This is a genomic window from Sporomusa intestinalis (assembly GCF_055383785.1).
Map to the genome: position 1 here is coordinate 2,795,979 of NZ_AP042390.1, position 115,343 is coordinate 2,911,321.

The window sequence follows — 115,343 nt, forward strand, 5'->3', positions numbered from 1 at the left end:
TTCTACCTCCAGAAAACGGTGTTTGTCCAAAAAGTCGCGCATCGACTTCGTGACCCGGTGCCTGAGCAGCAGATCTTTTTGCATTTCCGGGCGCCGTAAATCAAGATAGCGGTATTTCAGACGCAGGATCTCATCAACCTCGATACCATCCTGGATATAAAAAGGCGGTGTTTTCGCCGTGTTTAAGATTCTTAGCTCATTGCCATATACTTCGATCGTGCCTGTAGCCATATTCGGATTAACAGTACCTTCAGAACGGACCTTGACTACCCCGCGTACCGCCAGCACAAACTCATTGCGGACCATTTCGGCCTTGGTAAACGCGTCTTTATTAACATCAGGGGAAAATACCACCTGGACAATCCCGGACCGGTCACGCAAATCGATAAAAATAAGCCCGCCATGATCCCGGCGCCGGGAGACCCAGCCGCACAACGTTACCTCCTGCCCGGTATGGTCCTGATTCAGATCATTGCAGGCGTGGGTCCTCTTTAATCCCTGCAATGTGTCAATTGTTGTTTCGTAACTGGCTGTTTCTATTTGTGCCATTACTTCTCCATCCCCTTTATTATCATCTGTATCAGATCAGCCCTGTCTATCAATTCCTGGCTACCTGTTTCCATGTTTTTCAACATTACCTTATTCTGAGCCAGTTCATCCTGGCCAATGAGGGCGACAAATTTAGCCGGATATTTATTGGCATATTTCATCTGCGCTTTTAAACTGCGGTTATTATAATCCATATCAGCCGCAAGCTTGGCCTGGCGAGCCGCAGTTAATAGCTGAAAAGCCGCCGGCTGCGTCTCCGCTCCTAACGGCGCAACAAAGACATCAATACCCGTATTGGCCGGGGGCAGGAGTTCCTGTTTTTCCAAAGCCAGCAGCACCCGTTCAATCCCGATTGCAAACCCGATCCCTGGCGTCGGCTGACCGCCGCATTCTGCGACCAGGCCGTCATAACGGCCGCCGCCACATACGGCGCTCTGAGCGCCTAAGGGTGCATACTGTATTTCAAAAGCGGTTTTGGTATAATAATCCAGGCCCCGTACTAAACGGGGATTGAGGGCAAACCTGATCCCCGCTGCCGTCAGCAGTTCCTTTAGGCCGGTAAAATGGCGGCTGCAGTCGTCACACAAACAATCCACCATATGGGGCGCGCCCTGCGCCTGGCCGGTGCAGGTTTCATTTTTACAGTCGAGAATACGCATGGGATTCCGTTCATAGCGCGACTGGCAGTCCGGGCACAATTGAGACTGTCTATCCCGGAAAAAATCCTGCAGCTTGTGCCGGTAAACAGGCCGGCACACCGGACAGCCCACGGAATTGACCAGTAGATTCAAATCAGTCAGTCCCAGCCGCTGCAGCAGTTCCACCGCCAAACTGATAACCTCGGCATCAATAGCCGGCCCCTGGGCCCCTATCGCCTCCACGCCAAACTGGTGAAACTGGCGGTAACGCCCGGCCTGGGGCCGGTCATATCTGAACATAGGCCCGATGTAGAACAGCTTAACCGGCTGCGGGCCGGCGTATAGTTTGTTTTCCAGATAAGAACGCACCACGGCGGCGGTATTTTCCGGCCTCAGGGTTATATTGCGTTTACCGCGGTCAGTAAAGGTGTACATTTCTTTTTCAACAATATCCGTAGTTTCACCAATACCTCTTAAAAAAAGTTCTGTATGCTCAAAAATAGGTGTACGGATCTCCTGATAAGCAAAATTTCTGCACACTTCCCGCATTGTATTTTCCACATACTGCCAATAGACGCTGCTGTCAGGCAATATATCCCTTGTTCCCCGCGGTCCGGTCGTTAACATATTAATCCTCCTTACAGTCACTGTACAATCTTGCAAGTAAAGTATTTCTTGTGTTCAGGTACATATCCAGGTTTCTTATATAGGTTGGGACATCCTTGGCATTGTAAGAGCTCTGCAGCCGCCAGGGCGCGGGACTTACCGCCTTGGTGCCGGCAGCAGGGCCAATACCGATTATCGTTTGCCGTTCCTCCATGATTTGAATATTATACAGGCAATCGGTGTTCGGCTTGGCATAACCAACATTTTCCAGATTGCCGGTCATGTATTTTTGCCTGTATAAATAGTAGGGATGCATGCCAAGCCGGGCGATATAATCAGCGGCAATGGCCAGCATGGCCTGCGTCGTTTTCTCATCAGGCAGCTTGTGCCGGGCAAGGACGCCGGCATGCACTGCCTCCATCAATTGGGAGCCTCGTTTCAAGGCTAATGTATGTACGGTAATATTTTCCGGACCGAGCCGGGCAATTTGCTGCATCGTATCTGCCAGATCAGCTGCCGCTTCCCCAGGCAAACCGGCAATTAGATCCATATTGATTACAGGTATTCCTGCCTGCCGGATTTTAGCGAATACATCTATTATATCCTGAACGGTATGCTGCCGTCCAATCTGTTTTAAGGTTTTATCCTGCATTGTCTGCGGATTGATACTAACCCTGTTGACCCCATACTGCCGCAATACAGCAATTTTTTCCTCATTAAGGCTGTCAGGCCGGCCGGCCTCCACAATAAACTCGCTGGTATGCAGGCCGTAAAAACCGTCTTTGACCAAGGCCAGTAAAGCGGCCAAATCGGCGGCCTCCAGGCTGGTGGGGGTGCCGCCGCCTATATAGATGCTTTCTACCGACAAATTGAAGCGTTGCACAAGGTCAATCGTGCTTTGGATATCCCGGGTAATTGCCTGGAGAAACGCAGCCAGAGGAGCCCGCTGTGCAGGCAGCACGAAAGCCGGAAAGGAGCAATACAGGCAACGGGAAGGGCAATAGGGTATACCCACATAAATACTTACATTTTTCAGCCGCCGCCGGTTATCAGGATTACTGATAACCGGGCGCTGATGAATGGCAATGCCTGTTAGCAGCTCAGCCTTGGCCGGCTGAACGGCATAATCCTGTACAAGCCTGGCCGTAACCTCCGGATAGGTAAGGCCCTGATCCAGGTAACGGTGAACCAGCTTTGTCGGGCGCACTCCCCGCAATATACCCCAGGGAACCGGATTATCGCCTGTTAACTCCCGCATTAGCCCAACTACAGCAAGCCGGACCAGTCGTTTGACAAGTCCGGCTGCGTCTTCATTGTCTGTACTCTTGGCAGACCCGGGCAGCAGGGAATCACACCTGGATTTGGTCAAAGCTGCCGGCCCGGCTCCCGGTTTATGGAAATTGACCGTAACAGTAACCTTTATAAGCTGTTCGTCATAACCAACTGAACCTGTGATCAGCATACTGTCTGGGTTCAGTTCAGTTACAGGAACTCCTTCCGGCCATGGCCCGGCCTCGGCAACACCAAACAACTGCAGCGTGTCCCGGACAGCCGTTGCGACATCAATAGTCGTGCCGGCGGCAAAGAAAAAGTCCTTAATCCTCACTTTTTTCGCGGCACTCCTGACAATAGCCATAAAACTTAACCTGGTGATCAACAATGGTAAAATTGCTGTTTTGGGAAATGACTGTTTCCAGGTCTTCCAGCAGGTCACCTTCAAACTCAATGACCTTCCCGCAGGCCAGGCAGATAAGATGGTGGTGATGATGGGGCGTGCTTGTTTCATTAATCTCATACCGGCTGCGCCCATCACCAAAATCCATCTTTTGCAGGATATCAAGATCACTTAACAATTCCAGTGTGCGGTACACAGTTGCCAGACCAATGTCGTTTGACTGTTGACGAACAATATTATGAACGTCTTCAGCACTTAAATGCTTATCCCGATTATCCACAAAAACCTGTAGAATAATCTGGCGCTGCGGTGTCAGCTTATACTCCCGCTCCCTAAATTTCTGACGCAAATTTGACAAATCAATACTCATACACTTCACCCGTCTTTATTTTACTTCGTCAATATACCAGAGGTGTCTAAGGATTACTTTAAGCAGCGCAGCAACCGGAACAGCCAGAATCATCCCGGCGATTCCGTAGAGCTGACCGCCAATCAACAAGCTTATTATTACCATTATGGGGTGCAAATCAATGGTGTGGCCCATAATATTGGGAACAATGATATGATTCTCAACCTGATGGAGGATAATATAAAAAGCTGCCACTTTAACCGCCAGTAACGGTGATGCCAGATAAGCCAGCAGTATGGCGGGAATAGCGCCTATGATCGGTCCGATAATGGGAATCGTCTCCGTTAAGGCTGCCAACAGCCCCAACACAATGGGATAATCGACCTTTAAAAAGTACATGCCGACAAAAACCAGGAACCCCATTAAGCCGCTGATCAGAATCTGCCCCCGGATATAATTGCTTACAACAGCGGCCAGTTCGTCAATGACATTAGTGAGCCGAACCTGCGCCGACCGGGGAAAAAGGGTAATAACCGCCGTTTTCAGGGAGCGCCAGTCTTTCAAAAAATAGTAAGCCAGTACCGGCACAACCACAAGCTCAATCACTTGCGTGGCAAAAGAAAATACGGCGTTAATGCCATTGCGCACCAGAGAAATGCCATAAGCAGCCGAACCGCTCATGCCATCCTCAATCAGCAGGCGGATGTTATCAGGTATCTGCACTGTTTTAGCCTGTTCTGCCAGCAGCAGTGTCAGGCTTTTAATTTTGGTCGCAAGCCTGGGCAAGTCGACTACGAATTTATTGAATTCACTAACAACCGGCAGCAAAACAGAGGTGGTCAGCAGCAGCAGCAGCAGCGCTGCCAGTGTAAAAACCAGCAATATAGCAAGGCTGCGGGGTATATGGTATTGGTGCCTGCCGATGGCGGCCGCGGCCAGACTATCAACAAACGGGTTCAGGACAAAGGCCGCAATAACAGCAATTATGAGCGGCAGATAAATAACAGTTACCTGACTGAGCACATACATGCCGGCGATAAAAATAATTATTTTTATCCAAACTGCAGGTGATTTCATCATAGCGGCCGCTTACTGAATAAAAGCATTATGATTGCGTTCCCAGCCAATGCTGGTCCTGGGACCATGGCCGGGCAGAACCTCAACCTCATCAGCCAGGCCCAGCAGGTTTTCTTTAATGCTTGTAATTAATTGACTATAGGACCCGCCGGGAAAATCAGTCCGGCCAATGGATTCGGCAAACAGCGTATCGCCGGCAATCAGGACTTTGTCTGCCAGCAGGCAAATACCGCCGGCCGTATGCCCGGGCGTGTGCAATACCGTCAACTCAATATTTCCGATAGTAATCGTATCCTTGTGGCTGAGCAGCCGGTCCGCGGGCCGGCAGACAATACCGGCGCCAATAAACGTTGACAGATTGCTCCGGGCATCAGTCAACATGCCGGCATCGGCCTGATGAATGAGAATTTTTGCGCCGGTGGCCTGTTGAACCGCGTTATTGGCGGCAATATGATCGGCATGTCCGTGCGTATTAATAATATATTCAACAGTCAGGCCGGCTTGATTAATTTCAGCCATAATCGTGTCGGCGTTACCGCCGGGATCAACTACCCCCGCCTTTAAGGTTTGTTCACAATAGATGATATAGCAATTCGTGCCAAGGTGGCCTACTTGCAGTTCAATAATCTTCAAATGAATCCACTCCCTGTCAAAACAAACGTTTACTATCCAGCAGTATTGTTACCGGCCCATGGTTGGTTAGGCGCACAATCATTTCCGCCTGAAACTGCCCGCAGGCTACAGCCACCCCGCGGGCGCGGGACAACTCTGCAAACAATTCATACAACCCGGTTGCCATCTGCGGCGGGGCCGCCGTATCGAAACTTGGCCGGCGGCCTTTACGGCAGTCGCCGTACAGGGTAAACTGAGAAACGACCAGTAATTCCCCGCCGATGTCTTGTAGCGATAAATTCATTTTTCCCACATCATCAGGAAAAATGCGCAAATTTACAATTTTTTCCGCAAGATAGCGGGCATCTTGTTCCGTATCGTCATGACTGATGCCGAGAAAAACGGTCAGGCCGGTCTTAATCGCCGCTATTTCCTGTCCGGCCACCGTTACACTTGCAGCATCGGTAAGCTGCACAACCGCCCGCATCAGGCTCCCCCCAAAGGCTGGGTCATCCGGTATACGCTGAACACATCCTGAACCCTGCGTATTTTATTCATAATATGCTCCAGCTGGCTGAGATTGGCAATATCAATATCCATATTAATAACGGCAGTTTTATTCTTATGGACTTTAGCATTGAGCGAGCTTACCGTAATCTTGGCATCTGCTGCCACCATCATAATATCTGACAGCAGGTTCGGCCGGTCCGAACCCGTGATTTCAATAGATACCTTGTACAGTGTATCGCCGGGAATATCCCAGTTAACATCAATCATACGCTCGTACTCCTCGGGATTATTCAAAATATTAGGGCAGTCGTCGCGGTGGACAGACACGCCCCGTCCCCGTGTAATATAGCCGACGATCACATCGCCGGGAAGCGGGTTGCAACAGCGGGCCAGCCTGACCATAAGCCCCGATTCGCCCTTTACTAATATGCCATGACTGGCTTTGCTCTTGGGCCGTTTCGGCTTCAGCTCCGCCAGCATCGCCGACACATCGGGCGGAGTAGTGCTTTTTAATTCTTTTTTGTGAGCCTCAATGAGCTTGGACATAACGCCATGGAGGGTTACCCCACCATACCCCAGGCCTTCAAACAGGTCATCTTCACTGGTAATGTTTAATTTTTTCGCGACCTCGCTTAAGCGGTCGCCTTTCACCAGATCGCGCCATTCATAGCCGAGCTTTTTACTCTCCCGTTCAATCATTTCCCGGCCTTTGGCAATATTCTCTTCCCGCTTTTCCTTCTTAAACCATTGTCTGATCTTATTGCGTGTTTCCGATGAACCAATTACATTCAGCCAGTCCCGGCTGGGCCCGTTATTATGCTTGGAAGTAATAATCTCAACAATGTCACCGTTATTCAGCTTATACTCAAGCGGTACAATCTTGCCGTTGACTTTGGCTCCGACACAACGATGACCTACATCGGTGTGAATCCGGTAAGCAAAATCAATGGGCACCGAACCGGCAGGCAAATCAATCACATCGCCCCGGGGGGTAAATACAAACACTTCATCGGCAAAAACATCCATTTTTACCGATTCAATAAATTCGCGCGGGTCTCTTAAATCCCGGTGCCATTCTAACAGCTGCCTGAGCCAGGATAGCTTCTGATCAGTATCTTTATGCGCGCCTTTACCGCCCTCTTTATAGCGCCAGTGAGCGGCAATCCCATACTCGGAAATACGGTGCATCTCCAATGTGCGGATCTGAATCTCCAGCGGCTGGCCGGACTGGCCGACAACGGTTGTATGCAAGGACTGATAGCCATTGGACTTCGGCATGGCTATATAATCTTTAAACCGGCCGGGCAGCGGTTTCCACAGGGTATGAACAACGCCTAAGGCGCCATAGCAGTCTTTTACAGAATCCACGACAATACGGATGGCGGATAAATCATAGATCTCACTGACATCCTGCTTGTGGCTTTTCTTCATTTTTTTATAAATACTATAAAAATGTTTGGGCCGGCCCTGGATCTCCGCCGTAATCCCCACTGCGTTCAGCCGCTCTGACATCAGCGCGATTGCTTCCGTGACAATTCGTTCCCGTTCCTTACGCTTTTGCTTGACCTGCTCAACAAGCCGATAGTACTTGTCGGGTTCTAAAAACCGGAACGATAAATCCTCCAGCTCCCACTTGATATTGGACATCCCCAGACGGTGGGCCAGCGGTCCGAAAATTTCCAGGGTTTCCCGGGATATCTCCTGCTGCTTGTGGGGCGCCATATATTTAAGCGTTCTCATATTATGTAATCTATCTGCAAGTTTAATCAAAACCACCCGGATATCCTTAGCCATAGCCAAAAACATTTTCCGGTAATTTTCCAGCTGTTGTTCCTCTTTGGATTTATACTCTATCCGGCTTAGTTTAGTCACGCCATCCACAAGCATGGCAACCTCTTTGCCAAATTCTTTTTCCAGCTTTTCCAGGGTGACATCCGTATCTTCCACCACATCATGCAGCAAGCTGGCACTAATGGTAACCGCATCAATCTGCAGATCGGCCAGTATATTGGCAACCCCCAGCGGATGACAGATATATTCTTCACCGGAGACTCTGAGTTGACCGGCATGAGAATGATAAGCCAGCTGGTAGGCTTTCTCAACCATCTGTAACGGGGCATCAGGATGATTGGCTTTAATTTTAGCAATTATATCTTCAATATTTGGTTTCTTTTTATCTTGCGCACCACTGCCCATGCCTCACCTCATACCCTGTTGCTCCAAAATGTATATCTTATTCTATGATTAACTGATTAATATTGAACCAGCGAATGAATAACGTAATCCTCCAGCTTTTTCCGGCCGTTTAAAAAACATAATTCAATTAAAAACGCCAGTCCGATAACTTTTCCGCCTAATTCTTCAATCATCTTAACTGTCGCCAGGGTAGTACCGCCGGTTGCCAGCAGATCATCGGCGATTAAAACCCGGCTGTCCGGTTGAATGGCGTCTTTATGGATCTCAAGCGCGTCTTTGCCGTATTCCAGGGAATAGGTCTGACTGATTATTTCTCCCGGCAGTTTCCCCGGTTTGCGGATCGGTACAAACCCGGCCCCCAGTACATAAGCCAGCGGCGCACCGATGGCAAAGCCCCGTGCTTCTGGACCAACCACCACATCAATCTGTTGATCCCGGTAGGGGTCTGCCAGCCGGTCAATCGCAACCCGAAACGCTTTTCCATCCTTAAGTAGTGTGGTAATATCTTTAAATTGAACTCCTTGTTGCGGGAAATCAGGTATATTTCTAATTTTTTCCCGTAGATCCATCGCTGATCCTCCTCAAACTAAATATGCTGGGCTAAATACTCCTGGCGTATTCTTTGACTTTCACGAAACGCCGCTGAGTCGGTCAGCTCCAGTTTTTTTGCCGGTGCCGGCTCGACAATCAGCTCGGGCGTGCGTCCGCTCCGCACTTTAAGTGAAAGCAGGCCTAATTCTGAAAGCACGGTTATTGCCATCGCAACAACGTGTTCCGGTATTGCCCAGTTATAATTTTTTAAAACAGCCTCCGCAAGATCAGCGGCAGATAACAGGGAGTGACCCATTTTATTGCATTCTTTAACAGTTAAGTACACATATTTAATGCAGTCCCGGTCAGGCGCCAGCTTATTCAGCAGTTCTTTAGCGGCGCCTCCATTCGCCGGCCGCACATCATGGGCTGTTAATTGCAGCTTTTTTTGTCCCTGCCATTCATTATATTTAGGCACAAAAACTAAATCTATATTATGGTTACAGCCAAGGCTGTCGGCTAATTCGCCCAGGTTCCAGGCGATAACGTCATTGACGCTGTCCTGCTTCAGCTTCAGCTTTAAGTGGCGGCCCTGCTGCCCCACAAGCCTTTTCTCCCCCAGGGGAATATTGCGGCAGGCGAATACCGGGCTGGGGTTGCCAAAGCCGTACGGCTCCAGGCAGGTTAATTGCTCCATAAAAGCCGCCGTTATTTCTGCAAGCGGCACACAGGAGTCAATTTTGAGGACAGGAATATAATCGGCTGCTGACAGACTGGCCGTGGCAACAGCAGTCAGCCGTTCACGCAGGCCCGTAATATTTTCAGCCGGAATCGTCAGTCCTGCCGCCTGCCGGTGCCCGCCAAACTGGGTCAGCAAATCGGAACACTGGGTCAAGGCCTCATACATATCAAAGGCCGGGATGCTGCGGCACGAGCCTTTGCCGTAACCCTCGCGCAGGCTGATCATGACCACCGGTTTATAATATCTTTCTACCAAGCGCGAGGCCACAATGCCGATGACGCCCGAGTGCCATTCCTCACCGGCCAGGACCAGCACTTTCGCCTGCTCTATATCCATTGTGGCCAGTTGTTCTTCCGCCTTGGCCAAAATGGTCTTTTCAATTGCCTGCCGGGCAGCATTCTCCTCATCCAGGAGGCTGGCCAGCTCGCAGGCCTTGGCCGGATCATCGGTAATCAGAAGCTCCACCCCGGCTGCAGCCTGACTGACACGGCCTGCGGCATTGAGCCGCGGCGCAATAACAAACCCCACACTCCCGCTGTCAACAGGCTTGCCTGCTAATCCGCAGACCGAGAGCAACGCCGTAATGCCCGTGTTTTCAGTAGCTGCCAGCTGCCTTAAGCCAATTTTTACCAAAACCCGGTTCTCGCCCGTCAGGGGGACAATATCAGCAATGGTACCAATGGCCACAATATCAAGGTAATCATAAAACTTGCTGTCCAGTCCGTTGCAGCCTTGCCATAATGCCTGACATAGCTTGAAGGCAACACCAACGCCGGCTAAATTCTTTTCCGGGTAGCTGCAAGCCGGCTGTTTGGGGTTAATGATAGCCGTCGCGGCCGGCAGTTCGACCGGCGGTTGGTGATGATCGGTTATTACTATATCGAGTCTGCCTGCTACCGCGTTCACCTCTTTTACGGCACTAACCCCGCAGTCAACGGTAATAACAAGTTTTGTGCCGGTGCCTATGAGCTGCAGTAAAGCCGCATCATTCAGGCCGTAACCTTCATTTTGCCGGTCCGGGATATAGTACGCAACATCCGCACCCAGGCGGATCAATGTTTTATATACGATCGCGCAGGCGGTAATGCCATCGACATCATAATCGCCGTAAACGGTAATCTTTTCCCGCTGCTCAATGGCTTGCATAATTCGCGTAACCGCAGTGTGCATATCTTTTAAAAGATAGGGATCGGTGATGCCCTCGGTCCCGGCCTGTAAAAACTCCGTGGCGGCGGTTTCATCGGTAACGCCGCGGTTGATTAACGCTTGCGCAATAAACGCTGATATATTCAGTTTCCGGCTGAGCTCACTTGCAAGTTCAGGTTTAACCGGAAGCAGCCTCCATGCTTTTCTAAGCCTTGCCATAAGATAAGTAAAGCCCTCCGTAATCGTATATAATTGTAGTATACCAGGCAATATTTTGCAACTTTACCGGTAAAATCACTCACTGTTTGCCTGATTTTGCGTCTGGCCGGGGGCCTGGCTGGCCCGCAGTTCAGCATTTTCAGCTGTCAGCAGCTGTTGGGACTGCTGGGTTTTTTTCAGCGTGCGTCTGAGCCTGAACTGTACAAGCATCGACAGGGACAAAATCGTCAATGCCCCAAACATAGCTGAACCCAGAATAATAATAACCAACGAGGTCTGAAAACTCCAGGCCAAAAAACTTACCGTAACCGGCAGTGAATTTTGTACAGCAAATATGGCCACAAGCAACGCAAAAATAAAGGCAAATAATAAATTCCACATGTTCATCACACCCATAAAATTGTTTATATGGTAATATTCTCGGAAAAACCGCAATAATCCTCTACAATCGAGCCCACCGTCAAATAAAAAAGTAAAAACAGGCATATGCCTGTAATTGTCACTAAAATTACCTCAGAATATATAAATTAATCAAAGCAATCATAACCACCCCGCACATGAATCTAAGCGCCGCCACTCCTGCCAGCCGGTAGAGCACACGCACGACATGATTACTGCGGGGTAGCAGTGTTTTGCCGGCAACGAGCTCCCAGACCGTCAGTCCCAGCAGCGGGCCGAGTAAAGCATCGCTTGCCAGCATACCGGCAATGTGGGTAACGGCGCTGTTAACGCTAAATACCCGGGAAACCGGCAGATCCCGCGTTAAATACAGGCGCAGGGCCCTGCCGCCCAGCTCTGCTGCTGCTGTCAATACCAGCAACAGACCGGCAATCTGGGGCGTGAAAGTCAGAAAGCCGGTAGCGGCGCCATACAAGCCTGCCCCCAGCAGGATAATCAGTGTACCGGGCAGACGAACTGAAACAGTACATAACAGGCCTGCCAGCATAATAAATATTACGATAAACTTAACCGCTAACAATGCTGTACCCCGTTTCGCAAATAGAATACCCTTATTGTGACTTGTTACCTTCCTGTTTATGTAAAACATACGCAATAAAACAAATAAATGCAATCATAACCAGCCCGGAACCGCTCATAAACCGGAGCATCAAATCCAGGCTGACAAAGCTGCCGCCCCAGATCAGCAGCCCGGCTGCTGCCAGTGCCGGCCACAGCTTTAATTTGGTTAATACGCTAAGCTGTTTGGCGTTGACGAGCATGGCCGGCACCATCGTATTTATAAAAATACACAATAACACAGTATTAAAGCCAATTGCCAGCCAGGGGACAAAAATCTGACCGGCAACCGCCGGCAGCGGCATAAGGGCACCGGTGTCGCCGACCAAGGCCATATGGGCCAGCAGCAGTGTAAACAGGCCTTCAAAAAATTTCGCCAGGACGGCAAGGTAGACGCCGGTATAGTCCTGCGGCGCAAAATAAGCCCCGGTTTCGACTACCAGCGCCGAGCGCATGCCGCAGGCGTTATAACCGATAAGTGCCAATACCAGCGGCCAGCTGATGTGCTCCATTGATAGGATGTGTTCAAAGGAGGTTAGCCGGATACTGTCCAGCAGCAGTACCAGCATAATGCCTGTTGCCGGAATAAATAAGAGCGCTAAATAATTAGAAAGCCGCAGCACCTCCCGGCCATAGCCGGCTGCCAGCAGGGAGCAGCCGGCTATGCATAGAGGAACAGCCGCCAGGTAGGGCAAGCCGGTCAGGCTCGCCAGTAAATGACCGGCGAAATACCCGCCTGTTAAGGCGCTGGCAGGCAGTGACACGGCTAATACAACAAGTGCCAATACCCGTTTGCCCTGTAGGCCTAACAACCGTTTAACCACGGCTGTCAATTCCCGGCCGCTTTTTACCCCGATCCAGGCCGATACGCCGGCCACCACCGAGCCAAATACCATATAAGCAAAAAATACAGTGGCGTAAATCCCATTGCCCAGCAATGCGGCCATTGCCGGCACAACCGCAATATTGTCACCGGCGATATGCACGATTGCCAGCGACAAAGCCGGTAGTATAACCCCCATATAATCTCCCCCTGCCTTGCTTATATGATATTGCAGAGGAGCGGTAATGGTGCAAAAAAAGCCTGAGGCATCTTCTGCCTCAGGCTTTGTCCTGATAAAATTTACTTGACGCCTTTTGTTTTCAGCTCCAGCCGGCGCCGGTCGGCGTACAGCTTCCATTCAACCCAGATCTGGCTGGCGTTGAATATCGAAGAATAAGTGCCGCAGGCAAAGCCGATCAACAGGGCCAGCGAGAAATTCTTCGTGGTTTCGCCGCCAAACAGATACAGCGCCCCGGTCGCAAACAGTACAGTGACCGAAGTGTATATGGAGCGGGTCATTGTCTGCCAGATACTGCGGTTGACAAGCTCTTCGAGACTGTCGCTTTTCTTAAAGCTGCGCAGGTTTTCTCGGATGCGGTCGAAAATAACGATGGTGTCATTAATGGAATAGCCGACAATTGTCAGCAGCGCCGCCACAAAAGACGCATCAATTTCGATGTGCAGCAGCGAGAAAATACCCAGTACAATAAATACATCGTGAACCAGGGCCGCAATCCCGGCAACAGCAAACTTAAATTCAAAACGGTAGCTTATATAAACAATCATCAGCGCCCAGGAAATAATCAGGGCAATCACTGCCTGCTGAGTAAGCTCTGAACCGATTACGGCCCCTACTTTTTCAACCCGCAGCACCTCAAAGGCCCCGATTTTGCTTTCCAAACCGCTAAGTACCTGCCGGCGCTCATCTTCACTAAGCACATGGGAGCGAACAAATACATTCGGCGACTGCTCTTCCGAACCGGTCAGCGCCAGTTGAATGGTACTTCCTTCCAATTGATAGTCCTTAAGCACCTCCCGGACCTCGGCTACGGAGACCGGGCGGGTAAACTTCAGGTCAAGCAGCGTGCCGCCGGTAAAATCAATACCGAGGTTAAACCCTTGCATCGCGATGGAAATTATGCCGGGGATCAGGATGATAAAAGAGATCAGAAACCACCATCTGCGTTTGCTAACAATATCGAAATTCATATCTTCTCTCCCCCCTACGCCCCGAAAAACTTGCCGTTTTTGATTACATTGGCATGGATAAGAATTCTTAGGATAAACCGGGTCGCCGTAACGGCCGTAAACATACTCAAAGCAATCCCTATCCCTAAGGTAACGGCAAAGCCCTTAATCGGGCCGGTCCCCAGGAAAAACAGGACGACCGCGGCAATTACTGTCGTTACATTGGAATCCACAATGGTGGCAAAAGCCCGGCTAAAGCCGGCATCCATGGCCGCCCGCAGCGTTTTGCCGTTGCGGTATTCCTCCTTAAAGCGTTCGAATATCAGCACATTGGCATCAACGGCCATGCCCATTGACAGGATGATCCCGGCGATGCCCGGCAGCGTCAGCGTTGCGTTAAGCATCTTTAGCGACACTAATAACAGCAGCACATATAAAACCAGGGCTATATTAGCGACAAAACCGGAAACCCGGTAAAAAATCAGCATAAAGATAACAATAGAAACAATGCCGATCACAAAGGCCTGCATGCTTTTGACCTTCGAGTCCTCGCCCAGGCTCGGACCAACAGTCCTTGTTTCCAGTATATCCACCTTAACCGGCAACGCGCCTGAACGGAGCAGGATTGCCAGCCGTTCCGCCTCTTCAATGCTGCGGTTACCGGAAATAACAGCCTTGCCATTGGGAATTGCTTCCTGCACAACCGGATTTGTCAGAACCTGCTTGTCCAGTAAAATGGCAATATGCTTACCCACATTTTTGGCAGTCAGGTCGGCAAATTTTTTGGCACCCTCATCGGTAAATTCGATCGCTACCAGCTTTTGGCCGCCTTGATCAATCTGGGCTTTAGCGTCCTTCAGGTCCTTACCGGTCATAACAACGGCGCCGCTTTCATCCTGAAACTCCATCAAGGCTGTCCTGCCAAGCATTTCAATGGCTTTCTCCGGGTCTTTCACACCCGGCAGTTCGACAATAATTCGGCGGTCCCCCTGCCGCTGGACAATAGGCTCGGTCAGCCCCAGTTCATTAATCCGGCGTTCAATGATATGAACAACCCGCTGGATGGCATCATCATTAACGACAGCCTCGGGGGTATCCGAAGCCTCCAGGACAACATGGGTGCCGCCCTGCAGGTCAAGCCCCTGTTTAATTGACAGGGCCAGTGGTTTCATATAAAACCCGGCAACGGCGAGGATTGCCAGAACGATAACCAAAAATTTACTAAAATTCCCCCACCTCAAAGCTAGTTCCCCCAATCTTACTTGTGTTCTTATCGACTGCAGCGCTTCAGCTACAGCAAATCATAATTATTAATGACAAGTTTAAACCGGCAGGCTAAAAACTCGGCCGCCCGTCTGCACATAACCATCCGCTGTAAGAAAATCTCAAAATATTCCATGACCGGACAGATTTCCGTGTCAATATCAACATACAGCGTTACTGTGCGGGACGTTTTATCAACAAGCAGCTTGCTGCTTTCGGCTGCATAGTTAACCCTGTCGTGAATCTCAAATTTAGCAAAGTCGCGATTGGTTACCCGCGCCCGGTGAACATCCGATTTATCAGCCAGGATCAGCGCGGCGGCAACATGATTGACGGCATTGCCCCGTTCTTCCTCATGATTGCCGATCGCTGAAATGACTAAGGCAATCTCCTCCGGCGGCATCCCCAGGCGGCTAAGGATGGAATAAGACATGATGGCGCCGGAGCCACCGTGATTATACCGGTTAATCATATTGGCAATATCATGTAGATAGCCGGCAATAGCGGCGAGTTCGCACTCCCGCACCGGATAGTCCAGCTCCTGCAATACCTTATAGGCTAACGCCGAAACAATGCCGGCATGTCTGAGACCATGTTCCGTAAAACCGAGGCTGCCGAGATATTGGGTACTGCGGGTAAGATAAACGTTTACTTCATGGTCTGCTTTTAACTGGGCAACAGTGAGGGGTTGCTCAATAATTGCTGCTGACATTGTCTTATTCCTCCGTTTATCAAAAAATCAGCTTTTGCCTGTCCCGAATATCTCGTAGCCATATTGAATTCATGGCAGTACCAGGGCAAATGCCGTTAATTACATTTTGCCTTCCCTGCACGTAAATATGCCATCTTCAGTAAGTAAATAATTGACTGGCCGGTCATGTTCGTCAGTCGGCACCGTTGCTAAAATTTGCGCCGCCCAGGCCGCGCCGATCAGCTCGGCTTTATTCGCTTTAAGCAAAAAGCGGTCATAATAGCCGGCGCCCATCCCCAACCGGCGTCCTGCTTTGTCATAGGCCACGCCGGGGACAATGACAAGGTCGAGCTCGCCTGGTTCCAGCAGCTTCAAGGTGGCCGGATTAGGTGTCAGGAGATTAAACTGACCTACCACCAGATCATCCAGGTTCGCGATAATGGCCGCGTCCATCAACCCCCTGGTCTCGCGCATATGCGGCACACACACTGTTTTGCCGGCCGCCAGGGCGTGTGTGATCACCTGCTCCAGATGGGGCTCATCGGGCATTGCCAAATATAGCATAATATTTTTCGCAGCTTTGTATACCGGCCAGTTACAAAGATGTTCAGCAAAACGTTTGCTGCCGGCGGCTACCTCCTCCCGGGTCAGGCCCCGCCTAACGGCTAAAATACTTTTGCGCAATTCCAGTTTGGCATTTTTATTTACTTCCACGCTGCTTTCCCTCCCCTTAAGAAAAGACTTGGTTTATACCAAGTCCTTAAGTGAAAAATCTTAGTGCCGGCAATTGTTATTAGGATTTAGGCTGATTTTGATGGTGGCTGACGGCAGTACGGGACACATCAACTTCAACTTTATCGGCAATTTTAATTGTTACAGTTTTGTCATCCAGTGCGGTAATCGTACCGTAGAGTCCGCCGATTGTCACAATACGCTCGCCTTTTTTCAGATTGCTTAGCAACTCCTGGCGGCGCTGCTGTTCTTTCTTTTGTGGACGGTACAACAAAAAATAGAAAATAACGCCCATTAAAACAATCGGCCATGAAGCCTGAATGGCTTGCATAGTTTCGGGTGAAAACGATGGCATTAACAAATCACCTCCTGTTACTTACTAGGAAGTATATTCCACACAATTGTGATAAATCCTTTATTATTTACGATAATGAGACCAAAACTCTTCCCGGAATGCTAAAAAGCGATCTTCCAGAATGGCCTTGCGCATTTCCCGCATGAAATTAAGCAGAAAATGCAGGTTATGCGTGGTCGTCAGGCGCAGGCCGAAAATCTCTTCCGTTTTCAATAAATGCCGCACATAAGCCCGGGAAAAATTCCGGCATGTATAACAGCCGCACTCCGGATCAAGCGGCTGGAAATCGCGGGCAAATTCAGCGTTTTTCACAACCAGCCGGCCGCGGCTGGTCATGACCGTGCCATTGCGCGCCACCCGGGTCGGAAACACACAGTCAAACATATCAATACCGTACATAACCCCCTCCACCAGGCAATCGGGCGTGCCTACCCCCATCAGATAGCGGGGCTTATTTTCCGGCAGCAGGGGAACCGTATGGTCCAGCATTTCATACATCAGCGGCTTGGGCTCGCCGACACTGAGGCCGCCGATCGCATAGCCGGGAAAATCCAGGGCAACGAGGTCTGTGGCGCTCAGCGACCGGAGATCCTTGTACATTCCGCCCTGCACAATGCCAAACAGGGCCTGGTCCTTGCGGGTATGGGCCTGGCGGCAGCGTTCAGCCCAGCGCGTGGTACGCTCCGTCGACTGGCGGGCATAATTATGGTCGGCCGGATAGGGAACACACTCGTCAAAGGCCATGATGATATCGGCGCCGAGCGCCATTTGCACCTCAACCGCTTTTTCCGGTGAGAGAAAGTGCTTGGAACCGTCAATATGCGAGCGGAAGGTCACGCCGTCCTCTGTTATCTTGCGCAGCGGCCCCAGGCTGAATACCTGAAAACCGCCGCTGTCGGTGAGGATGCCGCGGTCCCACTGCATAAACTTGTGCAGTCCCCCGGCTTCGGCAACCAGGTCATGGCCTGGGCGCAAATATAAATGATACGTATTGCTTAGAATTATACCTGCCCCCATCGCCTTAAGCTCAGCCGGCGACATCGCTTTCACCGTGGCCTGGGTGCCGACAGGCATAAAAATAGGCGTATCAAACACGCCATGCGGCGTATAAAGCCGGCCGGCCCTGGCCCCCGTTTGCGGGCAGCGCCTGATTAATTCATAGGTAATAGCCATAGACAGTACCTCCAACAAAAGAAATCAAATAATAAAGTAGACTTAGCTGCTCTTTACTCGCCGCTTGCAGAAGCGGGAGTATTAGAGCAGGTTAGTCAGCGGATAAACATAGCGTCACCAAAGCTGAAAAAACGGTACCGTTTGTCGACAGCCTGCCGGTACGCGTTAAAAATATTCTCCCGCCCGGCCAGGGCGCTGATCAGCATCAGCAGGGTCGATTGGGGGAGGTGAAAATTGGTGATCAGCGCTTTAACAATCTTAAATTCATAACCGGGGTAAATAAATATCTCGGTCCAGCCGCTGCCAGACTGCAGCCGGCCGCTCACCCCCGCCGTCTCCAGCGTCCGGACGGCGGTGGTGCCAACGGCAATTACCCTGTTGCCGGCCGCCAGGGTCTTATTCACAACCAGCGCCGTTGCGGCCGGTATCGAATAATACTCTTTGTGCATTACATGCTTGGTAATATCCTCCACCGCTACCGGCCGGAACGTCCCCAGCCCCACATGGAGGGTAACAAAAGCCAGGTTGACCCCCACAGCCCGGATTTTTTCCATCAGGTCCCGGGTGAAGTGAAGCCCGGCGGTCGGGGCAGCAGCCGATCCCCTCTCCCGGGCATAGACAGTCTGATAACGCTCTTTATCTGTCAGCCGGGCTTTAATATACGGCGGCAAAGGCGTCTCCCCCAGCACGTCAAGGATTTCTTCAAAAATTCCCTCATACGCAAATCTGACAATACGGCCGCCAAAATCAGTAGTCGACACCACTTGACACCGTAAAGCCGCGCCAAATTCAATGATTGTTCCCGGTTTGGCCCGCTTGCCGGGTTTGACCAGCACTTCCCACTCGTCTTTTGTTGTCCGGTTTAATAAAAAAACCTCGACTTTACCCCCGGTTTCGGGCTTAACCCCCAGCAGCCTGGCGGGAATTACCCGGGTATCATTAAAAACCAGGGTATCCCCTGGTTGTAAAAAATGCGGCAGATCAAAAAAAATTTTATGTTCAATCACCCCTGTCTTCCTGTCCAGCAGCAGCAGCCGGGAGTGGTCGCGCGGCTCCACCGGGTGTTGGGCAATTAATTCCTCCGGTAAATGGTAATCAAAATCTGAAACCAGCATATAACTCCTTTATTAGTACATTATCTGTTTAAAACCGCTGGAATAGATTGCGCAGATTTCCGCAATGCAAGGCGGAGGAACCGCGCATTGCGACTATATGTAAGGAGGCGACAACGATGCAGTGCGGAAAAAGATGCACAATCTATCACTGGTTTTGCGGGCGATGAAGTACTAGATCCTACAAATAGGCTTTTTTAATTTGTACACCTTGGTAGTAGTGTTGCAATATATCCTTAAAATATTCCCTATTGCCAGGCGGGGCCTGTTCCGCCATCGCTTTGGCCCCCCATTGGGATAAGCCAAGCCCATGGCCCCAGCCGGAGCCGGTAATCACAACCGCCTCAGCAGGACTGCCGTTTAATGTGCGGATATTAGGATCAACCGGGCCTGCCTGCTGTTTTTTTTGGCGGGACGACGCTCTTTTTTTCTTGGCGCCGTCAGCAGCCGGCAGCAAGGCTTTGGTTCCCGCAGCCGGTAGATGAATATCAAATAACGTACTTTTCAGTTCCAGCATACTTCTCAACTGCGTTCCCGCTATTTCCACACTGCCGTTGCTGCCCTGCAGCCGGACCGTTTTTACCCGCCCGGATATGCCCCGGTCAGCGTCGGCAACCGGCGGCTTGGCAAGCGGGGACAGTTCGATGGCCTGTAAGCTGCCAATGTTGTAACCGGCCTTACTGATTGCCTGATTAAGCTCAGCCGCAGTCAGCCGCTTCTCCCAGGTAAAGTTAGGGCAGTTCTGATCGTAATCCACCACCCCCCGCAAATAAGGCAACGGTGTGGACCAGACATTCTCGCTGTTTTCGGTATACCCCCCGGAACTGCTGTGAAAATAAGCGGTGATTAATTTGCCGCTGTGCTTCAATACCAGACCGCGGGTCGCATCCACCGCCGCCAGCGCCCGGGGAGCTTCGCTTTCCCGGCCCCCGTATACCTGGCAGTCAGTTGTCGAGCATACATCAAATCCATCCGCTTTGTGTTTATCATAACTGGCCAAGGCATAAGTGCGGGCCGCGACAGCCTGCGCCTTCACCGCCTCCAGCGGCCATTCGGGCGAAATCTCATTCTTAATAACCCCGTACAAATATTGTTCTACAGGCAGCGTATTGACCACCGTCAACCCCGTTTTGCCTGCTGTGCGGTGAATACTGAGGTCGCCCCGGTAGCGGCGGTTATTGACCTGTGCCAGCTGCTCAACCGCCTGTAAAGTCTCATTTTTCCGGACAACAACCCTGAAGCCCTTGGCCGCGGCCGTTGCCCCGTTAACGCTAAGGGTCTTCTCCTGGGCGGCAATAGTGACCTTATCCCCGGCGCGGAAGGTAAACAATACTTTGCCGGTGGCTGGATCGGTCAGGTCAAAATCTGCCCCGGCCGAAACCTGGACACTGGGCTGATTGATTAAAATTCCCACCCGCAGGCTTGGCTCAAAAAACGCTACATCCGCCTCGGGTCCGGTAGCATCGGCGTGAGAATAACCGGCTAAAGGCGTCAATAAAAAAACAACAAACATCATCCATTTTAACATAAATTTTGGCACCCGCATACCTCCACCGCTATTTTCTTATTATCAGATTCAGGATGATTGTCACAATAATACTTAAAAGAATAGAGGTTACCAGGGGAAAGTGAAAGCTGAAATTGCCGCGCTCAATCTGTATATCGCCCGGCAGCCGGCCCAGACTCAAAAATTTGCCGCCAAAATGAAATAGCAGGCCGGCAACAAGCAGCACAGCCCCTGTCACCATCAGCAGTTTGCCGAACGAATCAAATCCTCCGGGCATCAGTTGTTCCTCCTGCCTGGTTTGTAATACCGGTCTCTTTCGCTCAACACACAACCACAGTAGGGCTGGCGGTACATTTCAAGCTCCCGGCTTATTCTTACGCCTTCCTGCCAGCCGGGGCGAAAATCGTGATAACAGAACTCAATCCCCTCCGCCCTGGCGGCGCTTTCGCCGGCTGCTTTTATTACTTCGTGCTGTTGGTAAGGGCTGACTAACAGCGTCGTGCTGAAACAGTCAAAACCGTGCAGCCTGGCATACCGGGCAGTCTGCAGCAGCCTGAGGTCGTAACAGGACCGGCAGCGGCCGGCCGGAGCCGTCAGCGCCTGCAGCAGGAATTCTTCCAGTGTATAACTCTCATCAATAACCAGATTAGCGAGGCCGATTTGGCCGGCAAAATTTTTGAGTGTGTCCAGACGCCGGACAAACTCTTTGTAGGGATGAATATTAGGGTTGTAAAAATAACCGGTTATCTGGCTGGCCGGGTATTTTTCCTGCAAATATTTTAAAGGAAATACGGAACAGGGTCCGCAACAAACATGCAGCAGCATGCGCATAACCTTTCGTCACCTACCACAATTTTTCCTGGGAATCATTTTTCTCATCATAGGCAAGATTGAGATGCGCGTAGGCGGCCGGCGTGGCGATCCGTCCCCGCGGCGTCCTGGCAATAAAGCCCATTTGCAGCAAAAACGGCTCATAGACATCTTCAATCGTCTCCGTTTCTTCACTGATGGCCGCCGCCAGGGTATCCAGTCCAACCGGCCCGCCCTTAAATTTTTTAATAATAGCGGCCAGCATGTTCCGGTCGGTTTTGTCCAGGCCGCGCTTATCTATTTCTAAAAGCTCCAGCGCTTTATCGGCCAGGGCATCGGTGATGATGCCATTACTGGTTACCTGGGCGAAGTCCCGCACCCGTTTCAGGAGACGGTTGGCAATCCGGGGTGTGCCCCGGGAACGCCTGGCAATCTCCTGCGCTCCCCGCGGCTCAATGTCTACCTTAAGAATCTCAGCGGCTCTGTTGACTATACATACTAAATGCTCGGCTTCATAATATTCCAGCCGGCAGATTACACCAAACCGGTCACGCAGCGGTGCCGCCAGAGCGCCGGCTTTGGTCGTCGCCCCGATTAGCGTAAATTTGGGTAAATCCAGACGAATGGAGCGGGCCGACGGGCCTTTGCCAATAATAATATCAAGGGCATAATCCTCCATTGCCGAATACAAAACCTCTTCTACCGCCCGGGACAGGCGGTGGATCTCGTCAATAAACAGTACATCCTTCTCGCCCAGATTAGTTAACAGGGAAGCCAGATCACCAGGGCGTTCAATCGCAGGGCCTGATGTAATCCGGAAATTAACGCCAAGCTCGTTGGCGACGATGCCGGCCAGGGTAGTTTTCCCCAAACCAGGCGGCCCGTACAGCAAAACATGGTCAAGGGCTTCGCCTCTGGCCAGTGCGGCCTGAACAAATATCGAGAGATTGTTTTTTACCTGATCCTGACCAATATATTCGACTAGGCGCCGTGGCCGCAGGCTGTACTGCCATGAGTCAACCTCCAGCTCACCCGGCTCCATAACACGTTCTTCCACCAGCTTGATACCTCCCAGCTACCTCCGGCCAAATTCTTTTAATGTAAGCCTGAGCAAATGCTCCAGCGACAACTCTGCCTGGGTGCTTTTTTCCCGTTCATACACTCTTTTTATAACCGGTATTGTTTCGGCCTGGTTGTAGCCCAGGGCAGCCAGTGCCTGGACAGTTTCCTGCAGGATATCCCCCTGCAGGCCCGGTTCCGGGGTGGGTTGCCCGGGAGAACCGGCAGTAAATTCAGCGTCAATGCCTATTTTATCTTTCAATTCCAGGATCATCCGCTCGGCCGTCTTTTTACCGATACCAGGCAATTTTGTCAGTAGGACCGTATTATTGCCACTAATGGCAGCCCGGAAATTAGGCGGTGTAATTGCTGATAAAACACCGGCCGCTACCTTGGGTCCGATTCCGGATACTGAAATCAGGTGCAGGAATAGCTCATATTCTTCCTGCGTGTAAAAGCCATGTAAGGTTAGCGCATCCTCCCGCACATTCAAATAAGTAAATAAGGTCGCCGGCTGACCGGTTACCAGTTTTTGCCTGGTTGAATGGGGAATAAACAGCCTGTAGCCGATCCCCTGGACATCAACAAAACAATAATCGGCAAATAAATGAGTAACTATGCCTTTAACATAACCTATCATTTGTTACCCTCATCCTGTTTATATTCCCGCAGTGTATCGTGCAGATGGCCACCGCCAGCGCATCGGCGGCATCATCCGGATGCGGTTTGCCAGGTAAACTCAGCAACCTTTGCGTCATATAGATTACTTGTTCCTTAGTGGCTTTCCCATAACCGGTAACAGCCTGCTTTACCTGCAAAGGCGTGTATTCGGCCAGTTTCAGGGCATTTTGCGCTGCCGCCAGGAGGATGACCCCCCGCGCCTGGCCCACTGCCATGACTGTCCGTACATTCTTATTCACAAATAATTGCTCAACACCCATAATATCCGGTTTATATTGCTTAATCAGCAGATCGATCTCCCGGTGAACTTTCTTTAGCCGCATCGCACCCTCCATGTCCGGTGTCGTTTCAACAACCCCATAGGTAAGCGCTCTTATCCTGCTGCCTTGTGCCTCGACCAACCCGTAACCACAGATCGCTGTGCCGGGATCGATTCCTAATGCTATCATTTGCTGCCCCCTTTTTTCTCCGTTATATTCGACAGCTTTTGGCCATTATCCTGTTAAAAAAAAGCAAAAAGAGAGGTTTCCCTCTCTTTAACGTGCCTGCATTCCCTCCAAAGTTCTTAATAACTCCTCTTTGGACTGGACTACCAGGCCCTGCCGTAATTCCTCAACATCCTGCGGCATGAGCGCCGTAATCGGTATTTTAGTTACTTCTTTAACAATGGCTTTAGGCCCGGGTACGCCATAGAAAACCGTTACTTTGTCCTCCTTGATGCCAATAAACATATTATTGGCATGTTCGCGGCACAGGCTGTCCACTTTCAGCGACATTTCAACCTCTTTGGTATCAAACTTGTCAATGGACCAGCCATTATAAATTTTCTGCACCTGACTGAAATTAAGACCCACTAAATTGTCAGGCGGCTTTGTTTTAAAAATTTCCTGTTCATTGCACTTTGTATAGGTTATTTTTTGTACTATATCTGTATTTGCTGAAATTTTAATTTTTCCATCCTGTTTTACAACTTCACTCTCTTGGGGCGGCACCAGCAGGCTGCCGCCATCATTTAGCTGGAACACGTAATACCCGATGCCAGACAATAATAATATTAGGCCGCCAATTACAACCGACCGGAGATATACCGGTTTGCTAAACCCTTTGACAGAACGCAGCGCGGAAATTTTCGCCAGTAATTTTTTAATCGACATGTAGACAACACTCCTTTCTTTAGTGTTGCCAGTATTTTTACCAAATTATACAAATATTATACCTGCCGGCCAATTAAACCTGAAAATAATAAAGCAGGCTGCCGCCTGCTCATTAAGCTTCCATATCTTCAGGAATATCAAAATTGGTATATACTTCCTGAATATCATCATGATCTTCAAGGGCGTCCAGCAGCTTCACCATCTTTACCGCCTCATCACCGGCCAGGCTGGTTGTCGTTTCCGGCACCATGGTAACACGGGCAACCACTGTTTTTATATTACTTTCTTCCAACGCGGCCTGCACCTTTTCAAAATCATCAGGAGCCGTCGTGATTTCGAACTGACCGTCAACCGCCTCAAAATCCTCGGCCCCTGCATCCAGCGCCAGAAGCATCAGCTCTTCTTCCTTAAGCCCGTCCTGTTCAACAACAAATACCCCTTTTTGTTTAAACATCCAGGAAACGCACCCGGACTCACCGAGATTACCGCCAAATTTTGCAAACAGATGCCTTACATCGGCCGCCGTCCGGTTACGGTTGTCAGTCATGGCCTCAACCATGATGGCAACCCCGCCGGGGCCATAGCCTTCATAGCCTATTTCTTCATAATTGCTGCCTTCCAGAGCCCCGGCCCCTTTTTGAATAGCCCGCTGAATATTTTCTTTCGGAATATTGTTTTCTTTAGCCTTTTGCAGCGCCAGCTTTAAGCGCATGTTGCCTGTGGGGTCAGAGCCGCCCATTCTTACCGCAATCGTAATTTCACGGCCAATCTTGGTGGTAATCTTGCCGCGAACGGCATCCATTTTGCCTTTTTTGTGTTTTATATTAGCCCATTTTGAATGTCCCGACATTGTAATACTCCTCTCAGACTATGTGAATCGCCAATATTGTAACATAATAGTCAGGTATTGGCAAAGCTCATTTTTAAAATCCATTCGCTGACTGCCACTGATAAAAGCACATGCTGCAGCATGTGCTTTTATCAGGTCCTGCTGTTGTCAAGCTTTTCCTCAGTTCACTGATTTGGCATTAGCATTATTATTGCCGCCCATGCCGCCATTTAACAGGTCACCCTGCAGGGGGAACGGAAACTGAACATATGTATTGGGAACCTCCCCGACAACAACATATTCGGCGATAGGCACCTGGGTATTAATGCTTACACTTTCACTGACCAGCGGCACTACGATACGGACCTGGGTAGTGGCAACAAGATAAACCATATGCCGGGTCTGGTTGATGCCGGCTTGTTCAAACTTATCAATTACTTTGACCTGGACCGTACCGACGGGAATGATGGTAACCGTGATTCTAGGACCCCAGCTAGCCAGCATCTGGCTGCCAAACACTTGACCGATCGGTATGCGAATCTTTTCTTCCTTTACCGCTCTCAGCGCCTCCTGGACTTTTATCGTCGTATCGGCCGCCAGTCTGTTAAATTCCATGGTATTCGGCTGAATCAGCACTACCCGGCCATGTTCATCCAGGGTAACATTTACGAGCGTCTTGGGGTCAATCGTCAGACTGACTTCCTTATTAATTACATTATTAATGGCGTAGGTTGCAATAAAGGTGGCTCTTGCTTCGGCAATTGCCATAAGTGTTGGCTTTAAGTGGGTGTCAATCTGCCAGAAAAAGAGCACCAATACAGTTCCCAAGAGGATAATAGCTAGTGGCAAGAGTGGTATTGTACGCTTTCGCCGCACGGAAAACCGCATGTCTCTCCCTCCTCTAAACCACTATACTTCGTTCATTAATTATATATATGGCCAAAGCCGGTTATTGGTTACTCATATATTACAAATCATGATAATAAAATCACCGGGAATACTATGAATAGCCATTACCAAATACTCATTATTGCCCTTACAATAACAATACGGGGAGGCGATTCACTTGGGCCGCTTAGAAAAGCTGAAAATGCGTGTGGCCAATGAAACCCTTGGCCAGGAGATGAATAAAAAAATAACCGCCGCTAACTATGAAAATATTTTACAGGCCAGGAAAACCGAAATTGCCGAAGAACTGGGGCTTAAAGAAAAAATTGACACGGCCGGCTGGAAAAACATGACGACCGCCGAGACCGGAAAAATCGGCGGCCGCCTGGGCGGACATATCGGCGGGCAAATGGTCAAAAAGCTGGTGGAAATGGCGGAAGCACAAATGGCTCCGGTTGATGACACAACCCTTGAAGAGACGAAAAAACAGCTGGCAGGCAAGCGGTGAAAATAAAAATTGGGTCGCAGGTGCGACCCGTTTTTATTTTTCCTGGAGGTTTATTCGATAATAATCCGATGATAATTCTTTTTGCCTTTACGCACCAGCAGGCTGTTATTTTCAAACAGGCCGGCAGTAAGCAGAAAATCCGGATCGGCAACCTTGTCATCGCCGATATAAAGCCCACCCTGCTGAATCAGTCTGCGGCCCTCGCTTTTAGACGGGATAATGCCGGTGGTCACAAGCACATCCAGCAGCTTGGCACCGATTGTATCAGCCGTTACCGACACGGTGGGGGCATTATCCAGTTTGCCGGCGCCGCCGAACAGGGCCTCGGCCGCCTGCTGGGCTTTCTCGGCTTCAGACTGACCGTGAATCAGCTTAGTTACCTCAAAGGCCAGTGTTTTTTTGGCAAGATTAATTTCCTTGTCCTTAAGGGCGCCAAGCCGCCGGACCTCGGTCATCGGTAAAAAGGTCAGCAGCGCCAGACATTTTTCCACATCAGCGTCATCAACATTGCGCCAGTACTGATAAAAATCATAAGGTGACGTTTTCTCCGCATCCAGCCAGAGAGCCCCTTTTTCCGTCTTGCCCATCTTGCGCCCGTCACTGGTCGTCAGCAGGGTAAAAGTCAGCCCATAGGCCGGTTTTCCCTCCTTGCGCCTGATAAGATCCGCCCCGGCCAGGATGTTGGACCACTGGTCGTCACCGCCCATCTGCATAACACAGTCAAACCGGCGGTTGAGTTCCAGGAAGTCATAACCCTGCATCAACATATAGTTGAATTCCAGGAAGGACAAGCCTTTATCCAGCCGCTGCTTAAAACACTCGGCCGTCAGCATGCGATTGACGGAAAAATGTACGCCTATATCCCGCAAAAACTGGACATAGTTGAGAGTTAACAACCAGTCGGCATTATTTGCCATTAAGGCTTTATCGTCAGAAAAATCAATAAAACGCTGCATCTGTTTTTTAAAACGCTCCCCGTTGTGGGCAATCGTTGCACTTGTCATCATCTTGCGCATATCGGATTTGCCGGAGGGGTCTCCGACCATTGCCGTGCCGCCGCCGATCAGGCAAATAGGGCGGTGACCGGCCTGCTGCATATGGGCCATTACCATCATGCCCAGGAAATGACCGACGTGCAGGCTGTCGGCCGTGGGATCAAAGCCAATATAAAAGGTGATTTTTTCCTTGGCCAATAGCTCACCGATCTCCTCTTCATGAGTCAGTTGCTGGATAAAGCCCCGTTCCCGGAGTGTGTTTAGTACAGACATTGTGAAATCCTCCTTTATTGCCGGTAAAAAATAAAAAACCGTCCCTGGTCAGGGACGGGGAACAACCCGTGGTACCACCCTTGTTGCTGAATGTTCAGCCTCTCAAGCGAAGTTAAAAACTTCTTCAGCCCGGTAACGGCGGCATCCGGCCCGGCCTACTTCAAGCAGCTTATCAGGTCTAATCCGGTGAATACTGACGGTCTATTTTCCGCAACCCATCGTTGTCGTCAGTCGGCATACGTCCGGTATGCCTCCCTCCTCCGCCTTGGTTTGCGAAAAATGGCCTCGCCATTATTCTACCGTTTAGAGCTGACAAGCTGCATCCATGTTCAGCCTGCTGCTCCTAGGTGTATTTCGGTTGGTTCACCTGCCGGGTTCCACCAGCCCCTGGCTCTCTGCAAGGCTCATCCAGCTTACTTTTCCTATTCATCACATTTTCCCACATATTTTACTATATATACTATACCCGAAGATAAACGGGTTGTCAATTTTTAGCTACCAGCCGACAGGCAAGGATCTATTTTAGCACTTTTTAAGCCGCATGATAATTTTTTGTGGTATAATGATTAGCGGATCAAATCCTGTTCTGACTGCAAGAAATTAGATTTATAAGAATTATAAGGGGAGAAAGCCATGCAAGATAAAGACCGTGAAAATAAACGCAAACCCAGGAAAAACACACGCACGATTACCGTGATTGCGGTCGTCATCTTCCTGGTTATGCTGACAGGCGCCGGCCTGGGTTTTTTAACAGCCAGTATCCATACGATGCCCAGTTTAAAGGGCGAAATACGTCCGGCTGTATCATCACAGATTTTTGATGCCAACGGCAAACTGATAACGACGATCCATTCTGTGGAAAACCGGTTGCCCGTATCTATCAATAAAATTCCCAAAAACCTGCAAAATGCTTTTATTGCTGCCGAAGATACCCGTTTCTATCAGCACAGCGGGGTTGATCCCCGGGGGATTTTGCGGGCAACCTGGTCAAACCTGACGAACAGAGGCATCTCGGAAGGCGGGAGCACAATCACCCAGCAGTTAGCCAGAAACGCCCTGCTCTCACAGGAACAGACACTTAAGCGTAAAATCCAGGAAGCATTTTTGTCTTTACAGATCGAACGCCAATACAGCAAAAATGAAATCTTAGAGATGTACATGAACCAAATTTATTTTGGCCAGGGAGCTTACGGGGTGCAAACCGCTGCCCAGATCTATTTTGGCAAAAATGTTGAGGATTTGAATCTGGCCGAATGTGCAATGATAGCCGGTATCCCCAAAAGCCCTAACTATTATTCTCCCGCCAGCAACTTGAAAGCCGCCAAGGACCGCCAGTCGGTCGTACTTGACCAGATGGTCAAGTATGGCTATATTGACTCGGCAACTGCGGCCAAAGCACGAACCACCGAGATTAAAATCACTACCCGGTCGGTTGCCAATATGTCGACTGCTTCCTATTTTACCGATTACATTATGCAGTTGCTTATTGATAAATACGGGGCCGACGCCGTGTATAAAGACGGCCTTAAGGTCTATACGACACTGGACCTGGAAATGCAGGCCGCTGCTGAACAGGCCATGACCCAGCTGCCGACCAAGCGCACCGAAAATGGCATTAAGCAGCCCCAGGGAGCCCTGGTGGCGATCGAGCCCCAAACCGGTTATATTAAGGCCATGGTCGGCGGGCGCGGCAATGATCAGTTCAACCGGGCGGTTTTAGCTGAACGGCAGCCTGGTTCCGCCTTTAAGCCTTTTGTCTACCTGGCGGCGATTGAAAGCGGACTTACCCCCGCCAGCATGATTGATGACAGTCCGGTAAGCTTTGGCAGCTGGTCGCCTGTAAACTATGACCGGAAATTCCGCGGTCCCGTTACCCTCCGTTCCGCCCTGGAGCAGTCGCTCAATGTTGTAACCGTAAAACTGGCCCAGCAAACAGGTATTGATAAGGCCTTATATTATGCCCAGCAAATGGGTATCTCCACCCTGGTGTTAAAAGGCAACACCAATGACCGCAATCTGGCTATGTCGCTTGGCGGCCTTACCAGGGGGGTTACGCCCCTGGAAATCACCAGTGCTTATGGCGTATTAGCCAATAATGGCATCCGGGTCGAACCGACAGCGATTCTTAAAATAGTTGATCGCAATGGCAAGGTCATCGAACAAGCAACCCCGAAAGAAAAAGTGGTTGTCAATGAGCGCAGCGCCTACCTGCTTACTGATATGCTGCGCGGGGCTATGACCAGCGGTACCGGTGCCGGCGCTTACTTTGGGCGGCCTGCCGCCGGGAAAACCGGCACTACCAGTGATTATAAGGATGCCTGGTTTGTCGGCTATACCCCGGACTTAGTCGCCGCAGTATGGATGGGCTGCGACAATCCCGAATATTTAGGCGTTGTTACCGGCGGCACCATTCCCGCCACTATCTGGCGAAGCTTTATGCGCGACGTGGCGCCGAAGTACGTTGCCCGTGATTTCGTGCGGCCCTCCGGCATCGTAGCTGCCCGGATATCAACCAAAGATGGCTTATTGCTTACTGATCCGGAAAATCAGGATGGACGCAACGAGCTGTTTGTTGAAGGGACTCAGCCTAACAAGCATTCTACAGCAGCCGTAACCAAAGATGTTAAAGACGACAAGGACGGCAAGCCGGATGAAACCGGCAGCGCCGGGGAGAAATCCGGTATTGACGAAAAAGTGCCACCCCCGCCGCCGCCGGTGAAGAGCGATACAAGCCCCTTGTCCCCCCAGGCCCCGCCGCCGCCGCCCAGACCGACTGAGCCGGTAAAAAAGAATTAGGTTTATAGGGACTAAAAAACACGCGCAATTTTACGCGTGTTTTTTTTCCCTTTGTCGCATATACATTTATTAGAGGTTAGCAACTGGTGATTCCGTTGTCGTTGTCACAGAAACAAAGAAGTAAAATTATAATTATTATAATAATGATCCAGCTACCGCCAAACCCACCACCAAAACCTCCGCAACCGCCAAAGCCACGTGCCATTATATTTTCCTCCTCCCAATCTCCTTAAAATTTGTGTCTGTCCTTACTTTAATTATATGAACCCTGTTTTTTGGGTCACACGCTATTGCCGTGTGTTCCTCTGTAAGTAAAGGCTATAGTGAAGTATCATCACTATCGAAAAAGAACAGTAACAGGATAATGATGATAATCCAGATGCCACTGAAACCATTGCGGCCAAATCCACCACGAGACATTAACAATTCCTCCTCTTTCCTACTCTGCTAACGAGGGCGAAGTACCGCCCGCCCTTCTACTTCAATATATACAGTTCGTGCAGGAAGTGTTACTGACCGCAACAGGCATTTAGCCCTAATTTTTATTTGTTTCAAATAGTCTTCTGATTTGTTTAGGCGCATCGGTTGCCACCTTTACCGACTGCATTGTGCTGTTAATTACGTCCGTAACGTTTCTTATTTTGTCTACTGTGGAAGTCATGGAGTCAAGCCGCCTGTCCATAGAAAAATTTTCCGAGGCCAGTGTTAAGAGAATCACCATCAACTGAATGTTGAAGCTGGGGTTTTCCATTACTTTCCTCAGGAACGCAGCCGGTCCACGGCCGGACACCGGTTTTGGCGGTACGGTTGCCGGTAGTTTTTCCGGCAGTTTTTCCGGTTGTTCGTTAACCTCCTGCGGTTCGGCTTGTTCTTCTATTTTTGCTGCTTTGGCTGCAGTCACGCCTGGATTTCGTGGATATTTCCGCACGCGCATATTTCCCACCCACCCTCACATTGAACTTTTTTCTAATCCAATATATGAAAGATAAGCGTATTTGGTCTCTGAAAAAGTATGGACACTCACAAAAAATGCTGAATTGAATAAATTGGATAAACAAATATCTTATCAGCGACAGCTTGCGCCACTATTGCGCCTGAAATGAAAGTAGTGGCAGCCGGCTATCGGATAAAAACAGAGGAGGTGCATAACCATGTTTGAACAATTTGGCAATATCATGGAAATGGTGAAAAAGGTTCAGAACAATGTTGATAATGTTCAGGAACAGCTGAAACAGGAACGAATAGAAGTATCAAGCGGCGATGTTGTGAAAATTGTCGTAAACGGTCAGCAGGAGCTTATCTCCATCCAGTTAAATGCAAAATATCTTATGGCCGATAATACCGCGCTGTTACAGGATTTGTTGACAGCCACCATTAATAACGCCTTAGCCAAATCACGCGAATTAAACCAGGAAGCTATGAGTAAGCTGGCCACAGATTTAAACCTGCCCAAAATTCCTGGCATATTTTAAGGAGGAGGTACTATGCCGAACGATACCGATAATCCAGGATCTTCATCGCTATTAGGTTCAATAACCCGGATGCTGGACGCTAATAGTAGTGCCGGGACAGGTTCTGACAATCTAATTACAGTTTTAGCCCTGCTCTGTTTATTCTCTATTGTTAACAAAAATAATGCCGTCAGCCAGCCGGTCCTGAATCAACAGGCAACTAACAGCAATCCTCTACATAAACTACTGGGTGAATTGACAAAGGGCGGTGACGGTGGCGGTGGCGGTAGCGGCGGCAGCGGTTTCTCGCCTGATACATTAATGTCACTATTGCCGTTATTAAACAGTCCCCAGCTTAAATCCAAACTAAATCCCGGCACAATCAGCACCGTCCTCGGCTTGTTGAATAATCTGGGCGGCCTGGGCGGCATGGCTCAAGACAAACCCAAAGCAGAGCCAAGGCCCGAGCCACAAAAACAGCCCCGCGAATCTGAACCTGTTCCCTCGGCACCGGTTGCCGATCTGCAGCCTGTGCCAACACTTAAACAGCAGCCAATACCCGCCCAGGAGGCGGAAGAGCCTGATGAACAGGACGGCAAAAATTTTGGCCGTTACTTAAACTGGAAAAATAATTTTTAACAATAATAAAACCGGGGGTGTTATCCCCCGGTTTTATTATTGTTCGCTAGAGTAAAATCAAACCAGTTTGGCAATCGTAGCGCCTGTACCGCCTTCATTAAGCGCAGCAATCTGTATGCTTTTTATGTGGGGATGATTTTTAAGGTAGTCGCTCACGCCTTTGCGCAAAGCACCTGTCCCTTTGCCATGAATGATAAGCACCTCGGTTAAGCCGGCCAGAATGGCATCATCAATATATTTATCAAGTACATTTTCCGCTTCCTCAATAATCATGCCGCGAATATCAATCTGCCGGGCGGCGCTTACAGCCCTGGGCATACCGCTCCGTTTGGCGGCAGCCGGCGCCGGCTGCTTAACCGGCTCGGCCAGCGCCCGGCAGGCTGATACCGGCACCGTGAATTTTAAAGCCCCCAGTTGTACCGTTACATCAGTGCCGCTTATGGCCAGCACTTCGCCTTTTTGTTGTAACGTGGCAACATAGACGTTCATACCGGGAGTTACCATTGACGGCGATAACTCAGGCAAATCGGTCCGGTCCTCCGCTGCCAGCCGGTTGACCTCCGCACTGCCGGCCTTGAGCTTCCGGCGGACATTTTCAATGGCCTGCTGCCGCTCGCGGCCGCTATGCTCGGAAAACTGGGCTTTCAGTTCGGCGATTACTTCTTCCGCCGTCCGCCGGGCCTGACGGATAACGCCTGCCGCCTCTGCCTGGGCCTTTGTCAGGACTGCGGCCTTTTTTTCGGCCAGATTATGCTCCCTGGCAGCCAGTTTTTCTTTTGTTTTATTCAATTCCTGCTCCAGGCGTTTTACTTCATCTAAACGGGCAGTAAAGGATTTCTTTTGTTCCTCCAGCGCCTGCAGCACGGTCTCAAAATCCGCATGTTCCTTATTAAGCAACGCCCTGGCTCTGTCGATAATTCCACTTCCCAGGCCAAGCCGCCGGCTGATCGCAAAGGCGTTGCTGCTGCCGGGTATGCCGATAAGCAGCCGGTAAGTGGGACACAGGGTCTGGATATCAAACTCTACACTGGCATTTTCAATTCCCGGCCTGGTATAAGCAAATGTTTTTAATTCACTATAATGCGTGGTGGCAATGGTCTTGGCGCCAAGTGTATGAATATACTCCAGGATGGCCATGGCCAGGGCGGCGCCTTCACTGGGATCGGTGCCGGCCCCGATCTCGTCGATAAGCACCAAATCATTCGCCGTTATTTTTGTTAGTATTTTAACCAGATTAGTCATATGGCCGGAGAAAGTGCTTAAACTTTGTTCAATACTCTGCTCATCGCCAATATCGGCAAAGATATTGCCGATCACCGGCATCTCCGAATCCGGCGCCGCCGGCACAAACAAGCCGGCCTGGGTCATAAGGGCAAATAAGCCTACTGTTTTCAGGGTTACGGTTTTTCCGCCCGTGTTCGGCCCGGTAATAAGCAAGGTCGTAAAATGCCGGCCAAGCTGGACATCAATGGGAACCACCTGCTCGGCCGGGATCAGCGGATGGCGCGCCTGCACCAGTTTAATATACCCCTGCTGATTCAGCACCGGTTCAGTGGCGTGCATATCCATACTCAATTTTGCTTTGGCAAAAATAAAGTCCAGCCGGGCTAAAACGGCAAGGTTGGCGGCAATGGCTGCTGCCGCTTTGGCAATATGACCGGCTACCACGGTTAAAATCCGCTCAATCTCGGTTTTTTCGGCAGCCATAAGCTGTTTGATATCATTATTCAAATGGACAATGGCCATTGGTTCAATAAACACGGTGGCGCCACTGGCCGACTGGTCATGGACGATACCGGGAAAACTATTGCGATATTCCTGTTTTATCGGTATGACATACCGGTCGCCGCGCATCGTGACTAACGCATCCTGGAAGAACTTCTGGTATTCGCCGGACCGCAGAATACTGTCCAGCCTGTCTTTCACCCGGCCCTGGGCCTGCTTGATCTCCCGGCGCAGCTTTAACAGCTCGCCGCTGGCATCATCCCGGATCTGGCCTTGCTCAGTAACCGTTGCCTCGATCGTTGTTTCCACATTCCTTAACACGGTTATCTGGCCGGCTAGGGCGTGTAACAGCGGTGTTGCCACAGGCAGGTCAGTGAAAAAACTTTTCATACGCCTGGCCGCGTACAAGGTACTGCCTACCGCCAATAATTCATGGGGCTCCAGCATCGCGCCAAGCTCCGCCCTTTTTATTGCCTCCCTCACATCGCGGCTGCCGCCGAGCGGCACACTGGGACTATGATTCAACAGTTCACGGGCCTCGGCTGTTTCCGCCAGGCGGCCTGCCACCGTTGGCGCATCACTCACAGGCACCAGGCTTTCCGCCAGCTCCCGGCCCATAACCGAACCGGTGCGTTCGGCCAGCATGTCCCGGATCTTATTATATTCCAACGTTGCTAACACGGATGTGTCCATGTAAATTCTCCTCTAACCCTCTTATAATACGCCGCGAAAAAAATGCCCCCGTGTAATATGCTCATGTTCAACCTCACTCACTTTATCCTGCAGCAGCAGGGGATGGCGTTCTCCCTGGTCAATGAGCTCACGGTACAGACTGGTCATTTGCTCCACTTCCCCCACCGTATTATATTTGGCTTCAAACCGCAGCCGGCTTAACCCGCTCCGCATAAGCCGGGGCACATGGGGCAGCATGGACAGCTCTTTGGCATTAAGTATATGCAGGCGGCAAAACTGGTCGGTCATGACCGGAAACAATTCGTTCATTCTGTCCCTAAGCCAGTACCGGCCTGGCCGGCAAGGCTGCTTACAATGTCCGGCCTTATCGCCCCAAAAACTGCCGGGCAGACAATACTCAGAAATCATCAGCGTTATATACCCATGCACCAGGCATTCTGTTGGCGCCAGCTTCCGGGCGGCAATGGCTTCCACCTGAGCAAAATTGAGTTCCGGTGAAAGGGTCAGGCTGGCTAAGCCCAGACTGCTCAAATATCCGGCTGTGACACTGTTATATACATTTAACGGGTAATCTCCGTGCAGCGGCACATCAACAAGCTCCCGCAGCAGGTGGAGGGTCCCGATATTTCCTACACTGACCGCATCGGGCTTGAGGCGGTTGAACAAAACCGCATTGACCTGCAGTTCGTCCAATTGCTGTTGCTGTACCAGGCGCGGCGTATTAAAAATAATCTTACGGTTGTGCCGGCGGACATAATCTGCCGCCTGCTGATAATCTTCAGCAGATAAGGCCTGTTTCCCCCAACATTCGCCGCCAAACATAACAATATCCGCGCCACTGTCAACAGCCGCCCTGAGTTTGTCCAGGGCATCCACATTAACCACCAGTTCAGGTTTGTTCGCCCGCCCGGCTGTTGTAAGCGGCGGCAGCAGGGCGGCAAGGGAGCTGCCGGTGGGGAGCGCAGCCCTGGTAAACCTGGCCAGCCGGGCCGCTTCCAGCTGTTCTATCGCCCGCCGCCTGGCGTCATTCATCTCACTGAGGGGAACCATTATCTCCCCCTGCAGCCGGCACTCCAGCTGATTCAGGCGAAAAACAGTGGTGCCCAGGCGCTCCATCTGCTTAGCCACACTCGCCGGAGTGAGCGGTATTTTCCGGGCTTTTTCGGCGATGAAAGCCGTCTCCGCCCGGCCGCTGAAGCCGTCGGCGTCCCGCACGGTTATCACCATTGGCCTGCCCTCTTCAGCGGCGACCACAATATCCACCGGGATACGCCGCACCGCTTCCGCGCGGCTAAAGTACGTCCTGGCCCGTTCCATCAGTTTGACATCAAATACCTTAAATACCCGGTCGTTGACACGGACCGGCGAGCTTACCGGCATCGACACCGCCGTATTGGCCGGAGCCTCTGTCACCACAGCGCCGTTGACTGTCAGCGTCTGCACCGTAACATTAACCCGGCCGCCGACTTTAACCCAAAACTCAATAATATCGCCGACAGCGAGCGGCTCATCCAGTTTGATAACGGCAATTTTGCCTGCCGCCTGATAAGCAAGCACCCGGCCGACCCGGACGCCGCGGTTGTTGGGGCGCCGGTCACTCATCATATTCCGGCCGTTTTTGCCGTAGAGATGGGCGGTGGTAAAATCACGGTTAAAAATCTGGGCTAAATCCTTGCGGTCCTGCATACTGACAGCATAGTTACTGCTGTCTGCCAGATACCTGTCAATCGCCCGGCGGTAGGCGTCGACAACCACGGCAACATACTCAGGGCGCTTCATCCGCCCCTCAATTTTAAAAGAAGCCACCCCGGCCTGCATGAGATCAGGCAGCACCTCGATCGTATTGAAATCTTTCGGACTCAGTAGATACTCCCCGGCATCTGCCGTCTGTAAAAGATCATTGCCGTCGGCGTCCACAAGGGTATAAGGCAGACGGCAAGGCTGGGCACAGCGGCCACGGTTGCCGCTGCGTCCGCCAATCATGCTGCTCATCAGGCATTGCCCCGAATAGGAGATGCACAGGGCCCCATGAATAAAAACCTCGATTTCCACAGGCGAATTCTTACATATGTACTCAATATCTGTCAGCGCCAGCTCCCTGGCTAATACCACTCTGGTAAACCCCATGGCGGCTAAGAATTGGACCCCGGCTAAATTATGAACCGTCATCTGCGTGCTGCCATGGAGCGGCAACGCCGGCACGATATTGCTGGCGATGACCGCCACGCCCAAATCCTGGACAATAATCGCATCGACACCAATTTTATCTACATGCCGTAAATAATCGGCCAAAGCCGGTAATTCACTGTCATCAGTCAGCGTATTCACCGTAATATACACCCGAACGCCACGCAGATGGGCAAAGCGTACGGCTGCCGCCAATTCCTCATCGGTAAAATTGGCGGCATAGTGCCTGGCGCCAAACATTTTGCCGCCAAGATACACCGCGTCGGCGCCGCTTTCCACAGCCGCCGTCAGCGCTTCCTTCGTGCCTACAGGCGCAAGTAATTCAATCACATGGACCATCCTTTCCTAAAACCGCTGCTATAGCCAGGGCAATGCCGGTTAAATCAGTGACCGCGCCCACCGCCGCCTGGGCCTGACGGCCCAGGGCAATAAGCGGAACCTTGTTTACCGTATGGGTTTTTACACTCATATCCTCGAAATTGCCATGGTCACTTGTCAGCAGGAACAGCGTGTCAGCCGGCAGCCGCCGCACCACTGCGTCAATAAACTCATCAAGCAGTGCCAGAATAGCTGCCGCCGCCTGCCAGTCCTGCTTGTGGCCCGCCCTGTCGGTCTGAAAATATTCAAAGATAGTAAAAAAATATTTCCTGGAAATATTAACCAAATTTTCGGCGGCTTGCGTTGGCGTCAACACCGGTAAATCAGGCACTCCCCACGCGGGCAAAGAGGCGTTGGTAATATCCTGATACACGGCTTCTTTATTCCGCATCTCCGCTACAGACCTTAGCTGCCGGCCGGTACTCAGGGCCGCCAGGGTGATTGCCGAATGCCGGCGCTTGCGTTTAGCCACCAATTCAAAATAGTTCGGGGTGTACATATTGGCGGAAGTTGCCGGCAAACCGGCCTTGGCCAGCCTGCCCATAATATTGTTGCCGGTAATCATATGGGCAAGCTGAGGCCCCGGGAAGGCCTGAATATGGCGGCCCATGGCCCGGGCCGTATTCAGGCCGGTCAGAATAGCGCCCTGGCCGGTTGCGCTCTGCGGCAGTCCCGGCACGCCCAAAGTAGCATCCAGCGGCACCAGGCAGCGTTCCGGGGCTAAGGTTAAAGCAAGCTCTGCCGTCAGCGGCCGCCCGAACAACCGCTCAATAACAGGCAGCCCAAAACGGGCAATTGGATTAACCCCGGGATTGTTGCTGCCCAGGCCAAACCCGTCAATAAAAAATAATAATACCCGCATTGCCAAAATGTACCTTTCTCACAGAATATAAGAAAAGACTTGGCTTGTGCCAAGTCCCTCAGGACGCCGGCAGAAGCCCTAGTCGTTCTTACTTATGATCAGAAACCGATATACTTTCTGATCATGTAAAAAACACGGCTTGCGCCGGGCCTTGGGCGGAAGCCGAAGCCGCTGTTGCCCTTAGCCAGGGGGCGGTTGACCTTGCTATCAGGATAAGAAAGAAGAAGGGACAACCCTTCCTCTCTTTACTGCAAGTCGTTTTCCTCGCTGGACGTTTTTTCCCCGGCGCCTGCTTTTTGCTTCTCCTGCTCCCGCAGATGGGCGGCAAGATATTGCACATCATCCATAAAAGCCTCGAATTTCGTCAACTTTTCCCCGGCCAGGCTGAGTGGATTGTTGTACAGATTTTTAATATAGTCTTCAAATTCTTTTTTGGTAAGTGGATCATTTTCTGGTGTCCGCAGCATGGTAAACTCTCCGCAGCTTTCCAGGCGAGCCACTTCAATCGTACTTAAATCAGACAAATCAAGACCTTTTTTATGCAACTCCTGCCGCAGATCATCATAGTTAAAGTGGATCTTGGTAAAATTCTCTTCGATCAGGCGTCCGTCCTTGACCAGTGTTACCGGCGTGCCCTCGAACCATTTGCGCATCGTGTTGCTCTTCAAGGCCAAATAGCCTAAAACCTGTTGCAGCAGCAGCAATGCCACCAGCGCCTCCACCCCGGCAAACAAACTGGGATTTTGATCCATTGTCCCCGCCACAATCACGTCGCCGATACCAACCATAATAACAAAATCAAATGGTGATAACTGGCCAACCGTGCGGTTGCCCATCATTCTTACAACAATCAGGGCCAGCGCACAGAGGATCATTAAGCGTAAAGCGACCTGTCCTATTGAACCGCTATCAAACACGGTACCACTCCTTTTCTGTCAGTATTATTAACCCGACAGCAGAGTGTTATACCGAAGCAGCGGGGCAAAAACAGGCTATTTGTCCTCTTTGATCAGTTCAAGCAGCTCCAGATAGTCCTGTTCCAGCCGCAAAAACTCATCAGCAATGTTTAATGCTGTCAAAACGGCAATCTTAGCCGGCGACAGCCTGAGATTAGCCTTGGCCGTCTTTTTCATCCGTTCATCCAGCAATGCGGCTAAACGCCTGATCCGGTCCTCTTCCAGACTACCCTTCAGCGCATAGCTCTCGCCGTATATCTCAACGGTAACTTTATTTTTAATTTCTGACATACTCCACCTGAAATAATATATTTATTGTGGATATACTTCTAGCCTCTGAAAAGTAATTCCTGCTAGCAAAAATAAAAAGGCGGGATAACCCGCCAGAGAACCGGTAATTATTCCTTGCCGGCCGCTTCCGTCTTATGTAATGCACTATGACGATAACTATAAGCGAAATAGACTATAAAACCAATCACTGACCATATGCCAAAGCGTATCCAGGTTTCTTTCGGCAAATTAGCCATCAAGTAGCCGCAGGACAGTACCGCCAGCGGGGCAATAACCTTTACGGCCGGGCATTTAAAAGCGCGCGGAATATCAGGATGGGTGTACCGCAGCACCAATACACCGATCGCGGCCACAACAAAGGCAAACAGGGTACCGATATTGGTGAGCTCGGCAATAATACCGATCGGGGTAAAACCGGCGATCAGGGCAACCGCAACCCCGGCCGCCATAGTAATAATATGGGGTGTGCCGTATTTGGGATGAACCTTACAGATGCTGGCCGGTATCAGACCATCGCGGGACATGGCAAAAAATACCCGCGTCTGTCCATACATAAAAACCAGCAATACTGTTGTTATCCCGGCTATAGCCCCGGTCCCCACCAGCGCGGAGCCAAAATTATAGCCGATGGCTCGGAGGGCATAAGCAACAGGCTCGGCATTATTCAAATCCTGATAAGGAACCACGCCGGTCAGAACACCGGCCACAACGATATAGAGGATTGTGCATATAACCAGCGAGCCAATAATCCCTGCCGGCAAATCCCGGTTGGGATTCCGGCATTCCTCCGCCGCCGTGGCTACTGCATCAAAACCGATATAAGCAAAAAAGATAATTGCCGCCCCGGCTGCTACCCCGGAAAATCCATAAGGCATCAGTGGCGACCAGTTAGCTGGGTTTACCTTGGGGCCGGCCAGGGCCAGAAAAATAAAAACGGCAGCCAGTTTTATCACTACCAGGATTTTATTGAGCGTAGCACTCTCCTTCGTACCCCGGACCAGCAATAGACTCAGCAGCAGGGCGATCAGCATGGCCGGCAGATTGACAAGCCCGCCGTCGGCCGGCACGGCCGTAAAAGCTTTTGGCAAGTCGATGCCACCTGATTTCAGCAGGCCTACCACATAACCGGACCAGCCGGCGGCTACGGCGCTTGAACCTACAGAATATTCCAAAATCAAATTCCAGCCAACGATCCAGGCGACAATTTCCCCCAGGGCCGCATAGCTGTAGGTGTAGGCACTGCCGGCAATCGGTACAACCGCTGCCAGTTCGGCATAAGCCAGCGCGGCAAACGCACAGGCTAAACCGGAAATAACAAATGATAGCATAATACCCGGCCCGGCATAGTTAGCGGCAGCCACACCGGTTAAAACAAAGATACCGGTGCCGATAATACAGCCAATACCCAACAAAATCAGATCCGTCGCGCCGAGGCTCTTTACTAACCCCTTTTGTTCTGCCCCCTCTTTCAGCTTAGCAATACTTTTGGTCCGAAAAAAATTCATAGGTTCACCTCTTTATATTTTTCCTCTAAAAAAACAGACCTGTCTAGGGAGACAGATCTGTTTCCAGTAAACATCCAACCAGTGCAGACATTTACAAAATGTGTCCATCCTGGTTAACAGTTTAACATAAACGGGAGGCGAGGTAAAGATTTTTTTGTTTTTTTCGGAGAGACACTTTCCGGCTTACACCCTGAGTTTTGCGGAAAATGTCTCTTCCAGATATTCAATGGTATTTTGGTAGTATTCATCAATTTCGGCATCAGTCAGTGTCCGGTCATGAGCCCGGAAAGTAAGCGAGAAAGCCAGGCTGCGCGAGCCTGCCGCCACCTGCTGCCCGGTATATACATCAAACAGCTGCACAGTGCTCAACAAAGGACCGCCCTTGTCCATGATGGCCTCGGTGACAGCCCCGGCCGGGGTTGTCTCAGGCAGCACCAGGGCCAGATCGCGGGTAATGGCCGGGAATTTTGGCAGCGCCTGATAACCGGGGGTAGTAACCGCATGTTGAATGAGGGCTTCCACGGACAGCTCGAACAAATACACCTTCCGGCTGATTTCATAAGCGTTAAGCACTTCCGGATGTACTTCGCCCACGTACCCTAAGACATCGCCGTCTTTTTTTATAATGGCGGTTTTGCCCGGATGCAGGGAAGGGTTTAGGGCCGCCTCAACCTGGCAGCCGTCAATCCTCAAGCCTGCCAGCACAGCCTCTACAGTGCCTTTGGCATCATAAAAATCGATCATATCCCGGGTCTGGTTCCAGGCCAGGCCATGACGTTTGCCCAGCATCGCCCCGCATAACATGAGCGGCTCCTGCGGCAGTTGCCGGAGCGGCAGCTGCGCCGGCAGATATACGGCGCCAATCTCATAAATGGTAAGATCCTCATTTTTCCGGGCCAGGTTGCGAACGATAGTATCCATTACCCCGCCCAGCAAGGTGGTGCGCAAAATAGGAAAATCGTCAGTAATGGGGTTAAGGACCTCGATGGCCGAACGCAGCGGACTGGCGGCCGGAATATTAAGCTTATCAAAGGCGCCGGGATGAGTAAAACTGAGCGATACGATTTCGGCAAAGCCACAGCCGGTCAGCACCTCTTTTATCTTATCGACGATATTCTGGGAATGGCTCTGCTTCCCCTGGGCCATAGTGCCGGCCGGGGTGGTGGAAGGCACATTGTTATAGCCGTATATCCGGACAATCTCCTCGCTGATATCAGCCGGCAGGGTAACATCGCCGCGCCAGGAAGGTACGGTTGCGGTAATCTTGTCTTCACCGGCATCAAGGCTGAACCCTAGCCGGCTCAGGATGCTTTTCATTGTGCTGCCGGGAATCGCTGTGCCCAGATGGTTATTTATTTGCGCCGCCGTGAAGACGATCTGCTTCGGCAACTGCATGTCAGGGTATACATCAACAATACCCGGACATACCTTGCAGGCCCCCATATCTTCCAGTAATTTGGCCGCCCGGTCCAGGGCCATGATGATAGCGGCCGTATCCACACCCCGCTCAAACCGGCCTGAGGCCTCGGAACGCAGCCCGAGGGCGCGCGAGGTCCGGCGAATACTGACGCCGTTAAAAGCGGCGGCTTCCAATAATACGTTGTGCGTATTGGCCGTTACCTCCGTGGCCAGCCCGCCCATAACCCCGGCAATGCCCACCGCCTGAACGGCATCGGCAATCACCAGCATATCCGGCGCAAGCTCCCGTTTAATACCGTCCAGCGTAGTCAGTTTTTCACCTGGATTGGCTTTCCGGACGACCAGACTGTGACGGGCCAGCAGGTTATAGTCATAAGCATGCATAGGCTGGCCTAATTCCAGCATAACGAAGTTGGTCACGTCAACCACATTATTAATCGGGCGCATCCCCGCGGCCTGTAAACGCTGCTGCAGCCAGGACGGCGAGGGACCAACCCTGATGTCGGTTAAAATCCGGGCCGCAAACCTGGGGCAGAGGCTGGAGTCGTCGATCCGGATATTGGTTAAGCTGTTGGCCTTCTCTGCTCCTGCTTCTTTTAAGGCAAGCATTGGCTTTTTCAATGCAGCCCCGGTTAAGGCCGCAATCTCCCGGGCGATGCCGATAACACTGAAGCAGTCCGCCCTGTTGGCAGTGATTTCAAATTCCAGCACAACATCATCAAGCCCCAGGGCCGGGCGGATATCGATACCGACAGCCGTATCGGCCGGCAGGAGGTAAATCCCTTTCCGGGCTTCCGGGGATACCAGTTTGCTGTCAATATTGAGCTCCTCGGTTGAGCACAACATCCCGTAAGACACAATGCCCCGCAAGGTAGTGGGCTGAATACTCATCCCGTTAGGCAGCAGGGCGCCCACGGTGGCCACAGGCACAATCGCTCCCGGCCGGACATTGGTTGCACCGGTAACAATGGTAAGCAGCTCTGTGCCGACATCAACCTTGCATACGGACAGTTTATCCGCGTCCGGATGGGGGCCAATCTCCAGCACCTTACCGGTAACCACACCGGTTATATTCTGCCCCAGCGACTCCACCGCCGCCACCGAAATTCCGGCCATTGTCAGCTTATCGGCAAGCTTTTCCGGGGTTTCATTTATTTCCACATAATCTTGGAGCCATTTAAATGACGCTCTCATAACCTTCCCCCTTTATTATGTTAAAACTGGCGTAAAAACCGTATATCGTTATCAAAAAACAGTCTTAGATCATCAATGCCGTAGGTCAGCATGGCAATACGCTCAACCCCCATGCCAAAGGCAAACCCGCTGACCTGGCCAGGATCAAAGCGGCTCATTTCCAGAACCCGGGGATGAACCATCCCGGACCCCAGTATCTCCAGCCAGCCTGTGCCGGAACAGACCCGGCACCCTTTGCCGGCACACATAACACAGGAGATATCGACCTCGGCGCTGGGCTCGGTAAACGGGAAAAAACTGGGACGGAATCTGACGTTGACGCTATTGCCAAATATCTCTTTGGAAAAGAGCTCCAATGTGCCCTTTAAGTCGGCAAAGCTGATTCCCTGATCGACGACCAGTCCTTCCACCTGCTGGAACATGGGCGAATGAGTGGCATCGTAATCCCGGCGGTATACCTTGCCGGGGGCAATGATGCGAATGGGCTGATTGGGCTCCGACGCCTGCATTGTCCGGATCTGCACCGGCGAGGTATGGGGTCTGAGCAAAATTTCCTGTGTGATATAAAAGGTATCCTGCATATCCCGGGCCGGGTGGTCCTTGGGCAGATTTAACGCTTCAAAACTATGATAGTCTGTTTCCACTTCCGGACCCTCGGCAATCTCAAACCCTAAGCGCATAAACGTATCCTTAATGCGATTCAGCGTCAGTGTCAGCGGGTGCAAATGCCCCAGTTCAGCCTGCCGGCCCGGCAGCGTCACATCAATTGTTTCCGAAGCAAGCTTCCGGGCAACCTCGGCCTGTTTGACAGCCTCAAGCTTAGCGGCAATAATTTGCTCGATTTCATTTCTGACCTCATTGACAACCTGCCCGGCTCGCGGCCGCTCTTCCGGGCTTAATGCCCCCAGGCCGCGCAACACCCCTGTCAGCAGCCCTTTTTTTCCCAGATACTTAACCTTCAGCTCATTCAGCGCTTCTTTACCGGCAGCCGCTGCCAGCTCCTGCAGCGCCGTCTCTCTTAATGCCTTAAGCTCTTGTTCCATACATGCCTCCTAAGGATAAAATAAAAAGACTTTCTCCCCACAAGGGGCGAAAGTCTTGATTTCGCGGTACCACCCTAATTATACTCAGTTCCCTGTAACGCGGAAAAAACGCCCTGGCCTACACAGGCAAACCCCTTCAGCCGGGATGCTCGGAAGTGAACTTCTGCCAGCTGTTTCGGCGCCGCTCTCAATCTTTGGCGGCATCCTCCCTGTAGAAACGTGACTAACATACTCTCTTCCTCATTGCACACAACAGAATCCAACTATTCAGTTTACTGCATCATGAGCCGTTTATACCACAAATACGCAGCAATGGAACCGGTAGCTTCGAACATTCTCCAGAAGAATTCGGCGGTCATCATCGTCGGACCCTACCTCTCTGCCTGTAATGGCAATTTCCGTCATTGCTAAACGTATTATATCATAGGAGCCTGCAAATTACAAGGTTGCCCGCTGCCTTACGGCTTCGTACAATATGACCCCGGCAGCTACCGCCACATTCAGCGACTCGGCCTCCCCCACCAGCGGGATCGTAAGGCAGCCATCGGCTTTGTCAATCAGCTCCCGGCTAACCCCCTGGCCCTCGTTGCCTAAAATGACAGCGACAGGCTGCTTCAGGTCGGCCTGATAATAGGTAGCGGCTTTCTCCAGCGCCGTAGCCAGTATGCCGATATTCGCCGCTTTCAGCGCGGTAATGAGTTCGCCCGCGGCCGCCCCCTCCCATACGGGCAGGTGAAACAGGGACCCCATGGCCGCCCGCACGGTTTTGCCGGCGTAAATATCGGTTGCGCCCTTGAGCGTAATCACCCCCGTACAGCCGGCGGCATCGGCGGTGCGAATAATAGTACCGGCATTGCCGGGGTCCTGAATCCCGTCCAGAACTACCAGCAACGGAACTTTTCCGCCAGGCGCCGTCATTTGCGCCAGCGAGGCCTGCTGTTTTTTCAACACGGCCATAATGCCCTGGGGCTGCTCCGTATCGGATAATTTGTTGTAAACCGTTTCCGGCACTGCCACCAGCCGGCACCGGGCCGCCGCCAGCCTGTCAAGCACCCGTCTTGCCCGGTCGCGGGCCGCGGCGGCTTCTGTATAAATACATACATGAACAGGCCAGGCCGAGGCGGCGCATTCCTCGACAAGCCGGACCCCCTCCGCCACAAACAGGCCCAGCTCATCCCGGTATTTTTTGTGTTTAAGGGAGGCAACCTCTTTAATTAATTTGTTGTTCGGGCTGACAATGACCGGGTTCATTCCAATTCCTCCAGTTTCTGGATGCCTTTGGTTTGCCCGACAAAGATGATAATATCGCCAGGCAGGATGTTTTCATCAGGCTGGGGCGGCACCATAAGCTCCGCCCCCCGCTTGATCGCCACCACATTAACCTCATACTTCGCCCGCAGATTGGCCTGGGCCAGGGTCTGGCCGACTAACGCCCGGGGAGCCGTAATTTCCACAATACTCAAATCAGGCGATAACTCAATATACTCCAGCACATTTGTCGATACCAGGTTATGAGCCACCCGCTGCCCCATGTCACGCTCCGGGTAAACAACCCGGTCGGCCCCAATTTTGGCCAGCATTTTGCCATGCAGTTCATTGCGGGCCTTGGCAACGATGTGCTTCACGCCAAGGTCCTTAAGCAGGAGGGTCGTCAAAACATTAGCCTGCACATCTTCGCCAATGGCGACGACAACCACGTCAAAATTCCGGATACCCAAGGCTTTGAGCGAGTTTTCGTCAGTCGTGTCGGCCTGCACTACATGGGTTACCTCTTCACTGAATTTCTGAATCCGGTCCTCGTCGGCATCAATCGCCAGGACTTCATACCCGAGTGTATACAGCGTAGTGGCCACACTGGTGCCAAACCGGCCTAAACCTATTACCGCAAATTGTTTGTTTTTTTTCTTCATGCTAACACGCTCCTAGCCGATAATGACTTTACCTTCAGGGTACTGTAAATTCCCTTTACGGGTTCTTAGGGCCAGGGCCAGCGCCAGGGTGACAGGCCCGACCCGCCCGGCAAACATCGTTAAAATCAGCCAAAACTTACCGGCCACTGTCAGCTCCGGTGTAATGCCTGTTGTCAAACCTACTGTCCCGAAAGCGGAGGTTGCCTCAAATAACAGCTTGATAAAAGGCTGTTCTTCCGTAATACTCAGCATCATCGTCACGAAAACAACCAGCAGCGCCGAAATCAGCAGCAGGGAAAAGGCTTTATATATAATGGCCGGGGAGATTCTTCTTTCATACAGTTCCGCATCGGTTCGCCCTCTGATCAGCGCCCTGACGGCCGCCGCCATAACCGCGGCCGTGGTGGTTTTTATGCCGCCGCCGGTGGAAGCCGGCGAAGCGCCGATAAACATCAGCAGCATCAAAAAAAACAAGGTGGCATCAGTAAGGCTGCTCACATCGACCGTATTCCAGCCGGCGCTGCGGGGGGTAACAGAGTGGAAATAGCTGGCCATCAATTTCCCCTGCCAGGACAATTGCCCCAGGGTGCCGGGGTTGTCGTATTCCAGCAGAAAAATAACGGCCGCGCCAAAAACAGTAAGCCATAAGGTCGTAACCAAAACCACTTTTGTATGCAGCGTAAACAGGGAAAAATGCCGGTTTGTCCAGACATCGGCAATGACGGTGAACCCGATTCCGCCTAAAATAATCAGGACGGAGATCACAAGATTAACGACAATATCCTCCACATAGCCGGTGGCACTGGAAAACTGGCCGTGAATGCCGCCAAACAAATCAAAACCAGCGTTGCAGAAGGAGGAAACAGCATGCCAGTAGCCATAATAAATACCTTTCACCCCAAAATCCCGGTACCACCAGCAGGCCAGGATGGTGCCGCCGATAAACTCAATCAGCAGCGTTACTTTAATAATATACTGGGTTAACCGCACCACGCCGGCCACAGTCAGATGATTCAGGGCCTCCTGCATCACCAGCCGCTGCCTCAGGTTGATCCGTTTGCCAATCAGCATGGCCATCAGCGTGGACATGGCCATGATGCCCAGACCGCCGGCCTGCACCAGACTGATAAGGACGAGCTGGCCGAACAGCGAAAAATGCGTGCCTGTATCAACCACTGCCAGCCCGGTTACGCAGACAGCCGATGTTGCGGTAAACAGGGCGTCAATAAAGGGTAAGCCCCTACCGGTCTCCGCTGTCGCAGGCAGCATTAACAGGACTGTCCCCCCTGCAATCAGCCCGGCAAACCCGATCACAAGAATCTGATACGGGGTAAGCTTCCACTGGGCAATATCAAGCAGGTTGGTGATTTTCACATCCAAGATATCCCACCTCGAAACTATGTGTATCTAATGATTATAACCAAATTTAGAACCGTGTACAAGCGGTAACGGGGGGCACCAACAAATAAAAAACCCCCGGCCACTTGGATGGATCCGGGGGGTTCAGCCCTTGTTGTCTATATCGCTTTCGAGATGCAGTCAAAGGATAACATATATCTGCGGACTGAATCCTTAACTCCTTTTTTTACCATTGACATGAGTTGAATATAGTTTGCCGACTGATTTTTGGCAAGCTCAGCCTTGAGCGTTTCGCCGGCAGCCATCGACATATCTGTGGCAATATTAATTTTCGTAATGCCTGACTGGATGGAGCTTTGATAATCCTCCCGGCTGAGTTTTGACCCGCCGTGCATGACAAGCGGCACGTTTACCGTATGATTAAGCTCGGCTAAACGGGAAAAATTAAGCTTAGGACCGCCGCGGTACGTGCCGTGATTGGTGCCTACCGCTACCGCTAAGGCATCCACCCTGGTTTTTTCCACAAAGCGGTGGGCGTCGTCCGGTTTTACCATATTTTCTTCATTGATATCTTTTACCTGGTCGTAATAACTAATATAGCCCAATTCACCCTCGACTGAAACACCGAGAGAATGGGCTATGCGGGTAATTTCCTTGGTGCGTTTTAAGTTGTCCTCGAAAGACAAAGCGGAACCATCAAACATGACGGAAGTAAATCCCCAGCGAATTGCTTTCATTACCCCTTCGTAAGTATAACCATGGTCAAGGTGGAGCGCAACCGGCACGGTGGTTTTCTGAGCACCTCTGATCATTGCTGCGCTAAGCGTTTCTACATCGACAAATTTAAACAAACGCTCGGGAATTCCAAGCACCAGGGGAGTTTTTAATTCTTCTGCCACCTCAATAACAGCGCCTAACGTTTCAAAATTAAATACGTTAAAACCGCCTACTGCATACTTCCTCTTTTTCGCATCCTGAAGTAATTCTTTCATTGTTACCAGGGCCAAGGTTAACTCCTCCTTTTTTGTTATAGTAAGTCAGTATTAACTTCCAGTGAATCCGGTTATACTATTTTATTCGCTGCTAACCAAAAAAAACCTCCCAATTATAGTAACATTTAAAAAAATCAAATTTTTCAGTATTTGTTTTTGCTGGATTTAATTAGTATTAATTCCAATATTTATATATCTTATGCATAATGGCATAAAAAAACTCCCGGATATTTCCGGGAGTTGCTTATTACAGCTGCTCTCTTGCCGTACCTACCAGCTTGCCAAAAGCGGCGCTGTCATTAACCGCCAGATCGGCCAGCATTTTCCGGTTGACTTCCACGCCGGCTTTTTTAAGCCCGTTGATAAGCTGGCTGTAGGAGATCCCGTTGATGCGGGCGGCAGCATTAATCCGGGTAATCCACAGTTTGCGGAAGTCGCCTTTTTTGGCGCGGCGGTCGCGGCGCGCATAGTACAAGGCTTTCATTACGGTTTCATTTGCTTTTTTAAACAGCTTGCTCTTGGAACCGCGGTAACCTTTCGCTAATTTAAGAATTTTTTTATGACGTCTATGTGCAGTAACGCCTTTTTTAACTCTTGGCATGACACATACCTCCTGATGTACTTATAAATTTATACGTTTAGGCGTAAGGCAGCATTTTTACTACGCGCTCATGGTCAGATTTACTAACCATAGCCGCTTTACGCAGATTGCGTTTGCGGGCCGGAGATTTTTTTTCAAGGATGTGGCTTTTAAAGGCTTTGGCACGTTTAAATTCACCGCTGCCGGTTATTTTGAAGCGTTTAGCTGCGCTTCTGCGGGTTTTCATTTTTGGCATAGTTGGATTTCCCCTTTCTATTATGTGCTGGCTTGTGTATTGTTGGGTTTTGGAGCAACAATCATAATCATATTTTTGCCTTCAAGCTTAGCCTCGCGTTCGATATTGGCCATTTCCTTAAGCAAACTAGCCATTCGCACCAGCACCTGCTTGCCAAGCTCAGGATGAGAAAGCTCCCGGCCTCGGAACATGATCGTGACCTTGACCTTATCGCCGTCTTCTAAAAAGCGCTGGGCATTCTTGAGCTTGACATTAAAATCATGATCCTCAATATTAGGGCGGAGTTTAACCTCTTTAAGCGATACTACTTTTTGCTTCTTTTTGACTTCCTTGTCGCGTTTTTGCTGTTCATACCGGAACTTGCCAAAATCCATGATCCGGCATACCGGCGGCTTCGCCGTTGGCGCTACCTCCACTAAATCAAGATTCTGTTCCCCGGCTAAACGCAGCGCGTCTCTTAGCGACATAATCCCCAGCTGCTCATTAGTACTGCTGACTACCCGAACATCCCGCGCCCGAATTTCCTCATTGATCTTTAAACTGTCTTTGCTAATTGCCGCTCACCTCCTGGTAATTTTTCAACGTAAATTTTTCAACAAAAAAGCGGATGGCATAACCACCCGCGCAACAGCACAATCAAATAATAATTTGCCTGATGTAACCCTACTAGCTGCCCTGTGGCGCTGTAAGGTGAGAAGCGGATGGCTTCTACTTCCTAACGATTTAATTTACTTGATTATATTAGCATTAATAAACTGTGAAGTCAAGCTGTTTTTTCTTTTTTTAGCTTTTATTAGTAATTTCGTCAATTACGGCCGGGATAAAGCTGGCCAGCGGCATCGCGCCGATATCCCCCTGGCCGCGTTTGCGGACAGACACGCTGCGCGTTTCGGCTTCTTTGTCACCCACAACCAGCATATACGGAACCTTCTCCAGCTGGGCTTCCCGGATTTTGTACCCGATCTTTTCATTGCGGTCGTCGACTTCCACCCGGATGTCCCGGTCGCGCATTGCCTGCGCGATGTCGCCGGCAAACGCGGCGTGGCGCTCACTGATCGGCAGGACCTTGACCTGCACCGGCGCCAGCCAAAGCGGGAACGCGCCGGCATAATGCTCGATCAAAATCCCGATAAACCGTTCAATACTGCCGTAGGCTACCCGGTGGATCATTACCGGCCGGTGTTTCTGGCCGTCTTCGCCGACATAGGTTAAATCAAATTTTTCCGGCATCATCATATCCAGCTGAATCGTCCCGCACTGCCAGGTACGGCCGATAGAATCCTGAAGATGGAAGTCAATTTTGGGGCCGTAAAAGGCACCGTCCCCCGGATTGATCTTATAAGCCATATTCAGCTCTTCCAGCGCTTCCTGCAGCGCCGTTGTGGCCGTTTCCCAAATCTCTTCCGACCCCATGGCCTTTTCCGGCCTGGTGCTGAGCTCGGCGTGATAGGAAAGCCCAAACACACTGTACACCGTATTGAAAAGCTCGATAACCTTTTTAATCTCCGGCTTAATCTGGGACGGCAGCATAAAGATATGCGAATCGTCCTGGGTAAAGCTGCGGACCCGCATCAACCCGTGCAAGGCCCCGGAAATCTCATGCCGGTGGACCAGCCCCAGCTCACAGGTGCGCAAGGGAAAATCACGGTAACTATGGTGCTGGCTGCGATATACCAGAATGCCCCCCGGACAGTTCATCGGCTTAACCGCATAGCCTTCGTCGTCAATTGTAGTGAAATACATATTCTGGCGGTAGTGATCCCAGTGGCCCGACTGCTGCCAGAGTTTCTGATGAAGAATAATCGGCGTTTTGATTTCATGATACCCGTATTTCACATGCAGCTTGCGCCAAAAAGTCTCCAGCTCATTCCGGATAACCATACCCTTCGGATGAAAGAAGGGAAACCCCGGGCCCTCTTCCTGGATGCTGAACAAGTCCAGCTCGCGCCCTAGCTTGCGGTGGTCGCGCTTGGCAGCCTCTTCCATCATTGTCAGATAGGCGTCCAAATCCGCTTGCTTCTCAAAGGCAGTGCCATAGATGCGCTGCAGCATCTTCCGCTTCTCATCCCCGCGCCAATACGCGCCGGCAATGCTTTGCAGCTTAATGGCTTTGACCCGCCCGGTGGCCTGGACATGGGGGCCGGCGCACAAATCCACAAATTCACCCTGCTGATAGAGCGAGATCTGGGCATCGGCCGGCAAATCACGGATCAGCTCCTGCTTATACACCTCGCCCTGCTCCCCAAACAGGGCCAGCGCTTCTTCCCGGCTGACAACCCGGCGTTCCAGGGGCAGGTTTTCCTTTACGATCTTTTCCATCTCGCTTTGAATTTTGCCTAAATCCTCCGGCGTGAAAACATGGTCAGTGTCAAAATCATAATAAAAACCATTGGCAATCGCCGGGCCAATGCCGATCTTCACATCGCCGTACAGGCGTTTAACCGCCTGAGCGAGAATATGGGAAGAGGTATGGCGCAGGGCATCTTTGCCTTCATTATCTTCAAAAGTCAGGAATTCAACAGCCGCATCCCTGTCCAGTCTTGCCGTCAAATCTGTTACTTGGCCGTCCACCTTGGCGACCAGGGCCGCTTTGGCCAGGTTGCGGCTAATTGCCGCGGCTGCTTCCGCCAGTGTTGCCCCTTGCTCCACTTCGCGTACCGCGCCATCTTTCAGGGTCATTTTTATCTTGCTCATGTCAGCAACCTCCTAAAAAATACTGGAAAATAAAAAACTCTCATCCCTGTAGGGACGAGAGTTGTATACCCGTGGTTCCACCCTGCTTGGCGAACAGCGTCGCCAGCTCAGAATTCCGGTAACGGGGAATAGCCCCGGCTCAGCTTAGTCTTGCGCCAGTTCAGCTGAGCAGTTTCGGGGTGGTAATAAACGTCTGGTTTGCGTAAAGATGCTTGCAGCCTGTGACATCTTTTCTCTGTGCCGCCTTTCAAAGCTTATCTTGTCCCCGGCATTACTATTAATATTAGTGTTAAATTAGTAAAATTATATACAAATACAAGAGAAAAGTCAAGGCTATAACTCCGTATGGGTAGAACTGCCGGCAAAATCGGCTACACACAGTTCGCAGCCGTCACATAAGACTACCCGGCCGTCAAATACGCTTTTGATCGTCTCCAGCACTTCCTCATCGCGGGCCCGGCAGGTGCTATGGACCATAATATTATGCGGCGCAATCGTGATCAGGGCGCTGATTAACAGATCCTCGTAATTAAGGCAGCCGGGGCTGTCGGCACTAAGCGGCGGCTGCAGGATATTATCCAAATACTGATTTTTTATTATTTTGCGGTGGGCATCATAAATCTGAAACAGGCCGGCCCCCGTGATAACCACATGAGCCTCCTCCACCCGCGGCTCCTGCACATCCACAAAGTAACGCAGAACCCTGATAAACTCCTTATATTCCAGGTCCATCATAAAATCGTCCACCACTTTGTCGATTACTTCAACCAGTTGCAAACGATAGTCTTTCAGCCGGAAGTTCAAAAAACCGTCAAGCACCAGTTCATGATGATTATCCAGATAATCCAGAATACGGCCCAGGATCAAATCATAGCGGGCCGCCGGCGTAGCCTTAAGCGCCCTTACGGTATTCGACTCAACGATTGCCCGTTCATCCTGATTGAAATAACAGTAGTTGCTGGTAACAATTTTATTGATCAGTTTGTTTTCCTCCGTGCTAATGATCCAGTTGGCAAGTATCTGCGAGACACTGGTCTTTAACACGTTTTTAATCCGCTCATAATTACGAAAAGAAAGCTCACCGTCACTGATATTTAAACCCAAAAATTTATAACCGCCCCGGTCAAGTTCTTCTATAACTACGCGGAAGCCTTCTTGGGTCAGCGTTTTACAGTCGCATTCCAGTTTTTCCCTTATTTCCCCGGTTGTGCCGTTCAGGCCAATCGAAAGTAACTTCACCACCCTCACTCCCTTCTCATATAGTATATGTGCCACAGCACATTTGCATACAATGAAGGGCAAGAAGTGTTTTTTAGTTTATTTTGCCATTTCCATTTGCCTGGTAATGGCGTCAAGCCACTGATTGCGATCCTGCACGATGTATTTAATCACCTTATCCTGCCGGGTAATGACCTTAAGCGCATTAGGGATAATATAAAAAGTCCTGTCTGCCGCCAGGGCCTTGATGTGCGCCAAAGGCACCTCATCCATATACTTGTTGTTAATACTCAGCAAATAGCCGACAAACACCAGCCGGCTATCTGTCAGATAGAGGGCTCCGTTTAACACATCTTTATCACAGGTATAACTGGCAAGACACTTCTTAATAATGCTTTCATCCGCTGCCAGCGGAAAGCTGTACATACAACCAGCTCCTTACACCTGCCGCGCATCTTCAGGCACGGCCAGGAATTGAATGTCGGGATTACGCTCCATTACCCATCTGAGCTGCCATTCATTGCTAATCAGGGCCACCGGCCTGTCCTTGATATCCTGCACCAACAGACCGGCATCCATATTTTTCATGGCCTTCACATCGATATTTTCCCCGCTGAGCCATCTGGCGACAGAATACTGCAAGCGGTTCATTAAGATATCAACGCCATATTCGTGTTTCAGGCGGTATTCGAGCACCTCAAACTGCAGCGCGCCGACAACACCGATAACAAACGATTCCACGCCGTATTCGGGCTGGCGAAAAACCTGGACCGCCCCTTCCTGGGTCAGCTGGGTCATTCCTTTGACAAACTGCTTGCGTTTCATGGTATCCTTGGCCTGAATGCGGGCAAACTGCTCCGGCGGAAACACGGGAAAGTCCTGAAAAGTAAACTGGACTCCCTCCTGGCACAGGGTATCGCCAATCCCAAAAATACCCGGATCAAACAGGCCGATAATATCGCCCGGGTAGGCCTCCTCAATAATCGTCCGCTCCTGGGCTAAAAACTGCTGCGGCTGAGCCAGCTTAACCGGCTTGCCTGACTGGGCGTGATGAACCGTCATCCCCCGTTCAAACTTGCCTGAGCAGATCCGCATAAACGCCAGCCTGTCGCGATGGGCCGGATTCATATTGGCCTGAATCTTAAATACGAAGGCGGAAAACATTTCATCACTAGGATGGATCAAACCGGCTGTAGATATGCGCGGCATCGGCGGCGGCGCCAGCTCTAAAAAATCTTCCAGAAACAACTGGACACCGAAATTAGTCATAGCACTGCCAAAAAACATCGGCGTCAGTTCGCCTTTGGCTACCTTGTCGAAATCAAACGGCTCGCCGGCCATGTCCAGCAGCTCGATATCATCGCATAACGCCTGGTGGATCTCGGCCCCCAGCATTTCTTTAAAATCTGGGTCGTCCACACTGCCCTGCTTAGAGGGCAAAGCCCACTGGCCATGTACGCCGCCCCGCTCAAACAATTCAATCTTGGCCTGCTTACGGACATAAATACCACTGTATTTACCGTCAATGCCAATCGGCCAGTTCATCGGATACGCACGGATACCGAGAACATTTTCGAGCTCTTCCATCAGCTCAAACGGATTACGGCCATAGCGGTCCAGCTTGTTGACAAAGGTAAATACCGGTATCCCCCGCTGCTTACAAACCTGAAACAGTTTTTTCGTCTGGTCCTCAACGCCTTTGGCCACGTCAATCAGCATGACGGCGCTGTCGGCAGCCATGAGCGTCCGGTATGTATCTTCACTGAAATCCTGGTGGCCCGGGGTATCCAGAATATTGACCCGGTAACCGTCATAATCAAATTGCAGCACACTGGAGGTTACCGAGATGCCGCGCTGTTTCTCAATCTCCATCCAGTCGGAAACCGCATGTTTTTGGGCTTTCCTGGCCTTAACCGAACCGGCCAGGCGAATGGCGCCGCCATAAAGCAATAACTTTTCCGTTAAGGTGGTTTTCCCGGCATCAGGGTGAGATATAATGGCAAAGGTGCGTCGTTTATTGGTTTCGGGAGCAAGGTTCGACATGATTGCCTCCTAAAAAATTGTATGAATAGAATTATAATGCAATAATTTAATATACACCATTCATTAACAGTAGTCAATCCACGCCCGCATTGCCGCAGGGGCTCACCTTGCCTCCCCGCCCCGTTAGGTAAGGCTGGCGTAGCGCAACAGCAGCCGCTATGGCTCCAATAGATTGGCAAGGAAGCTGGCCTCAATACAAAGCTAAGCATCCAAAGCCTTGCTGCCAAGACCTTGGATGCTTTTTCAATGGCGGGAAGCAAAAATGAGCGTTTTCCTGCTCCCCACCAACAGAAACGTCTCTATGACCTTATATCCCGACGGTATTCTCAGCGGTATTCCCAAAGCCTGCAGCGCTCCATAGGTTTCTCCTGCCCGCAGTTGGTACAACGATTATATTAACTTCATATAATCCTGCGCGCTGTAGAAAAAACGCATAACGCTGACAGTTTGGGAAGCTTCATTGACTTTGTACAGAAGCACGTAATTATTAATCACTGCTTTTCGGTAGCCGTCTTGTCCCAACCGGCTATCTTGACACCGTTCGTACATCATTGGACTGATTTTTAGGAGGCCATAACAAGTGCTCACTGCATCGGCAAATTCACTAGCTGCTTTTGGATTACCCAGCTGTATGGCGATGTATGAAATAATATTGTCCAAGTCTTGATGCGCAGTTTCTGTAACAAGCAGTTTATACATTATATTTTTCTCTTATGCTTTTTAACGAAACGTCACCGTCAAGGACTCTCCCTTCTGTCAGTTCTTTCTCAGCTTCAGCAAGCTTTTTATAGACGTCGAGCATGAACAGTTTCTCTTCATACAGCTTCATACTCATGATTACCATATCGCCATAACCGTTTTTGGTAATAAAAATAGGCTCACTGGCTGCATGGCACATTTGAGAAATCTCACTGGTGTTTTTCAAGTCCCGAATCGGAATAATTTGAGGCATAACAACAACTCCTTTCCGCGGCTTTATTATACCATAATTATACCTCATGCTCAATAAACTCATGTGCATTATTAGCTTGCCCCAATCACTTGGCAATAAGTCTGGCGAAACCAGAATCAGCCTAACTGCGATGACGTACTTCTATAATACATATTTCTTTTGCCAGTTCATTTAATTTTTCTGATATGGTAACAATATGATTATTATCTAAATTGGCATCCCACTCGTCTAACAATAATAGCGGAAGCTTGCCGCTTCTTTTTATCTCAGCTAATGATTCTATGATTTTTTCGCCAGTGGATAAGCTTTTATTAGAACTGAATGCAAAAAACATATCCGAATGAGGCGGCAACAGGAAAGCCTTTTCCCCTACCTGTTCCTTAATCAGGGCCAGCAGTGACGATTTTCCTGTACCATTATCGCCCCGTAAAGTAATTCTTCCCGGACTATAGTCGTGAGTAATTGCTGGTAAGGCATGAATAGAATCAACAGTAATAAGCGTATTGTCTTTTTCAGCCTGAATCCGATTCCAGGAAATAGTGCCGGCCTGTATCGGTTCTGTAATAAGCAAGGCTGATCTTAATCCCTCAAGCCGCGTTTTTAAACTGTTCCAACGCGAGGCATAAGCTACAATTGCAGTCACATGAAAAATTGTTATAACTTGGCGGGGGAAGGTAGCAATAAGCATAGTTAGGAATACTTCATTGCCTATATTGTGATATATTAACCACACCCAGGTACCAACTACCGGAAATAAGACAAGAAACATGGAAATTACGGTTGTCAGTTCACAAAAAAGTACCGATTTCAACGCCGACTTTTGCGCGTTTTTCTGTTTATCAATAAAATAGTTTTGCCATAAATGTATATTTAATTGGTTGCCAATTAAAACGGAGTCCCAGGCTGGTAATAATGACTGCATCATCGCTGTCCGGTCTGCTTGCGCCTCTTTGGCGGAAGCCGTGACTCGCACTTTTAGACTTTTAATACAAATAGTAATTAAAGGAATAGTTATGGCATAAGCAAAAATTAACTTTTTATCAATAATAAACCCAAGAATTCCGATGTTAAAAACAATATTAAAAAGAGTAGTGAGTACATTGATAATAAACCCAACGAATTCATTGATGACCAGCCAGGCCTCATTATTTACATACGGCTGGCGTTCTTGTTTGAATTCGATATTGGTTCTTAATTGGGCTCTGCCCCGAAAAGAAACTGTAAACAGATCAACATACTTGCGAAAAGAACTAAAAGCGGCTTTGCTCTGAAAGTAAGCCGTTCCGGGACCTGGAATATATATTAACGATAACGATAGTATAAATAGCACTAACCATAAGGAAAAATCCTGTTTTAATACGACTGCCTGGCTCAATTTAGCTATCCATAAGGTGGAAGATGCGAGTATTGCTTGCAGGATAAGAATGCATAGTATCATTAAACAAAAACTTTTATTAATAAAAATAAACATATTAAATTTTTTCATTTTAGACATGTACTCCTAAGCAAAATAAAAGGGCTGCTCAGTTCGGTACAGGTTCCTCAGCCCATATTTTGCGCATGATCCCCGGGTATTCCTCCCGCAGATGCCGGAGGATGATGTCCAGGCTCAGACTGACAAGCTGCGGTTCAAACTGCTCCGGCCCGGCGGTCAGGCAGACATCGAGAATCAGGGCCTTGTCGTCGCTCATAAAATACTTGAAGCTCTTATAGGTCCGGTTCAGTTCATTGATATAGGCAAGGACGCTGTGGCTGTTTGCGCCCTGGACGACGGCCGGCACGACCCGCACCTGCAGCAGGGCATAGAGGCTGTCGTCGGTAAGGACCATGACCGGCAGCTGCTGGCCGCCGACCTCCAGGTTGGTGCGGAAGATGACGGTGTGAATATCGTCCTGCATGGCCTGTTCGACAAAGCAGGTAATCTGATTAGCCGCCAGGAATTCCTGCAGCTTTCTGGCTTTGGCATTACTGGTTTGCATGTGTATTCCCCCCCTTTTGAGTCGCTCAAATCAATGGCAGGCAAGCTAATAAACCTCGCAGGCAGGATTTTTTCCTGGCCGGTTGCATATTTTTCTGTCTATGGGTATAATATAAGCAAAGGACTGACGTGTTGCCAGCACGCCAGCCCCTACAGGCTGTCTAACCGGAAAACGGTTAGCCCAAACGTTGTTAGTTATTCAAGAAATAACCGCCACTATTTGAGCACAGGGGCGGTTATTTCTTTTGGCTTATGACCAATACCATGAGCGTGGCAAATGCGACAGCAAATGTCAATGCTTCATAAACAGTCATTGTACCACCCCCTTCCTTAACAGGAAGGGGCTAACCGTCCCCCGAGCAGCCTGCATATTTATTATACCTTATTTTTCCAGTACGAAAAAGAGAAAGTTTCACTGTTGGCTCTGTTATAATACCATGCCGCCTTTTTTATGAAGGCGGCTTTTCTTTACATCCCAAAATGATTGGTTTCCACCCACTCCATATTGAGCAGCGACCAGAAGTCGGTTGCCAGCTTGTTCAGAACATACTCATACGGCAGCCAGCCATAGCCCTGATCGCCCCAGGCGCTGCCCCAGCAGTTGCGGATTAAGAGCGCCCCGGTGGTTTCCCGGTCGTAGGCGGTATTTTTGATTTTTATGGCATCATCGTAGCCAAAGGCCGCCACCGCGTGGCCCCAGCTGGCCTTTTCATCCGGGCCGGGGCCGGGAATGCCGCCGGGGACGTCGGTGGCCGCCCAGGAGGCAAAGCCGTAAAAGCCGAACATGGCCGGCACGCCGGCGGCCAGATATTTTTTTACACTGCACAGGACCTCGGCCGGCGCCGTATTGGTACCGGCGGGATCGTGGCAGAAATACTGCAGCGCTTCATAGTTGTCGGCCACGGCGTAGACAAACGAGGTCGGCTCTTTGTCAAAATCCGGCGCCTTGTCGGTATAGGGCCAGTACCTTTCCGGCGGCACGCCGCACAGCGCCAGCGCCCCCATCGTGTCCCGGATATAGGAGCCCTGGTCGCCGGTCACGCCCTGCAGGTTGCGGGCGTTTTTATAGATGAACAGCCGCGAGGCGGTAAAATGCTTGCCAAAGGCCCGGTTCTGAAAGTATTCGATAATGGCCGCCGCTGCGTGGGCCGTACAAGCCCCCAGCTTGCCCTGCTCCGGCACCGGCTTGCTGCACCACTGGCGCAGATCCGTTGTCGCCGGCAAGGGGGCCTTGTCGTCGATCGCCAGTTTTTTCAGCGCTTCCTGGATTTTGGGATGACATTCGGTATAATCGCGCAGATCAGGCAGGGGCGGCAGCCAGCCGGTCCCCATGACCCGCCGGTCAGGCAGAGTTACCTGGGTATTCAATGATAATCCCTCCTTACGGTTTAGGTAGCTGTACTAAAAGGCTGTATTCCTGAGAGTAACGCGGCTAACTACAATTGGGGAAAACGACTCAAGAGAACCGTCCCCTTGAGTCAGTGGGTGGACGTTATGGGCAAAATAGGCCCGGACAATCCTGTCCAGACCTGTATTGCCACTGCCTGGGGCAGCGCTGCCAATCGTTTGGTTTAGTAGAAATACTGGGCGGTCAAATAATAAGTCCGGCCCTGCTGCGGATACTGGACATTGCCGACCTCGGAGTTAAGGTGATATACCTGGTTCGGTCCTTTATTAAGCAGGTCATTGACGCCGGCGGTCAGCTTGACCTGCCGATTAAGGTCATACTTTACGCCGACATTGGTGATGCCCAGCGCATCATAGGTGGTCGAGCCTGATTCGCTGGTGCCCCAGTTAGCCACTTTATCTAGATAGTGGTATTCGGCAAAGGCGCTGAGTTTATCACCGGGGAAGCGGTAGCCCAGCCGGGCGTTGTATTCCCATTCCGGTATCCAGGGAAACGGCCTGCCCGCCATCCAGGTCGGCCCTGACGCCAGCGTGTCTTTGGAACCGCTGGCAGTGACGACGGAATCATTCCAGGTGGCGGCTAACAGGAGATCCCAGCGGCCCCAGTTCATTTTGCTCTCCAGTTCCACGCCCTGGATGTTGCCGGCGGCCAGGTTGGTATAGTAGCCGAAGCCATAGAAATCGAGCGAATAACTCGCCAGGTTTTTGGCATCGCGGTTGAAATAGGTCAGCGTGATGTCGCTGTCGGCGTTGAGCGCCTTGCCCTGCCAGTTGGCGCTGACGTCCCAACTGGTGCCGCGCTCGACATAGTTATCCAGCAGATACTGGGGCGTGCCGGCCACGGTCGAATATTTCTCCCAGCGGGATTTGACGTTGACGCCGTCGCCGAACAGCTCATACCAGGTGGGGAATTTGTAGTAGGTGCCGTAGGTGCCGCGGAAGGTCCAGTGTTCGTTCTGCACCTTCTTCAGCCCCAGGCCGTAGGAATATTTCCAGCTGTTCATATCAGGGTCGTTGGCAGCGATGTCCATGTCCATCTTCTGCGCCCGTAGCACCGGCGTAAAGAACAGGCTGCCGCTGCGGTTCAGCGTCATGGTGTCCTGCACCTGGAAGTGATAGTTTTTGTTCTCATAATGCGGTTTGAACAAATTCGCGTATTTGCCCATGAGATTACCCGACGTGTCAACCGCGGGCGGCCACATTTCCGCATTAGAGGTGCTGACATCCATGGTCTCCCGGGAGGCGCTGAACAAGAATTCCACCAAATGACTCTTGCTTGCCTGCCAGCTGCCGTCAATGCTGCCTTCGTAGCGGCGGTCGCGGAACTCATTGTCGACCGTCAGGAAAGCGCTGTTATCCCAGTTCTTAGTCTGGGAACTGGCGGCTTCTTTCAGCTGATAGGAGGTGCCCAGCTTCCAGCCCCACTCCAGATTAGCGGCGGTCTGCCGCCGGCCGAACTGAAATTCACTTTTGGTGGTCTCCAGCTGCCGCGCCCGGTATTGAAACCAAGTGGGGGAATGTGGCGTGCTTGCCAGTTCGTCATCCGGCACATCGGCGCCTATAATATTAGTCGATTCCGGGAAGCTGGTTGTATTCTTCTGCCAGGTCAGCTTGGCGAACCAGTTGTCATCCTGCCATTTGAGAAGGGCGTCGGTGTTCTGGTAGTCGTTGTACTGCCGGTGGCGGTCCTGAGTGGGGGGCTCGTATACCGCGCCTTTATACAAATTCGTATAGCGGAAATCCCCCTTGGCTTGATCCCGATTGACGGCGAACAGCATACTGCCGCTGCCGACCGGTGCGGTCAGTTCGAGGTTGCCGGTATAACCGCCGAAGGAGCGCATGCCCTGCGTAACGCTGCCTCTGACGTCCTGGGGCTTTTTGGTGACGATGTTGATGGCGCCGCCGATGGGCGCGCCGGCAAAGCGGGCCGGGACATAACCGCGGTAGACTTCGATGCGTTCAACGTTTTCAATGGGAATGATGGACAGGTCGACGGCCGAATCCGCGCTGGAGTTGACCAATACGCCGTCCATATAGATATTAACCTGGCCGCCGGTTGAGCCCCGGACGCGGGCCACAGTATAGTGGCCGGTGCCCTGCAGGCGCTGGATATAGACGCCGGGTACGGTCTGCAGCAGGTCAGGCAGGTTTTTCATTTCTCCCTTGTATTCAGGCACATGGATAACCGAAACGGTGCCAGGCGACAATTTTTTCTCCCAGTCAGGGCGGGCGGCCTCGACGACCAGCGGGGCTAAGGTGTAGCTGCCGGGGTCGCCGTCGGCCATAGTTTGGGCCGTACCGTTAGCAGGCGTCCCGGCGGAAAATGCAAAACCAGCTTCTGCTGTCCCGCGTTCTCTGGTGGTAGTTTGTTCGGTCTGGCCGGCTTGTCCTTCCTGGCCGGCCGGTTCTTCCTGCTTAACCTGGATTTTGTTGGCGGCCTGGTCAGCCGTTTGGTCAGCCGGTGTTGTCAGGCTGCCATCGGCAACGGTTGTGTCCGTTCCGGTTACGTCGGTAGCCTGGCCGGTCGCTGCTGTCTGTCCTTCTTCACCGGCTGCCGCTGCGGTTCCGCTCGGGGCCGCCGGTGTCGGCGGCGCAAAACTCGCTCCCGCCGCCGGCGCATTCATGCTGCGGTCAAAGGCCGCGGTCTGAGCAGCCGCGTGTTCCTGGTGTGAAGGCCCGTTAAAGCGCCAGGACAGGCCGGTGTTGACCTGCCAGTCGGTGTTGACCTTGCCGCCGGCGGTTTTGCTCAGTTCGAGGAACGCGGTCTGGTCTTTGCCGGTTTGCAAGTTGGCGCCAATGGCAAAGTCGTACCAGGTGTCCTTGCCGGCCAGGGTGTTGACCGGCAGGGTGGCGAGTAGCTTATAGCCGCCATTGCCGCCATTAACCTCTTGAGACCACATCATCGCATCGGCATAGGCCGAGCCGCCGTCTTTGAAGTCGTGGTTAACGGCAGCTTTGGCATACAGCACGCCGCGCTTGCCGCCGCTGCCAAAGTGCCGGCCGGCGGTGACGCCAAGACGGCCGGTAAGCATGTCCACCTGCTCCTGACGATACCGCATGCCGTTGTCCTGCATATAGCTGTAGCTTTTCATCGTGCCATAGGTCAGGCCGGCCTGGGGTTCCAGATACCAGCCGTTAGGCAGTTCCTTTTGGAAGCCGTAGCGGAGACCGGCGCCATAGGTCCAGGTGCTGTAATCGTTGTTATACAAATTATCATCCGAGTCGGAGAATTTGTATTTGTTGCTCAGTTTAGAACCCCGGACGGTAAAATCAAAATAATGCCCTTTGTCGCCCTGCCAGGCGGTATAAAGGCCGATACCCTTGCTCTCCAGATCGCCGTGGGCGCGGCTGTACAGTCCGTCGTCCGTCTGATGAAAATTAGCATCCGCGTTTAACATACTAAGAAAAAGTCCGGTATGTAGCCTGCCTCCGTAAAAATCCCTTTCACGCTGTTTGTCGTAGCCGACCTGAATGCCGTTGTAGCTCTGGTCAAAGTCGGAACCGTAGGCGCCGGCAAAATCATACTTGCCGCGCCAGATTTGGCCCCAAGCCCCATCGGCCCCTTCGCTCTGCCCGAGCCGGTTGGCCGCCCGCAATTCCTCGCCCCGCTTCCAGAATAGACCGTCTTCCATCCGCCACAGATTGCGCATGGAAAGCTGGGCGTTAGCCGCGCTGAATACGCCCTGGGAAACCAGATCGCTGCGGATGGCGGCCCAATTCAAACCATAGCTTTGTTTATAGTTTCCCGCACTGCCCGATACCTCGCTTGCCGTTAAGGTCGGAGTAAATAAGTATTTGTTCAGCGAACTGTCTATATAACTGCTTTCTCCCGTAAATGTGAAGTCGCCGCTCTCAATCTTGGCTTTTACCTCGTCACTGATCGCACTCAGAGTAATGACGGCACCAGACGTTGAACCCTGCAGCATAGGCTTTACGCCAGCGGCAAGGTCGGGGCCGCCAAAGCTTTTATTATAGCGGATCTGCACCTTGACGTCGACCGCATCGTCCCCTAATTGCGGATTCTTAAACAAGAACCTATCGGTTAAAGCGCCGCTGGCAATGTCTGGGTGACTGTACATATTAACCCGTAGAATTGCCCCGTCGTGAAAAACCGTTTTCACTGAATTTGCAGTGTCGGCCTTCAACATTCGAATAAGCTGGTTAGACGTCCAGTCGTTGGCTGGATAATTCTCGGGTCCATACTTATAGGACAGGTCAAGGACTGCGTCTTTTTCCAGTGTCAATGTTCCTTCGACATTAATAAGATTATTACTATCCAGCGGCTGCCAAATCCCGCCGCTTTGAATGGTAATATTGGTATATTTCGTCGCACTACTCTCCCCGTTCCCGGTTGCTGCATTGAAGTAAGTTCGCCAGGTTTCGCCACTGGCAATCGTAAACCCAGTCGGATTGTTCACTTTGATATTGGGATGGGTGACGTTGGCCTCATCATATAACCGCAGTGCCGCATGAGCCGGCGTGGCATAAAGCAAGGCGGCCGATACACAGGCCGCCAGGAGCGCTCTTTTTTTCTGCGCCCCGCCGGATTGTTTCTTTCGTTTCTGCAAAAATTTTCTCTCCCCACTATGAAAATTCAAAATTGTGGAGGGGAACTGCTTCCCCTCCACGAGAAACCTTGGGTTATTTTTTGGCTTTGGCTGCGGCTACTTCTTTTAAGAATTTTTCCCGTTCGATCAACGCCGCCGGCGAGTTGGAGGCAAACGCCGGCGCGACATAGCCCTTCAAGGCTCGCGGCGCAGCCACTTCGTCTTCGTAAATGGTCACGAAATTGAGGCCGGGGAAATCCGACCCGCCGGTAAACGTGGTGAGATCGGCAAGTGTGGCAGCGGCGACTTGGCCGCCGGAATTGTAGATAGCCAAATCTTCGCCTCGGACAAACCAGGTGTTCGCATTGCTTTCCGAATACAGCAAACCCCAGAGGTAGCCGCCGTCGGTTGTAGCTTGCACCGGTATTGGAACAATACTCGAAATCAGCGCCCCGCCGGCCCCGAGAACTGTGCTCAAATCGGTCTGATACAGCCGGTAGCTAAAGGCAGCAAAGCCAGCAGTAAACTTTCCGGTAAGAATATAGGCGTCATTCCCGTCAGCGCTGAAGGTCAGCGCCCGGAAATCGAACCGGTCAGTTTCATTATCTGGATCGGTATTATTAGGAGCCGCTACGAGCAGGTCAGTGACCGCCAGCGTGCTTGGATCAACCCTCTGGATACGGGAACCGGGGTTCCAATTAAAGGGATAATTCGGCGGATAGGCCTGATCCAACTGCGGGCCGCCAACGGCAGTCAGGATGAGATGGTCGTCCGTACCATCGTTATAGGCCTGGATGCTGAAGGCATTTTGAGCCGCTCCGCCGCTTGTTGACGAGCCATAGGGGCCGTTAACGGCTACCGGTGGGCTGCTGAGCGCAAGATCCAGTTGTACTATCGTGCTGTTCAGGTAGTTGGCGCTAGGCGCGCCGGCCGTCAGGTTCGTGCCGCTATTGAATACAGCATAGACATAGTCGCCGATGATATCCAGATCGACGCCGTAGGTTTGGTTGCTGCCGACCGTCAGCGCCGGGAATTGATAATAGCCAGTCTGCGGCGTATAGGTATCGCCGTTCGGACCGTTGCTGCGCACGCGGAAGACAAGTCTGTTGTCATAGTCGATGCAATAAATATCGACTGTCGTGGCATTAATTCTTCTGGTTTTGAGGGCATAGGGATTGGTAACGCTTACGGTGCCGTCCGTCAGTACGACAGGCCCGGCCACGGGGTTGTTCCAGACAAAAGGAGTAGTATTATCGGCATCGGCTTCATAGACCAGCCAGTTGCAAACGGCGACGCCGCTTGCCCATGAGATGGAAGCCACTGCGGCCCGGTTGAGTCCGGCGCCGTTTTCGAAATATAATGGTTTGGGATCAGAACCGATGAAAGGACTGCCCCCGGCATTGGTATAGGTCGTTCTTACTCCTTTATGCACGAGGATGGCAGGAGGCGGACTGGGATTGGGATATGTGGCAGTGCCGACATCGCCTCTGGGAGTACCGGTATAAGTATACGTTCCATACATTACCTTACTAGCCATAAGTTTTCACTCTCCCATTTTTTACTGTTTACCGTATGACCGTCAACAGCTGGCGGGCTGCTGAGGTCTTTTTCTTAGTGCTCACGAAAAAAACCGCACCTCCTTGTTAGATTTCCTTATCGCAGCCTGCCGAACGCCGTCATCGCGCCCGGGCAGGACGAACAGGCTGAGTTACGCCGTCGCCGCTGCTGCTTATTGTTGTACCTTGGTTATTACGTCGGCGGTAATGTCGATACCGCCGTAGATCACATTTGCTGCGTCAATCACTACGGTCAGGCCTTTGGCTTTTGCAACGGCCTCAATTGATTCTTCGATCTTGTCGCCCACCGGTTTCATCAGTTCGTCTTCCCGCTGGGCCTGCTGGCGGGACAGCTTGTCACTGTAGGCCTGTTTGTCGGCCGGCGCCAGGTCTTTGGCGTTGGTGTCATAGTCTTGCTGGGCCTCGGCCCGCAGGCGCTGGATGCGCTGCATCAGGTCCTCAATGCCGGGGTAGGCGGCGAAAACCTGCTGGCGGTTGATATAGCCGACGGTTTGTTCGGTCTTGGCTTTGGCTTTGGTCCTGGCTTTGGCGGCCAGCGCCGGCGCGGGAGCTAACAGTCCGGCCAGAAAGCAGGCGGCAATAAGCAGGGCTAAGATTGCGCGTGTTTTGTTCATGGGTTGTATCCTCATCTAATCTCTAAATTTGTTTGTACAAGCCAGGCTTGTACGCCGGCTGTCCTGTACCATAGGGCCGGACAATCCAGCAGCTAAATAACAATAAAGAAAACACGGCTTGCGCCGAGCCTGTGGCGAAAGCGGAAGCCGATGTTGCCCTTATCCAGGGAAAGTTAACCTTTCTGTCAGGATAAAAAGACTCCCTTAGCGGGAGTGCTACGCTGACCGGCCGCAATGGGACCCCGGTTCCACGTAATCTCCTCCCTGTCGCTCGCAGGTACTATAGGCGATTGCTGGATAAGGCAGGTCTCCTGACTCCGGGTCATTGCTGGCTGCGCCTTCCCCAAGCAGTTGCTTAAGTGGCTCTGTCTGCAGTTCGCTCCCCGTTACAGTGGCGGGACCGTGCCGGTGTTTCACCGGTCTTCCCTTTTAAGCCCCGCAGGGCACCTATCCCACATAATGATGTTGTTCGTTGCAGCCTATGCAAACTGGCCGCAGAATATGACTGCCGGTTTTGACTGATATCGCTGTCCGGCTGCTTCCCTGTACCTCCTTTGTTCGCTACCTGTTGTAGGCTGGGCCGGTAAATAGCCAGGGCTTACGACGGCCGGCGTTGGCATGATAGCCGCCGTAAGCTGCCCTGCTGTTGCCGCAGGTCTGGCAAAGATGTCCGTACAGGCAGTTCTCCCGGCAGGCGGACTACCTGTACGCACTATGACAATAATTGCCGTTTGGTACGGCAATTATGATACAACTGTGTCGTAACGCAACATGGCTGGGTGCGAAAAATCCGTTATCCCTTCACAAGTTTTCTATTGTATGTTCACAATGGCAAATAAAAAGAAGCCTCCTGTGATAACAACACGTAAGGAAGGCTTCTGCTTGTAGCCCGGAAAAAACTGCCGGCACAAAACACGCACTAATCCCCTCCCTATCGCTCGCAGGTCAACGGTGATTGTCATGCAGGCAGTTCTCCTGGCTCTGGGTCATCGCTCCACCAAACCTTCCCACGACAGAGACGTCGTACCGTCGACACATATGTGTTCGGCACTAGCCTCCTTTAGAGGCGTCGCACCGTCAACTCGTGCGTGTTCGGCACTAGCCTCTTTTTGAGGCGTCGCAGTGGTATAAAACATGGCTTTGCTCCCCATTACAGTGGCGGGACCGCGCCGGCTTCCAACCGGCTTTTCTATAAAGCCCTTGCGGGCACCTGCATCTTATTGTATTTATTTTTGTTTTAAGTAGTGTGATTTCCTAATTCTGACAATACCACTTTTGTAATGTTTTGTCAATAGGTTTTTTAGACAGGTACTCTTGCGGCAAGCGGCAGTTTCCGCTTGCCTGCCCCCGCCCGGACGGGCTATAATAGCCTTAGGGTGGTGAACGGATGGAAGCATTATTGCAACAGATCCTGGGCGAGATGAAAGAGCTAAAATAAAAAGCTCCCGATCTCTCGGCAGCTTTTGCATTCCCTGGTGGGATTAACTGGACTCGAACCAGTGACCCCTACGATGTCAACGTAGTACTCTAACCAACTGAGCTATAATCCCGTAGCACATAACATATTATAGTAAGATTGCAGGCAAAAGTCAAGCATTAATTAGGCCTTAATTTTGTCCGGCCAGAAACAGGCAAACGCTACTGGCGCAGTGGCGTTTTGTTGAGACATAAGAACGACGATACCCTAACGGGCATCGTCCTATAGGACTTGGCTTGTGCCAAGTCCTTTCTTATTTTTAGTACAGGATGTTATTGGCAATAACCAGGCGCTGAATTTGGTTGGTGCCTTCGTAAATCTGCATAATCTTAGCGTCGCGCATGTATTTTTCCGCCGGGTATTCCTTGGAATAGCCATAGCCCCCCAGCACCTGGACCGCGTCAGTGGTCACCTTCATGGCGGTGTCGGCAGCAAAGCACTTGGCAATGGCCGACTCTTTCGTGTACGGCGCAGCCTGATCCTTCAGCCAGCAGGCTTTATACACGAGCAGGCGGGCGGCTTCAATCTGCATGGCCATATCGGCCAGCATGGCCTGCACCAGCTGGAAGGAAGCGATGGGCTTGTCAAACTGCACGCGCTCTTTCGAATATTTGACCGCCAGTTCAAAGGCCGCCTGGGCTAGGCCGACCGATACGGCGCCGACGAACGGCCGGGCCGCATCCAGTGTTTTCATGGCGATTTTGAACCCTTCCCCTTCCCGGCCGATTCTGTTGTCGGCGGGGATGCAAACATTCTCCAATACCAATTCACAGGTGTTGGAGGCCCTGATTCCCATTTTTTCTTCTTCCTTACCCACGGAAAAGCCTGGTGTGCCCCGCTCGACGATAAAAGCTGTCAGGCCGCGGATGCCGGCGGTTTTCCGGGTATTGGCAAAAATAATATAGATATCGGCAATGCCGCCGTTGGTGATAAAGCACTTCGTGCCGTTGATAATATAATTATCCCCGTCCTTGACGGCGGTAGTGGCAACGGCCCCCGCATCCGACCCGGCGCCAGGCTCGGTTAAGGCAAAGGCCGCCAGTTTGCCGTTATTGAGGACATCGAACATTTTTCTTTTTTGCGCCTCATTGCCTAATAAAACGACCGGATAGGAAGCCAGGGAGTTGGCCGCCGTTGTGGTGGCCACCCCGGCGCAGCCTTTGCCTAATTCTTCATATATAAGAGCAATGGAAAGAGCATCAAGACCAGGTCCGTCATACTCTTCAGGGACGGTCAGATTTAATAAGCCCGCTTCATCAAGTTTTTTCCACAGATCAGGGGGAACTACACCTTCTTTATCCATTTCCAGAGCGTGAGGCGTAATTTCTTTAGCAACAAAATCTTTTACCATTTTCTGTAGATCCAATTGATCGGGAGTAAAGTTAAAATCCATGCTTTGCCTCCTTATGGTTAGCATAAAACCAAAAAATACTAATGATAAGTATACCGCATATTGTTTTTTTTGTTAACACCTAATTGGTAAAAATATAAAAAAAAGCGCTATTTTAACAATAATTTAGCGCCCACTGCAAGCAATACCAGCCCCAATAGCTGCTGGGGGCTGCATGCAGAACGCTCAAGGCCAAACCCGCCGAAATGGTCGATAATAATTGCCGTCAGTACCTGGCCGACAATGATGGCGGTAGTGGCGTTAGCCACCCCCACACTGGGGATGCTGGCGGCGACCAGATAGATGATGCCAACGCCGATAATTCCTCCCAGCCAGGAATACCAGGGCGCAACCTGCCAGGCATACAAATTGCCTTTGCCCATGTTAAATACAAACAATAAAACCATAACCAGAACCGCTCCGGTCAATTGCACGACAAAGGTAGCCTCCAAGAGGCCGACCGCTTTGCTCAGCAGGGCATTCAGCGACCCCTGGACCGCCATCAGCACGCCTGAGACTAACGCCAGCGCCAATGGCAGCATTTCACCAGAAAAAAGATTCAATCCGAACACACTCCCATCAAATGATCGAGCCTGGACAATAAACGCAGCCGGCAGCAAGAACCGGATGAATGTAGTATAATACCAGGAGCTCTTTAATATTCCGGGAGAATCCGGTAATCGGCGGCAAAAGGAAAAGCAGGCGGCAGCCTGCTTTTCTAATCCAGTATATAGACGGTTACTTTGCGGACGCCAAAATTCAAAGCCTCGCGGCGGTTGTCGAAAGCCAGGTCAATCCGCTGCCCCTTAATGGCGCCGCCAATATCGTCGGCGATGGCATAGCCGTAGCCTTGGATGTACAACCGGGTTCCCAGCGGAATTACCGCCGGATCAACAGCCGCCATGCCCCGGCGCAGCAAATTGCCGCGATAGGTATAACTGCCGTTGCCGGGATCATGGGCCGTATAGGCCGAAGCTCTCATCAGCAGCGACCGGCTGTAGCGGCTGGGCTCACCTGTTGCGCGCTCAAGGTAGGTAAAGGTTTGCCTGTCCACTGTGCCGGTGATTTCGAGACTGGTGCTGCGCTGAAACGCTTTTACGGCGTTGGCGGTAATCGGACCGTAGACACCGTCAATATTGCCGGCATAAAAGCCGCCGTCTGCCAGCAGCTTCTGGACGACGCGGACTTTATCGCCGCGCATGCCCATAGTCAGCGGCGGCGGTTCGGGCGGTTCCGGCGGCACAACGGCTTCTGCTTCTGCTTTGGCCGCAGCCGGTGAGGCTGCAATATCCGGCTGGGTCTTTGCTGCCGGTGATGACACCGCTGTTCCTGCCAAAGGATTGCTGATGCTAAGGAGTAAGGCCAGGCAAAAAATTACGGTAAAAAGGGCTTTATTTTTCAATGTATCACCTCTCTTACGATAGTGTTCGAGGTTCGATAACCACAAAAAAACCTCGAAACATAGCCTCCGGGGTTAGCTGTCGGGATAGGGAAAAGAGAGAATCAGAATGCGCCCTTCCGTTCTTAACGGATTATCCCCTGTGTCTACTGTCTTGGTTCCCCCGTACCTGTAAAGATTCGGCATCATATCTATAATATACCGGATCGGACTATTGGTCAAATTTAGCAAAACCCTGTAAATTTGCCTTAGCCTCTGTTTTCGTTAATTTGTTAAGCCTGCAGTGGCAATTCTCAGTTATTCTGCTCCCCGGGAATGGGTTATAAAATACATAAGAAAAAGACTTGGCCTGGGCCAAGTCTTTTCCGGACATAGTCTTGCACTTTTGTAAATTCTGCTGGAAAAAAGAACCGGCCTGAGCCGGTTAATTAATCACGTCAATGGTTCGCGGGCTGGCCTGCATAATGCTGCTAATGGCGTTACTGTTTTTTACCGCATCAGGCATTAACATATTGCTGTTATTCAGCAAGGAAGAGAGTACAGCCATTTCTGTTTGATAACCGGACAGCCGGGTAGTTACCTCTTGTTCGACTCGGCTGCGGGCAGCCGTTTCTACCGCCTTAACCAGATTTTCTTTGATTACGGCCTGATCCTGCGTGAGCAGCTGGGTGGCCATAGTGGTAATATCGTTAACTGCAGCGGTGTTGCCTGAACGTTCAATGGCACTCTTGGCAATTGTACCTAACAAGGCTTCTCTGTCCGCAAAATTGTCAGTCATCTGCAGAATTTGCTGTAATTGCGCAGCGGCACCGGCGCCGGTAGCCGCTTGACCCAGTTGATCCTCTAAGAAAGCAGCCTCAGCCTTGGGTAAAGCAAATGAAAGCGGCATGACAAAAACCATCAACAAAACCGCGGTTACTATTTTCTTCAAGGTTAGCACTCCTTTCATTTGATGTTGATTCAACTGATATTTTATCATAAAGTTTACATAAAAAATAGTGGTAAGTTTAAGAAAAGACTTGAAACGAGTTCACTTTGCCAATTGGTACAGCAGGGCTGTCAGCACGTCGACACCGGCGCTAATGGCTGCTTGGGCCGCCCGGCGACTGCCAGGGCCGGCCGTTTCGCCGCCGGGGATTAATATCAGCCCCGCCGGGGCCATATGGGCTATATTCACAACATCATAGCCAATGCGGTCGTCCAGGCGCAAACTGGCGAGTTTCCGGCTGTGGCAGATGCTTTCCGCCGCGCTGATAATGGCTGGGTCCAGCGGCAGCGGCTTTTCGGACGCGATCACTTCAATAGCCACCGGTGTGTCATGATCGTCGGCGATCATACTGACTTCATCTTTTATGGCCTGGAGAATGGCAATGATACTTTCATGTTCTGTGCCATTTATCTCGACCCCCATTTCGACCACGGCAGGAATGGCAGCAAGGATACCGGGATAGGTTTTCAGCGTGGTCACGGTGGCGACTGTCCCCCGGTAATCATGCTCGGCGGCGATATTCCTCACGGCCAATACAATCATAGCGGCGCTCACCAGTGCGTCCTGACGCTCGGCCAGCGGTATGCCGCCGGCCGGGCCGGCCAGGCCGTTTACCGTTATTTTCAGCCTGGTAGGGGCCGCAATATTTTCCACTATGCCAATATTCACCCGCCCCTGTTCCAAAATCCGCCCTTGCTCTGTGTGCAGGGCCAGAAAAGCCTTAATACTATGCTTAGGCCGGGCCGCAGCGCGGATATGTTCAAAGGCCGGTGCAGAAGCGGCTGCTTCCTCCAGGCCTGTCTGGGCGGTACTCCTTTTCCAGGCCTGCTCGCTGACCAGGCCGGCCATGGCCTTGCTGCCTACATTCGTCAGGCGGCAGCGGCCGGGGTCCTCTCCGGCAAACACCACTACCTCCAGGGGATGTTTGCTGTCGCCGCGCTCCTGTAATGCTTTAACCGCCGCCAGGCTGCATAATATCCCCAATATACCGTCATTGCCGCCGGGGATGACGTCCGGCTGTGAGCCGGTCATTACCGCCGGTAAGGCAGCCTGACTGCCGGCCGGTTCCCAGCGTCCGATCAGGTTGCCGGCTGCGTCGGTATGGACAACAAGACCGCTGCCCTGCATCAGCCCGGCAAGGAAGCCGCGCACCTGCTGACCGGCTTTACTAATTGTCCGGCGGGAGACACCGGCTTGTTCCTGACTATATTGAGCCACCTGCTCTAACTGTTCCAGCACCCATTCACTTGCCAAAGGATTCGCTTGCATCGCCACCGCCCCTTACTCGCTTCTTTTACTGACAGTATACCGCTATTTTGCTTGCAATTCTATAATTGCTGCAAAAAAATTCCTGCACCGTCCGCCGGCAGGCCGCTTCCGGCACTAAAAAGCGCCTGGCATGCCAGACGCTTTTTGTTTAGCCTAATATTCCCTGTTTGACCGTGTCAAGACCTAAGCGGTCAATCATCATGCCGATCCGCTCATGCTTGCGGGCATTCTGCTGGTAATAGGCAATAATTTTTTCAATAACAGGCATTACTTCGGCCTGGGGCAGCCCTTCTATCAATAGGTCGGCGATTCTGGCTCTGGCGCCGGCACAGCCGCCGATCACAACCTTCCAGCCTTTGGCTGTGCCGATCAGCCCAATGTCCTTAACCCAGCCCTCGGCACAGGAGTTAGTACAGCCGCTGACGCCGAACTTCATCTTCCCGGGCAATTCCATGCCATGATACTTTTTGTCAAGCTCCAGCCCCAGCGTTAACCCATCCTGCTGGGCCCGCTTACAGAAATGAGTGGCCGGGCATATTTTGATGCTGCGGACACACAGGCCGACGGCCGCCCCTTTGTCCATCCCCAGATCCTCCCAGGCGGCATCGATTTTCTCTTCCGCGATGCCAACAATGGCAATCCGCTGGGCTGAGGTCAGTTTAAGCGCCTTGGCGCCATATTTCTCGGAAACATCGGCAATTTTTCTTAACAGGTTAATATCAAGAATAACCCCGCCCGGAATATGCGGAGCAATTGCATAGGTTTCCCGGTCGCGCTGAACGATGGCGCCTTTCGCCAATAAATCTGTTTTCTGTTCCATAATCAAACCCCCTGTAAGATAATAATATTTAATAGATTATTATTATAAATTAGACACTGATTATAAAATTCCTGCTAAAAAAATCCTTTTAAAGAAAAAAATAGCGCCCTAAAGACGCTATTCATGCCGGTTTGCAGTATTTAAGCCCAACCGTCAAGCATTTCCCGCAGCTTAACCACATGCGTCTGTTCTTCAAATTTTAAGAGGTTGAAAATATTTCTGGCCCCTTCAAACTTAGCACATTTTGCCAAAGCATCATAAAACAGGATCGAATCCTTTTCGTCCTGCATAGCGGCCCGCAGGATATCGGCAATGCTTTTGAACTCGGGAAATATTTTGGCGGCTTTGTCTTTAGGGAAAATATGGGGTTCAGCCAGTACTGTCAGGTAGCGGGAAGTCTCCTGATCAAACAAGTAGTCCCCGCCGTCCTGCTGGTTTTCTTTCACCTCGTTGTACAGCCTGGTAAACTGGTCAAGATGCTGAATCTCCTCATTCATAAGCAGCATAAACAGGTCTTTATGCTCCTTGGCCTCTGCATATTCATAGGCTTGTTTGTAGAAGTCGCGGCCCCGGGCCTCCATATCAATGGCTATTCGCAGTGCTTCCAGATCACTAAACAGATTGCCTACATCACAGGCATTTTTTTCCATACTGTCAGCTCCTTTACTGGTAATTTACTGATATATTCCATATTTTCAGAGGAATTCCTTTCCCGATTGTGACATTGTTAACTTTTTTATCAAAAAATAATAAAAATACAACACTCTCTCCGTGGCGGCAGAGAGAGTGTTGTATTTGTTAACAAAGATGGATCATATTCTTTTTGTACTGGCTGTACAGGGCTTTTAATGTGCCGATCTTCTCAGACATCTCAATCTGCAGGGCCGATACGGTGTCAAAATCCCCGGCTGCAATCGCCTCTTTAATCCGGGTAAACAGGCTTTTCTGCGACAGGCAGTCTTTGGCCAGGTAGGTTCTGAGACTGTTGATCTTATCCCAGTGATGCAGGTCAAGGTCACTGCCGGAATCGGCATCATGCAGCATTTTGGCCTCTTTTACAATCGCCAGGTTTTCCGGAATAATGCGGTTCAGCAGTTCCGTTTGCCACCTTACCAGCGCTCCGGCCACAAACGCCTGCACAAGCTCAGGCCGGAAGGCGCCGCCGGCAGTCAGGGTTTTTACTTTTTCCGGGTATTTGCTGATACTCTGCGTGTTCTCCCACACTGTGGCCGGCGGTTTGCTGAACAGACGGTTGCGCTCTTCTTCGCTATAATCATCAAACACATCATGCTCGCTGCGGTAGGCCCGGTCAGTTTCCAGATAGAAGCCTGACGTGCCGGCCTCTTTGGACAGCTCCGCGTCAATTTCCGCCAAGGATTTGCCGGAGTTAACGGCAGCCTTGATGCCGTCAAGCATACTCAGATAAAAAGCAGTTATTGCAATATAGGTATTCGTATACGGGTTAGGGGAGCGGACCTCAAATCTTGTTGCCAGCGGGTTGTTGATATCACGCACCAGGCCGGCCAGAATCGTCCTGTTGCGGGAAGGGGCGGCCGGTGAGTGGCCCAGGGAGGTTACGATGCAGATGGGGGCTTCAAAACCGGGTTTTAAGCGGTTAAGGGAGTCGTTGGTCGAGGATATGAACGGATTGATTACCTCGTAATGCTTTAAGAGGCCCATAATGGCGCCATAACCGATGGCACTTAGGAAATGCTGCTTCATATCGGCCGGGGAGAACAGGTTGACAATTTTGCCGGACTTCAGCCGGGCTGCAATCCCCACATGGGTGTGTTCGCCGCTGCCAGCCACCCCGATAATCGGTTTGGCTTTGAAGGTTACCTCCAGACCGTTAGCCCGAAAGGCTTCTTTCACTAAAATCCTGGCCTGCAGCTCATTGTCGGCGCATTGCAGGGCATTGGCAAACTTCCAGTCAATTTCAAGCTGCTCCATAACATGGCTTAGGTGGCCGGCCTCATCGATCCGGGCTTTTACACCGCCGACCTCTTTATGGCCCATTTCCGGCTCAAGACCATAGCGGGCCATCATTAACAGGGCCTGTTCCATCGCCGTCCGGACATTGCCGCGGGTACGCTGCCAGTATTGCTCCTGCATGACCTGCGATGCGGACAGCTCTTCCACCTCGGCTTTATTAGCCGGGGTTTTTACCCAAAATTCAAGCTCCGTGGCGGCCGTAAACAGGATATCGTCGATCTCGGCGTTATTGATGTGCTCCAGGCCGGCGATTTTTTCCTGCGTTTGAAACAGAGCTTTCAGTTCATTTTTGACATATTCGAGGCTTTGGGCCAATATGGAGCGGGAGTCAACCCGCAGGCCATTATGTACCAGAAAGGCGGGAATTCTCAGGGTACCGACAGGCTTGCCGGTTTCCTCGTCAATATGTTCATAGTTATAGTCGACAAACCAGTTAACGCTGGCATCGGCCAGCATGTCAACCTTGGCGTTGTTTAATGTGGCAATCCCGGTGAGAACAACAGATGAGCCGTCTGTTTGCACGGCGCTGCCGTTATAAAAGTCATCCATATCCTTAATAAACAAACCGATCGGCACTTTTTCATCCGTATCATTGCCTGCCAGATCAATGCCGACAAGGGATGCGAATTTGATTTCCGGGTGGTTGCCGAGCAGGTTCAGAATTTCTTCTTTGCCATACTTGCCCGCTGGAATCAAATACACTAAATCTTTTACCATCTTCGTCACCTCATGTTCAAATTGACTTGCGTCGGGAATGCCCTGGGCCAATATAATGAAAAAAACAGGCTCCTCCACTGCTGCTTGCGGAAGAGCTACATCGACTCAGGTTTAAATATGTTTTTATTATAGCATAAAAATACAATTTGTCCAGGCGTCTACATCGGGATTACATTTTAATAGATAAACGCAGTTAATGGCCGGAAAAGTGTTACTTTTCGCCCAATTCACCACATTGGCGGGCGGGAGAATAAAAAAATAAAGCCTGACATGCCAGTCAGGCTTTATCTTTACTTTTTACACATTGAATAACAGGTCGCCGTAGGTCGGAAACGGCCATACTTCTTTGTCTACCAGGGTTTCCAGCGTATCGGCGGCCTCTCTCACCAGGCTCATCTTCTCAAATACGTCAAAGCGGAATAAGGCGGCTTGCTCATAGGTGTCGCCATGCGCATTGGCGGCTTTTTCCACCGCTGCTTCCAGGACCGCAATGTTTTTCTTCAGGGAGGCAGTTAAGGAGGACACTTCTGTTAATAACTCGGTTTGCGCCGTTACATCGGCCGCCACCCCGGTAGCCTTGATGGTATTGATGGAACCGGCCAGGTTCGTGGCGAATTTAATTACGGCCGGCAGTATTTCCCGTTTGGCCATCTCTATCATTGTCAGTGCTTCAATATTGATAGTCTTGATATAATTCTCAAGCAGTATTTCATAACGGGATTCCATTTCCACTCTGCTTAACACGCCGTGCTTTTCCATTACGGCCAGGTTCTTTTCCGCAATCAGGGCTTTAATAGACTCTACCGTGGTTTTTATATTCGGCAGGCCCCGTTTTTCCGCTTCCGCTACCCATTCGTCGGCATAGCCGTTGCCGTTAAACACTACATTCTTATGCTTATTCACATATTCTTTGAGCAGTGCTTTCACTTCGGCCTTGACATCCTTGGCGCTTGCCAGTCTGTCGGCAACCTCGCTTAATACCTCGGCAACGATGGTGTTTAAAATATAGTTCGGTTCGGCAATCGAGGCCGAAGAGGGAACCATTCTGAATTCAAACTTGTTGCCGGTAAAGGCGAAGGGGGATGTTCTGTTTCTGTCAGTGGCATCTTTGGGCAGGGCCGGCAGGGTAGTAACCCCTATTTCCATCTGGCCGCCAATCTTGGAGCTTGTTGCCCCGCCGTTTTCGATTTGCTCCAGAATGTCTTGCAGTTGTTCGCCCAGGAAGATGGAGATGATGGCCGGCGGGGCTTCATTGGCGCCCAGCCGGTGGTCATTGCCCGGGTTTGCGGCTGACACCCGCAGCAAGTCGGCATAAACATCGACGGCTTTTATGACCGAACACAAAAATACCAGAAATTGTTCATTGTCATGGGGCGTGTGGCCGGGATCGAGCAGGTTCAGCCCGTCATCGGTGCCCATTGACCAATTGTTATGTTTACCGGAACCGTTGATGCCGGCAAAGGGTTTTTCGTGCAGCAGGCACACCAGGTCATGGCGTAAGGCAACTTTTTTCATCGTGTCCATAGTAAGCTGGTTGTGATCTGTGGCGATATTGGTGGTAGTAAAAATCGGCGCCAGTTCATGCTGGGCAGGTGCCACCTCGTTATGTTTTGTCTTGGCGGAAATTCCCAGCTTCCAAAGTTCTTCGTCCAGTTCCTTCATATAGGCGGAAATTCTTTCTTTAAGCGAGCCGAAGTAATGATCTTCCAGTTCCTGCCCTTTGGGCGGTTTAGCCCCAAAGAGGGTGCGGCCTGTAAAGATCAGGTCTTTTCTTTGGGCAAAGGTGTTTTTATCAACAATAAAATATTCCTGTTCCGGTCCAACTGTGGTAATCACTTTACTGGTGGTTGTATTGCCAAGGGCTTTTAATACCCGCAGGGCTTGTTTTGACAGGGCTTCCATCGAACGCAGCAACGGTGTCTTTTTGTCCAGGGCTTCGCCGGTATAGGAACAGAACGCGGTAGGAATGCACAAGGAACCGTCCTTGATGAAGGCCGGCGAGGTACAATCCCAGGCCGTATACCCCCGGGCCTCGAAGGTGGCTCTCAGACCGCCGGAGGGGAAGGAAGACGCATCAGGCTCGCCTTTAATCAGTTCTTTGCCGGAAAACTCCATGATGACCTTGCCATCTGCCGTCGGCGAGATAAAGGAATCATGTTTTTCCGCAGTTATGCCGGTCATCGGCTGGAACCAGTGGGTAAAATGGGTGGCGCCTTTTTCCAGAGCCCAGTCTTTCATGGCGCTGGCTACGACATCGGCAACCGCCGGATCTAAATGCAGCCCCTCTTCAATTGTCTTTTTTAACGCTTTGTAAGTGCCTTTGGGAAGACGTTCTTTCATAACCGCATCATTAAAAACGTTTGCACCAAAAATTTGACCTAGCTTGCTCATCAAAAAAACCCCTTTCAATTTACAGTAGTTAATGGTGTAATATTTTGGTTGTTCTCAATCAAACTATCAAGCAATAATAAACCTTCGCCAATGCATAAAAAAAAAGACTCCCCCTACATAAAATGTGGAGTAGTCATCATTGACTCAGGTAATATTTAAATATGTTTATATTATAGCATAAAAAAGCTATTTGTCTAGGGATTAAACAACATTAAAATTATTTTTTCTTTAGGCTGCGTCCTGCTTACGGCTGCGGCAGCCTGTCGCCACTTTTCTGGGCGATCAGGAAAGCCGCCAGGCAAATTACCGCTATTCCCCCCACCAGCAAGGGCGTTGTCAGCAGCTCGCGCGGCAGATAGGCATACAGGCCATAAACACCAAAACCAATAAATACGAAGGCTGCAAACCATTTAACCAGCCGCTCCGGTATTTTTTTGCCTAAGACCACACCGATAAGAATACCGATTGCATTGGCGATCATCATGCCGGCCGTTGTTCCCAGCCATACCGGTATCATTGCGCCGGCAAACTGAGCGGCCAGCGCCACGGTGGCGAGCTGGGTCTTATCCCCCATTTCGGCAATGAAAAAGGCGATGGTTACTGTCCAGAACGGGCTGCGGTCCCTATCCCGGTCCTCGCCATTTAATTTGTCGCCCCGGATTGTCCACAAGCCAAATATAATAAAGGAGCCGGCGGCAGCGATCTGAACATACTGCAGGGGGATAAACAGGGTGATGTAGCTGCCGACAAGTACAGCAAACAAGTGATTAAGAATGGTGGCCGCCAATACACCCCACATGACAGTGCGCCAGTGGTAGCGCGTGGCAAAAGCCATCCCCAGCAATTGGGTCTTATCGCCCATTTCCGCCAGGATGACAATGGTTAGTGAAGTCAAGAATGCCGTCAAAGAAATTTCCTCCTATAAAACAGCTTACTAATAGTATGGCCAGAAGCCGGCAATATTTTGTCCGCAGCTTTACATTTGCCCCGGATTAGGATAAGATGTTTGCAAACAGCTAAACTCTCCGCCGCGTCAGCCGCAAAATTTGCCCTGACCAAGCTTTACTTACTTCGGAAAGGATGGATGGCAATGGAATTACAGGCCGCTATAACCAGCCGGCGCTCCGTACGCAGCTATACCACTACAAAGGTTGACAGGCCGACGATTGATAAACTGCTGCAGGCTGCAATTCAGGCCCCCAGCGCGATGAATTCTCAGCCCTGGGCCTATGGCGTTATCCAAGACGCCGCGCTGCTGCAGGCCTATTCTGATCGCAGCAAGCAACTGCTGCTAGCCCTGCTTGACCAGGTGCCGAAACTGAACAAATATAAACCGGCCCTTGAGAACCCAGAATTTAATATCTTCTATAATGCCCAGTCACTTATCATTATTTTTGCCAAAGCCCAAGATCCCCAACACTATGAAGACTGCTGTCTGGCTGCTCAGAACCTCATGCTTGCCGCCCATAGTTTAAACCTGGGCACCTGCTGGATTGGTTTTGCCCGGCCTTTTCTCAATTTGCCGGCAGTCAAGGCAGAACTTGCTGTCCCGGCGGAGTTTGAAGCAGTGGCTCCTATTGTTGTGGGCTACCCCCAGGTCGGCAGGCCGCCGGCCGTCCCCCGGAAACCGCCGGAAATTTTATTCTGGAAATAATATAACCCACAGCCTTGCTGGCTGCGGGTTATATTATTCCCTTTATCTGAGTATTCATTAAGCCGAGTTCTGTTCCGTAGCAACGGCGATGATCATTTATCTTGGCCGGCAGTTGCCTGACGGCTCTAGCGACACAACCCGGAAGGATCAGCGGGCCGCCTCATCCCTTCCCTATTCGGTCTTGCTCCAGATGGGGTTTACCTAGCCAGTCAGTCGCCTGACTGCTGGTGCGCTCTTACCGCACCGTTCCATCCTTACCCGGCTATGCCGGGCGGTTCACATTTCTGCGGCACTTTCCCTGAGGTCACCCTCGCTGGACGTTATCCAGCACCCTGCCCTGCGGAGCTCGGACTTTCCTCGGATATACAGGTATATCCGCGATCATCTTTCCTACTCAGACTATATTTGCTGGGAACTTTAATTTTATCACCAGTCAAGCCACAAGTCAAATACGGCCGGCTTTAACGGCACGCCTGCCGGATTGCCCGGACCTTGGCGGGAATATCAGCCGCCCCGACAATGTCGGTAACGATGGCCACGATACGGGCGCCATGGTGCCTGACCTCTTTTACATTGCCCTCCTTAATGCCGCCGATGGCGACAAATGGCAGTGCATGATTGCGCGCGACATATTCCAGATAAGTAAGCCCTACCGGCGCGCAAACGTCTTTTTTGGTCCGGGTGGCAAAGATCGGCCCTACCCCGATATAGTCAACACACCCCAGTGCGGCTGCCGCTTGGGCCTGGGCCGGTGAATGGGTGGACAAGCCCAGCAGCATATCCGGGCCGATTAACTCTCTAACCTTGGCCGGCGGCAAATCCTCCTGCCCGATATGGACGCCGTCGGCTCCAATCAGCAGGGCTAAATCAATATGATCATTAATAATAAAGGTAACGCCGGCCTGCTGTGTCAGTTCCCGTATGATCAGGCACTCCTGATACATTGGTCCGGCCTTTTTATCTTTTTCCCGGTATTGTATGACCTTAATACCGGCGCTGATAAGCAATTGCACTACTTCCACATTGCTGCGGCCCAGTGAATGCTCTTCGGCGGTTAAGGCATATATGGCTGTGGTTAAAAAATTAGTCATCCCCGGTCTTGGCATCCTTCTTCCCTCCTTCGTTGGCACTCCGCCCGCTATAGCTGCCAGTCTTTATAGACAGGCTGGTAATTGCGGGCATACAGCATCGCCGCCATTTCAGCTACGCTGCGTTCGTCAGAGATTTCAAACTGGCCGACAGCCGCCGCTTCCGAGTGCCCGCCCACGGCGGTGCACGACCCGGCTGACATTTTGGTAATGCCGAGTTCGAGCATATTATTGCGCAGGGCGGCGCTCTCACGGGTCGACAGGGTGATCCCCCCGCGCGGCATAAACAACCGGAAAGCCAGAATATATTGCACTAAATTTTTATCACTGACAATGACCCGGGGCGGAAAACCGCCGACATGGGGCCGCATCCGCGGCGGCGACATGCTGATCTCGACCCCGGGGTAATTGCGCTGGAGGTAATCGGCATGCACACCTGTCAAAAACGCCTCCTGCCGCCAGTCACTGAGGCCCAGAAGCGCCCCGATATTAACGGTGCGCATCGCGGCCCGGCAGGCCCGTTCCGGAGCATCCAGGCGGTACCGGTAGTCCCGTTTGGGGCCGGCCGGATGCAGCTCAGCGTAGGCTGCCTCATGATAGGTTTCCTGGTAAATGGTCATGCCGTCCACACCGGCCGCTGCCAGCTCACGGTATTCATCGGTAGTGAGAGGATATATTTCAATACTAATCGAGGTGAAAAAGTCTTTTAATATCCGGACACAGTCTTTAATGTAGCCTACAGAAGAATGATGGCGTGATTCGCCTGTAAGTATAAGGATATGCTTTAAACCGGTGGCGGCGATAGCTTCGGCTTCAGCCCGGACCTGATCCAGTGTCAGTTTTTTTCTCTCGATTGCGTTGTGGGCGTGAAAACCGCAGTATACACACTGATTAACACAGTAATTAGCCAGATATAGCGGTGTATAGAGCAAAATGGTATGGCCAAAGTGCTGTACCGTCAGGCGGTGGGCCTGCTGGGCCATAGCCTCAAGCTGCTGCTCGGCTTGGGGTGATAATAAGGTCAGATAATCAGCTACAGTTAACCGGTCTTTGCTGATAACCCGTTGAATATCGGCAGCAGTAACCTGGGCAAAGATTGCTGCGAAGTCAAAATCCCGGTATTTTGACAGTTCCTCATAAACACTCACAATATACCTCCTTGCCTGCTGTTATTCACTCGCGGAGAAAACCCGTCAGGGGCGACGAGGCCGCGGCATCACCCTGGATGGCCCCCGGACCGGCGAGATAGGCTTTGCGCCCTGCGGCGACGGCCAGACCAAAGGCTTCGGCCATAACAACCGGGTTGCGGGCTGTTGCCACCGCCGTATTTACCAGCACCGCCGCCGCCCCCATTTCCATGGCTTCGGCCGCCTCGGACGGCCGGCCGATACCGGCGTCAACAATAATTGGCAGCGGCACTTCTTCAATCAGGATTTTTACCATTTCCTTGGTCTTCAGACCGCGGTTCGTACCAATCGGCGCTCCCAGCGGCATAACCGCGGCGGCCCCCGCTGCAGCCAGACGTTTGGCCGCCATTAAATCAGGACTCATATAGGGGAGCACCACAAAACCCTCGGCCGCTAACACCTCGGTGGCTTTAATTGTCTCGATATTGTCAGGCAGCAGATAGCGGTTATCGGCAATCACTTCAATTTTAATCCAGTTGCCGCACCCGGCGGCTCTGGCTAACCGGGCAATGCGGACCGCCTCTTCGGCATTTCTGGCGCCGGAGGTATTGGGCATTAAGGTACAGGTACCCGGTATGTAGTCAACTATGTTTTCTTCTTTATAGGCCGGGTCAATCCGCCGTAACGCAACCGTGATCACCTGCGAGCCGGAAGCGCTGACCACCTCTGGTATCAGCCGGTTGCTGGCAAATTTCCCTGTTCCTAAAAATAACCGGCTGGTTAATTGCTTGCCGCCGATAAGTAAGGCATCGCCCACGGGGTCTTTCGTCATCACAATCAGCCTCCTCCTACAAAAGTAACCACTTCAAGACAGTCTTCCGCTTGTAAGATAATTGTCTGCCACTCTTCTTTTTTAACGATTTGCCGGTTATGCTCAATCACAATGACCTCAGGATTGAATTTTTGCCTGCCAACCAGTTCAGCCAGGGTAACGCCGTCCGGCATGTGCAGCTCTCGGCCGTTTACAGTTAATCTCACACTGCTTCCTCCTTCATAAAAAATAAAAAGCACGTCGCCCCCACCGGGTAATGACGCGCACAATTACACAAATTACACACGACCTCCCTCCGCAGGTATTATCCCGATCAGGTATTGGAGGTAAGAAACTTAATAGTTTCACTCTCAGCCCATAACATGAGCTCCCTCGGTCAGCCAGTTTTTGATTTATATGTATTTATTGTATACCAAAATTAGGCAACCCGTCAAGCTGCTGCCGGCCCGTTAACCGGAGCTAACAGAATGTAAATGCGTCTTTATTCGACTGATTGCCAATAATTGTAATATCCCAATGATTTTTGCCGGCCCATTGCTGCAGATAGTCGGCCACAAAACCGACAACCGGCTGTTCGGTGGCAAAATGGCCGGCATCAATAATGGTCAGGCCGGCCGCGGCCGCCTGCTGGGCCTCATGATATTTCACGTCGCCGGTAACCAGAACGTGGGCACCGGCGGCAACGGCCTGCTGGATCAGACTGGCCCCGCTGCCGCCGCATACGGCCACCGTGCCGACCTGTTGTTCAGCCTCAGCGCCGGCCACTCTGACGGTGCCAATCTGCAAGGCTGTTTTTACCTGGCTGATAAACCGGGCCAGCCCCATTGGCGCAGCCAGGGCCCCCACCCGTCCCAGGCCATAGCTCGGGCCCTTGTTTAGCAGCTGATACTCGTCATAGGCCACTTCCTCATAAGGGTGAGCCGCCACCATGGCCGCAATGATCTGCGACCGCAGCGAGGCCGGAAAAACAGTTTCCAGGCGGCATTCGTCGGCAAATTCAAGTTTTCCCTGCCGGCCGAGGAAGGGTTGGGCGCCGGTTAATGGGAAAAAGGTTCCCGTACCCTGGGTTTGAAACGTGCAGTGGCTGTAATTGCCGATATGCCCGGCGCCGGCTGCGGTGATTGCCGTCCGGACCTGGTCAACATGCGTGGCCGGCACAAAAACAGCCAATTTATGCAGTGGCTCCTGATAGGCAGTAGTTAGCGGCCGGATTTCCGTTAATGCCAGCTTTTGCGCTAATACATCATTCACCCCGCCGCGGGCGCTGTCCAGGTTAGTATGCGCGGCATACACCGCGATGCCGGCTGTAATCAGGTCAGCCAGCAGCTTTCCCTGGGGGGAATCTGTACGGATACGGGTAAGGCCTTTGAAAATCAGCGGGTGATGAACGACAATCAGGTCCGCGCCGGCGGTAATGGCCTCAGCGGCAAGGGCCTGGTCCACATCTAAGGCTACCATTATTTTCTGAACCGGTTGCGCGGGATCACCCAGCAGCAACCCGACATTATCCCACGGTTCCGCCAGCTGCGGGGGCGCCAGTGTTTCCAGCGCGTGTAAAACATCACGGCAAATTACAGACATGACAGCTTTTCCTCCAAATCGTTAAGCTTACTGGTGTATTCCCGGTATTTAGCGGATTTTACTGCGCCGTCACTCCCGCTCATCGCCAGAATTACGGCGCGCAGATGACTGATCAGTTCATTCATGTGCTGCCTGAGTAGCGGATGCCTGGACTGCCAGAGCAGCGGCCCAATCTCATAGAGTGACTTGTCGGCAATGGAGCCGGCGCCAGGCTCGGCCGCCATAATCTGGTAGAGTTTCCCCTCTTCCAGCACCAACTGTTCGTCAACAATCTGCCAGCCGTGGGTATCGAGCCACTCGCGGACCGCAGCGGCGGCAATCATTGGCTGCAGGATAAGGCGCTGTATCCTGCCGGTTATATCCGGACAGGCTTGCAGGATCGCAATGATGTTGGCACCGCCCATGCCGGCAATGACCACAATGTCGGCTTCCCCCGGTTGCAGGACCGCCAGGCCGTTACCCAGGCGAACCGAGATCGCCTGCTGCAGCTGCGCTGCCGCCACCGCATTTTTGGCCGATACATACGGTCCGTGGTGAACATCACCGGCAATAGCCCGGGTCACAATCTTTTCTGTTACAAGATATATGGGCAAATAGGCATGATCAGTCCCAATGTCGGCCATAGTCCCACCGGCCGGCACCATGGCGGCAATCGTCTGTAAGCGCTGACCCAATTTCACAAACAGCCCTCCTGGCAATTATTGTTGTTATCTTCTCCCCTTATCCTTTGGCTCATAGCCTTGATTGCTTGCCGATTCTGATGGGTAGCAAAAAACCTGCGAAGTTAAATTCGCAGGTTTTTTGCTGTGGTGGGCGATGACGGGATCGAACCGCCGACATCCTGCTTGTAAGGCAGGCGCTCTCCCAGCTGAGCTAATCGCCCATGTTTGGATAATAAAGGAAGTTCTTCGCTACCGCTCAGAACTAAGCGATTCACACCAATCAGCCTTCGCCTCACGGCTCGCCTTCTTGGGTTCTCTGCTTATGGTGGGCGATGACGGGATCGAACCGCCGACATCCTGCTTGTAAGGCAGGCGCTCTCCCGGCTGAGCTAATCGCCCGTATTAATTTTGATATTGAGAAAGGAGGTTCTTCGCTACGCTCAGAACTAAGCGATTCGCACAGATTTCCGCGTCGCTACGCTCCTAAAAATCTGGCTCTCTGCTTATCACACAGGTTCTCATTTCGTCTATCGACTCGTGAGAACCTGGTTCGCTGCTTATGGTGACCCGTAAGGGAATCGAACCCTTGTTACCGCCGTGAAAGGGCGGTGTCTTAACCGCTTGACCAACGGGCCGTTTGAGAGGTGGGATGCGGTCTCCCACATCCCACGTTGGTGGGCCCACCTGGGATCGAACCAGGGACCAGCCGGTTATGAGCCGGCTGCTCTACCGCTGAGCTATAGGCCCTAAAGACAGTAAAACAGGTTTTCCGGAGAAAGCCTGTTAAACAGATATAGGATGTTCTTCGCTAGCGCTCGGAACTAAGCGATTCGCACAAGTTTCCCCGTCGCCAGTGCTCCTAAAAACTTGGCTCTCTGCTTATTATGGCTCCTCGAGTAGGACTCGAACCTACGACCGATCGGTTAACAGCCGATTGCTCTACCAACTGAGCTATCGAGGAATATCGCCAACGTTGATTATTATAAAACAATGTCCAGGTTACGTCAAGTAATATTTAGTTTTACTCCAGAAAATCCTTTAACTTTTTACTGCGGCTGGGATGGCGAAGCTTCCGCAGCGCCTTGGCTTCAATCTGACGGATACGTTCACGGGTAACACCAAAATATTGTCCCACTTCTTCCAGCGTGCGGGCCCGGCCGTCATCTAAGCCGAAACGCAGGCGCAATACCTTTTCTTCCCGCGGTGTCAGTGTTTCCAAAACCTCTTCCAGCTGTTCCTTGAGCAGCATAAACGAGGCAGCTTCGGCTGGAGCCGGCGCATCCTGGTCTTCGATAAAATCTCCCAGATGAGAGTCTTCTTCTTCACCGATCGGCGTCTCCAAAGATACAGGTTCCTGGGCTATTTTCATGATCTCCCGCACCCGTTCCACGCTGACATCCATTGCTTTCGCCACCTCTTCCGGCGATGGCTCCCGGCCTAATTCCTGGAGAAGCTGCCGGGATACCCGGATCAGCTTATTAATGGTTTCAACCATGTGAACAGGAATGCGAATCGTCCGTGCCTGGTCGGCGATCGCGCGGGTTATTGCCTGCCGGATCCACCAGGTAGCATAGGTGCTGAACTTATAGCCCTTGTTATAATCAAATTTTTCTACTGCTTTGATTAAGCCAAGATTCCCTTCCTGAATCAGATCCAGGAACAGCATGCCACGCCCGACATAGCGTTTGGCAATACTGACTACCAGCCTTAAGTTGGCTTCAGCCAGACGGCGTTTAGCCTCCTCATCCCCCTGCTCCATACGTTTGGCCAGTTTAATCTCCTCGTCGGCAGTTAAAAGCGGTACCCGGCCTATCTCCTTAAGGTACATGCGGACAGGGTCATCAATACTAATGCCTTCAGGAATGGTGAGATCTATATCTACTTCTTCGGCCGTCGATTCGATCTCAGACATGTCTGGGCCTTCAATCAGTTCAACATCCGGAACTTCGTCAACAATCTCAATACCTTTGTTGCTAAAGATTTCATACATATCATCAATCTCATCCGGGCTCATATCTTCTGTCTGCATAGTATCCATAATTTCAGAATATGTTAATACACCACGTTTTTTGCCCTTGTGTAAAAGCTCATTGACTTGCTCACCTGACGTATTTTTCTTATCGGCCATAGTTTTCCCCCCTTCCTCTGGCATTTGACGGTAATACATAGTACAATACCTGACTATTAATGATGTAATTTGCTAATTTCATGTTTAATTCGCTGACTTTCCGCCAATTCCTGCAGAAAGCTACTATCCCCCATGCGTTCTAATTCATCGGCCATTAGCCGGTGTTGTTCATACAGTGCGGTCAGATGTGCCAACCGGATGGTTTTAATACAGTCTTCAAGAAATTTGACCACATCATCAAATTGTATATCCATTAACATAATATGTGAAAACTCAGTCTTTGCTTTTTCACTTAGCTTATCGACACCGGCATGGATTGCCGCCTGTGTTATATTTTTTTCCATATTATACGCAGTAAATATAAATTTAATAATCTCTTGCTGTAGTACGCCTTGTATTTCTTGTAGTGAAATCTTAGACAGAACATAAGGAATAAGCGTTAAATCATCGCACAACAGCCTGATAAGCTGTCGTTCCGCCTGCAGGGCGGCGGGAGGAACCTGCTTATACAAGAGGGCAATATTTATAGTTTTCCCGTTTTTTACATTTTTATCCTTTTTGAGGTGGACGACATATTTGGTTATCTCGCTGCGTAACGCATTTTCGTCCACCGCGAGTATCTGCGATAAGCGCGAAATATGAGCATTCACCTCGACTGAGTTATCGGCTTCAGCCAAAATAGGCACTAATTTACCGACAACCGCAATTTTTCCCTGTACTGTAGAATAATCGCCTGATTTGAGAGCCCGGTCCAGCTGATAATCCAGTAGCGGTTGAGCCGATGTGAGCAGATCATGAAAAGCAGCGGCGCCATGTTTCCTGATAAATTCATCAGGATCTTTGCCATCAGGCACGGATACGATTTTAATGGCCGCTCCCAGGGCCCTGACCGTTTCCAGGGCACGCACGGTGGCATTTTGCCCGGCCGCATCGCTGTCATAGGAAAACAACAGCTCGGCGTTAAGTTTAATAAGGTTTCTGGCTTGTTCTGCGGTGAAAGCTGTGCCTAACGATGCCACTACATTTTTAATTCCCTGGCTGTAAAGGGTGATAACATCCATATAGCCTTCAACAATAATAACCTGACCGGAGTCACGGATATGCTTATAGGCATGCTCAAAGCCGAATAAGACCTGCCGCTTGTTAAAGATTTCCGTCTCAGGCGAGTTGAGGTACTTGGGCTGACTATTGTCCAAAACCCGGCCCCCAAAACCAACGATGCGTCCCCGGACATCTGTTATCGGAAACATGATCCGGCTGCGAAACCGGTCATATACCCCATCGCCGGAAGTGCGGGCAGCCGCTAAGCCTGCTTTCAGCAATATATTGAGGGGTACACCACGTTCGCAGAAGGTTGATGACAGTCTGTCCCAGGCCGGCGGCGCAAACCCAAGTTTAAAGAAATCAATCATTGCGGCGGTGATGCCACGGTTAGTTAAATATTCGCGGGCCGCTTTGCCATAATTGGTTTTAGTCAGGCAGGCATGAAAAAAATCTCTGGCCAGCTCGTTTGCCTGATATATTTTCGCAAGCTCCTGGTCACGGGCTTGCTCACGCGGCGATTTCTCTTTTTCCGGCCAGGGAATATTCATTTTTCCCGCCAGTAATCTTACGGCTTCGATAAAGGTAATATTCTCAACCTTCATTAAAAAATTAAAAACATTGCCTCCGGTCTGACATCCGAAACAATAGAAAAAACCCTTATCAGGCGTGACCGAAAAAGATGGTGTCTTCTCATGATGGAAGGGGCAGCAGCCCCAATAATTTTTCCCCTTCTTTTTTAGTGATACATAATCGGACACCACGCCGACGATATCAGCCTCTGACCGCAATCTATCGAGAAAATCATCGAAAACTGCATCTTTCATACATTCACCTTATTCTGGCAACGGCAATTCCCTGCATTTGTTTTTGTGGGTTGGGAAATATGCAAATAGTTCCAAGCTTTGACTTTATTCTACATTAAGACAAATATTCCTGCCAGAGGGATTGCAAGACATAAAACTTGTTTACAAAGCCTTTCTTATCATCTTTTAATTTAATAATTATTATTCAATATAAATGACAAAATTCCTCTTTTAGATCTTGACAAAGGAGAACATTTTTGCTCATTAGAAAAACTTGGCTTGTGTCACGTCCTTAAGACGTTGACAGAAGCCTTAGATTTTTCTTATCCCTTAGATACAGTATTGAATTTTATAAATCCTGATGGGGTTAGAAAAACCTGGCTTGTGTCACGTCCTTAGGACGCCGACAGAAGCCGCCTGTGCCCTTTAGGGGTATAGATTTTCTTATCTCTTAGCTATCCAGTTTCTGGGGGAGAAAAAAGCAGAGCTTCTGTTTAAGCTCTGCGAACTATCTTGATAGTCCCCACGTAGCGGGAATGAATAATTTTTCAAATTGTTTAATGGCATACAAATCGGTTAACCCGGCAATATAATCCACGACCACTGTCTGCAGGCCCCATTGTTTTTCCCGTTCCAAAAATTCCTGCGGCAGGCTGCCAGGGTGGTTGATGTAATAGTCAAATAGCTTGCTGACAATGTATTTGGCCTTTTTCCGGTCAGGTTCCAGCTCATCGGAGTGATAGATTTTTTTAAACATAAACTCCCTGAACTCATGCATGGCCTCCTTAACCGGCGGCGTTATAATGATTTCGTTCTTGCCGGCAGAGGCGGTGATAATATCGGCTACCATCACTGTTATCATATGGGAAGGTTTTGTTCCCAGCACTTTGCTTACCGATAGTGGCAGGTGTTCCGGTTTTAGCATACCGGCGCGGATACCATCATCATAATCATGGCACAGATAGGCTATGCGATCGCCGTTGCGCACGACTTTCCCCTCCAGGGTAAAAGGGATATTGCTGCCGGTATGGTTTAAGATACCGTCTTTCACCTCAGCCGTCAGGTTGAGCCCCTGGCCGTCCCGTTCGAGATACTCCACCACCCGCAGGCTCTGCTCGTTATGATTGTAATGGCCGATAAGCTCCCGTAATGCATACTCACCGGCATGGCCGAACGGAGTATGCCCCACATCATGGCCTACGGCAATGGCTTCGGTTAGATCTTCATTCAGCATCAGCCCGCGGGCAATGGTCCGGGATATCTGCGCCACTTCCAGACTGTGGGTCATGCGCATGCGATAATGGTCGCCGGGGGATATGTAAACCTGGGTTTTGTGTTTCAGGCGCCGAAAAGACTTGCTGTGTATGATACGGTCACGGTCACGCTGGAAAGCGGTGCGGTAGTCGCACTTTTCTTCTTCCCTGTCCCGCATGGCAGCCTGGCTTTTGGCAGCATATTCGGACAAAATTCTAAGCTCCAGTTCTTCGCTACGTTCGCGTACGTTCATACCCTCAAGCCCCCTCCCCGTATAATTGTATTATAACATTATTTGCCTGTATGTGACAGCTAACCGGCCTTATTTACCGCCTGCCAGGCCAGACGGTGGCTGGCTGCATATTTTGCCAGAGGCAATTTCCGCTAACATTTGCTATAATAATGATAGAAAGGAGCGAACAGGATGAAGCTTAATAAAATATTGATAGTATTATCTACTTTTTTACTGTTTATTCTGTCTACAGGCATTGTTTCCGCGGCTAAGCCGGTTATCACTGCTGATCATACATACTTTGATATTAAATCAGGCCAATATATTTTGAATGGCAATGTATATATCGAAGTACGGAACCGGATTATTACCGCCGGCCACGCCCGGGTAAACCCCACCACTTTCGAGGTCTGGGGAACAGGCGGCATAACGGTGCAGCAGCGGGATATCCATTTTACGGGCGACAGTGTCTACGTTTATGGTTCCAGGTCTCAGGCCAAAATTGACGGCGGGGTGAACCTGTCCCGGTCAGGCCTCGCCATCAATGCCGACAGTGCCGATTTTAACTGGCGCACCAGGGTTGCCGTTTTTAAAGGTAATGTCCATGTCAAGCAGGGCAACAGCAGTTGGCAGGCCGATTCTGTAAGCTATAATGTGGATACGAATAGTTTTTTGTAAGCAGAACAGTCCTGGCGTGATGAAAAGCATTGCCAGGACTGTTTTTTTATTTGCACTTTGCCAGTTTGTTTTTTTGCACTACTTCCAATATCCGGTTAGCCGTCTCTTCAATCGCCTTGTTGGAGACATCAATCACCGGGCAATTCAGCCGGCGCATGATGGAGCGGGCATAATCAAGCTCTTCATGAATCCGCCCGATATTGGCGTAACTGGCATCAGGCGCCAGCCCCATGGTTTTCAGCCGTTCCGAACGGATTTCATTCAGCTTGAATTTATCGATAATCAGCCCGACAATCTGATGCGACGGCACCTGGAACAGTTCCTGCGGCAAAGGCGCCTCCGGCACCAGCGGCACATTCGCCACTTTGACCTTTTTATGCGCCAGGTACATGCTCAGCGGTGTTTTTGAGGTGCGCGACACGCCAATAATGACAATATCGGCTTTTAACAGTCCCAGCGGATTTTTGCCATCATCATATTTAACGGCAAACTCAACCGCTTCGACCCGTTTAAAGTATTCCTGGTCCAGCTTATGGATTAAACCAGGCTTAAGACGCGGCTCCATGCCGGTAACTTTTTGCACGGCATGAATCATGGGCCCCATGATATCAATTGTGGGAATATTATGGGCCTGGGCCTGTTCCAGCAAGGCTTCACGCAAATCAGAGGAAACCAAGGTGTGGCAGATTACGCAGTCATGGTTTTCCGCTTCCCGCACGGTTTCGGCGATCTGTTCCACCGAGGTAATGTACGGGATTCTAATAATATCAAACTCCCCGGTATTAAACTGGCTGGCTGTAGCCCGCGCCACCATCTCGGCCGTTTCCCCGAGCGAATCTGATAAGGCATAAATAACCGGCAGCTTAGCTATGATAATTCCCCTCCTTTTCCTTCGCCAAGTTCAACAAATAACCTGGTGATATTCGTTTTTGTAAGCCGCCCGATCACTTCATAGGCCTTTCCCTGGCCGCTTAAGGAAACGACCGGCAGACTGTCCACCTCATTGTCAATGATTTTTTTGGCAGCTGTTAATACTGATTCGTCCGGAGAGGTTACAACAATTTTCGGCATTGGTGTCATTAGCACTTTGACCGGCATCTTATGGAGGTCATTCCCCCCCATCGCCACCTTAAGCACATCCTTGCGGGACACCACACCGGCTAAAATTCCCCCTGCCTCCACGACAAACACGGAACCGACATCTTCCAGAAACATAGTTACAACAGCATCATAGGCACTGGTGCCGGCAGTCACAACAACAGGTACTGACTGCACATCCTGCACCTTTATCCGGCTCACTTGTTCGGTAAGCAGGTTACTGGCATTTTTGCCGGTATAATAATAGCCTACTTTCGGACGGGCATCAACCATACCGGACATTACCAGGATCGCTAAATCAGGCCTGAGGGCCGCACGGGTTACATTCAGTCGTTCGGCAATCTGTTCACCGGTAATAGGGCCCAGAGTCCTGACCATTTCAGCAATTTTCTCTTGCCGCGGTGATAATCCCAATAACAGCCCCCCTCTTATTGCCGTAGCAGGCAATTAGACAATTACGATTTTTGTTATATCGGCGGTATTGCCTGCCAGGCCGGCTATTGCCTGCAGCAAGGCCAGGCGGTTATTTTTTACAGCCGTATCTTCAACCATTACCATCACGGCGTTAAAGAAAACATCAATGGGCGCGGCCAGAGCCGCAAGCCGGCTAAGGATACTCTCATAATTTTTTTCTTTTTCATATTGCGTAATTTCATTATAGGCTTCCACATAGGCTTTATACAAAGCATGCTCTGCCTCGGTGGTAAATAAACCGGGGTCTACAGTCTGAGAACCGGCATGTTTGGCTAAATTACCTACCCGTACCAAAGCCTGAACCGCTTTTTGCATAGCCTGGGTCTCACCGGCAACCGCCATGGCCTTAGCCCGCAGCCAGGTGTCATAAATATCGTCAGTTCCGGCAGCCAGTACAGCATCGATTAAATCATACCGCAGACCATCGTCTGTCAGTATGTTTTTTATTCGCAGCCGGAAAAATTCCAGCAAGTCCGCCAGCAGCTTTGTTCGCTGTTCACTGCCGTTAATCCCCAGCAAATTCATAGCTGCTTCCGTAATGGCGGTTAAGGAAATATGCAGTCTGGCATCAATAATAATATGGACGATGCCCAGCGCCTGCCGCCGTAGTGCGTATGGATCCTGCGATCCTGTCGGCACAAGCCCCCGGCTGAAAGTGGCGGCAATATTGTCGATCTTGTCGGCAATACTGATTAACCGGCCGGCGGTTGTCCGGGGCAGTTGGTCGCCGGCGAACCGCGGCAGGTAATGCTCAAATATAGCCTCCGCCACAGCCGGGGGTTCACCGCTGAGCAGCGCGTATTCCCGGCCCATGACTCCCTGCAGCTCGGTAAACTCGTTAACCATGCCTGTCACTAAGTCGGCTTTGGCTAAATGGGCACTGCGGTTTACAACCGTAAGCTCGCTGGGGCTGATGGCAAGCATGTGGCCGATGCCGGCAGCCAGCTGCTCTAACCGCAGCACCTTATCATGGATTGTACCCAGCCCTTCCTGGAACACGATGGTTTTTAGCTTTTCCACCCGCCCGGCCAGGGACACCTTTTGATCCTCTTCGAAAAAGAATCTGGCATCGGCCAGTCTGGCTTTAAGCACCCGTTCATTACCGTGGCGGACAATATCTATATGGTCCGGTCCGCCGTTTCTGACCGTAATAAACAGGGGCAGCAGCTTCCCATCCTTGCCGGTAACCGGGAAATAGCGCTGATGTTCCCGCATGGGCGTAATAATAGCCTCTGGCGGCAGAGTGAGGTATTTGTCCTCGAATTTGCCATATAGGGCTGTAGGGTATTCGACAAGATAAACCACTTCCTCCAGCAGCTCTTCATCAATGGTTGCTGTTCCGCCATGGCTTACCGCTAATTGTTCAATCTGCTCTTTAATCATGCGCCGGCGCTCGTCCTGATCAACCATAACAAAGTTCTCCCGGAGGCGGTCGGTGTATTCCGCAACTGAATGTATTGCTATTGATGACGCCCCCAGGAACCGGTGGCCACGGGTAGTCCGGCCGGCGGCAACCCCCGCCAGCGTACAGGGGATCACCTCACTGCCAAGCAATGCCACTAGCCAGCGAATCGGGCGGACAAAACGCAGGTCGAGATCACCCCAGCGCATATTCTTGGGAAAAGACAGGCTGGTTACAAGCTCAGTCAACAGCCCTGGCAGCAGTTCCGTCACCGGACGTCCTGTTTCCTGAACCACAGCGTAAATATAGCCGTCCCTGACGACAAGTTCAGACGGATCAACTCCCTGTCCCCGGGCAAACCCCAAGGCCGCCTTAGTCGGCGTCCCATTTTGGTCAAAGGCAATTTTAACGGCAGGACCTTTATTCTCACTGTTTTTATCGGTTTGACTGGCAGCAACAGCTTTTACAACGACCGCCAGCCGGCGCGGGGTGCCGACAGCCCGGACCTCAGCGTGGCTGAGCCTGAGGTCGGCCAGTTTGGCAATCATCGTTTTTTCCAGTTGCGCTAATGCCCCGGGCATAAATTTTGCGGGGATTTCCTCGGTCCCGATTTCTAACAATAAATCCTTGGTCATGGCTTACTTGCCTCCTTTCAGGAGTGGATAGCCCAGCTTTTCCCGCTGCTCCAGATAGCCTTGCGCGCACAGTCTGGCCAGGTTCCGCACCCGGCCGATAAATCCGGTCCGCTCACTGACACTGATAGCGCCCCGGGCGCCAAGCAGGTTAAAGCTGTGGGAACATTTTAAGACATAGTCATACGCCGGCAGTACATAGCCTAATTCAATCACCCGGATTGCTTCTTGTTCGTACATATCAAATAATGTAAACAGTAATTCCGTATCGGCGATTTCAAAATTATAATACGATTGTTCCACCTCGTTACGGTGAAAAATATCACCATAAGAAATACCCTTTATCCACTCAATATCAAATACATTTTCTTTTTCCTGGATGTACATGGCCAATCGTTCCAGGCCATAGGTAATTTCCACAGATACCGGTTTGACATCAATACTGCCCACCTGCTGGAAATAGGTAAACTGAGTAATCTCCATGCCGTCGAGCCATACTTCCCAGCCTAAGCCCCAGGCGCCAAGTGTCGGGGATTCCCAGTTATCCTCAACAAAGCGGATATCGTGTTTGGCCGGGTCAATTCCCAGCCCAGCCAGACTGGCCAGATACAATTCCTGAATATTGGGGGGAGACGGCTTCATAATCACCTGATATTGATGATGCTGGAACAGGCGGTTGGGGTTATCGCCATATCTTCCGTCTGCCGGCCGGCGCGAAGGCTCAATATAAGCCACGTTCCACGGTTCCGGCCCCAGAGCCCGTAAGAAGGTTGCCGGATTCATCGTGCCTGCCCCTTTTTCCACATCATAAGGCTGCTGGATTATACAATTTTGCTGGGCCCAAAAATTTTGCAATGTCAGGATTATCTCCTGGAATGTCATATTGTCTGACCTCCTCCTAAAAAATAAAACATCCCGTCACAGTAACTTAGCTTCAAGTTACAGGGACGGGATGCTGTTCCCGCGGTTCCACCCTGCTTGGCCGTTGTAAACGACCCGCCTTAATGTATTACAGGTTTTACTCTGCCGGGACCGGCTCGGCTGGCCGTTCCCGCCATTTCCTCCTGCAGCTTGGGAAGGCCTTTCACCTTTTGATTACCAGGCTTCCACCATCCCCGGTTCGCTGTGCTGAAGGTTACTTATTCCCGCATTGCTTTATTCTGACAGTTGCTCGTAAATACAATAGCTTTGTTAGCTATAGTATCCAATGCTCAAAATTTTATCATGGAAATCCAGGAAAATCAAGGGGCTCCTTGCTATTTACCTGCTGCTCGCTTATACAGCAGCCGCCGGGAACAGTCAGGGCAATAATCATGGGTCAGTTCCGCCTCCGAATGCTCCCGGATATATTTTGAGATTGTGACCCATTCCCCTTTCTCATCCCGGATATTATGACAGGATGAGCAAATGGGAATGAGTCCGGCAAGCTCGGTAATTAAAGATATATCTTCGATGATCAGAATAGCTAGTTGATGTTGCCTGTACACCAGCGGCGCGGCCGTTACCTGCAAGATAAATTCTGTCAACTCGTTATTCTTGACGGCGACAAATTTGCCTTTCTGCCGGGAAACGGTTTGTCCATTAATGGCTAACACCGCATTGGTCCTGAGAATACAGTTTTCGCAGTTGACGGAAGAACCGCAGCCATTTTTGGCATTAACACACTGCAGCACGTCCCCGCCCCGGCGAAGCGGCTCTTCGGTAAAGGGCGCCACACAAAACATCCTCCGCCCTTCGGGATTGATCGCATGCACAAAACCCTCTGCATCTGCCAGAACGATTCCGGCGGGAATGATTTGAAACAAGGTTTTAAAAAACTCATTATCTTCCAATAAACCGAGCATTATACACATCCTTCCCTGTCAAGCATCAGTTTACAATATTTTCAACATTTTCCTCTTTTTCTCCTGCCGCCGGCCCCTGGCCGGCTACTGATTTTCAGATAAGAAAAGACTTGGCTTGGGCCAAGTCTTTAGGGCAAAAGGTGTTGCTTTTCAGTTTTACTGTCAACCTTACTATATATCCCGGGGGAATTTATCCGCTTCCGGTTCCCTTTCTTCCTGACTGGCATCTTCCTGCCCCTGCCGCACTACTTCAATGGTGCAGCGCTTAAACACCGCAACCAGTACGCCCAAAGCGGCAAGCTGCGGCAATACCACCGCGCCGATAGCCCCCAGTGCCACCGGTATTTCAGCCAATACCCGCCCGTCATGCTTGACACGGATTTTATTGACATTGCCTTCGCGGATCAGTTCTTTTACTTTGTCGATGACTTCACTCGAACGTACCGAGAATTCTTCTGTCCAGTTGGTTTTGTTTTTATCTTCCAGTTCAATGAGTGTTTCAATCACATTGCCGGCATTGCGCTCCAAAGCCGCCTTTGCTTCCCGGTAAGATACCCCTGTACGTTCACGGACCATATCAATTTTTTCTAAAGTAATCTCCATTTTGTATAACCCCCAATAATTTTGGGTTAGCTTCCCCTGATTACCCCGCGGTTATTCGCGCTACAGGCTATTAATCCTGTTGATGAAGTCCAAAGATTTTAACGGCCGTTCCAACTGGTATTTGACAAAACCATATAACAAGCGTTCAGCACTGGCCAGTATTTGGGAATTAACGGCAAACTGCCCCGGCTGAGTTAAATCCATAGTTAACAACTTGTCCAACAAATCTTTGTCAGACTGGGCAAAGGCCGGTACGCCGGCTGGCTCGCAGGTCTTGCATACGCTGCCGCCATCAGGGTAGCTGAAATAAACAGGCAGGAGCAAAGCCTGGCCGCAGCGAACACAACGCGTGTATTCCGGCTGAAAGCCGGCAAACACCAGGAGATGCCAGGCCCCGGCCAGGGTGGCAATGCGGGGATTGCGGTCTGAAAGCAGCTGCAAGATGGTTAACAGTGTATCAAACACCGCCGGCTCCGCCTGGCGTTCCGGCCATAGCCCGGTTGTCAGTTCGGCAATAAAATTGGCATAGGCTAATCTGGTCAAATCTTCCCGGATTGGCCGGTATGCGCTTTGCACCTGGCATTGCCTGATGGTGTCCAGGCCTTTGCCGCCTGCTGCTATGGACAGCTGCAAATGGGAAAACGGCTGCAGTCCGCCACTCAGGCGGCTGCGCGGCTGACGCGCCCCATAGGCCATAGCAGTAACGATTCCATATTCGCGGGAAAACAAAGTGACCATTCTGTCGGCAGCCCCCCAATCGCGCGCCGCCAACAGAATGGCTTCCGTTTGATACTCTACTGCCATCTGACCTCACGTAACTCACGTAATAAGTTATGCCAATGATATTCTGGTACAGTTAATAATTCCACGGTTTCGTCACCTGCTGACTCAAGCTGGCTGGCATCGGGATTCAGACAGGCACGGTAGGTAAGGTAAGCATCGATATTACCGGTACTGAAAAAAATCTCCCACATGGTTTCCCGTAATAACACTCGACATCACCCCTTCACTCTTATTGACAGGCAGGATCAGCCACAAGCTTATTTAATTTGACGATACCCCTTCTTCTATTTCCAAGGGAAGAAGCGGCACAGCCTTGACTCTTACAATCCTGAAACCATTGACCCGCAGCACCTCAAAGGAATAATCGCCAATACTTATCTTGTCGCCGGTTTCCGGTCGGCGGCCTAACAACCCAAATATATAGCCGCCCAGGGTATCTTCATCATGCTCTTCCAAACGGATATTCAGGAGTTCGGTTACATCATCCAAAAGCACCCGGCCGTCAAACTCATAACTCCCGTCAGCCAGGCGCTGAATTTCGATATCTTCGATTGCATCATGTTCATCCTGAATGTCGCCGACAATCTCTTCCAGTACATCCTCCAGGGCAACCAAACCGGCAGTCCCGCCATATTCATCGGCAACAACGGCCAAATGCGTGCGCTTTCGCCGCATGACCTGCAAAAGATGGGCCACAGACATTCCTTCGGGTACTACTAATATCTCCCGAACGACGGATGTTAAATCACGCTCACTATGGGAAATCATGTCTAAATCCATGAGGTCGCGGATGTGAATCATGCCGATAATATGATCTTTATCCTCGACACATAAGGGATAGCGGGTGTGTCCGGTCTCGCGCACAACCTTCATGTTTTCTTCAAAGGTATCGTCGGCAAACAGACAGATCATGTCCTGACGGGGCAGCATAATTTCTCTGGCCAGCCGGTCGGCAAAGTCAAAAACATTGTCTATAAGCTCACTTTCCACCTGATTGAGCACACCGCCGCGATGGCTGGCACTCACGATCATTCTTAATTCTTCCTCCGAATGGGTGAGATCCGCTTCATTGACAGTTTTCATCCCCAGTAAGCCTAATATAAATCGGGCCGTACGGTTAAGCAATACAATGACCGGGTAGCCAAGCTTATGAAACATATACAATGGCCACGCACAGGCCAGCGCCACCTGTTCTGCCCGCTGAACAGCCACTGATTTGGGCACAAGTTCACCGAGTACGATATGGAAAAAGATTATAATAATAAAGCCTGTTGCCATGCTGATAGCGGTTATCACCCACTCCGAAAGTGGCAGGTAATTGCGGAAAACAGGCTCTAATAATGCTGAGATTGCTGGTTCGCCCAGCCAGCCAAGGGCCAGGGAGGCCACAGTAATGCCCAGTTGGGTAGCCCCCAGATAGGTATCGAAAGCAGCGACCACTTTTAGCGCCAGCCTGGCATTGGCATTCCCCTGCTGAGCCAGCTCTTCCAGTCTGGTCTTGCGGATTTTAACGAGTGAAAACTCGGCCAGGACAAAAAAACCGTTGAGTAAAACCAGAAAAATGGCAGCCCCCAGTTTAATAAAACTAAATGAAGGCGAATCGATAACGCATCTCTCCCTAGTTGTTGGAATCATTACAGCGGGGCATGATGGCACCGGCTGTAATAACATATTGCAGTGCACTTTCGCTCGTTACCTCTAGCGGTATTATATCCCGCTTTGGTAAGATAATATTAAAGCCGGCAGTCAGGTTTAAGCTCATGGGAACAAATACGCAAACATGCTCTTCGGAAAACTTAGCGGCCAGCGGTTCCGATAGATCCGGCATCACAAAGCCGAGTGCCTTCACACCGGGATGGGGATAAGGAACCAGCACTGCATTTTCCAATAGCTTTTGTGATTCAAATACGGCTGTTGATATTTGTTTGACACTATTATAAATAAATTTTACTACAGGTATCGAACCTACCACTCGCTCACAATAACCAATTAGCCTTTTGGAGACCCAGTGCGAGGATAACCAGCCGATAAACACAATTAAAAACAAAACAACCGCCAGTGCCAAACCGGGAAAATGAACCGGCAGGTATTGCCCCAGCAACCGCTCTGTAAATGCAAAGATGTTAATGACCACAACTGCCGTAAGCGCAATCGGCACAATAACAATCAGACCATTTACAAAATACTTATAAAACCACTTCATTAATTAAAATTCACCCCTCCTTACAAATGATACCATTAAGCAACGTTTTGGTCAATAAATAAGAAAAGACTAGGCTTGTGCCGAGTCCTGGGGGACGACGGCAGAAGCCTAGTCTTTCTTATGTCAACAGAATTTATTTATAATTCTGGCAGACGAAAAAAAGACCCGGCTTGTACCAGGTCTTTCCGCAGGTTAATCAAAACCATGACTTTTTAATACATTGGCCCGGTTACGCCAGTCCTTTTTGACTTTGACCCAGAGGTCCAGATAAACTTTCGAGCCTAATAGATTCTCAATGTCGGCCCGGGCCAGCCGGCCTATATCTTTCAGCAGATGCCCGCCGGCACCGATCACAATGCCTTTCTGTGAATCACGCTCCACATAGATGACAGCTCTGACGTACAGATTGTCATTGGCTCTGGTGACAATTTCCTCAATGTCAACAAGAATGGCGTGGGGGATCTCCTCTTTGGTCAAATGCAGCACTTTTTCCCTGATTAGTTCGGCAATAACCAGGCGTTCAGGCTGGTCGGTGATCATATCCTCCGGATAATACTGGGGCCCTGGTTCAAGAAAGTTCTTGATCTCAGCAATCAGACCGGCAAAATTAGTATGGTCCAACGCCGAGATCGGTACTACGGCCGCAAAGGAAAACTGGGAGGTGTATTTTTCAATAATAGCGAACAGTTTTGGCTTATCAATCCGGTCTATTTTGTTAACAGCCAGTATGACCGGGCTGCGGACATTGGCCAGCTGCTCCAGAATATACCGCTCGCCCGGTCCCATTTCCGCGGTGACGTCAACAACAAACAGAATAACATCAACCTCACGCAGCGAGCCTTCGGCCTCCTTCAGCATATACTCGCCCAGCTTATGCTTGGGCTTATGGATGCCCGGGGTATCTATAAACAAAATTTGCGCATCGGTCTGAGTAAGAACACCCATAATTTTATTGCGGGTCGTTTGTGGTTTATCAGACATGATAGCAACTTTTTGCCCGATTAAATTGTTCATCAGTGTTGACTTACCGACATTAGGCCGGCCGATCACGGCTACAAAACCTGATTTATAGTTTTCCTTATCCAATACTTGTCACCGTCTTTTCTCAAAATCGCTGTTGGTAAAAGGGAAGGGCAACAGCTCCGCCAGGGTATAGGTTCGCTGCCGGCCCTCTATATTTGCCAAAATAATCTTCTCGATATTAAACTCAGCCATTACCTGCCGGCAGGCACCACACGGCACTACCGGCTCCGGTGTGTCGGCGATAACGGCTATGGCCGCAATTCCCGTTTCCCCGGCGGAGATGGCTGTAAATACAGCTGTCCGTTCAGCACAGTTCGACAAGCCATAGGCGGCATTTTCAATATTGCAGCCGCTGTAAATCCGGCCGCTTGTTCCCAAAACAGCCGCTCCTACTTTAAAATTGGAGTAGGGTGCATAGGCATTCTCCCGGGCCTTGCAAGCTCTCTTAACAAGCTCTTCCATTATGTTCCCCACCTATTTCAGCAGTTTTCCCCCGAATAAAACAACCCCAATGCCCAGGGCCGCGATTGCCTGCACTAACACGGCGCCGGCCGCCACATCCTTAGCGACCCTGGCCAGAGGATGAAATTCAGGTGAAATTTTATTCATGACCGTTTCAATCGCGGTGTTAACCATTTCGGCGGTAATGACACCGGCAATCGTCAGCAATAAAACAGCCTGTTCCAGCAGGCTAAAATCCAGCCACCAGGCTAAACCCAGGGCCGCAAGGGCAGCAGTCAGATGAATTTGCATATGGCGTTCCCGGCAGACACAGTAGATAATACCGGCTAGGGCATATTTAAAGGCAGATAATACCCGCATAAAATTTCGCTAATAATCCCGGGTGATCCCCAACTGGGTTAAAACATGTTCTTCTTCCTGCCGCATCTCCGCTTGATCGGCCTGTACTTCATGGTCATACCCCAGGAGGTGCAGCATACCATGAACGGTGAGATAAGCCAGTTCCCGCTCCAGGCTGTGACCAAATTCCTCTGCCTGCCGGGCAGCTGTGTCCAGGGAAATAATGATATCGCCAAGCAGGATTTCAAGCTCAGCCGGCGCTTGGGCAATTGCCGGTTCCTGCTCACCGGCACAGGGTTCATTCATAGCAAAAGACAAAACATCGGTAGGCGTGTCTTTACCGCGATACTGGCGATTCAGACTGTGGATATAAGCATCATCTGCCAGGACAACGCTGACCTCTGCCCGGGGCTCCAGTCCATATACCTCAGCCGTCTTATTTAGGACCTGCATCAGCATTTGTTCCATTGCCGGCGTTACTGTCATCTTTTCCTGCTGATTGCTTATTACTATTTCCATTCTTGGACTTTCTCCTTTCCAGCTCTTTTAACGCTTCAGGGTATTCAATCCGGGTATGGAACATACTGGACAGTAATCTGATATATACATCGCCAATGACTTTAAGATCCCTTAAAGTCAGATTGCAGTCATCCAATTGACCATCCTGCAGCCGCTCACGGATTATTTTGCGGACCGTAGCCTCAATCCGGTTCACGTTAGGTTTGTTAATTGACCTCACAGCCGCCTCGCAGGCATCAGCCAGCATAACCAGGGCGGCTTCCTTCGACTGGGGTGCCGGACCTTCATAGCGAAAATCGTCTTCCATCATGCATTCGCCATGTTCGTTTTCCGTGGCCCGCTTATAAAAATAGGAGACTAACGTGGTACCATGATGCTGCTCAATAATATCGGTTATGACCTGCGGCAGTTTGTAGTCACGGCACAGATCAAGTCCGTCTTTAATATGGGAAGTGACAATTAAGGTGCTCAGTGAAGGCGCAATCTTGTCATGGGGATTTTCACAGCCGGCCTGATTTTCGATAAAAAAATAGGGTCTTTTGATTTTGCCGATATCATGGTAATAGGCACCTACCCGGACAACGACCGGATCGGCCCCGACCGTAACCGCAGCTGTTTCCGCCAGATTGCCGACAAGGACGCTGTGATGATAGGTCCCCGGTGCATCCAATAACAGGCGCTGCAGCAGCGGATGGTTGGGTTTGGCCAGATCGAGCAATTTAATGGGGGTGGTGATGTTAAAGGCATGTTCAAGGTACGGCAGCAGCCCGGTAGTGATTACAGCGGCGGCAATGCCGCTGATGGCGCCAAACAGGCATTGTACCAAAATGACGGTGCCGTCAAGCTGCTGGATAAGTCCGGTAGAGCCAATAACCAGAAAATTAATCGCGCCAATGGAGATCCCGGCCTTAATCAGACTGTAACCATGCGACATTTTAGTCACACTGTACACCCCGGCCATACCGCCAACCAGGGCCGCAGCGACGGCTCGCAAATCATGGTCAACAATTACGCCAAAAAACATGGCCATAATCACACTGATTACAAGCCCTACCCGGCTGTCGATAAGGATAGCCGTTAACAGGGCACCGGCGGCAACCGGCGCGGCAAAGTCAGAATAGTAATGAGCCATTTTGCCGATCAGCATCGTAACAAGGATAATCAAACCCAGCAACAGTAAATGCATGTCGTTTTCATAGACCCGAAAAGCGAATTTATACAGGTACCCCAGCGAGATACCCATGATTAACAACACATAAATTGCCAGCCCCAGAATCCGTACTTCACTTACATTGCCGGCATATAAGCCCAGTTCTTCCATGACATGGATCTGTTCGGCGGTTACCACGTCGCCCCGCCGGACCAATACCTGACCTTTTTTGACGGTTTCCCGGACAGATTCAATATTGGCCAGGGCTGATTGTTTGCGTTTGTCTGTCTCACGCACATTTAGGATAAAATTCGGGCGGATCAGGGTTTGGGCAATGCCGGCCACTACGGCTTCCGCATTTTTACCAAGCCCCAGTTCCTCTGCTTCCAGCACTACCTGCTTGCGGGCAATATCCAGGTCATCATCCCGGATGCCGCGCTGCAGATATTTGCTCAGGATTGCCTTGGTATAATTCTCTGTTTTGGCCAATCCGTCCTCATCGAGATTCGCCAGACCGGCCACTACGGAACTGGACAGCGTCAAGGGCAATTCGTGCGTGAGCCGCTCTACTTTTTGTTCGTAGGCTGCCTTGGTTTTATCGGCCTGAATCAGCCGGGCCACATGAAAAATAGCCTTGACATCCTCTTCCGCCTTGGCCATGACAGCGACATCAAGATCGTATACATTGGCCACACTGGCCATAACTTCCATTTCCAGCTTTTTCGTCTTGGCGTTATCCACATAAGATACTGTTCTTGGCGCTATTACATCCCGGTCGCTCACTTGTCCAATTTGCAGCGATACTTTGTCCGGAATAAAATCGGTCGACAAAGACAGCATATAGAGGGCGAAGAAAAGCACCAGCAACATGATCCTGCGTACCATTGGCCGGGCATATAGGCTGCCTGGCTGAACAAATAATTGACGCAATCTGTTATGTACCGACATCATCTGTTTCAACTCCATACAACATCTATTCACCCCATATGCATCATGGCAGAATAGACGTTCTTACTCTTGACTGTATTGTGCGTAAGCCTGGATGATTCGGCTGACTATCTCATGTCTTACTACATCGCTTTCGTTCAAACTGAGCACTGCAATCCCCTGGGTTTGCGCAAGCACAGCCTGGGCCTGTTTAAGTCCTGACTGCACGCCTCTGGGCAAATCAATCTGGGTTATATCACCGGTGACAACCATTTTTGAGCCAAAGCCCATGCGGGTTAAAAACATCTTCATTTGCTCGGCCGTTGTATTTTGCGCTTCATCCAGAATGATAAAAGCATCTTCCAGCGTCCGCCCCCGCATATAGGCCAGCGGGGCCACCTCAATTATGTTTTTCGCCATATACTTTTGTACCGTTTCGACCCCCATAATATCATACAGGGCATCATACAACGGCCGTAAGTACGGATCAATCTTTTCCTGCAAATCACCAGGCAAAAAACCAAGTTTTTCACCGGCTTCCACTGCTGGCCGGGTCAGGATGATTCTTTCCACATGCTTGTTTTTTAAGGAAAATACTGCCATTGCCACAGCAAGATAAGTTTTCCCGGTTCCGGCCGGTCCTATTCCCAAGGTTATGTCATTGTGACGGATGGCCGCCAGATACTGACTTTGGCCCAGAGTTTTCGGTTTAAGATGACGGCCCCGGGCTGTTACCAGCACGGTATCAGCAAACATTTGGTGGAGAAAATCGGCCTGGCCGGCCATGATCAGGCGCAGGCTGTACCGCACATCATGGCTTGTTACCGGATTGCCTTCCCGGTATAAATAGATCAGTTCGTTAAACACGCGTGTAATTCGCTCAACTTCGGCGGCTTCTCCGTCAAGAACCACTTCGGTTCCCCTGGCGGTTATGCCGCTGGCAAACTGTTGGCTAATCAACCCCAGATGCTCGTCATTTCTGCCTAAAACAGCTACGGCTTCTTTTGTGTCGGCAAAGCTAATCCGCTTTTCCAAATAAGTAGTGCCCCCTAATTCAGCTATTGGGAAATAGTTATAGTTTGCCCAATATCCTCAATTGTTTCCACATTCACTTTCACCCGCATGATGTTCTCTTCCGGTGTTTTTAATATTTCATAGTTGCGTGACAATATCTGGGCAGTTTCCGGGATAATATTCTGTACCAGCTGCAGCGCTTTGGCCTGGGCCTCATCCCTTGCTTCTGCCAAAGATCGTATTGTCACATTGGAGTTAACCTCATAGTATAGTTTTATAGTTGATTCGACAGCAATCTCACTATTCCTCCATAGCGGCAGCCGTTTATGTATAATCTCGCATTCCGATTCGGGAAATGGCCGGGCTGACGGGGCATTAAACGTTAGCTCGCTTGTACCGATTTTTAGGGTAACCTCAGCCTGCCGGTTGCCGGTGCGGGCCGCGGTTTTTTGTGCCAATTCCGCTTCCGCATAGCTTTCATACCAGATCCGGGCTTTGATAATCCCTTTCGCCCGGATAAGCTCCGGCGGCACATGAATGACAGGCGGCTGGCCTTCGACCGCAGTCGGTGCCGTCGGTTCAGGCATAAAGCCCTTAATCAGTAAATCTCCCTTTTTTACCGTATCGCCTATTTTTACTGCCGGCTGGCCGGCTAAGGCAATGATTTCGGTAATCACACCGTCTTTTGTGGCTACGATATGGGCCGGTGTTTTGGCTTCCGGCTTGGGCATTGTTTTTTCAACGATTTCAATAACGGCCCGCGTACCGGTAAAGTTGATTCCTACCCAGGCTACTTCAGGTATATTTAATAATATTTCCCGTTCAATTGTTTTCGTATTAACATCGCTTTTAACCGCCCCTGGTTTTAGACCGTATTCGCTGGCAACCTGCCTGATTTCACTCTCCGGCATATTTTTCAGGCCCGTAATATCAACAAACCAAACATAAGAAGCCATGATATTCAGCAAAACGATGAACAGGACCGCGCCGGCCATCAGCATTTTTCTTTTTTTAGCCCGTTTTATCACAAAAGGAAAACCACGATGCGATAAAACCCGGATGCGGGTATTGCTCCGCAAAACCAGCGGGCGGATTCTAAAAAAATCATCAAGGCTGATCCAGGCAATTAAGTCATCGTCAACTTTAGTTATACCCCATAATAATATTTGTTCGGCCATGCACAGGTTGATAAACCGTTCCGGGATCATGCCTGTTATCTGTATTTTCACAGCGCCGCGCAGGTATTTGGTATTAAATATCATATTTAACCTCCCGCACCACACCCTCTACGAGGATCTGCTCGGCCTGCAAATTTCCCAGAGTCAGGTCTTCACCGGCCACGAACAGTTCGCCCTGATTCAGTTTAATCCTGACAAGTGAAGGGGTATACTCAATGATCCCTTTATGGTTTTCAACCAGCAATTGTTTATTCCCCAGCATGGTTATCCGCGGCAAATCAAGCACTATATCCTGCGGTATTTCAAGCAAACCGGCCAGTGACTGCAATTTTCTTCTTCGGCGCGACATGAAAAATCCCCCCTCATATACAAATGTATGCCTAAGAGCAGGCCCATTAGTACATGAACGGGGGAGTAATTAACAGCGGCTTAAATATTCATCAAACTTATGCACTTTTACCGGGGCGGCAAACCTCATATAATTTGTAGCAACAATCAGCTCGCCGCAATCAAGATTTTTTATCTCATTCCGCTGCTGCAGAATATCCTTACGGCACATGGCCTCCAGCTTGCCCCGGTCCGCTTTGGAGGCCAGCCCCAGAATAAACAGGGTATTCAGCTGGGACAGCACTTTGTCAGCCAGCATGCGCGGCTGCTGGTCAACAACACATAAGCCGATATTAAACTTCCGGGCTTCGCTGACAAGCCGGGCGAAAACATTTTGCGTGCTTTGCTCCTTCTTCCCCAAAAAGCGGTGCGCCTCCTCCAGTACAATTAAGACCGGCTTGGCAACGGAGCGTTCCGCTTCCGATTTATTGGCGTAATGCAACAGCATTTTTTTGGACAATAAGGTCGACAAGGCCTGCTCACCCACCGGTGAAATATTTTTAAGTTCCACCAATACCACTTTGCCTTGTTCTAAATCGGACAGCATCTGGCCAATTGCCGTCATACCGGCCGCATCATCAGTCTCCTCGTTAATGTTTAACTCCTGTTCCAAATTCCAGCAAATACTTTTGATTTTGCTGATTGTCCGCGCCTGAAATTTTTGGCCGGTACAGCCGGCTATTTCTTCAATGATATCATCGGTTTCATATTGCAAAATATAATCCATCCAGCGTTCCTGCCAGACGGAGGACAATTTGTAAATGGCATCAAGCTGCGGTTCGCTGAAGGTTGCACAGGCGGTAATATCCTCAGGTTCCACCTCGTTATAATTTAATGCCAGTTTGCGTACATTCGGCCTGGTTGATTCAGGGTTGGTATTATACACCACCAACCGGTCGTTAACCCGGGGATGCAGCGATAAATCACGGTAATATTCATTATGAACGTCAAAGATGAGCAGGCCATAGTTTTCGCTGTCAATAATGGAACTGGACAGAACTTTGACCAGGTTGCTTTTACCGGAACCGGTTGTGCCAAAAATGCCAATATGTTCGGTTATCGCTTTGGAACCGAAGATACCGACAGGCAGTTTCAGAACTTCCCGGCCGCTTTTTAAATAGCCGATTTCCAGGTCGCCTTTCATTTCATTGAGTAAGGCTGTGTCATCGGCGGCTAACCCCCGGACTTCACAGAAAAAATCCGGACAGGTTTTGGGATTGAACAGCTGCCCCATAGCATCCGAATAACAAAGCTGTTCGGCTATCCCTATTTTTACAGTATGATTGCCACCCAGATAAAAATCAAGCTCTTCCTGATTAGCGATCTGTCCATTTTCATCAAGCTTGCTCATTAAATAGCTGACTCCATTCATTCCGGACCAGCGGGATTTTATTTTAAAGTCATAAGCCCGGATATAAAAACGGTCGTCATTTTTACCTTCGACAACTAAAATATCACCAAAGTCCACATCCTGGTTAGGAGCAACGACAAATTCCATATAAGTGCCTTTCGCATAAGTAAGGCGTCCTTTGTATTCTGACATATGCTTGCCCCCTTGTTCAATAAATTGATTCGTGCTGTTAGTGTGTGTCAAAACAACAAAAAAAAACAGGGGGTATTTTTCCCTGTTTTTCAGTCAATTTATTACTTATTAAACTGTCGCCAAATTGGCCGGTAAGCGCGGGGCGGCTGAATGATTTCTGCAAAAATCAGGCCATTTTGCGCCATCTGCGGCGTAACCTTGCCGTTCCAGGCGCAAGCAGGCTCTGGAACATGAGGTATAGGTACGTCTGCTGCCACAGGCACCGGTTTTGGCGGTATAACCCAGGTTTTGGGCGCCGGTTCCGGCTGATAAGCCGGTGCTTGCGGCAGCGGCTTGCTTTTGCTTTCCGCCGGCTTTATGTCTACCGGTTGCGGGACCTCTTCCGGGATATCAGGGTATTCATAGTCTTTGGGCTGTTTTCGTCGTTTCAACAATTCCGGTAAAAGATACATTACCAGCATTAACAGCAGCGGCACTAATAAATCCATATGTTCACCGCCTACTTCCGGGGTTCATCAGTATTGGGCGTCAGGTCGACCGGGCCGGCTTTGGCAATGGTTTCCCGCATCTGGGTATCTGCCAGCACATTATTCATGTTATAGTAATCCATGACCCCCATACGCCCCTCTTTTAAAGCAACTGCCAGGGCTTTAGGAACATCAGCCTGGGCTTCTACAACCTTGGCCTGCATTTCCTGCGTAAAGGCGCGCATTTCCTGCTCCTGGGCCACCGCCATAGCCCGCCGTTCCTCGGCTTTCGCCTGAGCAATGCGTTTTTCCGCTTCGGCCTGGTCGGTCAGAAGCTCGGCGCCAATGTTGCGGCCCACATCAACGTCAGCGATATCAATTGACAAAATCTCAAAGGCAGTGCCTGAATCAAGACCTTTTGTCAAAACAGTGCGCGAAATATGGTCAGGGTTCGCCAGTACCTCTTTGTGGTCATCGGTTGAACCAACGGTGGTAACAATACCCTCGCCAACCCGCGCCAGAATAGTTGCTTCACCGGCACCACCCACCAGGCGGTCGATATTGGCTCTTACGGTGACCCGGGCCTTAACTTTAAGCTCGATACCATTTTTGGCTACTGCGGAGACAAACGAGGTTTCAATTACTTTGGGATTAACACTCATCTGCACGGCTTCCAGTACATTCCGGCCGGCCAGGTCAATCGCGGCCGAACGCTCAAACGGCAAGGGAATCTCGGCCCGATGGGCGGCAATCAAGGCATCAATGACCCTGTCAACATTACCACCGGCTAAGTAATGAGCCTCAAGCTGATTGACATTTACAGCCAGGCCGGCTTTATTGGCTTTGATTAAAGGCAGTACGATATTACCGGGCGGCACCCGCCGGAGTCTCATGCCTACAAGGGTAAAGATACCAACATTGACCCCGGCCGCCAGCGCCGAAATCCACAGACCCAATGGAACAAAATGCAGGAAAATGCTAATAACAATGATCACCAGGGCTACTACAAGCACACTACCAATTAAAGCTGTCAAATGATTACCTCCTAATTTTTAAGTATTTGCAGGTCGGACAACAATACGGTTTCCGGTTACACTCACCACCTTAACCAAAGTATTGGGTTCAATAAACTGACCCTCTGATACAACGTCAAGTTGAACGCCTTCTATAATCAGGGTTCCTGCAGGCCGCAGCCCTGTTGACGTTATTCCTGTTTTGCCCAGATAGAGGCTGTAGTCCTGACTGCTGCTAAAACCGGCACTTTTCGTCTCTGCATCCTTCAGGACAAGCCGCTCCCACAGTTTACTGGAAGGCAAACGCCTTACAATCAGCAGGAATAATACCAGGGCAATAATTAAACTGATAGCCAGCATATTAATCGCGGCAGCATTGGCCCCCAGCGTTAAAAACAGGCTGGCAAAAATGGCAATAATGCCAATAATACCAAATATTCCGGCACCGGGTGTGTAAAGCTCTAACAGGATTAGCCCTATGCCGCCAATGAACAGGACAATCTCCAGCCAGCCGGCAATGCCGGTAATCCACTGACTGCCGAAAAACAGAAGCGCCGCCCCCAACCCAATGAGAGCTGCCACACCCAAACCGGCAGTTTTAATTTCAGCCAATATGGCTAAAAATATGATTGACATTAAAAATGATTTTACCGTCGGGTCAGACAGCCACCCTGCCAGCTTTTCCTGCCAGCCCTGGGTATATTCCAGCACTTCTGCCCCTGCCAGGCCATAATTGGCCAATACAGTTTCCCGGTCCGGGGCCACGATGTCTGCATAGCCCACCTTTGCCGCCTGATAGTCGGTCAGGGCCAGAATCTGGCCAGGCTCGGCATAGCCCGGATAGCCCAGGGATTTATCCACCATCGCTTCGGCTGCTTTAGGATCTCTTCCTGTCCGGTTTGCGGTCGCCGCAAATTCAGCTTTTACGGCAGCTACTGTTTTTTCCGTTGTGGGTATTGGCTCAGCTGCGCCAATACTGCCGCCTGGCGCAATCGCAATATGTTTATGCGCTATAGCAATAAGTGCCCCCGCAGACCAGGCCCGGTTTTTTACATAGCAGATTGTTGGCACCGGTGAATCAATAATCATATCCCTGATGCTGACCGCTGCGTCCACCAGCCCGCCAAAAGTATCAAGCTCAACCAGAACAGCCTGCGCCTCTTTACTGCGGGCATCAGCCATGGCTCTGCGCACAAGCGCTGCCTGACCGCCATTTATTTCCCCCTTTATCGATATGCTGATGACAGGTCCGGCCTCGGCCCTTGCAGGATTGTGGCTAGTAAACAGGGACAATAGGCACACAATGAATAGTAGTAGCACGTTACGATAAACCCTATGCTGCATAGACTCACCTCAATCGCAGTTTGATTATCCATTTATAATTTGCTATTAGTTTATTCGGCAACAATTGCCAGCATTCCTGTTTTTGGCTTAAACAAATCTTATATGTCGAAAGTTTGAAAATTATTACTTATTCTAAAACCCTTGACTTGTCGATTCGTGTATGTTATTGTCTTAATATAGTCTAGTGAAGCGTATACAGCATTCTTTACAGCACTATTTACAGCTAACCTAAAACATGTCATTATTGTATCTGCCGCAATTGATGTTGCCATTTTTGCAGTAGCTTATAAATTACAAATCATAGCATTCCACAATTTAACTCTACTAATGTATATCTTTCCTATTTTGCAATATAACTAATCTAAATCGAATATTGCTTCACTAACTGAAATAAGACAAGCCTTGCTTGTCTTATTTTTTTCGTCAGCATATAAGACTGCTAGTAATTCATCTCTCTCAAACCCCAGGAAGTTTGCGCATCCTGCCGCCCTGCTGCGTTGTCTTCGCCTTACATATGTCCGATATGCGCGGCCCGCGCAAGTAGTAAGAGAACCATCACCTACCGGCTTCATTTATCGCAGATCTTGCTGAATCAGTTAGCATCCTTCGCCTCGCCCTGCGAAAAAAACATGAATTTATTTATGCTAGGCGCGCTGGGCCCTGCTGGTTTGGCAGAACGAAAGACAATGGCTAAACTAAAAATCCGGCGCTGTTAACGCCGGATTTAATCTGTACTACTGATTTAAGAACTCCCTTACAACACTGTTTACCAGTTTGCCGTCAGCACGGCCTTTCACTTTTGGCATCAGTACAGCCATAACCTTGCCCATATCCTTGGCGCTCGCAGCCTGTGCCGCTGTAACAGCCTCGGCTACAAGAACGCGTACTTCTTGTTCACTCAGTTGTTCAGGAAGGTACTGCATCAGAATGTCGATTTCATGTTCAATGGTTTCCACCAAATCAGGACGGTTACCTTTTTTAAACTCCTCGATCGAATCCCGGCGCATTTTGACTTCTTTAGCCAGTACGTCCAGAACTTCCTCTTCAGCAAGTTCTTTCTTTTTGTCAATTTCTACATTTTTGATACTGGCACGTACCATTCTTATAACAGAAAGCCTGAGCTTGCCGGCTTCTTTGTCCTTCATGGCCTGCTTCATATCTTCGTTTAACCTGTCTTTAATAGACATGCAAATTGATACCTCCGAAACTAGTTAAACTTACGTTTACGAGCCGCTTCGGATTTTTTCTTACGTTTTACGCTGGGTTTCTCATAATGCTCGCGTTTTCTTACTTCCGCAAGAACCCCGGCTTTTTGGCAAGTGCGCTTGAACCGGCGGAGTGCGCTGTCAAGCGTTTCATTTTTGCCTACTTTAACTTCAGACATCTGATCTCCCTCCCTCCACTAGAACCATTACGAGGAAGTGTATTTGAATACATACACCTATCTATTATACACTAAAACAAGGAATACTGTCAATATTAACCTGGTGGCCAAGTCATAAAACGTCCACCAAGAATATGGAGGTGCAGGTGATACACGGTCTGTCCACCATTGTCTTTCGTATTGATGATGGTACGGAAGCCCTCTTCCGTTAAGCCGGCAACTGCCGCAATCTTAGGTATTGCCGACATCAGCCGCCCAAGCAGTGCGGCATCATCCGGCGTGGCCTCAAGGATACTGGCAATATGTTTTTTGGGTATTGCCAGTATATGTACAGGGGCAACCGGATTTATATCGGGAAAGGCGATAAGATCTTCATCTTCATAAATGGCTTTTACAGGAATTTCGTTAGCCGCAATCTTACAAAATACACAGTCCTGCTGCATAGGTACTCCCCCCGCAGTAGATAGTAATATACATTTACTCTATAAAATATTCTGCCTGACCGGCCAAATTCCTGCCGAAAATATGGTAAGCAATTGAATTTTATTCAATTATTTCACCCCACAGCCCGTCGGCCTGTATCTGCTTCAGCAGTACGGGGGCAACTCTGCCAATATCAGCCGGTCCGCCACAGGCATAGACACGCAGATAGTTTTTCGATAAGCCGGAAATTACCCCCTTGTTTTCCTTGTTCTCAAACAATATTTCAAGCTTGGTATTAAGGAATGACCGGTTAAAGGCGGTTGCCTGCCTGTCGGCAAGCTGCTGCAGGCGCTGGACCCGCTGTTTCTTTTCCGCCTCGCTTATCTGACCGGCAAAGTCAGCGGCCGGTGTCCCTGTACGCCGCGAATAGG

The 115,343-nt window shown here is 50.6% G+C and carries 110 protein-coding genes, 6 tRNA genes, 1 other RNA gene, 4 riboswitches and 2 other annotated features (2 of these 123 cut by a window edge); of the genes, 6 read left to right on the top strand and 111 right to left on the bottom strand.

The features are described from left to right. The 29 genes from aspS to yunB all read right to left on the bottom strand — a co-directional run. Positions 1-513 carry the 5' portion of an aspartate--tRNA ligase gene (aspS, locus tag ACZ481_RS13140; RefSeq protein WP_464770627.1) on the bottom strand. The gene continues 1,275 nt to the left of window position 1, outside the view, so 513 of the gene's 1,788 nt are visible here — the first part of the coding sequence; its start codon is at positions 511-513; its stop codon lies beyond the left edge, outside the window. Positions 514-548: 35 nt separating this feature from the next. Beyond that, entirely contained in the window at positions 549-1,814 is a 1,266-nt protein-coding gene (gene hisS / locus ACZ481_RS13145) for a histidine--tRNA ligase (RefSeq protein ID WP_464765837.1), read from the bottom strand. Between the two features lies 1 nt (position 1,815). Continuing rightward, positions 1,816-3,399: a coproporphyrinogen dehydrogenase HemZ gene (gene hemZ, locus ACZ481_RS13150; RefSeq protein ID WP_464765838.1), complete on the bottom strand. Its 1,584-nt coding sequence runs from the start codon at positions 3,397-3,399 to the stop codon at positions 1,816-1,818. Further along, positions 3,389-3,838 (bottom strand): Fur family transcriptional regulator, encoded by a 450-nt coding sequence (locus ACZ481_RS13155; RefSeq protein ID WP_464765839.1) that lies wholly within the window; start codon positions 3,836-3,838, stop codon positions 3,389-3,391. Before ACZ481_RS13155 ends, hemZ begins: the two co-directional genes overlap by 11 nt. Positions 3,839-3,853: 15 nt before the next feature. Next, complete coding sequence (locus ACZ481_RS13160) at positions 3,854-4,897, bottom strand: AI-2E family transporter (RefSeq protein WP_464765840.1); 1,044 nt, start codon at positions 4,895-4,897, stop codon at positions 3,854-3,856. A gap of 9 nt (positions 4,898-4,906) precedes the next feature. Next, entirely contained in the window at positions 4,907-5,527 is a 621-nt protein-coding gene (locus ACZ481_RS13165; protein ID WP_464765841.1) for an MBL fold metallo-hydrolase, read from the bottom strand. A 16-nt stretch (positions 5,528-5,543) separates the two neighbouring features. Next, positions 5,544-5,993 carry a D-aminoacyl-tRNA deacylase gene (gene dtd / locus ACZ481_RS13170; protein ID WP_464765842.1) on the bottom strand — a complete coding sequence of 150 codons (450 nt, stop codon included), beginning with the start codon at positions 5,991-5,993 and terminating at the stop codon, positions 5,544-5,546. Beyond that, positions 5,993-8,212, bottom strand: coding sequence for a RelA/SpoT family protein (locus ACZ481_RS13175; RefSeq protein WP_464765843.1), 2,220 nt, complete (start codon positions 8,210-8,212; stop codon positions 5,993-5,995). Before ACZ481_RS13175 ends, dtd begins: the two co-directional genes overlap by 1 nt. 56 nt (positions 8,213-8,268) lie before the next feature. Continuing rightward, entirely contained in the window at positions 8,269-8,781 is a 513-nt protein-coding gene (locus ACZ481_RS13180) for an adenine phosphoribosyltransferase (RefSeq protein WP_464765844.1), read from the bottom strand. Between the two features lie 17 nt (positions 8,782-8,798). Further along, a complete protein-coding gene (gene recJ, locus ACZ481_RS13185; RefSeq protein ID WP_464765845.1) occupies positions 8,799-10,850 on the bottom strand; it encodes a single-stranded-DNA-specific exonuclease RecJ in 2,052 nt (683 codons plus the stop codon). 75 nt (positions 10,851-10,925) lie between these two features. Further along, positions 10,926-11,231 (bottom strand): LapA family protein, encoded by a 306-nt coding sequence (locus tag ACZ481_RS13190; protein WP_464765846.1) that lies wholly within the window; start codon positions 11,229-11,231, stop codon positions 10,926-10,928. Positions 11,232-11,358: 127 nt separating this feature from the next. Further along, complete coding sequence (locus ACZ481_RS13195) at positions 11,359-11,829, bottom strand: DUF456 family protein (RefSeq protein WP_464765847.1); 471 nt, start codon at positions 11,827-11,829, stop codon at positions 11,359-11,361. Between the two features lie 31 nt (positions 11,830-11,860). Then, positions 11,861-12,889: a hypothetical protein gene (locus ACZ481_RS13200; protein ID WP_464765848.1), complete on the bottom strand. Its 1,029-nt coding sequence runs from the start codon at positions 12,887-12,889 to the stop codon at positions 11,861-11,863. A 101-nt stretch (positions 12,890-12,990) separates the two neighbouring features. Continuing rightward, complete coding sequence (secF, locus tag ACZ481_RS13205; protein WP_464765849.1) at positions 12,991-13,899, bottom strand: protein translocase subunit SecF; 909 nt, start codon at positions 13,897-13,899, stop codon at positions 12,991-12,993. A gap of 14 nt (positions 13,900-13,913) precedes the next feature. Next, positions 13,914-15,119 (bottom strand): protein translocase subunit SecD, encoded by a 1,206-nt coding sequence (secD, locus tag ACZ481_RS13210; RefSeq protein WP_464765850.1) that lies wholly within the window; start codon positions 15,117-15,119, stop codon positions 13,914-13,916. A 50-nt stretch (positions 15,120-15,169) separates the two neighbouring features. Next, positions 15,170-15,853 (bottom strand): phosphohydrolase, encoded by a 684-nt coding sequence (locus ACZ481_RS13215; RefSeq protein ID WP_464765851.1) that lies wholly within the window; start codon positions 15,851-15,853, stop codon positions 15,170-15,172. Positions 15,854-15,952: 99 nt separating this feature from the next. After that, the gene (locus tag ACZ481_RS13220; RefSeq protein ID WP_464765852.1) at positions 15,953-16,546 is read right to left on the bottom strand and encodes a 5-formyltetrahydrofolate cyclo-ligase; all 594 of its coding nucleotides are present in this window, start codon (positions 16,544-16,546) and stop codon (positions 15,953-15,955) included. A gap of 79 nt (positions 16,547-16,625) precedes the next feature. After that, positions 16,626-16,919, bottom strand: a complete 294-nt coding sequence (gene yajC / locus ACZ481_RS13225; protein WP_464770628.1) for a preprotein translocase subunit YajC — start codon at positions 16,917-16,919, stop codon at positions 16,626-16,628. A 63-nt stretch (positions 16,920-16,982) separates the two neighbouring features. Next, entirely contained in the window at positions 16,983-18,092 is a 1,110-nt protein-coding gene (gene tgt, locus ACZ481_RS13230; protein ID WP_464765853.1) for a tRNA guanosine(34) transglycosylase Tgt, read from the bottom strand. 95 nt (positions 18,093-18,187) lie between these two features. After that, a complete protein-coding gene (gene queA / locus ACZ481_RS13235; RefSeq protein WP_464765854.1) occupies positions 18,188-19,207 on the bottom strand; it encodes a tRNA preQ1(34) S-adenosylmethionine ribosyltransferase-isomerase QueA in 1,020 nt (339 codons plus the stop codon). A gap of 178 nt (positions 19,208-19,385) precedes the next feature. Then, the gene (locus ACZ481_RS13240) at positions 19,386-20,744 is read right to left on the bottom strand and encodes a SpoIID/LytB domain-containing protein (RefSeq protein WP_464765855.1); all 1,359 of its coding nucleotides are present in this window, start codon (positions 20,742-20,744) and stop codon (positions 19,386-19,388) included. A 16-nt stretch (positions 20,745-20,760) separates the two neighbouring features. Further along, a complete protein-coding gene (locus ACZ481_RS13245) occupies positions 20,761-20,988 on the bottom strand; it encodes a DUF2905 domain-containing protein (protein ID WP_464765856.1) in 228 nt (75 codons plus the stop codon). Then, positions 20,988-21,542 carry an epoxyqueuosine reductase QueH gene (locus tag ACZ481_RS13250; protein WP_464765857.1) on the bottom strand — a complete coding sequence of 185 codons (555 nt, stop codon included), beginning with the start codon at positions 21,540-21,542 and terminating at the stop codon, positions 20,988-20,990. Before ACZ481_RS13250 ends, ACZ481_RS13245 begins: the two co-directional genes overlap by 1 nt. A gap of 13 nt (positions 21,543-21,555) precedes the next feature. Beyond that, the gene (gene ruvB, locus ACZ481_RS13255; RefSeq protein WP_464770629.1) at positions 21,556-22,563 is read right to left on the bottom strand and encodes a Holliday junction branch migration DNA helicase RuvB; all 1,008 of its coding nucleotides are present in this window, start codon (positions 22,561-22,563) and stop codon (positions 21,556-21,558) included. A gap of 33 nt (positions 22,564-22,596) precedes the next feature. Further along, positions 22,597-23,220, bottom strand: coding sequence for a Holliday junction branch migration protein RuvA (ruvA, locus tag ACZ481_RS13260; protein ID WP_464765858.1), 624 nt, complete (start codon positions 23,218-23,220; stop codon positions 22,597-22,599). Then, positions 23,204-23,710, bottom strand: coding sequence for a crossover junction endodeoxyribonuclease RuvC (ruvC, locus tag ACZ481_RS13265; RefSeq protein ID WP_464765859.1), 507 nt, complete (start codon positions 23,708-23,710; stop codon positions 23,204-23,206). The genes ruvA and ruvC overlap by 17 nt, the downstream gene beginning before the upstream one ends. 87 nt (positions 23,711-23,797) lie before the next feature. Next, positions 23,798-24,415: a BofC C-terminal domain-containing protein gene (locus ACZ481_RS13270; protein ID WP_464765860.1), complete on the bottom strand. Its 618-nt coding sequence runs from the start codon at positions 24,413-24,415 to the stop codon at positions 23,798-23,800. Positions 24,416-24,527: 112 nt separating this feature from the next. Next, positions 24,528-25,265, bottom strand: coding sequence for a YebC/PmpR family DNA-binding transcriptional regulator (locus ACZ481_RS13275; RefSeq protein ID WP_464765861.1), 738 nt, complete (start codon positions 25,263-25,265; stop codon positions 24,528-24,530). A gap of 159 nt (positions 25,266-25,424) precedes the next feature. After that, the gene (gene yunB, locus ACZ481_RS13280) at positions 25,425-26,132 is read right to left on the bottom strand and encodes a sporulation protein YunB (protein ID WP_464765862.1); all 708 of its coding nucleotides are present in this window, start codon (positions 26,130-26,132) and stop codon (positions 25,425-25,427) included. A gap of 178 nt (positions 26,133-26,310) precedes the next feature. On the opposite strand from yunB, the gene ACZ481_RS13285 reads away from it, so the two are divergent. Continuing rightward, positions 26,311-26,640 (top strand): small, acid-soluble spore protein, alpha/beta type, encoded by a 330-nt coding sequence (locus ACZ481_RS13285; protein WP_464765863.1) that lies wholly within the window; start codon positions 26,311-26,313, stop codon positions 26,638-26,640. A gap of 50 nt (positions 26,641-26,690) precedes the next feature. Here ACZ481_RS13285 and tyrS read toward each other — a convergent pair whose 3' ends face one another. Continuing rightward, the gene (gene tyrS / locus ACZ481_RS13290) at positions 26,691-27,908 is read right to left on the bottom strand and encodes a tyrosine--tRNA ligase (RefSeq protein ID WP_464765864.1); all 1,218 of its coding nucleotides are present in this window, start codon (positions 27,906-27,908) and stop codon (positions 26,691-26,693) included. A gap of 47 nt (positions 27,909-27,955) precedes the next feature. Next, positions 27,956-28,347: a binding site (T-box leader), on the bottom strand. Positions 28,348-28,541: 194 nt separating this feature from the next. Here tyrS and ACZ481_RS13295 point away from each other — a divergent pair. Then, entirely contained in the window at positions 28,542-30,704 is a 2,163-nt protein-coding gene (locus ACZ481_RS13295; RefSeq protein ID WP_464765865.1) for a transglycosylase domain-containing protein, read from the top strand. Between the two features lie 535 nt (positions 30,705-31,239). Here ACZ481_RS13295 and ACZ481_RS13300 read toward each other — a convergent pair. Next, positions 31,240-31,638 (bottom strand): hypothetical protein, encoded by a 399-nt coding sequence (locus ACZ481_RS13300; protein WP_464765866.1) that lies wholly within the window; start codon positions 31,636-31,638, stop codon positions 31,240-31,242. 217 nt (positions 31,639-31,855) lie between these two features. Here ACZ481_RS13300 and ACZ481_RS13305 point away from each other — a divergent pair, with 217 nt between their 5' ends. After that, on the top strand, positions 31,856-32,176 hold the full coding sequence (locus ACZ481_RS13305) for a YbaB/EbfC family nucleoid-associated protein (RefSeq protein ID WP_464765867.1): 321 nt from the start codon (positions 31,856-31,858) through the stop codon (positions 32,174-32,176). 12 nt (positions 32,177-32,188) lie between these two features. Beyond that, positions 32,189-32,794 carry a hypothetical protein gene (locus tag ACZ481_RS13310; protein ID WP_464765868.1) on the top strand — a complete coding sequence of 202 codons (606 nt, stop codon included), beginning with the start codon at positions 32,189-32,191 and terminating at the stop codon, positions 32,792-32,794. Between the two features lie 57 nt (positions 32,795-32,851). Here ACZ481_RS13310 and ACZ481_RS13315 read toward each other — a convergent pair whose 3' ends face one another. The 39 genes from ACZ481_RS13315 to ACZ481_RS13505 form a co-directional block, all read right to left on the bottom strand. Then, the gene (locus ACZ481_RS13315) at positions 32,852-35,212 is read right to left on the bottom strand and encodes an endonuclease MutS2 (RefSeq protein ID WP_464765869.1); all 2,361 of its coding nucleotides are present in this window, start codon (positions 35,210-35,212) and stop codon (positions 32,852-32,854) included. A gap of 21 nt (positions 35,213-35,233) precedes the next feature. Next, positions 35,234-37,729 carry a U32 family peptidase gene (locus ACZ481_RS13320; RefSeq protein ID WP_464765870.1) on the bottom strand — a complete coding sequence of 832 codons (2,496 nt, stop codon included), beginning with the start codon at positions 37,727-37,729 and terminating at the stop codon, positions 35,234-35,236. Beyond that, positions 37,722-38,639, bottom strand: a complete 918-nt coding sequence (locus ACZ481_RS13325) for an alkaline phosphatase family protein (RefSeq protein ID WP_464765871.1) — start codon at positions 38,637-38,639, stop codon at positions 37,722-37,724. The genes ACZ481_RS13320 and ACZ481_RS13325 overlap by 8 nt, the downstream gene beginning before the upstream one ends. A gap of 245 nt (positions 38,640-38,884) precedes the next feature. Further along, on the bottom strand, positions 38,885-39,556 hold the full coding sequence (locus ACZ481_RS13330) for a DUF421 domain-containing protein (protein WP_464765872.1): 672 nt from the start codon (positions 39,554-39,556) through the stop codon (positions 38,885-38,887). A gap of 75 nt (positions 39,557-39,631) precedes the next feature. Continuing rightward, positions 39,632-39,886 (bottom strand): cell division protein ZapA, encoded by a 255-nt coding sequence (locus ACZ481_RS13335; protein ID WP_464765873.1) that lies wholly within the window; start codon positions 39,884-39,886, stop codon positions 39,632-39,634. A 107-nt stretch (positions 39,887-39,993) separates the two neighbouring features. Next, positions 39,994-41,391, bottom strand: a complete 1,398-nt coding sequence (locus tag ACZ481_RS13340) for an amino acid permease (RefSeq protein ID WP_464765874.1) — start codon at positions 41,389-41,391, stop codon at positions 39,994-39,996. Positions 41,392-41,574: 183 nt separating this feature from the next. Then, entirely contained in the window at positions 41,575-44,004 is a 2,430-nt protein-coding gene (pheT, locus tag ACZ481_RS13345) for a phenylalanine--tRNA ligase subunit beta (protein ID WP_464765875.1), read from the bottom strand. A 20-nt stretch (positions 44,005-44,024) separates the two neighbouring features. Continuing rightward, complete coding sequence (pheS, locus tag ACZ481_RS13350; RefSeq protein WP_464765876.1) at positions 44,025-45,047, bottom strand: phenylalanine--tRNA ligase subunit alpha; 1,023 nt, start codon at positions 45,045-45,047, stop codon at positions 44,025-44,027. 272 nt (positions 45,048-45,319) lie between these two features. After that, a complete protein-coding gene (locus ACZ481_RS13355; RefSeq protein WP_371369605.1) occupies positions 45,320-45,409 on the bottom strand; it encodes a YqzL family protein in 90 nt (29 codons plus the stop codon). 76 nt (positions 45,410-45,485) lie between these two features. Beyond that, entirely contained in the window at positions 45,486-46,298 is an 813-nt protein-coding gene (locus ACZ481_RS13360) for a TrmH family RNA methyltransferase (protein ID WP_464765877.1), read from the bottom strand. After that, positions 46,295-46,957 carry a potassium channel family protein gene (locus tag ACZ481_RS13365; RefSeq protein WP_464765878.1) on the bottom strand — a complete coding sequence of 221 codons (663 nt, stop codon included), beginning with the start codon at positions 46,955-46,957 and terminating at the stop codon, positions 46,295-46,297. Before ACZ481_RS13365 ends, ACZ481_RS13360 begins: the two co-directional genes overlap by 4 nt. A 12-nt stretch (positions 46,958-46,969) precedes the next feature. After that, positions 46,970-48,331 (bottom strand): TrkH family potassium uptake protein, encoded by a 1,362-nt coding sequence (locus ACZ481_RS13370; RefSeq protein ID WP_464770630.1) that lies wholly within the window; start codon positions 48,329-48,331, stop codon positions 46,970-46,972. Between the two features lie 143 nt (positions 48,332-48,474). Further along, the gene (locus ACZ481_RS13375) at positions 48,475-49,308 is read right to left on the bottom strand and encodes a class II fructose-bisphosphate aldolase (protein WP_464765879.1); all 834 of its coding nucleotides are present in this window, start codon (positions 49,306-49,308) and stop codon (positions 48,475-48,477) included. A 247-nt stretch (positions 49,309-49,555) separates the two neighbouring features. Further along, entirely contained in the window at positions 49,556-49,909 is a 354-nt protein-coding gene (gene rplT, locus ACZ481_RS13380; protein ID WP_144350448.1) for a 50S ribosomal protein L20, read from the bottom strand. Positions 49,910-49,946: 37 nt separating this feature from the next. After that, positions 49,947-50,144: a 50S ribosomal protein L35 gene (rpmI, locus tag ACZ481_RS13385; RefSeq protein WP_144350449.1), complete on the bottom strand. Its 198-nt coding sequence runs from the start codon at positions 50,142-50,144 to the stop codon at positions 49,947-49,949. Between the two features lie 20 nt (positions 50,145-50,164). Continuing rightward, on the bottom strand, positions 50,165-50,698 hold the full coding sequence (gene infC, locus ACZ481_RS13390) for a translation initiation factor IF-3 (protein ID WP_464770631.1): 534 nt from the start codon (positions 50,696-50,698) through the stop codon (positions 50,165-50,167). Positions 50,699-50,733: 35 nt separating this feature from the next. Then, positions 50,734-50,864: a sequence feature (ribosomal protein L20 leader region), on the bottom strand. A 63-nt stretch (positions 50,865-50,927) separates the two neighbouring features. Continuing rightward, positions 50,928-52,838 (bottom strand): threonine--tRNA ligase, encoded by a 1,911-nt coding sequence (thrS, locus tag ACZ481_RS13395; protein ID WP_464765880.1) that lies wholly within the window; start codon positions 52,836-52,838, stop codon positions 50,928-50,930. Positions 52,839-53,171: 333 nt separating this feature from the next. Beyond that, the gene (gene ytxC / locus ACZ481_RS13400; protein ID WP_464765881.1) at positions 53,172-54,077 is read right to left on the bottom strand and encodes a sporulation protein YtxC; all 906 of its coding nucleotides are present in this window, start codon (positions 54,075-54,077) and stop codon (positions 53,172-53,174) included. A 78-nt stretch (positions 54,078-54,155) separates the two neighbouring features. Then, positions 54,156-54,482: a GRAM domain-containing protein gene (locus tag ACZ481_RS13405; RefSeq protein ID WP_464765882.1), complete on the bottom strand. Its 327-nt coding sequence runs from the start codon at positions 54,480-54,482 to the stop codon at positions 54,156-54,158. 12 nt (positions 54,483-54,494) lie between these two features. Next, entirely contained in the window at positions 54,495-56,099 is a 1,605-nt protein-coding gene (locus ACZ481_RS13410; RefSeq protein ID WP_464765883.1) for a peptide chain release factor 3, read from the bottom strand. Positions 56,100-56,489: 390 nt separating this feature from the next. After that, positions 56,490-56,798: a type II toxin-antitoxin system RelE/ParE family toxin gene (locus ACZ481_RS13415; protein WP_464765884.1), complete on the bottom strand. Its 309-nt coding sequence runs from the start codon at positions 56,796-56,798 to the stop codon at positions 56,490-56,492. Further along, positions 56,791-57,051, bottom strand: a complete 261-nt coding sequence (locus ACZ481_RS13420) for a type II toxin-antitoxin system Phd/YefM family antitoxin (protein WP_464765885.1) — start codon at positions 57,049-57,051, stop codon at positions 56,791-56,793. Before ACZ481_RS13420 ends, ACZ481_RS13415 begins: the two co-directional genes overlap by 8 nt. Positions 57,052-57,172: 121 nt before the next feature. After that, the gene (locus ACZ481_RS13425; protein WP_464765886.1) at positions 57,173-58,546 is read right to left on the bottom strand and encodes an ATP-binding cassette domain-containing protein; all 1,374 of its coding nucleotides are present in this window, start codon (positions 58,544-58,546) and stop codon (positions 57,173-57,175) included. 28 nt (positions 58,547-58,574) lie between these two features. Further along, positions 58,575-59,030: a type III secretion system chaperone family protein gene (locus ACZ481_RS13430; protein ID WP_464765887.1), complete on the bottom strand. Its 456-nt coding sequence runs from the start codon at positions 59,028-59,030 to the stop codon at positions 58,575-58,577. Positions 59,031-59,497: 467 nt separating this feature from the next. Beyond that, the gene (locus ACZ481_RS13435; protein WP_464765888.1) at positions 59,498-60,397 is read right to left on the bottom strand and encodes a C1 family peptidase; all 900 of its coding nucleotides are present in this window, start codon (positions 60,395-60,397) and stop codon (positions 59,498-59,500) included. Positions 60,398-60,600: 203 nt separating this feature from the next. Next, positions 60,601-65,004 (bottom strand): TonB-dependent receptor domain-containing protein, encoded by a 4,404-nt coding sequence (locus ACZ481_RS13440; RefSeq protein WP_464765889.1) that lies wholly within the window; start codon positions 65,002-65,004, stop codon positions 60,601-60,603. Between the two features lie 73 nt (positions 65,005-65,077). Further along, positions 65,078-66,520: a hypothetical protein gene (locus ACZ481_RS13445; RefSeq protein WP_464765890.1), complete on the bottom strand. Its 1,443-nt coding sequence runs from the start codon at positions 66,518-66,520 to the stop codon at positions 65,078-65,080. A 192-nt stretch (positions 66,521-66,712) separates the two neighbouring features. Further along, the gene (locus ACZ481_RS13450; RefSeq protein ID WP_464765891.1) at positions 66,713-67,174 is read right to left on the bottom strand and encodes an OmpH/Skp family outer membrane protein; all 462 of its coding nucleotides are present in this window, start codon (positions 67,172-67,174) and stop codon (positions 66,713-66,715) included. 283 nt (positions 67,175-67,457) lie between these two features. Further along, a riboswitch (cobalamin riboswitch) is annotated at positions 67,458-67,640 on the bottom strand. A gap of 482 nt (positions 67,641-68,122) precedes the next feature. Beyond that, positions 68,123-68,403, bottom strand: a riboswitch (cobalamin riboswitch). 244 nt (positions 68,404-68,647) lie between these two features. Beyond that, a tRNA-Val gene (locus ACZ481_RS13455) sits at positions 68,648-68,724 on the bottom strand. A gap of 186 nt (positions 68,725-68,910) precedes the next feature. Continuing rightward, positions 68,911-70,044 (bottom strand): acyl-CoA dehydrogenase family protein, encoded by a 1,134-nt coding sequence (locus ACZ481_RS13460; RefSeq protein WP_464765892.1) that lies wholly within the window; start codon positions 70,042-70,044, stop codon positions 68,911-68,913. A 107-nt stretch (positions 70,045-70,151) separates the two neighbouring features. Next, a complete protein-coding gene (locus ACZ481_RS13465) occupies positions 70,152-70,604 on the bottom strand; it encodes a DMT family transporter (RefSeq protein WP_464765893.1) in 453 nt (150 codons plus the stop codon). Between the two features lie 155 nt (positions 70,605-70,759). Next, entirely contained in the window at positions 70,760-71,443 is a 684-nt protein-coding gene (locus tag ACZ481_RS13470) for a 3D domain-containing protein (protein ID WP_464765894.1), read from the bottom strand. A gap of 46 nt (positions 71,444-71,489) precedes the next feature. Beyond that, positions 71,490-71,635, bottom strand: a riboswitch (cyclic di-AMP (ydaO/yuaA leader). Positions 71,636-71,864: 229 nt separating this feature from the next. Next, positions 71,865-72,371, bottom strand: a complete 507-nt coding sequence (locus tag ACZ481_RS13475) for a hypothetical protein (RefSeq protein WP_464765895.1) — start codon at positions 72,369-72,371, stop codon at positions 71,865-71,867. A gap of 99 nt (positions 72,372-72,470) precedes the next feature. Continuing rightward, complete coding sequence (locus ACZ481_RS13480; RefSeq protein ID WP_464765896.1) at positions 72,471-73,697, bottom strand: hydantoinase/carbamoylase family amidase; 1,227 nt, start codon at positions 73,695-73,697, stop codon at positions 72,471-72,473. A 148-nt stretch (positions 73,698-73,845) separates the two neighbouring features. Further along, the gene (locus ACZ481_RS13485) at positions 73,846-74,517 is read right to left on the bottom strand and encodes an NAD(P)/FAD-dependent oxidoreductase (RefSeq protein ID WP_464765897.1); all 672 of its coding nucleotides are present in this window, start codon (positions 74,515-74,517) and stop codon (positions 73,846-73,848) included. A gap of 140 nt (positions 74,518-74,657) precedes the next feature. After that, positions 74,658-75,167, bottom strand: coding sequence for a rubrerythrin (locus tag ACZ481_RS13490; RefSeq protein WP_464765898.1), 510 nt, complete (start codon positions 75,165-75,167; stop codon positions 74,658-74,660). 148 nt (positions 75,168-75,315) lie between these two features. Continuing rightward, a complete protein-coding gene (locus ACZ481_RS13495) occupies positions 75,316-77,226 on the bottom strand; it encodes a type I glutamate--ammonia ligase (protein ID WP_464765899.1) in 1,911 nt (636 codons plus the stop codon). Between the two features lie 297 nt (positions 77,227-77,523). Continuing rightward, positions 77,524-79,617, bottom strand: a complete 2,094-nt coding sequence (locus tag ACZ481_RS13500) for a glutamine synthetase III family protein (protein WP_464765900.1) — start codon at positions 79,615-79,617, stop codon at positions 77,524-77,526. A gap of 244 nt (positions 79,618-79,861) precedes the next feature. Then, positions 79,862-80,524 carry a TMEM165/GDT1 family protein gene (locus ACZ481_RS13505; RefSeq protein ID WP_464765901.1) on the bottom strand — a complete coding sequence of 221 codons (663 nt, stop codon included), beginning with the start codon at positions 80,522-80,524 and terminating at the stop codon, positions 79,862-79,864. Positions 80,525-80,707: 183 nt separating this feature from the next. Here ACZ481_RS13505 and ACZ481_RS13510 point away from each other — a divergent pair, with 183 nt between their 5' ends. After that, a complete protein-coding gene (locus ACZ481_RS13510; RefSeq protein ID WP_464765902.1) occupies positions 80,708-81,271 on the top strand; it encodes a nitroreductase family protein in 564 nt (187 codons plus the stop codon). Between the two features lie 43 nt (positions 81,272-81,314). Here ACZ481_RS13510 and rnpB read toward each other — a convergent pair. From rnpB to ACZ481_RS13585, 15 genes are all read right to left on the bottom strand, one after another. Continuing rightward, an RNA gene (gene rnpB / locus ACZ481_RS13515) (RNase P RNA component class A) lies at positions 81,315-81,668 on the bottom strand. Between the two features lie 64 nt (positions 81,669-81,732). Continuing rightward, the gene (thiE, locus tag ACZ481_RS13520; RefSeq protein WP_464765903.1) at positions 81,733-82,377 is read right to left on the bottom strand and encodes a thiamine phosphate synthase; all 645 of its coding nucleotides are present in this window, start codon (positions 82,375-82,377) and stop codon (positions 81,733-81,735) included. A gap of 32 nt (positions 82,378-82,409) precedes the next feature. Further along, positions 82,410-83,507 carry a 2-iminoacetate synthase ThiH gene (thiH, locus tag ACZ481_RS13525; protein ID WP_464765904.1) on the bottom strand — a complete coding sequence of 366 codons (1,098 nt, stop codon included), beginning with the start codon at positions 83,505-83,507 and terminating at the stop codon, positions 82,410-82,412. Between the two features lie 25 nt (positions 83,508-83,532). Then, positions 83,533-84,318 carry a thiazole synthase gene (locus ACZ481_RS13530; protein ID WP_464765905.1) on the bottom strand — a complete coding sequence of 262 codons (786 nt, stop codon included), beginning with the start codon at positions 84,316-84,318 and terminating at the stop codon, positions 83,533-83,535. 5 nt (positions 84,319-84,323) lie between these two features. Next, complete coding sequence (thiS, locus tag ACZ481_RS13535) at positions 84,324-84,524, bottom strand: sulfur carrier protein ThiS (protein ID WP_464765906.1); 201 nt, start codon at positions 84,522-84,524, stop codon at positions 84,324-84,326. Between the two features lie 67 nt (positions 84,525-84,591). After that, positions 84,592-84,702: riboswitch (TPP riboswitch) on the bottom strand. Between the two features lie 75 nt (positions 84,703-84,777). After that, positions 84,778-85,899: a Nif3-like dinuclear metal center hexameric protein gene (locus ACZ481_RS13540; RefSeq protein ID WP_464765907.1), complete on the bottom strand. Its 1,122-nt coding sequence runs from the start codon at positions 85,897-85,899 to the stop codon at positions 84,778-84,780. Further along, positions 85,890-86,579: a tRNA (adenine(22)-N(1))-methyltransferase gene (locus tag ACZ481_RS13545; RefSeq protein WP_464765908.1), complete on the bottom strand. Its 690-nt coding sequence runs from the start codon at positions 86,577-86,579 to the stop codon at positions 85,890-85,892. Before ACZ481_RS13545 ends, ACZ481_RS13540 begins: the two co-directional genes overlap by 10 nt. Positions 86,580-86,706: 127 nt before the next feature. Further along, positions 86,707-86,782, bottom strand: a tRNA-Val gene (locus tag ACZ481_RS13550). Between the two features lie 102 nt (positions 86,783-86,884). Continuing rightward, a tRNA-Val gene (locus tag ACZ481_RS13555) sits at positions 86,885-86,960 on the bottom strand. A 161-nt stretch (positions 86,961-87,121) separates the two neighbouring features. Next, a tRNA-Glu gene (locus ACZ481_RS13560) sits at positions 87,122-87,196 on the bottom strand. Between the two features lie 37 nt (positions 87,197-87,233). Next, positions 87,234-87,308: transfer RNA gene (locus ACZ481_RS13565), tRNA-Ile, on the bottom strand. Between the two features lie 138 nt (positions 87,309-87,446). Then, positions 87,447-87,522: transfer RNA gene (locus tag ACZ481_RS13570), tRNA-Asn, on the bottom strand. A 60-nt stretch (positions 87,523-87,582) separates the two neighbouring features. Further along, positions 87,583-88,689, bottom strand: a complete 1,107-nt coding sequence (gene rpoD / locus ACZ481_RS13575; RefSeq protein ID WP_325534238.1) for an RNA polymerase sigma factor RpoD — start codon at positions 88,687-88,689, stop codon at positions 87,583-87,585. Positions 88,690-88,745: 56 nt separating this feature from the next. Then, complete coding sequence (gene dnaG, locus ACZ481_RS13580) at positions 88,746-90,557, bottom strand: DNA primase (RefSeq protein WP_464765909.1); 1,812 nt, start codon at positions 90,555-90,557, stop codon at positions 88,746-88,748. Positions 90,558-91,044: 487 nt separating this feature from the next. Then, entirely contained in the window at positions 91,045-92,043 is a 999-nt protein-coding gene (locus tag ACZ481_RS13585) for a deoxyguanosinetriphosphate triphosphohydrolase (RefSeq protein ID WP_464765910.1), read from the bottom strand. A 171-nt stretch (positions 92,044-92,214) separates the two neighbouring features. Here ACZ481_RS13585 and ACZ481_RS13590 point away from each other — a divergent pair, with 171 nt between their 5' ends. Then, the gene (locus ACZ481_RS13590) at positions 92,215-92,700 is read left to right on the top strand and encodes an LptA/OstA family protein (protein ID WP_464765911.1); all 486 of its coding nucleotides are present in this window, start codon (positions 92,215-92,217) and stop codon (positions 92,698-92,700) included. Positions 92,701-92,746: 46 nt separating this feature from the next. On the opposite strand, the gene ACZ481_RS13595 is transcribed toward ACZ481_RS13590, so the two are convergent. From ACZ481_RS13595 to mtaB, 26 genes are all read right to left on the bottom strand, one after another. Continuing rightward, the gene (locus tag ACZ481_RS13595; RefSeq protein ID WP_464770632.1) at positions 92,747-93,571 is read right to left on the bottom strand and encodes a pyruvate, water dikinase regulatory protein; all 825 of its coding nucleotides are present in this window, start codon (positions 93,569-93,571) and stop codon (positions 92,747-92,749) included. After that, on the bottom strand, positions 93,568-94,212 hold the full coding sequence (locus tag ACZ481_RS13600) for a helix-turn-helix transcriptional regulator (protein ID WP_464765912.1): 645 nt from the start codon (positions 94,210-94,212) through the stop codon (positions 93,568-93,570). Before ACZ481_RS13600 ends, ACZ481_RS13595 begins: the two co-directional genes overlap by 4 nt. A gap of 33 nt (positions 94,213-94,245) precedes the next feature. Beyond that, positions 94,246-96,309, bottom strand: a complete 2,064-nt coding sequence (gene glyS / locus ACZ481_RS13605; RefSeq protein WP_464765913.1) for a glycine--tRNA ligase subunit beta — start codon at positions 96,307-96,309, stop codon at positions 94,246-94,248. Between the two features lie 3 nt (positions 96,310-96,312). Beyond that, positions 96,313-97,188: a glycine--tRNA ligase subunit alpha gene (gene glyQ / locus ACZ481_RS13610; RefSeq protein WP_464765914.1), complete on the bottom strand. Its 876-nt coding sequence runs from the start codon at positions 97,186-97,188 to the stop codon at positions 96,313-96,315. Between the two features lie 374 nt (positions 97,189-97,562). Further along, positions 97,563-98,150, bottom strand: a complete 588-nt coding sequence (locus ACZ481_RS13615; protein ID WP_464765915.1) for a PAS domain-containing protein — start codon at positions 98,148-98,150, stop codon at positions 97,563-97,565. Positions 98,151-98,321: 171 nt separating this feature from the next. Next, complete coding sequence (locus ACZ481_RS13620) at positions 98,322-98,753, bottom strand: DUF4342 domain-containing protein (protein WP_464765916.1); 432 nt, start codon at positions 98,751-98,753, stop codon at positions 98,322-98,324. Between the two features lie 60 nt (positions 98,754-98,813). Further along, positions 98,814-99,557 carry a DNA repair protein RecO gene (gene recO / locus ACZ481_RS13625; protein WP_464765917.1) on the bottom strand — a complete coding sequence of 248 codons (744 nt, stop codon included), beginning with the start codon at positions 99,555-99,557 and terminating at the stop codon, positions 98,814-98,816. Beyond that, on the bottom strand, positions 99,548-99,745 hold the full coding sequence (locus tag ACZ481_RS13630) for a hypothetical protein (protein WP_464765918.1): 198 nt from the start codon (positions 99,743-99,745) through the stop codon (positions 99,548-99,550). Before ACZ481_RS13630 ends, recO begins: the two co-directional genes overlap by 10 nt. A 52-nt stretch (positions 99,746-99,797) precedes the next feature. Further along, entirely contained in the window at positions 99,798-101,171 is a 1,374-nt protein-coding gene (locus tag ACZ481_RS13635) for a hemolysin family protein (RefSeq protein ID WP_464765919.1), read from the bottom strand. Then, complete coding sequence (locus ACZ481_RS13640) at positions 101,155-101,739, bottom strand: DUF502 domain-containing protein (protein ID WP_464765920.1); 585 nt, start codon at positions 101,737-101,739, stop codon at positions 101,155-101,157. The genes ACZ481_RS13635 and ACZ481_RS13640 overlap by 17 nt, the downstream gene beginning before the upstream one ends. 192 nt (positions 101,740-101,931) lie before the next feature. Further along, complete coding sequence (gene era, locus ACZ481_RS13645; protein ID WP_464765921.1) at positions 101,932-102,825, bottom strand: GTPase Era; 894 nt, start codon at positions 102,823-102,825, stop codon at positions 101,932-101,934. A 6-nt stretch (positions 102,826-102,831) separates the two neighbouring features. Continuing rightward, positions 102,832-103,224: a cytidine deaminase gene (locus ACZ481_RS13650; protein ID WP_464765922.1), complete on the bottom strand. Its 393-nt coding sequence runs from the start codon at positions 103,222-103,224 to the stop codon at positions 102,832-102,834. Between the two features lie 12 nt (positions 103,225-103,236). Beyond that, positions 103,237-103,584: a diacylglycerol kinase family protein gene (locus ACZ481_RS13655; RefSeq protein ID WP_464765923.1), complete on the bottom strand. Its 348-nt coding sequence runs from the start codon at positions 103,582-103,584 to the stop codon at positions 103,237-103,239. Between the two features lie 9 nt (positions 103,585-103,593). Then, positions 103,594-104,049, bottom strand: a complete 456-nt coding sequence (ybeY, locus tag ACZ481_RS13660) for an rRNA maturation RNase YbeY (RefSeq protein ID WP_464770633.1) — start codon at positions 104,047-104,049, stop codon at positions 103,594-103,596. Beyond that, entirely contained in the window at positions 104,000-106,198 is a 2,199-nt protein-coding gene (locus ACZ481_RS13665; protein ID WP_464765924.1) for an HD family phosphohydrolase, read from the bottom strand. Before ACZ481_RS13665 ends, ybeY begins: the two co-directional genes overlap by 50 nt. Before the next feature lie 45 nt (positions 106,199-106,243). After that, a complete protein-coding gene (locus ACZ481_RS13670) occupies positions 106,244-107,194 on the bottom strand; it encodes a PhoH family protein (RefSeq protein WP_464765925.1) in 951 nt (316 codons plus the stop codon). Between the two features lie 23 nt (positions 107,195-107,217). After that, positions 107,218-108,435 carry a sporulation protein YqfD gene (yqfD, locus tag ACZ481_RS13675; protein ID WP_464765926.1) on the bottom strand — a complete coding sequence of 406 codons (1,218 nt, stop codon included), beginning with the start codon at positions 108,433-108,435 and terminating at the stop codon, positions 107,218-107,220. After that, positions 108,425-108,700 (bottom strand): sporulation protein YqfC, encoded by a 276-nt coding sequence (gene yqfC, locus ACZ481_RS13680; RefSeq protein ID WP_464765927.1) that lies wholly within the window; start codon positions 108,698-108,700, stop codon positions 108,425-108,427. The genes yqfD and yqfC overlap by 11 nt, the downstream gene beginning before the upstream one ends. Before the next feature lie 69 nt (positions 108,701-108,769). Then, positions 108,770-110,281: an ATP-binding protein gene (locus ACZ481_RS13685; RefSeq protein WP_464765928.1), complete on the bottom strand. Its 1,512-nt coding sequence runs from the start codon at positions 110,279-110,281 to the stop codon at positions 108,770-108,772. 101 nt (positions 110,282-110,382) lie between these two features. Next, on the bottom strand, positions 110,383-110,769 hold the full coding sequence (locus ACZ481_RS13690) for a hypothetical protein (RefSeq protein ID WP_464765929.1): 387 nt from the start codon (positions 110,767-110,769) through the stop codon (positions 110,383-110,385). An 11-nt stretch (positions 110,770-110,780) separates the two neighbouring features. Continuing rightward, the gene (gene floA, locus ACZ481_RS13695; protein ID WP_464765930.1) at positions 110,781-111,782 is read right to left on the bottom strand and encodes a flotillin-like protein FloA; all 1,002 of its coding nucleotides are present in this window, start codon (positions 111,780-111,782) and stop codon (positions 110,781-110,783) included. 18 nt (positions 111,783-111,800) lie between these two features. Next, positions 111,801-113,105 carry an NfeD family protein gene (locus tag ACZ481_RS13700; RefSeq protein ID WP_464765931.1) on the bottom strand — a complete coding sequence of 435 codons (1,305 nt, stop codon included), beginning with the start codon at positions 113,103-113,105 and terminating at the stop codon, positions 111,801-111,803. A 734-nt stretch (positions 113,106-113,839) separates the two neighbouring features. After that, positions 113,840-114,292 carry a GatB/YqeY domain-containing protein gene (locus tag ACZ481_RS13705; protein ID WP_464765932.1) on the bottom strand — a complete coding sequence of 151 codons (453 nt, stop codon included), beginning with the start codon at positions 114,290-114,292 and terminating at the stop codon, positions 113,840-113,842. Between the two features lie 20 nt (positions 114,293-114,312). Beyond that, complete coding sequence (rpsU, locus tag ACZ481_RS13710) at positions 114,313-114,489, bottom strand: 30S ribosomal protein S21 (RefSeq protein WP_021167731.1); 177 nt, start codon at positions 114,487-114,489, stop codon at positions 114,313-114,315. A 95-nt stretch (positions 114,490-114,584) separates the two neighbouring features. Further along, positions 114,585-114,932 carry a histidine triad nucleotide-binding protein gene (locus tag ACZ481_RS13715; protein WP_464765933.1) on the bottom strand — a complete coding sequence of 116 codons (348 nt, stop codon included), beginning with the start codon at positions 114,930-114,932 and terminating at the stop codon, positions 114,585-114,587. Positions 114,933-115,032: 100 nt separating this feature from the next. Further along, on the bottom strand, positions 115,033-115,343 hold the final stretch of the coding sequence (mtaB, locus tag ACZ481_RS13720; RefSeq protein WP_464765934.1) for a tRNA (N(6)-L-threonylcarbamoyladenosine(37)-C(2))-methylthiotransferase MtaB. The gene runs 1,015 nt beyond the window's last position; only the last 311 of its 1,326 coding nucleotides appear in the window; its start codon lies off the right edge, out of view — the gene reads right to left on this strand; it ends in the stop codon at positions 115,033-115,035.

Excerpts from the sequence above, each read along its gene's own strand:
- hisS (WP_464765837.1), bottom strand. The coding sequence starts at position 1,814 with ATGTTAACGACCGGACCGCGGGGAACAAGGGATATATTGCCTGACAGC.
- ACZ481_RS13155 (WP_464765839.1), bottom strand. The coding sequence starts at position 3,838 with ATGAGTATTGATTTGTCAAATTTGCGTCAGAAATTTAGGGAGCGGGAG.
- ACZ481_RS13160 (WP_464765840.1), bottom strand. The coding sequence starts at position 4,897 with ATGATGAAATCACCTGCAGTTTGGATAAAAATAATTATTTTTATCGCC.
- dtd (WP_464765842.1), bottom strand. The coding sequence starts at position 5,993 with ATGCGGGCGGTTGTGCAGCTTACCGATGCTGCAAGTGTAACGGTGGCC.
- ACZ481_RS13175 (WP_464765843.1), bottom strand. The coding sequence starts at position 8,212 with ATGGGCAGTGGTGCGCAAGATAAAAAGAAACCAAATATTGAAGATATA.
- ACZ481_RS13180 (WP_464765844.1), bottom strand. The coding sequence starts at position 8,781 with ATGGATCTACGGGAAAAAATTAGAAATATACCTGATTTCCCGCAACAA.
- recJ (WP_464765845.1), bottom strand. The coding sequence starts at position 10,850 with ATGGCAAGGCTTAGAAAAGCATGGAGGCTGCTTCCGGTTAAACCTGAA.
- ACZ481_RS13190 (WP_464765846.1), bottom strand. The coding sequence starts at position 11,231 with ATGTGGAATTTATTATTTGCCTTTATTTTTGCGTTGCTTGTGGCCATA.
- ACZ481_RS13200 (WP_464765848.1), bottom strand. The coding sequence starts at position 12,889 with ATGGGGGTTATACTACCGGCTTTGTCGCTGGCAATCGTGCATATCGCC.
- secF (WP_464765849.1), bottom strand. The coding sequence starts at position 13,899 with ATGAATTTCGATATTGTTAGCAAACGCAGATGGTGGTTTCTGATCTCT.
- ACZ481_RS13215 (WP_464765851.1), bottom strand. The coding sequence starts at position 15,853 with ATGTCAGCAGCAATTATTGAGCAACCCCTCACTGTTGCCCAGTTAAAA.
- yajC (WP_464770628.1), bottom strand. The coding sequence starts at position 16,919 with ATGCCATCGTTTTCACCCGAAACTATGCAAGCCATTCAGGCTTCATGG.
- tgt (WP_464765853.1), bottom strand. The coding sequence starts at position 18,092 with ATGGCTATTACCTATGAATTAATCAGGCGCTGCCCGCAAACGGGGGCC.
- queA (WP_464765854.1), bottom strand. The coding sequence starts at position 19,207 with ATGCTGGTTTCAGATTTTGATTACCATTTACCGGAGGAATTAATTGCC.
- ACZ481_RS13245 (WP_464765856.1), bottom strand. The coding sequence starts at position 20,988 with ATGCCCGGAGGATTTGATTCGTTCGGCAAACTGCTGATGGTGACAGGG.
- ACZ481_RS13250 (WP_464765857.1), bottom strand. The coding sequence starts at position 21,542 with ATGCGCATGCTGCTGCATGTTTGTTGCGGACCCTGTTCCGTATTTCCT.
- ruvB (WP_464770629.1), bottom strand. The coding sequence starts at position 22,563 with ATGGAGCCGGGTGAGCTGGAGGTTGACTCATGGCAGTACAGCCTGCGG.
- ruvA (WP_464765858.1), bottom strand. The coding sequence starts at position 23,220 with ATGATAGGTTATGTTAAAGGCATAGTTACTCATTTATTTGCCGATTAT.
- ruvC (WP_464765859.1), bottom strand. The coding sequence starts at position 23,710 with ATGATAGCATTAGGAATCGATCCCGGCACAGCGATCTGTGGTTACGGG.
- ACZ481_RS13270 (WP_464765860.1), bottom strand. The coding sequence starts at position 24,415 with ATGTCGATTAAAAAATTACTGGCGAAAATTTCCGCGCTGCGTTCTGTC.
- ACZ481_RS13275 (WP_464765861.1), bottom strand. The coding sequence starts at position 25,265 with ATGTCGGGACATTCAAAATGGGCTAATATAAAACACAAAAAAGGCAAA.
- yunB (WP_464765862.1), bottom strand. The coding sequence starts at position 26,132 with ATGCGGTTTTCCGTGCGGCGAAAGCGTACAATACCACTCTTGCCACTA.
- tyrS (WP_464765864.1), bottom strand. The coding sequence starts at position 27,908 with ATGTCTGTACTAAACACACTCCGGGAACGGGGCTTTATCCAGCAACTG.
- ACZ481_RS13295 (WP_464765865.1), top strand. The coding sequence starts at position 28,542 with ATGCAAGATAAAGACCGTGAAAATAAACGCAAACCCAGGAAAAACACA.
- ACZ481_RS13300 (WP_464765866.1), bottom strand. The coding sequence starts at position 31,638 with ATGCGCGTGCGGAAATATCCACGAAATCCAGGCGTGACTGCAGCCAAA.
- ACZ481_RS13305 (WP_464765867.1), top strand. The coding sequence starts at position 31,856 with ATGTTTGAACAATTTGGCAATATCATGGAAATGGTGAAAAAGGTTCAG.
- ACZ481_RS13310 (WP_464765868.1), top strand. The coding sequence starts at position 32,189 with ATGCCGAACGATACCGATAATCCAGGATCTTCATCGCTATTAGGTTCA.
- ACZ481_RS13315 (WP_464765869.1), bottom strand. The coding sequence starts at position 35,212 with ATGGACACATCCGTGTTAGCAACGTTGGAATATAATAAGATCCGGGAC.
- ACZ481_RS13325 (WP_464765871.1), bottom strand. The coding sequence starts at position 38,639 with ATGCGGGTATTATTATTTTTTATTGACGGGTTTGGCCTGGGCAGCAAC.
- ACZ481_RS13335 (WP_464765873.1), bottom strand. The coding sequence starts at position 39,886 with ATGTCAGAAATTAAAAATAAAGTTACCGTTGAGATATACGGCGAGAGC.
- ACZ481_RS13340 (WP_464765874.1), bottom strand. The coding sequence starts at position 41,391 with ATGAATTTTTTTCGGACCAAAAGTATTGCTAAGCTGAAAGAGGGGGCA.
- pheT (WP_464765875.1), bottom strand. The coding sequence starts at position 44,004 with ATGAGAGCGTCATTTAAATGGCTCCAAGATTATGTGGAAATAAATGAA.
- pheS (WP_464765876.1), bottom strand. The coding sequence starts at position 45,047 with ATGGAACAAGAGCTTAAGGCATTAAGAGAGACGGCGCTGCAGGAGCTG.
- ACZ481_RS13355 (WP_371369605.1), bottom strand. The coding sequence starts at position 45,409 with ATGATGACCGCCGAATTCTTCTGGAGAATGTTCGAAGCTACCGGTTCC.
- ACZ481_RS13360 (WP_464765877.1), bottom strand. The coding sequence starts at position 46,298 with ATGAACCCGGTCATTGTCAGCCCGAACAACAAATTAATTAAAGAGGTT.
- ACZ481_RS13365 (WP_464765878.1), bottom strand. The coding sequence starts at position 46,957 with ATGAAGAAAAAAAACAAACAATTTGCGGTAATAGGTTTAGGCCGGTTT.
- ACZ481_RS13375 (WP_464765879.1), bottom strand. The coding sequence starts at position 49,308 with ATGAAAGAATTACTTCAGGATGCGAAAAAGAGGAAGTATGCAGTAGGC.
- rplT (WP_144350448.1), bottom strand. The coding sequence starts at position 49,909 with ATGCCAAGAGTTAAAAAAGGCGTTACTGCACATAGACGTCATAAAAAA.
- rpmI (WP_144350449.1), bottom strand. The coding sequence starts at position 50,144 with ATGCCAAAAATGAAAACCCGCAGAAGCGCAGCTAAACGCTTCAAAATA.
- thrS (WP_464765880.1), bottom strand. The coding sequence starts at position 52,838 with ATGAGCAAGATAAAAATGACCCTGAAAGATGGCGCGGTACGCGAAGTG.
- ACZ481_RS13405 (WP_464765882.1), bottom strand. The coding sequence starts at position 54,482 with ATGTACAGCTTTCCGCTGGCAGCGGATGAAAGCATTATTAAGAAGTGT.
- ACZ481_RS13410 (WP_464765883.1), bottom strand. The coding sequence starts at position 56,099 with ATGTCGAACCTTGCTCCCGAAACCAATAAACGACGCACCTTTGCCATT.
- ACZ481_RS13415 (WP_464765884.1), bottom strand. The coding sequence starts at position 56,798 with ATGTATAAACTGCTTGTTACAGAAACTGCGCATCAAGACTTGGACAAT.
- ACZ481_RS13420 (WP_464765885.1), bottom strand. The coding sequence starts at position 57,051 with ATGCCTCAAATTATTCCGATTCGGGACTTGAAAAACACCAGTGAGATT.
- ACZ481_RS13425 (WP_464765886.1), bottom strand. The coding sequence starts at position 58,546 with ATGTCTAAAATGAAAAAATTTAATATGTTTATTTTTATTAATAAAAGT.
- ACZ481_RS13430 (WP_464765887.1), bottom strand. The coding sequence starts at position 59,030 with ATGCAAACCAGTAATGCCAAAGCCAGAAAGCTGCAGGAATTCCTGGCG.
- ACZ481_RS13445 (WP_464765890.1), bottom strand. The coding sequence starts at position 66,520 with ATGGCTAGTAAGGTAATGTATGGAACGTATACTTATACCGGTACTCCC.
- ACZ481_RS13450 (WP_464765891.1), bottom strand. The coding sequence starts at position 67,174 with ATGAACAAAACACGCGCAATCTTAGCCCTGCTTATTGCCGCCTGCTTT.
- ACZ481_RS13460 (WP_464765892.1), bottom strand. The coding sequence starts at position 70,044 with ATGGATTTTAACTTTACTCCCGATCAATTGGATCTACAGAAAATGGTA.
- ACZ481_RS13480 (WP_464765896.1), bottom strand. The coding sequence starts at position 73,697 with ATGCAAGCGAATCCTTTGGCAAGTGAATGGGTGCTGGAACAGTTAGAG.
- ACZ481_RS13485 (WP_464765897.1), bottom strand. The coding sequence starts at position 74,517 with ATGGAACAGAAAACAGATTTATTGGCGAAAGGCGCCATCGTTCAGCGC.
- ACZ481_RS13490 (WP_464765898.1), bottom strand. The coding sequence starts at position 75,167 with ATGGAAAAAAATGCCTGTGATGTAGGCAATCTGTTTAGTGATCTGGAA.
- ACZ481_RS13495 (WP_464765899.1), bottom strand. The coding sequence starts at position 77,226 with ATGGTAAAAGATTTAGTGTATTTGATTCCAGCGGGCAAGTATGGCAAA.
- ACZ481_RS13500 (WP_464765900.1), bottom strand. The coding sequence starts at position 79,617 with ATGAGCAAGCTAGGTCAAATTTTTGGTGCAAACGTTTTTAATGATGCG.
- ACZ481_RS13510 (WP_464765902.1), top strand. The coding sequence starts at position 80,708 with ATGGAATTACAGGCCGCTATAACCAGCCGGCGCTCCGTACGCAGCTAT.
- thiE (WP_464765903.1), bottom strand. The coding sequence starts at position 82,377 with ATGCCAAGACCGGGGATGACTAATTTTTTAACCACAGCCATATATGCC.
- ACZ481_RS13530 (WP_464765905.1), bottom strand. The coding sequence starts at position 84,318 with ATGACGAAAGACCCCGTGGGCGATGCCTTACTTATCGGCGGCAAGCAA.
- ACZ481_RS13540 (WP_464765907.1), bottom strand. The coding sequence starts at position 85,899 with ATGTCTGTAATTTGCCGTGATGTTTTACACGCGCTGGAAACACTGGCG.
- rpoD (WP_325534238.1), bottom strand. The coding sequence starts at position 88,689 with ATGGCCGATAAGAAAAATACGTCAGGTGAGCAAGTCAATGAGCTTTTA.
- dnaG (WP_464765909.1), bottom strand. The coding sequence starts at position 90,557 with ATGAAAGATGCAGTTTTCGATGATTTTCTCGATAGATTGCGGTCAGAG.
- ACZ481_RS13585 (WP_464765910.1), bottom strand. The coding sequence starts at position 92,043 with ATGAACGTACGCGAACGTAGCGAAGAACTGGAGCTTAGAATTTTGTCC.
- ACZ481_RS13590 (WP_464765911.1), top strand. The coding sequence starts at position 92,215 with ATGAAGCTTAATAAAATATTGATAGTATTATCTACTTTTTTACTGTTT.
- glyS (WP_464765913.1), bottom strand. The coding sequence starts at position 96,309 with ATGACCAAGGATTTATTGTTAGAAATCGGGACCGAGGAAATCCCCGCA.
- glyQ (WP_464765914.1), bottom strand. The coding sequence starts at position 97,188 with ATGACATTCCAGGAGATAATCCTGACATTGCAAAATTTTTGGGCCCAG.
- ACZ481_RS13615 (WP_464765915.1), bottom strand. The coding sequence starts at position 98,150 with ATGCTCGGTTTATTGGAAGATAATGAGTTTTTTAAAACCTTGTTTCAA.
- ACZ481_RS13620 (WP_464765916.1), bottom strand. The coding sequence starts at position 98,753 with ATGGAGATTACTTTAGAAAAAATTGATATGGTCCGTGAACGTACAGGG.
- recO (WP_464765917.1), bottom strand. The coding sequence starts at position 99,557 with ATGGCAGTAGAGTATCAAACGGAAGCCATTCTGTTGGCGGCGCGCGAT.
- ACZ481_RS13635 (WP_464765919.1), bottom strand. The coding sequence starts at position 101,171 with ATGATTCCAACAACTAGGGAGAGATGCGTTATCGATTCGCCTTCATTT.
- ACZ481_RS13640 (WP_464765920.1), bottom strand. The coding sequence starts at position 101,739 with ATGAAGTGGTTTTATAAGTATTTTGTAAATGGTCTGATTGTTATTGTG.
- ACZ481_RS13650 (WP_464765922.1), bottom strand. The coding sequence starts at position 103,224 with ATGGAAGAGCTTGTTAAGAGAGCTTGCAAGGCCCGGGAGAATGCCTAT.
- ACZ481_RS13655 (WP_464765923.1), bottom strand. The coding sequence starts at position 103,584 with ATGCGGGTATTATCTGCCTTTAAATATGCCCTAGCCGGTATTATCTAC.
- ybeY (WP_464770633.1), bottom strand. The coding sequence starts at position 104,049 with ATGACAGTAACGCCGGCAATGGAACAAATGCTGATGCAGGTCCTAAAT.
- ACZ481_RS13665 (WP_464765924.1), bottom strand. The coding sequence starts at position 106,198 with ATGGAGTTGAAACAGATGATGTCGGTACATAACAGATTGCGTCAATTA.
- yqfD (WP_464765926.1), bottom strand. The coding sequence starts at position 108,435 with ATGATATTTAATACCAAATACCTGCGCGGCGCTGTGAAAATACAGATA.
- yqfC (WP_464765927.1), bottom strand. The coding sequence starts at position 108,700 with ATGTCGCGCCGAAGAAGAAAATTGCAGTCACTGGCCGGTTTGCTTGAA.
- ACZ481_RS13685 (WP_464765928.1), bottom strand. The coding sequence starts at position 110,281 with ATGTCAGAATACAAAGGACGCCTTACTTATGCGAAAGGCACTTATATG.
- ACZ481_RS13690 (WP_464765929.1), bottom strand. The coding sequence starts at position 110,769 with ATGGATTTATTAGTGCCGCTGCTGTTAATGCTGGTAATGTATCTTTTA.
- ACZ481_RS13700 (WP_464765931.1), bottom strand. The coding sequence starts at position 113,105 with ATGCAGCATAGGGTTTATCGTAACGTGCTACTACTATTCATTGTGTGC.
- ACZ481_RS13705 (WP_464765932.1), bottom strand. The coding sequence starts at position 114,292 with ATGTCTATTAAAGACAGGTTAAACGAAGATATGAAGCAGGCCATGAAG.
- rpsU (WP_021167731.1), bottom strand. The coding sequence starts at position 114,489 with ATGTCTGAAGTTAAAGTAGGCAAAAATGAAACGCTTGACAGCGCACTC.
- ACZ481_RS13715 (WP_464765933.1), bottom strand. The coding sequence starts at position 114,932 with ATGCAGCAGGACTGTGTATTTTGTAAGATTGCGGCTAACGAAATTCCT.